The 113,538-nt window shown below is 73.6% G+C and carries 107 protein-coding genes, 3 tRNA genes, 3 pseudogenes and 1 riboswitch (1 of these 114 only partly in view); of the genes and pseudogenes, 68 read left to right on the top strand and 45 right to left on the bottom strand.

Annotation, left to right across the window (positions count from 1 at the left end; translation table 11 throughout):
• Positions 1-1,133: the 5' end (the start) of an aminopeptidase N gene (gene pepN / locus ACI79T_RS11965; protein ID WP_456610285.1), read on the bottom strand. It extends 1,420 nt beyond the left edge of the window; only the first 1,133 of its 2,553 coding nucleotides appear in the window; the start codon lies at positions 1,131-1,133; its stop codon lies off the left edge, out of view.
• A gap of 145 nt (positions 1,134-1,278) precedes the next feature.
• Between pepN and ACI79T_RS11960 the strand changes: the two genes are divergently transcribed.
• Positions 1,279-1,941, top strand: a complete 663-nt coding sequence (locus tag ACI79T_RS11960) for a mycothiol-dependent nitroreductase Rv2466c family protein (protein ID WP_456610284.1) — start codon at positions 1,279-1,281, stop codon at positions 1,939-1,941.
• Between the two features lie 83 nt (positions 1,942-2,024).
• Positions 2,025-2,786 carry an SDR family oxidoreductase gene (locus tag ACI79T_RS11955; RefSeq protein WP_456610283.1) on the top strand — a complete coding sequence of 254 codons (762 nt, stop codon included), beginning with the start codon at positions 2,025-2,027 and terminating at the stop codon, positions 2,784-2,786.
• 41 nt (positions 2,787-2,827) lie between these two features.
• Here the strand turns inward: ACI79T_RS11955 and ACI79T_RS11950 are convergent, their stop codons facing one another.
• Both ACI79T_RS11950 and ACI79T_RS11945 read right to left on the bottom strand, forming a co-directional pair.
• Positions 2,828-3,607, bottom strand: coding sequence for an MBL fold metallo-hydrolase (locus ACI79T_RS11950; RefSeq protein ID WP_456610282.1), 780 nt, complete (start codon positions 3,605-3,607; stop codon positions 2,828-2,830).
• A complete protein-coding gene (locus tag ACI79T_RS11945; protein WP_456610281.1) occupies positions 3,604-4,287 on the bottom strand; it encodes a DUF429 domain-containing protein in 684 nt (227 codons plus the stop codon). Before ACI79T_RS11945 ends, ACI79T_RS11950 begins: the two co-directional genes overlap by 4 nt.
• A gap of 26 nt (positions 4,288-4,313) precedes the next feature.
• On the opposite strand from ACI79T_RS11945, the gene ACI79T_RS11940 reads away from it, so the two are divergent.
• Positions 4,314-4,805 (top strand): ribose-5-phosphate isomerase, encoded by a 492-nt coding sequence (locus ACI79T_RS11940; protein ID WP_456610280.1) that lies wholly within the window; start codon positions 4,314-4,316, stop codon positions 4,803-4,805.
• 94 nt (positions 4,806-4,899) lie between these two features.
• Positions 4,900-6,351: an argininosuccinate synthase gene (gene argG / locus ACI79T_RS11935; RefSeq protein ID WP_456610279.1), complete on the top strand. Its 1,452-nt coding sequence runs from the start codon at positions 4,900-4,902 to the stop codon at positions 6,349-6,351.
• A gap of 43 nt (positions 6,352-6,394) precedes the next feature.
• Here argG and ACI79T_RS11930 read toward each other — a convergent pair whose 3' ends face one another.
• From ACI79T_RS11930 to ACI79T_RS11920, 3 genes are all read right to left on the bottom strand, one after another.
• Positions 6,395-7,645, bottom strand: a complete 1,251-nt coding sequence (locus ACI79T_RS11930; RefSeq protein ID WP_456610278.1) for a GNAT family N-acetyltransferase — start codon at positions 7,643-7,645, stop codon at positions 6,395-6,397.
• A gap of 68 nt (positions 7,646-7,713) precedes the next feature.
• On the bottom strand, positions 7,714-8,358 hold the full coding sequence (locus tag ACI79T_RS11925; protein WP_456610277.1) for a response regulator transcription factor: 645 nt from the start codon (positions 8,356-8,358) through the stop codon (positions 7,714-7,716).
• Positions 8,349-9,665 (bottom strand): sensor histidine kinase, encoded by a 1,317-nt coding sequence (locus tag ACI79T_RS11920; protein WP_456610276.1) that lies wholly within the window; start codon positions 9,663-9,665, stop codon positions 8,349-8,351. Before ACI79T_RS11920 ends, ACI79T_RS11925 begins: the two co-directional genes overlap by 10 nt.
• Before the next feature lie 231 nt (positions 9,666-9,896).
• On the opposite strand from ACI79T_RS11920, the gene ACI79T_RS11915 reads away from it, so the two are divergent.
• From ACI79T_RS11915 to ACI79T_RS11905, 3 genes are all read left to right on the top strand, one after another.
• A complete protein-coding gene (locus tag ACI79T_RS11915) occupies positions 9,897-11,639 on the top strand; it encodes a hypothetical protein (RefSeq protein ID WP_456610275.1) in 1,743 nt (580 codons plus the stop codon).
• 96 nt (positions 11,640-11,735) lie between these two features.
• Positions 11,736-13,520 carry a bifunctional metallophosphatase/5'-nucleotidase gene (locus ACI79T_RS11910; protein WP_456610274.1) on the top strand — a complete coding sequence of 595 codons (1,785 nt, stop codon included), beginning with the start codon at positions 11,736-11,738 and terminating at the stop codon, positions 13,518-13,520.
• A gap of 133 nt (positions 13,521-13,653) precedes the next feature.
• Positions 13,654-14,634, top strand: a complete 981-nt coding sequence (locus ACI79T_RS11905; RefSeq protein ID WP_456610273.1) for a sigma-70 family RNA polymerase sigma factor — start codon at positions 13,654-13,656, stop codon at positions 14,632-14,634.
• A 58-nt stretch (positions 14,635-14,692) separates the two neighbouring features.
• Here ACI79T_RS11905 and ACI79T_RS11900 read toward each other — a convergent pair whose 3' ends face one another.
• Complete coding sequence (locus ACI79T_RS11900; protein WP_456610272.1) at positions 14,693-15,313, bottom strand: LysE family translocator; 621 nt, start codon at positions 15,311-15,313, stop codon at positions 14,693-14,695.
• Positions 15,314-15,541: 228 nt separating this feature from the next.
• On the opposite strand from ACI79T_RS11900, the gene ACI79T_RS11895 reads away from it, so the two are divergent.
• Entirely contained in the window at positions 15,542-15,820 is a 279-nt protein-coding gene (locus tag ACI79T_RS11895; RefSeq protein ID WP_456610271.1) for a hypothetical protein, read from the top strand.
• A 25-nt stretch (positions 15,821-15,845) separates the two neighbouring features.
• Here ACI79T_RS11895 and ACI79T_RS11890 read toward each other — a convergent pair whose 3' ends face one another.
• Positions 15,846-17,333, bottom strand: a complete 1,488-nt coding sequence (locus ACI79T_RS11890; RefSeq protein WP_456610270.1) for an MFS transporter — start codon at positions 17,331-17,333, stop codon at positions 15,846-15,848.
• A 137-nt stretch (positions 17,334-17,470) separates the two neighbouring features.
• Here ACI79T_RS11890 and ACI79T_RS11885 point away from each other — a divergent pair, with 137 nt between their 5' ends.
• Complete coding sequence (locus tag ACI79T_RS11885; protein ID WP_456610269.1) at positions 17,471-19,507, top strand: cation:proton antiporter domain-containing protein; 2,037 nt, start codon at positions 17,471-17,473, stop codon at positions 19,505-19,507.
• 7 nt (positions 19,508-19,514) lie between these two features.
• Here ACI79T_RS11885 and ACI79T_RS11880 read toward each other — a convergent pair whose 3' ends face one another.
• The 3 genes from ACI79T_RS11880 to ACI79T_RS11870 form a co-directional block, all read right to left on the bottom strand.
• A complete protein-coding gene (locus ACI79T_RS11880) occupies positions 19,515-20,498 on the bottom strand; it encodes a DUF4349 domain-containing protein (RefSeq protein WP_456610268.1) in 984 nt (327 codons plus the stop codon).
• 109 nt (positions 20,499-20,607) lie between these two features.
• The gene (locus tag ACI79T_RS11875) at positions 20,608-20,946 is read right to left on the bottom strand and encodes a GNAT family N-acetyltransferase (RefSeq protein WP_456610267.1); all 339 of its coding nucleotides are present in this window, start codon (positions 20,944-20,946) and stop codon (positions 20,608-20,610) included.
• Positions 20,947-21,032: 86 nt separating this feature from the next.
• On the bottom strand, positions 21,033-21,866 hold the full coding sequence (locus ACI79T_RS11870) for a hypothetical protein (RefSeq protein WP_456610266.1): 834 nt from the start codon (positions 21,864-21,866) through the stop codon (positions 21,033-21,035).
• A gap of 88 nt (positions 21,867-21,954) precedes the next feature.
• On the opposite strand from ACI79T_RS11870, the gene ACI79T_RS11865 reads away from it, so the two are divergent.
• From ACI79T_RS11865 to ACI79T_RS11855, 3 genes are all read left to right on the top strand, one after another.
• Positions 21,955-23,694, top strand: coding sequence for an FAD-dependent oxidoreductase (locus tag ACI79T_RS11865; protein WP_456610265.1), 1,740 nt, complete (start codon positions 21,955-21,957; stop codon positions 23,692-23,694).
• A 24-nt stretch (positions 23,695-23,718) separates the two neighbouring features.
• Complete coding sequence (locus ACI79T_RS11860) at positions 23,719-24,279, top strand: SRPBCC family protein (RefSeq protein ID WP_456610264.1); 561 nt, start codon at positions 23,719-23,721, stop codon at positions 24,277-24,279.
• 98 nt (positions 24,280-24,377) lie between these two features.
• Positions 24,378-24,896: a hemerythrin domain-containing protein gene (locus ACI79T_RS11855; RefSeq protein ID WP_456610263.1), complete on the top strand. Its 519-nt coding sequence runs from the start codon at positions 24,378-24,380 to the stop codon at positions 24,894-24,896.
• A gap of 256 nt (positions 24,897-25,152) precedes the next feature.
• Here ACI79T_RS11855 and ACI79T_RS11850 read toward each other — a convergent pair whose 3' ends face one another.
• The 5 genes and pseudogenes from ACI79T_RS11850 to ACI79T_RS11830 all read right to left on the bottom strand — a co-directional run bounded on the left by ACI79T_RS11850 (position 25,153) and on the right by ACI79T_RS11830 (position 28,204).
• Positions 25,153-25,479 carry a DUF7002 family protein gene (locus ACI79T_RS11850; RefSeq protein ID WP_456610262.1) on the bottom strand — a complete coding sequence of 109 codons (327 nt, stop codon included), beginning with the start codon at positions 25,477-25,479 and terminating at the stop codon, positions 25,153-25,155.
• 7 nt (positions 25,480-25,486) lie between these two features.
• Positions 25,487-25,837 (bottom strand): annotated as a pseudogene (locus tag ACI79T_RS11845) (DUF7002 family protein); the annotation flags it as partial.
• A gap of 362 nt (positions 25,838-26,199) precedes the next feature.
• The gene (locus ACI79T_RS11840; protein WP_456610261.1) at positions 26,200-27,321 is read right to left on the bottom strand and encodes a tyrosine-type recombinase/integrase; all 1,122 of its coding nucleotides are present in this window, start codon (positions 27,319-27,321) and stop codon (positions 26,200-26,202) included.
• Between the two features lie 39 nt (positions 27,322-27,360).
• Entirely contained in the window at positions 27,361-27,579 is a 219-nt protein-coding gene (locus tag ACI79T_RS11835; RefSeq protein ID WP_456610260.1) for an excisionase family DNA-binding protein, read from the bottom strand.
• Positions 27,580-27,970: 391 nt separating this feature from the next.
• The gene (locus tag ACI79T_RS11830) at positions 27,971-28,204 is read right to left on the bottom strand and encodes a hypothetical protein (protein ID WP_456610259.1); all 234 of its coding nucleotides are present in this window, start codon (positions 28,202-28,204) and stop codon (positions 27,971-27,973) included.
• 213 nt (positions 28,205-28,417) lie between these two features.
• Between ACI79T_RS11830 and ACI79T_RS11825 the strand changes: the two genes are divergently transcribed.
• Positions 28,418-28,696 carry a hypothetical protein gene (locus ACI79T_RS11825; RefSeq protein WP_456610258.1) on the top strand — a complete coding sequence of 93 codons (279 nt, stop codon included), beginning with the start codon at positions 28,418-28,420 and terminating at the stop codon, positions 28,694-28,696.
• A gap of 543 nt (positions 28,697-29,239) precedes the next feature.
• On the opposite strand, the gene ACI79T_RS11820 is transcribed toward ACI79T_RS11825, so the two are convergent.
• Genes ACI79T_RS11820 through ACI79T_RS11810 form a run of 3 tightly spaced genes read right to left on the bottom strand, consistent with a single transcriptional unit; the run spans position 29,240 to position 32,854 of the window.
• Entirely contained in the window at positions 29,240-31,198 is a 1,959-nt protein-coding gene (locus tag ACI79T_RS11820; RefSeq protein WP_456610257.1) for a DUF3732 domain-containing protein, read from the bottom strand.
• A gap of 4 nt (positions 31,199-31,202) precedes the next feature.
• A complete protein-coding gene (locus ACI79T_RS11815; protein ID WP_456610256.1) occupies positions 31,203-31,676 on the bottom strand; it encodes a three component ABC system middle component in 474 nt (157 codons plus the stop codon).
• A complete protein-coding gene (locus ACI79T_RS11810; protein ID WP_456610255.1) occupies positions 31,673-32,854 on the bottom strand; it encodes an ABC-three component system protein in 1,182 nt (393 codons plus the stop codon). Before ACI79T_RS11810 ends, ACI79T_RS11815 begins: the two co-directional genes overlap by 4 nt.
• A 366-nt stretch (positions 32,855-33,220) precedes the next feature.
• Here ACI79T_RS11810 and ACI79T_RS11805 point away from each other — a divergent pair, with 366 nt between their 5' ends.
• Both ACI79T_RS11805 and ACI79T_RS11800 read left to right on the top strand, forming a co-directional pair.
• A complete protein-coding gene (locus ACI79T_RS11805) occupies positions 33,221-33,943 on the top strand; it encodes a hypothetical protein (RefSeq protein WP_456610254.1) in 723 nt (240 codons plus the stop codon).
• 288 nt (positions 33,944-34,231) lie between these two features.
• A complete protein-coding gene (locus ACI79T_RS11800; RefSeq protein WP_456610253.1) occupies positions 34,232-34,357 on the top strand; it encodes a hypothetical protein in 126 nt (41 codons plus the stop codon).
• A 195-nt stretch (positions 34,358-34,552) separates the two neighbouring features.
• Here ACI79T_RS11800 and ACI79T_RS11795 read toward each other — a convergent pair.
• A tRNA-Gly gene (locus ACI79T_RS11795) sits at positions 34,553-34,626 on the bottom strand.
• 152 nt (positions 34,627-34,778) lie between these two features.
• On the opposite strand from ACI79T_RS11795, the gene ACI79T_RS11790 reads away from it, so the two are divergent.
• The 3 genes from ACI79T_RS11790 (at position 34,779) to ACI79T_RS11780 (ending at position 37,343) form a co-directional block, all read left to right on the top strand.
• Positions 34,779-35,900, top strand: coding sequence for a sensor histidine kinase (locus tag ACI79T_RS11790; RefSeq protein ID WP_456610252.1), 1,122 nt, complete (start codon positions 34,779-34,781; stop codon positions 35,898-35,900).
• Complete coding sequence (locus tag ACI79T_RS11785) at positions 35,897-36,556, top strand: response regulator (protein ID WP_456610251.1); 660 nt, start codon at positions 35,897-35,899, stop codon at positions 36,554-36,556. The genes ACI79T_RS11790 and ACI79T_RS11785 overlap by 4 nt, the downstream gene beginning before the upstream one ends.
• 88 nt (positions 36,557-36,644) lie before the next feature.
• Positions 36,645-37,343 carry a DUF2306 domain-containing protein gene (locus ACI79T_RS11780; protein WP_456610250.1) on the top strand — a complete coding sequence of 233 codons (699 nt, stop codon included), beginning with the start codon at positions 36,645-36,647 and terminating at the stop codon, positions 37,341-37,343.
• A 9-nt stretch (positions 37,344-37,352) separates the two neighbouring features.
• Here the strand turns inward: ACI79T_RS11780 and ACI79T_RS11775 are convergent, their stop codons facing one another.
• Positions 37,353-39,284 carry an alpha/beta hydrolase gene (locus ACI79T_RS11775; RefSeq protein ID WP_456610249.1) on the bottom strand — a complete coding sequence of 644 codons (1,932 nt, stop codon included), beginning with the start codon at positions 39,282-39,284 and terminating at the stop codon, positions 37,353-37,355.
• Between the two features lie 139 nt (positions 39,285-39,423).
• Here ACI79T_RS11775 and ACI79T_RS11770 point away from each other — a divergent pair, with 139 nt between their 5' ends.
• The 6 genes from ACI79T_RS11770 (at position 39,424) to clpX (ending at position 45,710) form a co-directional block, all read left to right on the top strand.
• Positions 39,424-40,878: an amidase gene (locus ACI79T_RS11770; protein WP_456610248.1), complete on the top strand. Its 1,455-nt coding sequence runs from the start codon at positions 39,424-39,426 to the stop codon at positions 40,876-40,878.
• A gap of 50 nt (positions 40,879-40,928) precedes the next feature.
• Positions 40,929-41,005: transfer RNA gene (locus ACI79T_RS11765), tRNA-Pro, on the top strand.
• 128 nt (positions 41,006-41,133) lie between these two features.
• A complete protein-coding gene (gene tig, locus ACI79T_RS11760) occupies positions 41,134-42,597 on the top strand; it encodes a trigger factor (protein ID WP_456610247.1) in 1,464 nt (487 codons plus the stop codon).
• 249 nt (positions 42,598-42,846) lie between these two features.
• Positions 42,847-43,485, top strand: coding sequence for an ATP-dependent Clp protease proteolytic subunit (locus ACI79T_RS11755; RefSeq protein ID WP_456610246.1), 639 nt, complete (start codon positions 42,847-42,849; stop codon positions 43,483-43,485).
• Positions 43,486-43,504: 19 nt separating this feature from the next.
• Entirely contained in the window at positions 43,505-44,137 is a 633-nt protein-coding gene (locus ACI79T_RS11750) for an ATP-dependent Clp protease proteolytic subunit (RefSeq protein WP_456610245.1), read from the top strand.
• Positions 44,138-44,435: 298 nt separating this feature from the next.
• The gene (clpX, locus tag ACI79T_RS11745; protein ID WP_456610244.1) at positions 44,436-45,710 is read left to right on the top strand and encodes an ATP-dependent Clp protease ATP-binding subunit ClpX; all 1,275 of its coding nucleotides are present in this window, start codon (positions 44,436-44,438) and stop codon (positions 45,708-45,710) included.
• Positions 45,711-45,859: 149 nt separating this feature from the next.
• Here clpX and ACI79T_RS11740 read toward each other — a convergent pair whose 3' ends face one another.
• Complete coding sequence (locus ACI79T_RS11740; protein WP_456610243.1) at positions 45,860-46,786, bottom strand: DUF559 domain-containing protein; 927 nt, start codon at positions 46,784-46,786, stop codon at positions 45,860-45,862.
• A 158-nt stretch (positions 46,787-46,944) separates the two neighbouring features.
• On the opposite strand from ACI79T_RS11740, the gene ACI79T_RS11735 reads away from it, so the two are divergent.
• A complete protein-coding gene (locus ACI79T_RS11735) occupies positions 46,945-47,472 on the top strand; it encodes a DUF1697 domain-containing protein (RefSeq protein WP_456610242.1) in 528 nt (175 codons plus the stop codon).
• Positions 47,473-47,496: 24 nt separating this feature from the next.
• Here ACI79T_RS11735 and valS read toward each other — a convergent pair whose 3' ends face one another.
• Complete coding sequence (valS, locus tag ACI79T_RS11730; RefSeq protein WP_456610241.1) at positions 47,497-50,082, bottom strand: valine--tRNA ligase; 2,586 nt, start codon at positions 50,080-50,082, stop codon at positions 47,497-47,499.
• Positions 50,083-50,164: 82 nt separating this feature from the next.
• Here valS and ACI79T_RS11725 point away from each other — a divergent pair, with 82 nt between their 5' ends.
• The 4 genes from ACI79T_RS11725 to ndk are packed head-to-tail and all read left to right on the top strand — an operon-like array spanning position 50,165 to position 52,820.
• The gene (locus tag ACI79T_RS11725) at positions 50,165-50,620 is read left to right on the top strand and encodes a YccF domain-containing protein (RefSeq protein ID WP_456610240.1); all 456 of its coding nucleotides are present in this window, start codon (positions 50,165-50,167) and stop codon (positions 50,618-50,620) included.
• Between the two features lie 21 nt (positions 50,621-50,641).
• Positions 50,642-51,997 carry a bifunctional folylpolyglutamate synthase/dihydrofolate synthase gene (locus ACI79T_RS11720; RefSeq protein ID WP_456610239.1) on the top strand — a complete coding sequence of 452 codons (1,356 nt, stop codon included), beginning with the start codon at positions 50,642-50,644 and terminating at the stop codon, positions 51,995-51,997.
• On the top strand, positions 51,994-52,398 hold the full coding sequence (locus tag ACI79T_RS11715) for a DUF4233 domain-containing protein (protein ID WP_456610238.1): 405 nt from the start codon (positions 51,994-51,996) through the stop codon (positions 52,396-52,398). The genes ACI79T_RS11720 and ACI79T_RS11715 overlap by 4 nt, the downstream gene beginning before the upstream one ends.
• An 11-nt stretch (positions 52,399-52,409) precedes the next feature.
• Entirely contained in the window at positions 52,410-52,820 is a 411-nt protein-coding gene (gene ndk, locus ACI79T_RS11710; RefSeq protein WP_456610237.1) for a nucleoside-diphosphate kinase, read from the top strand.
• A 78-nt stretch (positions 52,821-52,898) separates the two neighbouring features.
• On the opposite strand, the gene ACI79T_RS11705 is transcribed toward ndk, so the two are convergent.
• Both ACI79T_RS11705 and ACI79T_RS11700 read right to left on the bottom strand, forming a co-directional pair.
• Positions 52,899-53,405 (bottom strand): hypothetical protein, encoded by a 507-nt coding sequence (locus tag ACI79T_RS11705; protein ID WP_456610236.1) that lies wholly within the window; start codon positions 53,403-53,405, stop codon positions 52,899-52,901.
• The gene (locus ACI79T_RS11700; protein ID WP_269190804.1) at positions 53,402-53,668 is read right to left on the bottom strand and encodes a helix-turn-helix transcriptional regulator; all 267 of its coding nucleotides are present in this window, start codon (positions 53,666-53,668) and stop codon (positions 53,402-53,404) included. Before ACI79T_RS11700 ends, ACI79T_RS11705 begins: the two co-directional genes overlap by 4 nt.
• A gap of 158 nt (positions 53,669-53,826) precedes the next feature.
• On the opposite strand from ACI79T_RS11700, the gene ACI79T_RS11695 reads away from it, so the two are divergent.
• From ACI79T_RS11695 to ACI79T_RS11605, 19 genes and pseudogenes are all read left to right on the top strand, one after another.
• Entirely contained in the window at positions 53,827-55,749 is a 1,923-nt protein-coding gene (locus ACI79T_RS11695; protein WP_456610235.1) for a TIGR03960 family B12-binding radical SAM protein, read from the top strand.
• A complete protein-coding gene (locus tag ACI79T_RS11690; RefSeq protein WP_456610234.1) occupies positions 55,749-56,516 on the top strand; it encodes a TIGR03936 family radical SAM-associated protein in 768 nt (255 codons plus the stop codon). The genes ACI79T_RS11695 and ACI79T_RS11690 overlap by 1 nt, the downstream gene beginning before the upstream one ends.
• A gap of 317 nt (positions 56,517-56,833) precedes the next feature.
• Positions 56,834-60,025, top strand: a complete 3,192-nt coding sequence (locus ACI79T_RS11685; RefSeq protein WP_456610233.1) for an Rne/Rng family ribonuclease — start codon at positions 56,834-56,836, stop codon at positions 60,023-60,025.
• Positions 60,026-60,244: 219 nt separating this feature from the next.
• Positions 60,245-60,556, top strand: a complete 312-nt coding sequence (gene rplU / locus ACI79T_RS11680; RefSeq protein ID WP_346622596.1) for a 50S ribosomal protein L21 — start codon at positions 60,245-60,247, stop codon at positions 60,554-60,556.
• A 7-nt stretch (positions 60,557-60,563) separates the two neighbouring features.
• Complete coding sequence (rpmA, locus tag ACI79T_RS11675; RefSeq protein ID WP_456610232.1) at positions 60,564-60,821, top strand: 50S ribosomal protein L27; 258 nt, start codon at positions 60,564-60,566, stop codon at positions 60,819-60,821.
• Positions 60,822-60,929: 108 nt separating this feature from the next.
• Positions 60,930-62,513 (top strand): GTPase ObgE, encoded by a 1,584-nt coding sequence (obgE, locus tag ACI79T_RS11670; protein ID WP_456610231.1) that lies wholly within the window; start codon positions 60,930-60,932, stop codon positions 62,511-62,513.
• Positions 62,510-63,631 carry a glutamate 5-kinase gene (gene proB / locus ACI79T_RS11665; RefSeq protein ID WP_456610230.1) on the top strand — a complete coding sequence of 374 codons (1,122 nt, stop codon included), beginning with the start codon at positions 62,510-62,512 and terminating at the stop codon, positions 63,629-63,631. The genes obgE and proB overlap by 4 nt, the downstream gene beginning before the upstream one ends.
• A gap of 30 nt (positions 63,632-63,661) precedes the next feature.
• Positions 63,662-64,144, top strand: a complete 483-nt coding sequence (locus tag ACI79T_RS11660; RefSeq protein WP_456610229.1) for a peptide deformylase — start codon at positions 63,662-63,664, stop codon at positions 64,142-64,144.
• 47 nt (positions 64,145-64,191) lie between these two features.
• On the top strand, positions 64,192-65,445 hold the full coding sequence (locus tag ACI79T_RS11655; RefSeq protein WP_456610228.1) for a glutamate-5-semialdehyde dehydrogenase: 1,254 nt from the start codon (positions 64,192-64,194) through the stop codon (positions 65,443-65,445).
• 25 nt (positions 65,446-65,470) lie between these two features.
• Positions 65,471-66,358 (top strand): AAA family ATPase, encoded by an 888-nt coding sequence (locus ACI79T_RS11650; RefSeq protein WP_456610227.1) that lies wholly within the window; start codon positions 65,471-65,473, stop codon positions 66,356-66,358.
• An 11-nt stretch (positions 66,359-66,369) separates the two neighbouring features.
• On the top strand, positions 66,370-67,782 hold the full coding sequence (locus ACI79T_RS11645; protein WP_456610226.1) for a vWA domain-containing protein: 1,413 nt from the start codon (positions 66,370-66,372) through the stop codon (positions 67,780-67,782).
• A gap of 337 nt (positions 67,783-68,119) precedes the next feature.
• Positions 68,120-68,872 carry a nicotinate-nucleotide adenylyltransferase gene (gene nadD, locus ACI79T_RS11640; protein WP_456610225.1) on the top strand — a complete coding sequence of 251 codons (753 nt, stop codon included), beginning with the start codon at positions 68,120-68,122 and terminating at the stop codon, positions 68,870-68,872.
• Positions 68,869-69,294, top strand: a complete 426-nt coding sequence (rsfS, locus tag ACI79T_RS11635; RefSeq protein WP_456610224.1) for a ribosome silencing factor — start codon at positions 68,869-68,871, stop codon at positions 69,292-69,294. Before nadD ends, rsfS begins: the two co-directional genes overlap by 4 nt.
• Positions 69,291-70,052, top strand: coding sequence for a histidine phosphatase family protein (locus ACI79T_RS11630; RefSeq protein WP_456610223.1), 762 nt, complete (start codon positions 69,291-69,293; stop codon positions 70,050-70,052). The genes rsfS and ACI79T_RS11630 overlap by 4 nt, the downstream gene beginning before the upstream one ends.
• Before the next feature lie 67 nt (positions 70,053-70,119).
• The gene (locus tag ACI79T_RS11625) at positions 70,120-71,013 is read left to right on the top strand and encodes a DegV family protein (RefSeq protein WP_456610222.1); all 894 of its coding nucleotides are present in this window, start codon (positions 70,120-70,122) and stop codon (positions 71,011-71,013) included.
• 141 nt (positions 71,014-71,154) lie between these two features.
• Entirely contained in the window at positions 71,155-72,027 is an 873-nt protein-coding gene (locus tag ACI79T_RS11620) for a ComEA family DNA-binding protein (protein WP_456610221.1), read from the top strand.
• Positions 72,024-74,108, top strand: a pseudogene (locus tag ACI79T_RS11615) (ComEC/Rec2 family competence protein); the annotation flags it as partial. The gene ACI79T_RS11620 and the pseudogene ACI79T_RS11615, both read left to right, overlap by 4 nt.
• Before the next feature lie 376 nt (positions 74,109-74,484).
• Positions 74,485-75,489: a DNA polymerase III subunit delta gene (holA, locus tag ACI79T_RS11610; RefSeq protein WP_456610220.1), complete on the top strand. Its 1,005-nt coding sequence runs from the start codon at positions 74,485-74,487 to the stop codon at positions 75,487-75,489.
• A 62-nt stretch (positions 75,490-75,551) separates the two neighbouring features.
• Complete coding sequence (locus tag ACI79T_RS11605) at positions 75,552-76,127, top strand: RDD family protein (protein ID WP_456610219.1); 576 nt, start codon at positions 75,552-75,554, stop codon at positions 76,125-76,127.
• Between the two features lie 71 nt (positions 76,128-76,198).
• On the opposite strand, the gene ACI79T_RS11600 is transcribed toward ACI79T_RS11605, so the two are convergent.
• From ACI79T_RS11600 to rpsT, 3 genes and pseudogenes are all read right to left on the bottom strand, one after another.
• Positions 76,199-76,390, bottom strand: coding sequence for an alpha/beta hydrolase (locus ACI79T_RS11600; RefSeq protein ID WP_456610218.1), 192 nt, complete (start codon positions 76,388-76,390; stop codon positions 76,199-76,201).
• A 41-nt stretch (positions 76,391-76,431) separates the two neighbouring features.
• Positions 76,432-76,782, bottom strand: a pseudogene (locus ACI79T_RS11595) (RBBP9/YdeN family alpha/beta hydrolase); the annotation flags it as partial.
• Positions 76,783-76,884: 102 nt separating this feature from the next.
• A complete protein-coding gene (gene rpsT / locus ACI79T_RS11590; RefSeq protein ID WP_456610217.1) occupies positions 76,885-77,145 on the bottom strand; it encodes a 30S ribosomal protein S20 in 261 nt (86 codons plus the stop codon).
• Between the two features lie 211 nt (positions 77,146-77,356).
• On the opposite strand from rpsT, the gene lepA reads away from it, so the two are divergent.
• The 4 genes from lepA (at position 77,357) to ACI79T_RS11570 (ending at position 82,427) form a co-directional block, all read left to right on the top strand.
• A complete protein-coding gene (lepA, locus tag ACI79T_RS11585; RefSeq protein ID WP_456610216.1) occupies positions 77,357-79,207 on the top strand; it encodes a translation elongation factor 4 in 1,851 nt (616 codons plus the stop codon).
• 23 nt (positions 79,208-79,230) lie between these two features.
• Positions 79,231-79,860, top strand: a complete 630-nt coding sequence (locus ACI79T_RS11580; RefSeq protein ID WP_456610215.1) for an MOSC domain-containing protein — start codon at positions 79,231-79,233, stop codon at positions 79,858-79,860.
• A 142-nt stretch (positions 79,861-80,002) separates the two neighbouring features.
• Positions 80,003-80,707, top strand: coding sequence for an LppX_LprAFG lipoprotein (locus ACI79T_RS11575; RefSeq protein ID WP_456610214.1), 705 nt, complete (start codon positions 80,003-80,005; stop codon positions 80,705-80,707).
• Positions 80,676-82,427: an MFS transporter gene (locus tag ACI79T_RS11570; protein ID WP_456610213.1), complete on the top strand. Its 1,752-nt coding sequence runs from the start codon at positions 80,676-80,678 to the stop codon at positions 82,425-82,427. The genes ACI79T_RS11575 and ACI79T_RS11570 overlap by 32 nt, the downstream gene beginning before the upstream one ends.
• On the opposite strand, the gene ACI79T_RS11565 is transcribed toward ACI79T_RS11570, so the two are convergent.
• A complete protein-coding gene (locus ACI79T_RS11565) occupies positions 82,405-82,944 on the bottom strand; it encodes a Clp protease N-terminal domain-containing protein (RefSeq protein ID WP_456610212.1) in 540 nt (179 codons plus the stop codon). The two genes, ACI79T_RS11570 and ACI79T_RS11565, sit on opposite strands and share 23 nt — an antisense overlap.
• 2 nt (positions 82,945-82,946) lie before the next feature.
• Entirely contained in the window at positions 82,947-83,180 is a 234-nt protein-coding gene (locus ACI79T_RS11560; protein ID WP_456610211.1) for a helix-turn-helix domain-containing protein, read from the bottom strand.
• A gap of 71 nt (positions 83,181-83,251) precedes the next feature.
• Positions 83,252-83,316: riboswitch (guanidine-III (ykkC-III) riboswitch) on the top strand.
• 11 nt (positions 83,317-83,327) lie between these two features.
• On the opposite strand from ACI79T_RS11560, the gene ACI79T_RS11555 reads away from it, so the two are divergent.
• Positions 83,328-83,642 carry a DMT family transporter gene (locus ACI79T_RS11555; protein WP_456610210.1) on the top strand — a complete coding sequence of 105 codons (315 nt, stop codon included), beginning with the start codon at positions 83,328-83,330 and terminating at the stop codon, positions 83,640-83,642.
• A gap of 6 nt (positions 83,643-83,648) precedes the next feature.
• Here the strand turns inward: ACI79T_RS11555 and ACI79T_RS11550 are convergent, their stop codons facing one another.
• From ACI79T_RS11550 to ACI79T_RS11540, 3 genes are read right to left on the bottom strand one after another with little or no spacing between them, the layout of a single operon-like run.
• The gene (locus tag ACI79T_RS11550) at positions 83,649-83,789 is read right to left on the bottom strand and encodes a hypothetical protein (protein WP_456610209.1); all 141 of its coding nucleotides are present in this window, start codon (positions 83,787-83,789) and stop codon (positions 83,649-83,651) included.
• 11 nt (positions 83,790-83,800) lie between these two features.
• On the bottom strand, positions 83,801-84,766 hold the full coding sequence (locus tag ACI79T_RS11545; RefSeq protein WP_456610208.1) for a zinc-binding dehydrogenase: 966 nt from the start codon (positions 84,764-84,766) through the stop codon (positions 83,801-83,803).
• A 9-nt stretch (positions 84,767-84,775) separates the two neighbouring features.
• A complete protein-coding gene (locus ACI79T_RS11540) occupies positions 84,776-85,342 on the bottom strand; it encodes a TetR/AcrR family transcriptional regulator (protein ID WP_456610207.1) in 567 nt (188 codons plus the stop codon).
• Between the two features lie 60 nt (positions 85,343-85,402).
• Here ACI79T_RS11540 and ACI79T_RS11535 point away from each other — a divergent pair, with 60 nt between their 5' ends.
• Entirely contained in the window at positions 85,403-86,398 is a 996-nt protein-coding gene (locus tag ACI79T_RS11535) for a DMT family transporter (RefSeq protein ID WP_456610206.1), read from the top strand.
• 145 nt (positions 86,399-86,543) lie between these two features.
• On the opposite strand, the gene selD is transcribed toward ACI79T_RS11535, so the two are convergent.
• Both selD and ACI79T_RS11525 read right to left on the bottom strand, forming a co-directional pair.
• The gene (selD, locus tag ACI79T_RS11530; RefSeq protein ID WP_456610205.1) at positions 86,544-87,551 is read right to left on the bottom strand and encodes a selenide, water dikinase SelD; all 1,008 of its coding nucleotides are present in this window, start codon (positions 87,549-87,551) and stop codon (positions 86,544-86,546) included.
• A 10-nt stretch (positions 87,552-87,561) separates the two neighbouring features.
• Positions 87,562-88,155, bottom strand: coding sequence for a helix-turn-helix transcriptional regulator (locus ACI79T_RS11525; RefSeq protein WP_456610204.1), 594 nt, complete (start codon positions 88,153-88,155; stop codon positions 87,562-87,564).
• Positions 88,156-88,221: 66 nt separating this feature from the next.
• On the opposite strand from ACI79T_RS11525, the gene ACI79T_RS11520 reads away from it, so the two are divergent.
• From ACI79T_RS11520 to selB, 3 genes are all read left to right on the top strand, one after another.
• A tRNA-OTHER gene (locus tag ACI79T_RS11520) sits at positions 88,222-88,317 on the top strand.
• A 26-nt stretch (positions 88,318-88,343) separates the two neighbouring features.
• Positions 88,344-89,675, top strand: coding sequence for an L-seryl-tRNA(Sec) selenium transferase (selA, locus tag ACI79T_RS11515; protein WP_456610203.1), 1,332 nt, complete (start codon positions 88,344-88,346; stop codon positions 89,673-89,675).
• Complete coding sequence (gene selB / locus ACI79T_RS11510) at positions 89,666-91,411, top strand: selenocysteine-specific translation elongation factor (RefSeq protein WP_456610202.1); 1,746 nt, start codon at positions 89,666-89,668, stop codon at positions 91,409-91,411. Before selA ends, selB begins: the two co-directional genes overlap by 10 nt.
• A 94-nt stretch (positions 91,412-91,505) precedes the next feature.
• On the opposite strand, the gene ACI79T_RS11505 is transcribed toward selB, so the two are convergent.
• The 3 genes from ACI79T_RS11505 to ACI79T_RS11495 all read right to left on the bottom strand — a co-directional run bounded on the left by ACI79T_RS11505 (position 91,506) and on the right by ACI79T_RS11495 (position 94,141).
• Entirely contained in the window at positions 91,506-92,174 is a 669-nt protein-coding gene (locus ACI79T_RS11505) for a CoA transferase subunit B (protein WP_456610201.1), read from the bottom strand.
• Positions 92,174-92,992, bottom strand: coding sequence for a CoA transferase subunit A (locus tag ACI79T_RS11500; protein ID WP_456610200.1), 819 nt, complete (start codon positions 92,990-92,992; stop codon positions 92,174-92,176). Before ACI79T_RS11500 ends, ACI79T_RS11505 begins: the two co-directional genes overlap by 1 nt.
• Positions 92,993-93,151: 159 nt before the next feature.
• Entirely contained in the window at positions 93,152-94,141 is a 990-nt protein-coding gene (locus tag ACI79T_RS11495) for an anti-sigma factor RsbA family regulatory protein (RefSeq protein WP_456610199.1), read from the bottom strand.
• Positions 94,142-94,309: 168 nt separating this feature from the next.
• Between ACI79T_RS11495 and ACI79T_RS11490 the strand changes: the two genes are divergently transcribed.
• Positions 94,310-95,734 carry an NADP-dependent succinic semialdehyde dehydrogenase gene (locus ACI79T_RS11490; protein ID WP_456610198.1) on the top strand — a complete coding sequence of 475 codons (1,425 nt, stop codon included), beginning with the start codon at positions 94,310-94,312 and terminating at the stop codon, positions 95,732-95,734.
• Between the two features lie 31 nt (positions 95,735-95,765).
• Here the strand turns inward: ACI79T_RS11490 and ACI79T_RS11485 are convergent, their stop codons facing one another.
• Positions 95,766-96,110, bottom strand: a complete 345-nt coding sequence (locus ACI79T_RS11485) for a UBP-type zinc finger domain-containing protein (protein ID WP_456610197.1) — start codon at positions 96,108-96,110, stop codon at positions 95,766-95,768.
• A gap of 218 nt (positions 96,111-96,328) precedes the next feature.
• Between ACI79T_RS11485 and ACI79T_RS11480 the strand changes: the two genes are divergently transcribed.
• The 3 genes from ACI79T_RS11480 to ACI79T_RS11470 are packed head-to-tail and all read left to right on the top strand — an operon-like array spanning position 96,329 to position 100,266.
• Entirely contained in the window at positions 96,329-97,987 is a 1,659-nt protein-coding gene (locus ACI79T_RS11480; RefSeq protein ID WP_456610196.1) for an FAD-dependent oxidoreductase, read from the top strand.
• Positions 97,984-99,414: an ATP-binding protein gene (locus ACI79T_RS11475; RefSeq protein ID WP_456610195.1), complete on the top strand. Its 1,431-nt coding sequence runs from the start codon at positions 97,984-97,986 to the stop codon at positions 99,412-99,414. Before ACI79T_RS11480 ends, ACI79T_RS11475 begins: the two co-directional genes overlap by 4 nt.
• A 33-nt stretch (positions 99,415-99,447) precedes the next feature.
• A complete protein-coding gene (locus ACI79T_RS11470; protein ID WP_456610194.1) occupies positions 99,448-100,266 on the top strand; it encodes a hypothetical protein in 819 nt (272 codons plus the stop codon).
• Positions 100,267-100,272: 6 nt separating this feature from the next.
• Here the strand turns inward: ACI79T_RS11470 and pdxY are convergent, their stop codons facing one another.
• Positions 100,273-101,124, bottom strand: a complete 852-nt coding sequence (gene pdxY, locus ACI79T_RS11465; RefSeq protein ID WP_456610193.1) for a pyridoxal kinase PdxY — start codon at positions 101,122-101,124, stop codon at positions 100,273-100,275.
• A gap of 206 nt (positions 101,125-101,330) precedes the next feature.
• Here pdxY and ACI79T_RS11460 point away from each other — a divergent pair, with 206 nt between their 5' ends.
• The 5 genes from ACI79T_RS11460 (at position 101,331) to ACI79T_RS11440 (ending at position 106,093) form a co-directional block, all read left to right on the top strand.
• A complete protein-coding gene (locus ACI79T_RS11460) occupies positions 101,331-102,557 on the top strand; it encodes a CaiB/BaiF CoA transferase family protein (RefSeq protein ID WP_456610192.1) in 1,227 nt (408 codons plus the stop codon).
• Positions 102,558-102,817: 260 nt separating this feature from the next.
• Positions 102,818-103,681, top strand: a complete 864-nt coding sequence (locus ACI79T_RS11455; protein WP_456610191.1) for a formate/nitrite transporter family protein — start codon at positions 102,818-102,820, stop codon at positions 103,679-103,681.
• Positions 103,682-103,830: 149 nt separating this feature from the next.
• The gene (locus ACI79T_RS11450) at positions 103,831-104,238 is read left to right on the top strand and encodes a four-helix bundle copper-binding protein (RefSeq protein ID WP_456610190.1); all 408 of its coding nucleotides are present in this window, start codon (positions 103,831-103,833) and stop codon (positions 104,236-104,238) included.
• Positions 104,239-104,269: 31 nt separating this feature from the next.
• Entirely contained in the window at positions 104,270-105,553 is a 1,284-nt protein-coding gene (locus tag ACI79T_RS11445; protein WP_456610189.1) for a cation:proton antiporter, read from the top strand.
• A 9-nt stretch (positions 105,554-105,562) separates the two neighbouring features.
• Positions 105,563-106,093, top strand: a complete 531-nt coding sequence (locus tag ACI79T_RS11440; protein ID WP_456610188.1) for a DUF421 domain-containing protein — start codon at positions 105,563-105,565, stop codon at positions 106,091-106,093.
• A gap of 55 nt (positions 106,094-106,148) precedes the next feature.
• On the opposite strand, the gene ACI79T_RS11435 is transcribed toward ACI79T_RS11440, so the two are convergent.
• From ACI79T_RS11435 to ACI79T_RS11420, 4 genes are all read right to left on the bottom strand, one after another.
• Positions 106,149-107,525, bottom strand: coding sequence for a DUF2254 domain-containing protein (locus ACI79T_RS11435; RefSeq protein ID WP_456610187.1), 1,377 nt, complete (start codon positions 107,523-107,525; stop codon positions 106,149-106,151).
• A gap of 139 nt (positions 107,526-107,664) precedes the next feature.
• On the bottom strand, positions 107,665-108,240 hold the full coding sequence (locus ACI79T_RS11430; protein ID WP_456610186.1) for a GerMN domain-containing protein: 576 nt from the start codon (positions 108,238-108,240) through the stop codon (positions 107,665-107,667).
• Positions 108,237-109,667 (bottom strand): sensor histidine kinase, encoded by a 1,431-nt coding sequence (locus ACI79T_RS11425; RefSeq protein ID WP_456610185.1) that lies wholly within the window; start codon positions 109,665-109,667, stop codon positions 108,237-108,239. Before ACI79T_RS11425 ends, ACI79T_RS11430 begins: the two co-directional genes overlap by 4 nt.
• Positions 109,664-110,341: a response regulator gene (locus ACI79T_RS11420; protein ID WP_456610184.1), complete on the bottom strand. Its 678-nt coding sequence runs from the start codon at positions 110,339-110,341 to the stop codon at positions 109,664-109,666. Before ACI79T_RS11420 ends, ACI79T_RS11425 begins: the two co-directional genes overlap by 4 nt.
• A 264-nt stretch (positions 110,342-110,605) precedes the next feature.
• Between ACI79T_RS11420 and ACI79T_RS11415 the strand changes: the two genes are divergently transcribed.
• Positions 110,606-111,610: a potassium channel family protein gene (locus tag ACI79T_RS11415; protein ID WP_456610183.1), complete on the top strand. Its 1,005-nt coding sequence runs from the start codon at positions 110,606-110,608 to the stop codon at positions 111,608-111,610.
• Positions 111,611-111,619: 9 nt separating this feature from the next.
• On the opposite strand, the gene ACI79T_RS11410 is transcribed toward ACI79T_RS11415, so the two are convergent.
• Complete coding sequence (locus ACI79T_RS11410; protein WP_456610182.1) at positions 111,620-112,498, bottom strand: metallophosphoesterase; 879 nt, start codon at positions 112,496-112,498, stop codon at positions 111,620-111,622.
• Positions 112,499-112,839: 341 nt separating this feature from the next.
• Between ACI79T_RS11410 and ACI79T_RS11405 the strand changes: the two genes are divergently transcribed.
• Positions 112,840-113,373 carry a hypothetical protein gene (locus ACI79T_RS11405; RefSeq protein WP_456610181.1) on the top strand — a complete coding sequence of 178 codons (534 nt, stop codon included), beginning with the start codon at positions 112,840-112,842 and terminating at the stop codon, positions 113,371-113,373.
• The last annotated feature ends 165 nt before the right edge of the window (positions 113,374-113,538 follow it).

Here is a 113,538-nt window from a genome sequence, read left to right as displayed (position 1 = left end):
ACCGCGGCGACGTCGGGGATGTCGGCGGCGATCGGGTGGGTCGAGGGCAGCTGGTCCTGGGCGTAGGCCCAGGCCTTCTCGGTGTTGGCGAAGGTCGTCCAGGCTGTCGTGTACTCGGTGGCCTCGGCCTGGGCCAGCGTGCTGATGTACGTGGCGAAGGACTCGTTGAGCCACAGGTCGTCCCACCAGCGCATGGTGACCAGGTCGCCGAACCACATGTGGGCCAGCTCGTGCAGCACCGTCTCCGCGCGGCGCTCGTAGCGCGCCCGGCTGACCTTCGACCGGAAGACGTAGTCCTCCAGGAAGGTGACCGCGCCGGCGTTCTCCATCGCCCCGGCGTTGAACTCGGGCACGAACAGCTGGTCGTACTTGTCGAAGGGGTACGGGTAGTCGAACACCCGGTGGAAGAAGTCGAACCCCTGCTTGGTGACGCGGAACATCTCGTCGGCGTCCAGGTACTGGGCCAGCGAGGCGCGGCAGTACAGCCCGAGCGGGATGCCCTCGTGCAGGTCGGTGACCTTGGCGTAGGGCCCGGCGATGAGCGCGACCAGGTAGGTGGAGATGCGCTTCGTGGGGGCGAAGTGGGCGAGCTGCGAGCCGCCCTCGCCCGCCTCGATGGTGCGGTCGCCGGTGTTGGAGATGACCTGCCAGTCGAACGGCGCCGTCACGTGCAGGGTGAACGAGGCCTTGAGGTCGGGCTGGTCGAAGCAGGTGAACATGCGCTTGGCGTCGGCCGGCTCGAACTGGGTGTAGAGGTAGACCTGCCCGTCCTCGGGGTCGAGGAAGCGGTGCAGGCCCTCGCCGCTGTTGGAGTACCGGCAGTCCGCCGTCACCACGAGGGTGTTCTGCTCGGCCAGGCCGGGCAGCGGCAGGCCGCCGTCCTCGGTGTAGCCGCGCACGTCCAGCTCGGTGCCGTTGAGCGTGGCCGAGTGGACCGTCTCGGCGACCAGGTCGATGAAGGTGTCCGCGCCCGGCTGGCGGCAGGTGAACTCGACGGTCGTCGTCGACCGGAAGGTGCGCTCACCGGGATGGCCGGCCCCGTCGGTGACGTCGAGGGAGATGTCGTAGCTCTGGACGGCGAGCAGCTCGGCGCGGACGGCGGCATCGGTGCGGGTCAGGTTGGGTACGGCCACCCGGGCAGCTTGTCATGCGGGGACGACGGTCCGCCCGCCGTCCACCTGTGACCTCCGAGGGGAACAACCCGGAGGGCGCCCGACTTGCCAGCCATCAGTAGCGGCCCCGGGCGCCCCCGCCCGGGCCACGGAGCGAGGAGCACGAATGACCGACGCAGTGCAGAGCGCCCCCACCAGGGCGCGCGTGGACTTCTGGTTCGACCCGCTGTGCCCCTGGGCCTGGCTCACCAGCCGGTGGGTGCTCGAGGCGGCGAAGGTCCGCGACATCGACCTGCACTGGCACGTCATGTCGCTGGCGGTGCTCAACCGCGGGCGTGACCTGCCCGAGGAGTACGCCGAGATGATGAAGACGGCCATCGGCCCGGTGCGCGTGGCGATCGCCGCCGCCCAGCAGCACGGCGACGAGGTGCTCGGCGACCTCTACACCGCGATGGGCACCCTCCGGCACCACGAGGAGCGCGAGCTCGACGAGCTCATCGCCCCCGCCCTGGAGCGGGTCGGGCTGCCGGCGGAGCTGGCCGAGGCCGCCGGGTCTACCGAGTACGACGAGGCGCTCGAGAAGAGCCACCACGCCGGTATGGACCCGGTGGGCGACGACGTGGGCACCCCGGTCATGCACATCGACGGCGTGGCCTTCTTCGGCCCCGTGATCAGCAAGGTCCCCACCGGCGAGGACGCCGGCAAGGCCTTCGACGGCGCGGTCCTGCTGGCCAACCTCCCCGACTTCTGGGAGCTCAAGCGCACCCGCACGTCGGGGCCGGACATGGCCTCCGTCCCGGCCGACGCCCTGGAGCTCACCCGCCGCTGACATCATCCGAGCCTTTCCGCGGAAGAGCTCGGAAGCCTTTCCGCGGAAAAGCGCAGGGCGACGGGGTGCGGCACCATGACCGGGTGCCGCACCCCACACGTCAGCGCATCCTGATCTCCGGCGCCAGCTCCGGCCTCGGCGAGGGCATGGCCCGCCGGTTCGCCGCGATGGGCCGCGACCTCGCGCTCTGCGCGCGCCGCGTCGAGCGGCTGGAGTCGCTGCAGGCCGAGCTGCGCGCAGCGCACCCCGGCATCCGCGTCGAGGTCGCCGCGATGGACGTCGACGACGCCGCGTCGGTGGCGACCGTGCTGCCCGAGCTCGCCGACCGGCTCGGCGGGCTGGACCGGGTGATCGTCAACGCCGGCATCGGCAAGGGCGCCTCGGTGGGCACCGGCGCGGCCGCGGCCAACCGGGCGGTCCTGCTCACCAATGTGCTCGGCTCGCACGCCCAGTGCGAGGCGGCGATGGAACTCTTCCGCCGCCAGGGCGCCGGGCACCTGGTGCTCATCTCCTCGGTCGCGTCGGTCCGCGGCATGCCGGGGACGCGTACCGCCTACGGCGCCAGCAAGGCGGCGCTGAACTCACTCGCCGAGGGCATCCGTTCCGACGTCTACGGTTCGCAGATCGTCGTCTCCACCGTGCTGCCCGGCTACATCGCCACCGACATCAACGTCGGCCGTCGCGGCCCGCTCACCGTGGGGCTGGACAAGGGCGTCACGTCGCTCGTCGACGTCATCGAGCGCGAGCCGGTGCGCGGCTACGTGCCACAGTGGCCGTGGCGCCCGGTCGCCGGGCTGCTGCGCGTGCTCCCGCTGTCGGTCGTCCGCCGGCTGACCGGCTCCTGATCTCCCGCTAGCGGAGCGGTGCGGATCCCGGAACCTGGAGCTCAGCGTGGCCGGGACGCGGCGATGCGCATGGTCGCCTCGGGGTAGGGGCCGGTCTCGGGCCGGCCCTGCCGCAGCGCCGCGAGGACGGCGAGCAGCTCCGCTCGCTGCGCCCCCACGTACGCCGCGTCCACCACCGCGCCGTGGCCGGGCACCACCGGGCCGCGGGCCAGCGCGTGCAACCGGCCGAGCGTCGCCGGCCACTCCGCGGGCCAGGCGTCCTCGAACGCCGGCGGTGCGCCCTGCTCGACCAGGTCTCCGGCGAAGAGCACGGTGCCGTCCCCGTCGGTCTCCACCTCCACCACGAGGTCGTGGTCGGTGTGCCCGCGGCCGAGGAAGCGCAGCACCACCTCCCGGCCGCCGACGTCGAGGACGGCGATCTCGTCCACCAGGTGGTCCGGCGGGGCCAGCGGGACGGCGGCCACGCGCGCCGCTCCCTCGGCATCGCCGGTCGCCCGCAGTTCGGCGACCCGATCGGAGCGCTGTCGCTCCCCGGTCTCGCGCAGGACCGCCGCGCAGCGCCTCGAACCCCACACCGGTGCCGGGCGGAAAGCCGCGTTGCCGAAGCAGTGGTCGTAGTGGGCGTGCGTGTTGACCACCGTCCAGGGATGAGGGGTGACGGCGCGGACGGCGGCGGCGAGCTCGGCCGCCTCGCCGAGGTGCGACCGGGTGTCGACCACCAGGCAGGCGCCATCGCCGACGATCAGCCCGCAGTTGAGGTCCAGGCCGGGGTGCCGCCGCACCAGCACCCCGTCGGCCACGTCCTGCCAGACGGTGCTCACCAGCTGATCCGCATCGGGCGGTCCCGGCTGTCGCGGGCGTCGTCGCCCACGCTCTGCGCCGTGCCGGCCGCGATCCGCAGGGCCGACCACGCCGCGGCGCAGGCGTCCAGCGCGTCGACGGCGGGCAGCCGCGGCGGCGCCTCCGCCAGTGCCCGGTCGACGTCCATCACCGGCCGCAGGGCGGCGAGCCGCTGGGCCAGTCCGCGGGCGGTGATCTTCGGGTCGTGCACCCGCTCGTCCAGTGCCCGGAAGGACAGCTCCGGGTGTACCTCGTGGACGCGCTGATCGGGCGGGTCGCCCAGCGCGTCGTCCAGCGAGCGGATCGACGGCACCAGGAACCATGCCTGCTTGGACAGCGCCTTGCCCGGCTTCGAATCCGTCTCCGATGCCGCCACGGAGATCCGGCAGGCCTCGGCGTAGTCGGCGGCGCTCAGAACCGGCCGCAGCGGAGCGGGGAAGACCGAGCTGCCCGCCGGGCCGAGACACCGCCGCGCGATGACGTCGCAGGTGCGCGGGCCGCTCTCCGACAGTCCGATCGGCATGTCGATCGCCACCGTCGTCACGCCCGGTAGCGCGAGTGCCGCGGTGGCGTCGGCCAGGGCCAGCAGCGTCACCTCGCCGTCGTCCAGGTGGGCGCCGGCCCAGGCGCCCCGCCAGCCGTCCAGCCCCAGCACCGCCATGCCGGGGAGCCTGACAGACTCCGGTCATGCGCGTCTTCGTCGGAACCGACCACGCCGGCCTGGAGTTCAAGGAGCACCTCAAGCAGGCGCTGACCGAGGCCGGCCACGAGCCGGTCGACTGCGGTGCGTTCGAGTACGACGCCCAGGACGACTACCCGCCGTTCTGCTTCGAGGTGGGGGAGCGGACGGTGGCCGAGCCCGGGTCGCTGGGCGTGGTCATCGGTGGCTCCGGCAACGGCGAGCAGATGGCGGCCAACAAGGTGCCCGGCGTGCGCGCGGCGCTGGTGTGGAACACCGCGACCGCCCAGCTCGCCCGCGAGCACAACGACGCGAACGTGGTCTCCATCGGCGCCCGGCAGCACAGCGCCGAGGAGGCCACCGCGCTGGTGCTCGAGTTCCTGCGGACGCCGTTCAGCGGCGACGAGCGGCACGTCCGCCGGATCGGGCTGGTCACCGACTACGAGCGGGACCGGCACCGACCCGCGGGCGGTCTGCCCACCCGCACGCAGCACCCCTGACGCAGCACCCCTGAGGCGCCGGCGGCCCTTCCCGCCGAGGTTCCCGGGGGAGGGGGCGCTGCATGACTATGCAACATCGTGCATACTCGTCATCGTGTCCAAGGTGCTCACCTCCCTGCCCACCGGCGAACGCGTCGGCATCGCCTTCTCCGGCGGTCTCGACACCTCCGTAGCGGTCGCGTGGATGCGCGACAAGGGCGCGGTGCCCTGCACCTACACCGCGGACATCGGCCAGTACGACGAGCCGGACATCGCCTCGGTCCCCGGCCGGGCGACTGCGTACGGCGCGGAGCTCGCCCGGCTGGTCGACTGCCGGGCGGCGCTGGTGGAGGAGGGGCTCGCCGCGCTCACCTGCGGCGCCTTCCACATCCGCTCCGGTGGCCGCAGCTACTTCAACACCACGCCGCTGGGCCGCGCCGTCACCGGCACGCTGCTGGTGCGCGCGATGCTCGAGGACGACGTCCAGATCTGGGGCGACGGCTCGACGTTCAAGGGCAACGACATCGAGCGGTTCTACCGGTACGGCCTGCTGGCCAACCCGTCGCTGCGCATCTACAAGCCGTGGCTGGACGCCGACTTCGTGACCGAGCTCGGGGGCCGCACGGAGATGTCGGAGTGGCTGGTCGCGCACGGCCTGCCCTACCGCGACAGTGCGGAGAAGGCCTACTCCACCGACGCCAACATCTGGGGTGCCACGCACGAGGCCAAGACCCTCGAGCACCTGGACACCGGCATCGAGACGGTCCAGCCGATCATGGGTGTGCGGTTCTGGGACCAGTCGGTCGAGATCGCCCAGGAGGACGTCACCATCGGCTTCGCGCAGGGCCGGCCGGTGACGATCAACGGCAAGGAGTTCGGCTCGGCGGTCGAGCTGGTGCTGGAGGCCAACGCCATCGGCGGCCGGCACGGCATGGGCATGTCCGACCAGATCGAGAACCGGATCATCGAGGCCAAGAGCCGGGGCATCTACGAGGCGCCGGGCATGGCGCTGCTGCACGTCGCCTACGAGCGGCTGGTCAACGCGATCCACAACGAGGACACGCTGGCCAACTACCACAGCGAGGGCCGCCGGCTGGGCCGGCTCATGTACGAGGGGCGCTGGCTGGACCCGCAGGCGCTGATGCTGCGGGAGTCGCTGCAGCGGTGGGTCGGCATGGCCGTCACCGGTGAGGTGACCCTGCGGCTGCGGCGCGGTGAGGACTACTCGATCCTCGACACCGCCGGCCCGGCGTTCAGCTACCACCCGGACAAGCTCTCGATGGAGCGCACCGAGGACTCCGCCTTCGGGCCGGTGGACCGGATCGGTCAGCTGACCATGCGCAACCTGGACATCGCCGACTCCCGGGCCAAGCTGGAGCAGTACGCCGGCCTGGGCATGGTGGGCGGCGGGACGACGGCCGCGGCGATCGGCGCCGCGCAGGCCGCGTCGACCGGGCTCATCGGTGCGATGGACGTCGGCGGCGCCGAGGCGATCGCCTCCCGCGGGGAGGTCTCCGACGAGGAGGCGCTGCTGGACCGCGCCGCCATGGAGCTGGGCAACGACTGAGCACGAGGCCTGACCGGCCGCCCGCCCCGATCGGGGCGGGCGGTCAGAACTCGTCCGGGCACCAGGGGGCGACCGGCCAGCCGAACGCCGTCGAGGCCAGGGTGACCGCCCCGGGGCTCACCTCGGTGACCCGGCCGGCGCCCTGCAGCGTGGCCAGCGAGGTGCCCCCGAGGTAGACCGCGGAGAGTTCCTCGATGCCCAGGACGAGGTCGGGGTCGCGGTCGGTGCGGCCGCAGTAGCCGCCCGCCGGGTGCCCCGACAGCCGCCAGCGCCCGTCGTTCCACGGGCAGAACGGGTCGCGGACCTCGAACACCAGGTCGATGGGAGCGGGGTAGCGGCGGGCGGCCAGCGCCCGGCCGACGTCGACCACCCGGACCCACAGCGCGTCGACCGGGGCGGCGTGCAGCGCGCGCGGATCGGTCAGCAGGTGGCGGACCGGGTCGTCGGCGGAGGCGTGCGGCGCCGCGACGGTGCGCACCAGGTCGTGCGACAGCAGGAACTGCCACAGCGCCGCGTAGGCGGCGGGCCCGGTGGCCCGCACCTCCTCGACGGTCAGCGTGCTCTCCGGCTCGGCGGCCGCGCTGTACTTGCCCCTGATCCGGTAGGTGGCGTAGCCGTCGACCTCGCCGTCGGCCCCGGCGTGCAACGCGTACTGCCGCTCGTTCGCACCGTGCCGCTCCTCCGGGACGTCGAGCATCCGGCGGCCCCACCAGCGGTCGTCGCGGACGAGGTTGCCGGGCACCCAGCGCCGCAGGGCCTCGTAGACCCGCGCCGCGGCGGGCCGGAACGCCTCGGCGTCGACCAGCCGGACCCGCCCGTCCCCGGTGTCGACGTCGGCGCGCAGCCGCAGCCGGGCGGCCTCCCCGGTCCAGCCGCCGCGCCACGACGCCGGGGCGTAGCCGAACCGGCCGTAGATGGAGCCCTCCGCGGCCCACAGCGCTGCCACCGGCTCGCGCTCCTGCTCGTGCAGCTCGGTGAGCTGCCGCCGCATGATCGCCGTCAGCACGCCCCGGCGCCGGTGGGTGGGAGAGACGGTGACCCAGGTGACGCCGGCGGTCGGGACGACGGCGCCGCCCGGCACGCTCATCCGCAGGCTGTAGAGCCCGGAGGTGGCGGCGATGCGCCCGTCGTCGTCGACCAGGGCGAGGGAGCGGTCCAGCTCGGCCACCGGCGGCACGGTGTCGGTGTAGGGCCCGGTCAGCGGATCGCCGAACACGGTGTGCATCGCGCGGGTGAAGGCCGGCCACTCGTCGGCGGTGATCGGGCGGAGCTGGTCGGAGAGGTCGTCGGCCACGGGTCGTGTCTACCGGCCACCTCCGACGGGACGCCACCGGGTTCCCGGCCGCCCGCAGGCGGCCGGGCTCAGCCGCGCAGGTAGGCGAGCGTGGCGAGCACGCGGCGGTGCTGGTCCTCGTCCTGGCCCAGGCCGAGCTTGGCGAAGATGTGCTGGGTGTGCTTCTCCACCGCGCCGGGCGTGACCACCAGCGCCCGGGCGATCGCGGTGTTCGACCGGCCCTCGGCGATCAGCCCGAGCACCTCCCGTTCGCGCGGGGTGAGCCGGCGCACCGGGTCGTCGGCCCGGCGGCGGGCGAACAGCTGCGCGACGACCTGCGGATCCAGCACCGTGCCGCCGCCCCGGACGTCCTCCAGGGCGGTCAGGAACGTGTCGACGTCGGCCACCCGGTCCTTGAGCAGGTAGCCGACCCCGCCGGCGCCGTCGGCCAGCAGCTCGTCGGCGTAGGCGACCTCCACGTACTGGGACAGCACCAGGACGGCGGTGCCCGGGACGGCCGCGCGGGCCTCGACCGCGGCCCGCAGCCCCTCGTCGGTGTGCGTCGGGGGCATCCGTACGTCGACGACGGCGACGTCGGGGCGCTGCTCGGTGACCGCGCGGACCAGGGACGGGCCGTCGCCCACCGCGGCGACGACCTCGACGTCCGCCTCGGCGAGCAGCCGCACCAGGCCCTCCCGCAGCAGCACCGAGTCCTCGGCGAGCACTACGCGCACGGCAGGTTCCCGATGAGCCGGGTCGGACCGCCGCGCGGGCTGTCGACGGTGAGCACGCCGTCCACCGCCTGGAGCCGGTCGGCCAGCCCGGCCAGGCCGTGCCCGGGCGCGGGAACCGCGCCGCCGGTCCCGTCGTCCTCGACGACGACGACCAGCCGGCTCCCGTCGCAGGTGACGTCGACGCGGCAGACCGTGGCGCCGCTGTGCTTGGCCACGTTGGCCAGCGCCTCGCTGACGACGAAGTAGGCGGTGTTCTCGGTGACCGGGGCCAGTCGCTCGGTCGGCAGGTCGACGGCGAGGTCGACCGGCACGGGGGAGCGGGCGGCGAGGGCGGCGAGCGCGGCGGCCAGCCCGCGGTCGGCGAGCACCGGCGGGGCGATCCCGCGGGACAGCGCCCGCAGCTCCTCCAGCGTCTCCCGGGCCAGCCCGGCAGCCTCGCCGAGCGTCTCGCGGGCGGCGGCCGGGTCGCGGTCGAGCTGCCGCTGGGCGCGGGCGAGGTCCATGCCGAGGCGGACCAGCCGCTGCTGCGGGCCGTCGTGGATGTCCCGCTCCAGCCGGCGCAGCGCCACCGCCTCGGCGGCGACCGCCGCGTCCCGGCCCTCGGCCAGCCGGCCGATCTCGGCCTGCGCCGCGGCGCGGGAGGTCAGCATCACGCGCCCGAGGAGGGCCTGCAGCAGCGCGGCGCCGCGGACGGCGAAGGGCAGCAGCAGTGCGAACAGGAGGCCGATCGCGGTGTAGAGGGCGATGCGGCGCAGCGGGCTGGTCTCGAAGCCGAGGATCTCGACCAGGTCGTGGTTGTCCTCGTACAGCGACGCGTCGGGCAGCGCCCAGTCCCACAGCCCGTAGGTCAGGCCGCCCAGGGTGATCGCCCAGACCGTCACCGTGACGACGAACGACAGCACGGCCACGGGGAAGCGGACCAGGGCGTGCAGCGCGTCCAGCCAGGTCTGGGGGTCGCGCAGCGGGGTGATCATCCGCCGGACCGGGCGGCCCTCGGCCGGGCGATAGGCGGGCCGGGGCACCGGTCCGCCGAGCACCGCCGGGAGCCAGCTCCGCTCGAGGGCCGCGAACCCGCGCGCGGTCACGAGCGTGCCGGCCAGCACGGCGACGCCGACCCAGACGACGAGCAGCCCGGCGCCGAGCGCGAGCCCGGTGAGCACGACGACGAAGGCGGCGATGGCGACCGGGAAGTTGGTCAGCGTGTACCCGGTGTCGACCGCGAGCTGACGGACCCGGCCCGGCCCGCGGTACGCGGGCGGCGGTGCCGGGGCGGGGGTCGTCGGCAGCACGGCGGTGTCGGTGGTCATGCCGTCGAGCCTGGCCGGGACGGGGCTCGGGACCCATCCCGCTGGCCGGCGGATCGGGGGTCGGGCCGGCCCGACCGTGCGTCGCTGATCATCTCGCGCCGGATCGTTCCGCCCGGCGGTCGCCGGTGTCCAGTTCCCCGCCCGGTTGCCGTCCCCCGCTAGGGTCGGTAGCCGCTGGCCACGCCGACGTCGTCGTGCCCCCGCAGGACGGGCGTGCTCGGTGGACGGAGAATGCCCGTGCGCGCTCGTGCGCTGCCGATCGCCCTGACCGCCGTGCTGTTCACCGGGGCCTGCACCAGCTCCCCGGACGAGGGCTCGGACCCCGGGGAGCAGACGGCGCAGGTCGCCACCGCCGCCCCGGGCGAGCGGCTGACCCTCGTCGCGGACGAGGACCCGGTCGCCATGGCCGCGAGCGCCAGCCGCACCTTCTTCGACGAGGCCGGCGTGGTCGTGCTCGTCGCGGAGGACGACCCGGAGGGCACGCTCCTCGGCGCCTCCGCCGCCGTCGCGCTCGGCGTACCGCTGCTGGTGGGGGCCGACGGATCCGGGGTGGACGAGCCGGTCCTGACCGAGCTCGAGCGGCTGGGCACCACGACGGTGCTGGCCGTCGGCGACGCGGCCCCCGCACCCGCCGGCGGTTCGTCGACGTCGTCGTCCGCGGCGTCGTCGTCCCCGGCGGAGACCGACGCCGAGGTCATCGGGGTGCCCGCCGACCCGGCCGCCGTGGCGGCCGTGCTGGACCAGGAGCTCGCCGAGGCGGACCCGGTCGCCGAGGGCGGCGAGGTCGCCGCCGTGGCGGCGCTGGACTCGTCGGAGCCGGCCGCGCTGCGCCCGGAGGGCGGCGGCTCGACGGAGGAGTCCTCGACGGAGGAGTCCTCGACCGAGGAGGACGCCGGGGCCGACGCCGAGGGCTCGCTGCCCGAGATCGAGGGCGCCGAGCCGCTCGAGGACACGCTGGTGCTGACCACCGGGACCGCCGACGCGCTGGCCGCCGCGGCCACCGCGCGGGCGGCCGGCGCCCGGCTGCTGGTCACCGGCGGTGCCACCGACCCGCGGGCCTCGGAGGAGCTGATCAGCACCCTGGCCGAGGACGACGCCGCGCACGTGGTCGCGCTGGGTGCCGGCTTCGCCGCGGAGGACGGTCTGGACTGGAAGCTGGAGACGGCGGCCACCGGGACCCAGCTGCCCGGCGGCGGCCAGGTCCTCTTCCCGGGCCGGATGATGGTGGCGCTCTACGGCCACCCGGAGACCGGCGCGCTCGGCGTCCTGGGTGAGCAGCCGGTCGAGGCGGCCATCGAGCGGGCCCGGGCCCACGCCGCCCCGTACGAGCCGCTGGTCGACGCGACCGTCGTCCCGACCTTCGAGATCATCGCGACCGTCGCGTCCGCGTCCGCGGGGGCGGACGGCAACTACTCCGCCGAGGGCGACCTGGAGATGCTGCGGCCCTGGGTCGAGGCGGCCGGGGACGCCGGTCTCTACGTCATCCTCGACCTGCAGCCGGGCCGCACCGACTTCGTCACCCAGGCGGAGCTCTACCGGCCGCTGCTCGAGCTGCCCTACGTAGGGCTGGCGCTGGACCCGGAGTGGCGGCTGGGCCCCAACGAGGTGCACCTCGTCCAGATCGGCTCGGTCGACATCGAGGAGGTCAACCGGGTGGTCACCTGGCTGGCCGACCTGACGCGGGAGAACGAGCTGCCGCAGAAGCTGCTGGTGCTGCACCAGTTCCGGGTCGACATGATCCCGGGCCTCGAGCGGCTGGACACCTCCCGGGACGAGCTGGCGATCATGGTGCACGCCGACGGCCAGGGCGGTCAGGGCGCCAAGCAGTCCACCTGGACGGTGCTGCACCGGAACGCCCCGGAGGGGCTGTTCTGGGGCTGGAAGAACTTCTACGACGAGGACATCCCGATGCTGACCCCGGCGCAGACCATCGAGCAGGTCGACCCCCTGCCGGAGCTGGTCACCTACCAGTAAGGCTCCCGACACCCGAGCCCGCGCACCGGTCGTTAGGTTCGATCCGGATCCCCCTGCGCACCGTCACGGGGACCACGCGATCGAGAGGAACACCGCATGAGACGGCGTACCACGCTGTCCGTGGCGGCCGCGACGGCGACGCTGATCCTGGCGCCCCTGAGCCCGGCCGCGGCGGCGCCGCACCCGGCGGACGACCTGACGCTGACCATGCTCGCCACGACCGACCTGCACGGGCGCGCGCTGAACTGGGACTACTTCGCCGACCGCCCGTACTCGGAGCGGGCCGGGTTCGAGACCGGGCTGGCGAAGGTGGCCACGGTCGTCGACTCCGTCCGCGAGGCACGCGGCGAGGAGAGCGTCCTCGTCGTGGACAACGGCGACTTCCTGCAGGGCACGCCGCTGAGCTACTACTACGCCAAGCAGGAGCCGGTCACCGAGACCCGCATGGAGCACCCGATGGCGGCGGCGTTCGACGCCATCGGCTACGACGCCCAGGTCGTCGGCAACCACGAGTTCAACTACGGCCTGGACCTGCTGCGGGCCTACGAGAAGGACGTCGACCACCCGCTGCTCGGCGCCAACGTGCTGCGCGAGGGCGGCGAGCGGCCCTACCTGCGGCCGTACACGATCGAGAAGATGCAGGTGCCCGGCCACAAGCCGGTCCGGGTCGGCATCATCGGCCTGACCACCCCCGGTTCCGCGATCTGGGACAAGGTCAACGTCGAGGGCCGGGTGACGTTCCGGGACATGGTCGAGGCGGCCGAGAAGTGGGTGCCGATCGTCGACCGGAAGGCCGACGTCGTCGTCGTCCTCTCGCACGCCGGCGTCGGTGGGACGTCGTCCTACGGCCCCGAGGTGCCGACCGAGAACCCCTCCGACGTCATCGCCCGCACCGTGCCGGGCATCGACGCGATGGTGGTCGGCCACACGCACCAGAACGCCCCCTCCCAGGTCGTCGTCAACGAGGTCACCGGTGAGGACGTGCTGCTCACCCAGCCCTACCGCTGGGGCGCGACGGTCTCGCAGGTCGACATCGAGCTGGAGCAGGTCCGCGGTCGGTGGGACGTCGTCGGCACCTCGGCGCAGGCCCTGAGCACCGCGGGGGTCGAGGAGTCGCCCGAGGTCGTGGCCGCCACGGCCGAGGCGCACGCGACCACGGTGGAGTACGTCAACCAGGTCGTGGCCACGTCGGCGGAGGAGCTCTCCGCGCGCACCAGCCGGTACGAGGACACCGCGATCCTGGACTTCATCCAGGACGTGCAGACCGACACGGTGGCCGCCGCGCTGGAGGGCACCGACCGGGCCGACCTGCCGGTGCTGTCGATCGCGGCGCCGTTCAGCCGGGACGCCGTCTTCCCGGCCGGTGACGTGACCATCCGCGACATCGCCGGGCTCTACATCTACGACAACACCCTCGAGGCCGTGGAGCTGACCGGGGCCGAGGTGAAGGAGTACCTGGAGTTCTCCGCCCGGTACTTCACCCAGGTGCCGGCGACCGGGGACGTCGACCCCGAGACGATCACCAACGCGGTGGTGGACGGCGCCCCGGGCGGGATCCCGGACTACAACTTCGACATCCTCTCCGGCGTCGAGTACGACATCGACGTGGCCCAGCCGGTCGGCTCGCGCATCGTCGGGCTCTCCTACGAGGGCGCGCCGGTGGCCGACGACGACCGGTTCGTCGTCGCGGTGAACAACTACCGCCGCAGCGGGGGTGGCAACTTCCCGGCGATCAGCACCGCTCCGGTCGTCTACAACGAGCAGCTGGAGATCCGGCAGCTGCTCATCGAGCGGGCCCAGGAGGTCGGCGTGATCGACCCGGCGGAGTTCTTCGTCGAGAACTGGCAGCTGGTGCGCAACGGGGAGCCGCTGCTCCCGTGACGCACTGACACCGACCCGCCTCGACACGGCGGGAACGGGCGGGAGCCCCCGGAGCCCATCGCTCCGGGGGCTCCCGTTCTGTCGGTGCCGTGTGGTCTGCTCACCGCACGTCGACCCCGGAAGGTGTTCTCCCGTGACCAGCGTCGCCATCGGTCCCACCGCCGAACTGGACCCCCGGCTGCTCGAACACCGTCGCGAGCTGACCGGCTACTGCTACCGGATGCTCGGCTCCGTCTTCGATGCCGAGGACGCGGTGCAGGAGACGATGGTCCGCGCCTGGCGGGGGCTCGCCGACTTCGAGGGCCGGTCCGCGGTCCGGTCCTGGCTGTACCGCATCGCCACCAACGTCTGCCTCGACCAGCTCTCCGGCCGGCAGCGCCGGGCCCTGCCGATGGACCTCGCCGGCAACCCGTCGCCGCCGGTGGCGGCGTCACTGGCCGGACGCCGCCCCACCACGGCGTGGGTGGAGCCGATCCTGGACCGCCAGGTGCTGCCCGAGGACGGCGACCCGGCCGAGCAGGCGGTGGCTCGCGAGTCGGTACGCCTGGCGTTCGTCGCCGCGCTGCAGCACCTGCCGCCGAAGCAGCGGGCGGTGCTGATCCTGCGGGAGGTGCTCCGCTGGAAGGCCGACGAGGTGGCCGAGCTGCTCGACTCCACCGTCGCCTCGGTGAACAGCGCGCTGCAGCGGGCCCGGGCCACGCTCGCCGACGCGGGAGGCCGTCCGGCGCCGCGCACGCTGGACGACGAGGACCGCGCGCTGCTGGCCCGCTATCTCGACGCGTTCGAGCGCTACGACATCGACGCCTTCGTGCAGCTGCTGCACGAGGACGCCACCCAGCACATGCCGCCGTTCGAGATGTGGCTGCGCGGCCGCGAGGACATCGGCATCTGGATGACCGGCCCGGGCGCCGGCTGCAAGGGCTCCCGGCTGATCGAGACGTCGGCAAACGGCACCCCCGCGATCGCCCAGTACCGCCCGGCGGAGGGCGGTGGTCACGTGCCCTGGGGCCTGCACGTGCTGGAGATCGAGGGCGGCCGGGTCGCCCACATCTCCAGCTTCCTCAACCTCGACTGCGAGCTGTTCGCCGCCCTCGGACTGCCGACGGAGATGTAGCCACCGGGTCCGTGCGACGCGTGGACCGGGCCGGCCATGGCCGGTCGGGAAGTCGAGGTCAGCGGGTGACCACCAGGCCTGCGCCGACACCGCCGAGGACTGCGCCGGTCGTCCGATCCCACCAGCGCCGCACGCGGTCGCGGCGCAGCAACGACGACAGTCGGAGGCCCAGCGCGATCACCGCCCCCCAAGCGAGGAAGCCCAGCGCGATATCCAGGGCGCCGAGGGCCACCACCTGCAGCCACGTGGGGCCTGCGGCGGGGACCAGGAACTGGGGGAGGACGGCGGCGAAGAAGAGCACCGCCTTGGGGTTGAGCAGGTTCGTGAACAACGCCTGACCGAATGCCGAGCGGGTGGAGACGTCGGCCTGGCGTGCGTGGTCCCCGGCGGGCGTTCGGCGAAGCGTCGGCAGGATCAGCCGGCCGCCCAGGTAGAGCAGGTAGATCCCGCCGGCGACGCGAATCGTGGTCAGCAGGTCCGGATGCCGAGCCAGGACGACCGACAGCCCTGCGACGGCCAGGGTCAGGTGCACGCACAGGCCGAGCTGGGCGCCGAGGGCGGCGGCTGCGCCGGGCCGGGGCCCTCGGGTGGCCGCTCGCAGCACGACGGCCATGTCCGGGCCGGGGATGACGTAGGCCAGGACGGCCACGCCCACGAACGCCCACCAGTCGAGGTCCACGTGCCGACCGTCGCACGGGCTGGTCGTGATGGCCACGCGTCAGCGGCCACGGCATGAGCGGGTGACCGGCGAGTCTGCCGCCTTCCGCTCCCGCTTGACCCTGGATCGCGGCCGGGCCAGCCTGGGGTGATGACGGCGGTGGTGCTGCCCGTTCACGGGCGATGGACGTGGGATGCCCGTGGTGAGGGACGCGCGGTCCGGGTCTCGACGCATGTCGAGCGCGGGCTGGTGAACCTCAGCCTCTGGCGCGGCGAGACCTGCGTCGGCACGGCGCGGCTCGCTCCGGACGACGCGGCGGGGCTGGTCGCCGGGCTGACCGAGGGCCTGGCCACGCTGGCCGCCCGGCCGCGGGTCGTGGGCCCGGAGGACACCCGGGTCGCCGACCTGGAAGCGCGCTTGGCGCACCTGGAGCGCGAACGTCAGCCGGTGTGGCGCCGGGCGACCGATGCCGTGACCGGCTGGGCCGTGCGTCGGTCCGTCCGCGCCGACATCCGACCGCGCGGCTGACCGCACCGATCCACGCGCGCTCGGATCAGGACGGATCCGGTCGGGCCGCGGTAGGAGCAGCCGGGGCGGGTGCTGGAGCGGGTGCCGGTTCCGGCGTGGGCGCGTCGTCGTCCAGGGGTCGCCGCACGAACGCCACGGAGACCAGCGCGCCGGCCACCAGCAGGCCGGCCAGGATCAGCACGGCGGTGCGGAAGCCGTCGGCGAACGCCGCCGGGTCGGTGTAGTCGGCTCCGCCGATGCCGGCGGCGACCGGGACGACGGCCACCGCGAGCAGCCCGGCCGCCCGCGCCACAGCGTTGTTCACGCCGGAGGCCACCCCGGCGTGCCGGTCCTCGGCGGAGGCCAGCACGGTCGCCGTCAGCGGGGCGACCAGCAGCGTGAGCCCGGCGCCGAAGAGGACGACGGCGGGCAGCACGTCGCGCAGGTAGGAGGCGTCCGGGCCGATCCGGAGCATCAGCAGCACGCCGCCGGCGGCCACCAGCGGGCCGGCGGTGAGCAGCGAGCGTGGTCCGATCCGCTGCGCCAGCGCCCCGACGCGGGCGGAGAACAGCAGCATCAGTGCGGTCACCGGCAGCAGCGTGGTGCCGGCCAGCAGCGGGCTGAACCCGGAGACCACCTGCAGCTGCAGCACCAGCAGCACGAAGAGCGCACCGAGGGCGGCGTAGACGAACAGAGTCGCGGCGTTGGCGGCGCTGAACTGCCGGTCGGCGAAGAGCGCCGGGGGGACGAGGGGGTGCCGTGAGCGCCGCTCGACCGCGACGAAGGCGACCAGGGCGAGCACTCCCGCCGCACCACCCAGCCACACCGCCGGGCCGGCTCCACCGTCGCCGGCGGCGGTCAGGGCGTAGGTGAGCGCGCCGAGCCCGGCGGCGACCAGCGCCGTCCCCGTCCAGTCCAGCCGGGGGGCGGCCGCCGGGTCCCGGGACTCGGGGACGTGCTTGGCGGCAACGACGACGACCAGGGCGGCCAGCGGGAGGTTGATCAGGAAGACCGCCCGCCAGCTCCACTCCACCAGCCAGCCGCCGACGAAGGGCCCGATGGCGGCGGCGACGCCGGACAGTCCGGACCACGCCCCGACCGCGGCCGCCCGGTCGGGGCCGGAGAAGGACGCCGAGATGATGGCCAGGCTGCCCGGGGTGAGCAGGGCTCCGCCGACGCCCTGGAGGGCGCGGGCGGCCACGAGCGTGCCGATGTCGGGGGCAAGGCCGCACAGAGCCGAGGCGGCCGCGAACCAGACCACCCCGACGACGAAGACCCGACGCCGGCCGAACCGGTCGCTGAGCGAGCCGCCGAGCAGGATCAGCGCGGCGAGCGTGAGCGTGTAGGCGTTGACCGTCCACTGCAGCCCGGCGAAGTCGGCATCGAGGTCGGACCCGATCCGCTCCAGGGCCACGTTGACGACGGTCGCGTCCAGCATGGCGACGCCGGAGCCGAGGACGGTGGCGAGCAGGACCCAGCGTCCCTGCGCCGTGCCCATGCGCAGGCCCGTGCCGGCCGCGGGCGGCTGGGCCATGAGCGTCCCTCCTCGGCCGGCAGCACCGGTGCGCTGTCCGCCGCTGTGCAACGCCTGGGGGACCAGGGGATTCCCCGACGCCGCGGCGGCGGGTGCGGCCCTGGGAACCGCCGCGGGCGGCGCGCAGAATGTCGGGCATGGCGCCCGAGGCAGAGCTCGTTATCGCGGCCGGCTCGGTGCCGGGTTACCTGGGGCCCACCGCCGCCCTCGTCGTGGCGGCCGCGGTGATCGGCTACCTGTCGGCGCGGATCCGGGTGGTCCCGATCGTGGGGTTCCTGGTGGCCGGCGTCCTCATCGGCCCGGCGCAGCTCGGCATCGTGGAGAACGGGGAGGCGGTCGAGGCCGCCGCGGACATCGGGGTCATCCTGCTGCTGTTCACCATCGGGATCGAGTTCTCCCTGGAGCGGCTGGCCCGGGTCTGGACCTGGATCGCCGTCGCCGGTGGCCTGCAGCTGGTGCTGGCGACCGGCACCGGCCTGGGGCTGACCCTCGCCGCGGGTGGTGAGTGGCGCGACGGGCTGTTCACCGGGTTCCTGCTCGCGCTGTCGTCCACGGCGATCGTGCTCAAGCTGCTGGGGGAGCGGCGGGAGAACTCCGCCGTCCGGGGCCGGCTGGCGCTGGCCGTGCTGATCGCGCAGGACCTGGCAGTGGTCGCCATGGTGCTCGTCGTCCCGCTGCTCGGTCCGGGTGCGGACGGCGAGGGGTCCGGCGGTGGGTCGCTGCTGTGGGCGCTGCTCACGGCGGTGGCGGTGATCGCCGTCGTGCTGGTGGTCGCCCGCCGGGTGATGCCCGCGCTGCTCGACGTCGTGGCGCGGGCCTGCTCCCCGGAGGTCTTCCTCCTCGCGATCGTCGCCATCTGCTTCGGCACCGCCTACCTGACCGCGCTCGCCGGGGTGAGCGTCTCGCTCGGTGCCTTCCTGGCCGGCCTGGTGGTGAGTGAGAGCCGGGCCAGCAGCCAGGCGTTCGCCGAGGTGCTGCCGCTGCAGATCGTGTTCAGCGCGGTCTTCTTCGTCTCGGTCGGCATGCTGCTCGACGTGGGCTTCATGCTCGCCAACCTGCCGCTGGTGCTGGGCGCCGCGGCGGTGGTGCTGCTGGTGAAGACGCTGACCACCGCGGCTGCCGCCACGGTTGCCCGCATCCCGGTCCGGACCGCGGTCGCCACCGGTCTGCTGCTGGCGCAGATCGGCGAGTTCTCGTTCGTGCTGCTCACCGTGGGCACCGCCGCGGGCCTGGCGCCGCTGGGTCTGGACGACGGCTCGCAGGTCGTCGTCGCGACGACGGTGCTGCTCATGCTGCTGACCCCGCAGCTGGCCGCCGCCGGTGCCCGGATCGACCGGTCGCGACGGGCGTCCTCCGCCGACGACGCCGCGCAGGAGGACGGCCCGCCCCGCGACCACGTCGCGATCATCGGCTGGGGCCCGACCGCCCTCGACCTCGCCGCGTTGCTGCGCGGCCGGGGGGTGGACGTCGTGATGACCACGCTCAACCCGGACGGGGCGGCCCAGGCCCAGGCCGCCGGGCACTCGGTGGTTCGCGGGGATCCGACGAAGCGGGAGATCCTGCGAACGGCGGGGGTGCCCGACGCCCGGCTCGCCGTGGTCGCGGAGGACGATCCCGAGCAGGCGGTGCGCGTCGTCGCCGCCGCCCGGGCGGTCACGGACGCGCCCATCCTGGCCCGGCCGCTGGGTGCGGTCGACGTCGCCGAGCTGGCGGATGCGGGCGCCGACCACATCCTCGACCGGGACCGGCTCTCCGGGCAGGCGCTGATGCGCTCGGTGCTCGCCGAGCTGGGGCACCAGGTCGTGCACCCGAGCCGCGGGCGGACCGTCGTCGACACCGGCCGGGTGGTGCGGTACGCCTGGCCGGAGGGGAGCGAGTGCGGGCACGGCGCGGCGTCCCGGCCGGTGCTGCCCCAGGCGTCCGGCTGCGTCGGCTGCCTGCAGGAGGGGACCGAGTGGGTGCACCTGCGCACCTGCCTGAGCTGCGGCTACGTCGGCTGCTGCGATTCCTCGCCGCGCCGGCATGCCCGCGCGCACGCCGCCGCCGACGAGCACCCGCTGATCGCCTCGGCCGAGCCGGGGGAGAGCTGGGGCTACTGCTTCGTCGACGAGGTGACCGTGCCCGCGCCGGCCGGTGCGGCCCCGGAAGCGGAGTCCTCGCCCGCACCGCAGTGACGGCCGCTCACTCCTGCGGCGAGGGCGCCGGGGCCTCCTGCGCCGGGGGTGCCGACGCCGTGGCGATGGCCCGCCGCCGCGCTCGCCGGACCGGCACCAGGATCGCGCCGGCCACCAGGGCGGCGACGGCCAGCCAGGGCAGCAGGACGCCGAGCACGACGACGGTCCCGCTCAGGACCGCGACCAGGGACCGCCACCCGGTGCCCAGCCCGTCGAGGAAGCCGTCCGGCCCGCCGGCCGGTGCCACGCCGAAGGGCTCCAGGTGCACCCGGAGCGTCGACAGCTCCACCTGGTCGGCCAGCGTCGCCCGCCGGGACTGCAGCGCCTCCAGCTCCTGCTGCCGTTCGGAGAGGGCCTGTTCCGCCGCCAGGAGGGCCTCGGTGGTGGCCGCGTCGTCCATCAGGGCCAGCAGCCGTGCTGCCGAGGTCTGCAGCGCCGCGATCCGAGCGTCGAGGTCGACCACGGTGGCGGTCACGTCGGAGCGGGACACCGACACGCTCGCCACGTCGCCGAAGTCCTCCAGGTCGGCCAGCACGCCGGTCAGCGCCGCGGCCGGCACCCGGACGACGAGGTCGGCGACGACCCCGTCCACGCCGTCCTCGCCGGAGGTGGCCTGCACGCTGCGCTCCTCGACGCGGCCGCCGACGGATTCGGCCAGCTCGCTGATCTGCTGAGCCCCCTCGGCCGGGTCGTCGACGGCCAGTGCCGCGGTGGCGGTCGTGACCACCTGCCGGTCGTCCTGCGCACTCTCGCCGGTGCCCGGGGCGGCCGGTACGGCAGTGACCGCGCCGCCGGCGCCGTCCGCGGCGCTCTGCGACTCGCCGCCGGTCTGGTCGGTGCAGCCGACGAGCAGCACCAGGATCAGCGCGGCGGGAGCGAGGAGGCGCCGCAGGAGGGGGACCGCCGGCCGCCTCAGCGCCCGCCGACCGGCGTCGATGCGCGGTCGGGCCGGTCGGTGCTGCGGCTGGGTCCGGGCGGGAGCGGTGTCCATGACCGGAGGACGGCATGGGGGGCGGGGCCGGTTCCGTCCCCGCCGCTGAGGACGCCGACGTCGCGCGCCGATCGGGGCCCTCACCGGGCGCCGCGCCGATCTGCCAGGGTCAGCGGCGGTCGGGCTGGGCGGCGGTGGCAGCCAGCCGGAACTGGGCCCGGCGTCCTTCGGGCACGAGGTCGCGGTACTCGGGGTGCCGCTCGATGTAGCTGCGGATGAACGGGCAGAACGGCAGCACGGAGAGCCCCGCCTCCCGGGTGGCGTCCAACGCACCCCGGGCCAGTGCCGAGCCGAGCCCCCGGCCTTCGAAGGCGGGGTCGACGACCGTGTGGGTGAACGCCACGGAGGAGCGCGTCCGCCGGTACTCGGCGAACCCGGCGACCTCCCCGTCCACCAGCACCTCGAAGCGGCCGGCCTCCGGGTTGTCCACGACGGTCGGTCCGTCCATGACCGCTACTCCCTCTCCTTGTACGGCTGCAGGGGCTGCCTGCAAGCCCTGGTCGGTCTCCCCGTGCATGCCGGTCCCGGTCTCGGCTAGACACGCGCCCGGGTGCGGCGCAGCGCGTAGCCGGCGCTGAGCAGGGTCGAGGCCATCAGTGCGACGTACGCCCAGGTCGCGGGGGAGTCCCACCGCACCGCGTCGGTGTACCGGAGCAGGACGACGAGTTCCAGCGCGCCGAACACCGCGTACGCCACCGCCGCCAGCCGGAGCCGGTCGAGGTCGCGGTCGCGCAGCGCGAGGACGATGCCGACTCCGAAGGCCAGCAGCCACGACGCGACCGCCCGGGCCGTGAGGGGGGTCAGCGGCCACGGCCACAGCGACGCCTCCGTGCCCGGTGCGGCGAACAGCGTCGCGCCGGCGGCGAGGAACACCACGCCCTGCACCGCCAGCACCGCGCTCAGCCCGGCGGGCAGCGGCACGTGCCCCGGCGGATCCCTCCGGGTCGGCCGCTCCTGCCTTACCAGCATGACGAGCATGCTGACCGGCACGAGCACGTAGACGCCGAGCCAGAACCAGGCGGCGGAACGCGGCACCACTCCCGGCGCCCCGAAGTGGAACCGATCCAGGTGCAGCAGGGTGGCGATCAGCGTGAGAGCGGTGAAGACCAGCACCGTGACGAACGGGATGCGGATGCGCGCCCACGAGTCCACCCGCAGCGACAGGACCACGAGCACACAGCCGGCGGCGTAGGCGGCGCCGAGGAAGGCCGCGGTCGCCGGCGGGGCGATCGTCCACGCGAAGTAGTCGTCGGTGCGGGAGGACCCGAGGAACAGCGAGACGAACGCCAGCAGCGTGAGTGCGCTGAAGACGTACAGCAGCAGGCGCGTGCCGGGGAGCACGACGCGGGGATCCCCTGGATCCATCATGATCCACTCTCGGAGCGGTGGAAGCCGGAACGAGCACTGAGCGCGCACACCCTTGACCCCGTGTGTGGTGACGCCCTAAGCAGGCTATATGGGTGCCCTCGACGCCGACAGCAGTTCGGCCGCGCGCGCGGCGCTGATCCTGGTCAGCCGGGATGCGCCGCTGCGAGACCGGGTCGGACAGGAGCTGGAGAAGCGTTACGGAGCCGACTACGTGGTGGTCGTCTGCGGCTCCGACGACGACGACGTCGCCGCCCGGGCGGGGCAGCTGACCGACCAGGGCGTCCCGGTCGCCGTGTTCATGGCCGGTCTCGGCCCGGCGGACCCCGACGGCCTCGACGTGCTCGCCAGAGCGGGGGGCCTGGCGCCGGGTGCGGTGCGGGCCTGCATCGTGCGATGGGGCGACCTCGAGACGGCGGCGCCCGTCTTCGAGGCGATCACGCTCGGCCGGCTGGATGCGTGGCTCTACCGTCCCGAACGGGCCGGCGACGAGGACTTCCACCTCTCGGTCACCGAACTGCTCGCCGAGTGGGACAGCCGGCAGGGCCCGGCCTACGAGGCCGTCCAGGTGATCGGCGAACGGTGGTCGGCCCGCTCCCAGGAGCTCCGGGACATGTTCACCCGCAACCGGGTCCCCGTCGGCTTCCACGAGTCCTCCTCGCCGGCCGGGCAGGAGCTGCTGGCCGAGCTGGGTCTGGATCGGCCCGCGCTCCCGGTCGTCGTCCTCCAGTTCCGGCCGGAGCGGCCGGTGCTGACCGACCCGAGCGCCCTCGACATCGCGGAGGCATTCGGGCTCCTGGAGCCCGTGGACGGGAGCACGCTGTTCGACGTCGTCGTCGTGGGCGCCGGGCCGGCCGGTCTCAGTGCCGCCGTGTACGCCGCGTCCGAGGGGCTCAGCACGGTCGTGATCGAGCCCCTCGCCATGGGCGGGCAGGCCGGGACCAGCTCGCTGATCCGCAACTACCTCGGCTTCCCGCGGGGCGTCAGCGGCAACCGGCTGGCGGCCAGCGCCTACCAGCAGGCGTGGTCGTTCGGCGCCACCTTCGTCTGGTCCCGCAGCGTGATCCGGTTGTCCAGCAGTGACGGCGAGCACCACGTGCACCTGTCCGACGGCGCCACGGTGCGGGCCCGCACCGTCGTCGTCGCGACCGGAGCCGAGTGGCGGCGCCTGGACGTGCCCGCTCTCGAGGCGCTGCAGGGACGGGGCCTCTTCTACGGCGCTGCCGTCAGCGAGGCGCGGGCCATGGCGGGCCGGCGCGTCCTCGTGGTCGGCGGGGGCAACTCCGCCGGGCAGGCCGCGGTGCACCTCGCGCGCTACGCCGACCAAGTGACGATCCTCGTCCGGCGCGGACTGGCGGAGACCATGTCTGACTACCTCGTCCACGAGATCGACGAGGCGCCGAACATCGACGTCCGCTCGCGCGTGCAGCTCGTGGACGGGGCGGGTGAGCCGGTCCTGGAGTCGGTCGTCGTCGAGGACCTCGACACGCGCCGCCGCGAGACCCTGCCGGCGGACGCCGTCTTCGTGCTCATCGGGTCGCGGCCGGCATCCGGGTGCCTGGGGGACGAGGTGGCCAAGGACCGCTCGGGCTTCGTCCTCACCGGGCCGGACCTGGACAGCGCCTCGCCGGGCTGGCCGCTGGACCGCCCACCGCTCTTCCTGGAGACCAGCGTCCCCGGCGTCTTTGCGGCCGGGGATGTCCGATCCGGCTCGGTCAAGCGGGTCGCCTCCGGGGTCGGTGCGGGCGCCATCGCCGTACAGCTGGTGCACCAGTACCTGTCCGGGGCGGCCCCGGCATCACCGCCGGCCACGGCCCCTGCCGGCGGCTGACGCACCCGTCGAAGGGGGAGACGCATGCCGGAGTTCGTGTTCCGCGACGAGTGGCACGTCGCTGCGCCCCCGGCCGCGGTCAGGGACGTCGTGCGCGAGGTCGAGCTCTGGCCCGCCTGGTGGCCCTCGGTGGAGAGCGTCACCGAGGTCGCACCGGGCACCGGCGAGGAGACCTGGCGGTTCGCCTTCCGCACCCGGCTGCCGTACCGGATGGTCTTCGACGCCCGCGTGCTGCGCGACGACCCGCTGCACGGGGTCCGGACGACGGTGACCGGGCGGGTGGAGGGCGAGGGCCGGTGGGGGGTCACCGGCGTCGACGGCGGCTCGGTGGTCCGTTTCGACTGGGTCGTGCGCCCCCGCCTCGCCTGGATGCGGGCACTCTCCCCGCTGGCGCGCCCGCTGTTCGTGTGGAACCACGCGGCGCTGATGCGGGAGGGCGGCGAGGCGCTCGCCGACCGGCTGGGCACCCGGCTGCTCGCGCCCGTCGTCAGCACTCCCGGCGTCGGTGCCGCCACCGCCACGTCAGCCGCGTGGTCCGCGGCGCTGATCGGCTCGTGGATGCTCGTGCGCAGGCTCCGTCGGTAGGTCACGCCGGCACCCACCCCGCTGACCGGACGCCGGCCCCGGCGGGCCCACTGCTCGCGCGCAGCGTGCCTGACGTGGATGCGGGTAGGAGTTCTGCCATGTCCGACTTCGAGATCACCGCACTCGTCCTGGCCGAGCACGAGGTCTTCCGGCGGGAGTTCACCGCGCTCGACGACCTGCCCGCCGAAGAGCTCGCCGCCGCCTGGGAGGCGCTGCACGCCAAGCTCGAGGTGCACGCCGTGGCCGAGGAGCAGCTGTTCTACCCGCTGCTCGCCCAGGAAGCGGACGGCGAGCAGGAGACCGCGGAGGGCGTGCACGACCACAACGAGATCCGGCACGCCGCGGCCGCCGTCGGGGAGCACGAGGTCGGCAGCGAGGCGTGGTGGGAGGCAGTGCGGAACGCGCGGCAGGTCAACGCCGACCACATGGCCGAGGAGGAGACCGACTTCTTCCCGCCCTTCAAGGAGGCCGTCGACGAGGAGCAGCGCGAGGCCCTCGGGATGCAGTGGCTGGCCTTCCACGACAAGCACGAGGAGGCCGAGGGGCTGTCCGGCGAGGACGCGGAGGTGGAAGAGGTCATCGCGACCGAGGTGCCGGAGGGAGACCCGTCCGTCTAGGGACGCCATCCCTCGTGGCTGCGCCGGTCGCAACAGTGTTGTCGGCTGCCGGCGCGAGCGAGGCGTCCATCGCCCATACGTAGGACTCTGGCTGCTGCGCCGTGCGGCCAGAGAGGGGGATCGACGGGTCCGTCGAGAAGTGCAGCGCCCGGGCGCGGGATGCCCGGCCCTTGTCTAGCAGCAACGCTGGACCTGTCAGGGTTTTGCTCAGCAGCGTGGTTGCGCTTCTTCGCCGGCCGGGTGCTCGGGCTCCTGTTCACTGCTTGCATCGCGACCCGTTCCGGCTTTTGGCGACGCCGGTTTTCGGCTGCAGTCTCTTGCGTTCGATCAGCAGGCTGCTCACGTCCTGCACCCCTCCTGGAACGGTCAGTTCGGCGATGGGGGGCCGTTTGTCTCGACGCTCCTCCCAGGGGTACTCGCTGATCGGCAGAAACGGCCTCGGTCCACGCTGGACCTTCGCGCCCGGATGGACGGCGCCGCTGTTGTAGGGCGAGAGTTCGACGATGTGGCCATACCGCGACAGGAGCGCTGCGGTGTCCAAGACGAGCATCTCGTGCGCCCTGTCCCGGTAGGGGGGGCGCATTCCTCAGCTTGAGCAGGGTCCGTTCCTCGAGGAAGAAGAACACTCGCTGGTTGAGTGCCCGGTAGTACTCGGATACGTCCATGCCCACCAGCGTCCGGCGCAGCACTGTCTCGTTCATCGGCTTGTTGTCACGTACCCACGCAGTTCCAACGCCCGAGCGCTCGAGGCGTCTCATTTCTGGCCGGCGCTGGCACAGGAGGCGCTCGCAATCAGGGCCGAGTACCCCATACACGTCGAGCAGGGCGGCCGTCGACAAGAGCCCGTGGCGCTCGATCGACGGCCAGGACCCGACCTCAGTCAGGTGGTATAGCCGCGGCCAACGCTGCCTGATGACGCTGGTCGATAGCGACGAAGCCATGGCTGGACGGTATCGGCAGCGACTTATCTCCCTCGGAACGACGTCGTCAGCACCGGCGGAGGTTGTCTCCCCGCCGGTGGCACGACCACTGCGGGCGGTGACGGTCGTGAGTGGCAGGCTGTTAGCCGGTTCAGGGCCCCAGGGCAGTACGCCCAACAGGCGACCGGACCTGCGGTTCTTCGTGGAGCGGGTGACCGGGATCGAACCGGCATGGCCAGCTTGGAAGGCGGGATCCTGCCGCTTCATATGCGCTGCTCAGAGGCTGTATTTGCCGTTCGGCGGGTGGGCCATGACCCAGGTATGACCCAGGGCTCCGGCGTGACCCACGCGTGACCCACCGCCGCATGTCATTGCTGTTCGTCCTACCCCGCGTCGTCGTCCGGTGGGTTTCGCACTGCCCCAAGCATGGCGTCCAGGGCACGGGCGATCTCGGCATCGCGGTCGTCCGCGGCGTGCTGGTAGAGCAGGGCCGCGGCGGGGGAGGAGTGGCCCAGCCGGCGCATCAGTTCCTTGGTGGTGGCGCCCGTGGCCGCGGCAAGGGTGGCGCCGGTGTGGCGAAGCTCGTGCGGCCGCACCGCCGGGAGGCCGATGGCGTCGGCGGCGCGGCGGAAGGTCTGATTCCAGTTACTGCGGGCGAGGTAGCCGCCGGAACTCGTGGAGAACAGCAGAGGGTCTGGAGCATCGGCGACGTGCTTCTCCAGGTGCTCCTCCAGTACCGCGGCAACAGCGACGGGAAGGGTGACGGTCCGGTACCCGGCGTCGGTCTTGGGCTCGCCGACCACCCACCGCCCCTCGACGCGCCGCACGGAGCGTTCGATCCGGAGTCGACCGCCGGGCAGGACGTCGGACCGGCGGAGTGCGGTGGCCTCGCCGAACCGGAGGCCGCCGAAGGCGAGGACCAGTAGGAGTGCCCGGTAGCGCTCTGTTCTCCGGTCCCGCCCCAGTTGTTCTGCCAGTTGGAGAGCTTCGGCCGCGGTGAGCGCGCGGGAGGGGCGGGAGGCCTTGGGAGTGCCAGCTCCGCGTAGCCGGCAGGGGTTTGACGCGATGGCCTCGTCGGCGACCGCCACGTTGAGGATGGCCCGTAGGAGCCGGTAGGACTGAGCTACAGCCGTAGGGCCGGTCGTCCGGCCGGCTTTGGCGTGCCAGGAGCGGACGGCCGCGGGTGTCACCTCGTCGACGGGGACGTTCGCCCAGGGCTGCGCCAGGTGGTGGCGCCAGAGGCCGGCGTAGAGGACGCGGGTGCTCGCGCGGAAGTCGTTACGGGCGAGGTAGTCCTCTGCGTAGTCGCCGACTGTCCGCTGAGTAGCGGACGGAGCCCGCCAAACCTTGCGGAGGAGGTCTGTCTGCTGGGTTGCCAGCCAGGCCCACGCATCTGCCTTGGTCCCGAAGACCTTGGCGTGCCGTCGACCGTCAGGGGTGCGGTACCGAGCGCGGAAGCGGCCGCTGGGGAGCTCGTCGACAGTCCCGAACGTCCGCTTCGCCACGCCGCGACCTTGGGCGACGTCAGCGAGCGCGTGTCGAAATCACCGCAAGCTGTGGACGCGTCCGGCATCCACAAACGCGTCTAGCGTCGTCCGCTCAAGACGCACATACTTGCCGACTTTGACGTAACTGATCCGACGTTCCGTGATCAGCCGGCGAATGAACCGCTCGCCGGTTCCGAGGTACTCGCCCGCTTGCGCCACAGTGAGCAGCGGATCGCCGGGGGAGTGCCGCTCTTTCGTCGTCCGGTGCGCCGTCATGTTGGGGAGCCTTGGCGGATTCCTCCAGTTCTCCTTCGGAAGCCCTCTTCCAGCTATCGACTTCCGTCCAGTGACCCGTCGTCGCTCGCGCTCCCTGTCCCTAAGCGGGCGTGGAAGCACTGGCCGCGGATCGGGACGACTGACGCCGGCGCGGGCTCACCCCCGCGGGCGCAGCAGCTTCGAGATGCCGCCGGCCGCCTGTGCGTGAATGTTCTCCGTGGTCCCTGGCCTCTTCACGGTGGGTCTCGTCCCGAAGGCCAGGACCGGCCCCTTCCAGCGTCGCGGCTCGCAGGCACGGGCGGGCGCCCCGGATGGGGCCAGGATGCCGCAGGGCCCCGCACCGGTACGGTGCGAGGCCCTGCGGACGGTGCTGCCGGTATAGCAGCCGCTGTTAGGCGCGTCGGCGCCGCGGCACGCGCCGCTCGGGGTGGGCGCGGTTGTCCTCGATTTGCGCCAGCAGCGCGGGGTTGGCCATGAACCGGGCCTCAGCTTCGCTCAGGACGACAGCGGGCTCGAGAGTGATGGTGCCGTCGGGGTCCTCGTGGACCAGGTAGCGGTCGTGGTGGCCGATCTTGCCGAAGCTGACTCGGCGCCTCTCGTCGAGCTCGATCACAGTGGTGGGCATCGGTGGGTGTCCTCGCTGGTGGTCACCCGGTGCGGGTTGCTATCCCGCCGGGGTGTGGTGGGGGTGGGTTGTGCTCGATGAGGGTCAACGACCGTGCGCCGACCCACTCGGTTCCCGCTCGTTTCCTACTCGCTGACAAACGCACAGTACCCCACTTTCCCCCAACGGGCACCAGGGCACTGCCCAATCGCCCCATTGGGGTAAGCTGGCGGTATGAACCCGTTGGAGCTCGACCCCGAGCCCGCAGAAGTGTTCGACCGGCTACACCACACCGACCCGGCTACCGCCCGTCGCGTCGATGCGTGGTTCGACAGGATCGAGGCCGACCCCGGCGCATCGGCCGTCCGCCGCCGCCTGATTCGCCCTGGCCGGGCGTGGATGATCGTTGTGCAGCGTGCCGACCCCACCAACACGGACGACCTGGCGATCCTCTGGGACCTCGACGGGGCCACCCCTGTGGTGCGCTACCTCGGTCCGGCCACCTTCACCTGACCACGTGCCGTAGCGCCGCGCCAACAGCTTGAGGGCGGACAACTTGAGGACCCATTTCACAGCGTCCTCTAAAGGACCCGGCGCTGCTCCGTGCCCCCTAAGCGGTGTCCGGCAGAGACCGGCGGTCCCGCGCCACCGTCCCTTCACCGAGCGGTGGCCGCGCTGAACCTCACTGTGAAGCCCGCGCCGAGGCCGCCACACTCTCGACGGGCGCCTTTCCAAGATCACGAGGCATCACACCTCTTGCATCTCCGGTCCCGGCCACTCGTTGTGACGAGTCGCCAAGGGGCGCCACCCCGTCAGGGCACCGCGTCATCGACTCACCGCCGATGATGAAGAGACGCGCTGCCGGACCTAGGTCCGCAGATGTCCAGGGAGCTGTTGGCGTCCGCTATACGGGTCCGATGCGATTGACACAGGCTGGATGGCGTTGAGCAGCATCTCGGAGACAGCACGAATCCTTTTTAGTTGATCGTGGGCGCCGACACATCCGCGACCTCGGAGGATGTGAGCGACATCTGTGCAACGGAGGCGCTCGGAGATTTACGGTCCGACTCGCGCCGCCCAACTTTGGGGGATCAGTGCTCGGCCATTACGCCATTCCTCCACGATCGACGCGGTGAACCAAGGCTCATCTCGCAGGTTCACGTGGTCGCTAACGATGATCTGGAACGGTCCTTCGCCCTCGCCGGCGGACTCGTGCAGGAGCCGGTACATGTCGCGGACCGCCTGCCGGTCGCTGTCGTCGGCCGGCAGTTCTCCGTCTGACTTACTCGGGTCGTCCTGTGGATAGAAGGGCTGGCTCGGTTGGTCAAGCATGAGGAAGCGAGGTACCGGCCTGCCCTCCTCCGCGAAGAATCGATGTAGCGCAAGATGGACGGCAAGATGAAGTCCAAGGTAGTTGGATGCGCTTCCAACCTGATTGAGGCGCAGCCGCCCCGAGCCTGTGCTGACGACTGCAGTCAAGTTTCGGATGTCGAGCGCGACGGGGCGATCGGAGTGCTCAACGTCCAGTCGAGCGGCAATCTCGGTGACGTGTTGACTGACGGTCACGAGTCGCGCCTCGAGGTCCGTCTGAGATTCACCTGCGCGCTCTTCGATCCACTCCAGATTCCGCTGGGCTGCTTCGTATGCTTCACGCGCTCGCTGAACGGTCCCTTGGGCGCCAGTGGATATGCCTGCGAGTGCTGCGTCTATGCGGCCCTGATGGAATGCCACCTCCTCCGCGCGGCTCTGCCCGAAGAGCACGGGGCTCGTGGTCGCTTGGAGCGCAGCCAGCGCCGCGTCGGTCGCTGCAAGTTGCTCCTGCACTGACTCGACCCGGCTTTCGACGCGACTGACCGCTTCGGCCCTACGTGGCCGATTGCGAGCGAGTCCAGCTAGGTCGTCCCGTAGGGCGGCGGCGTAGCTACGCATCTGCTCGATGCTGGGGTCCGGCTCATCAAGGTCTTGGCCACAGAGAGGGCAGGCGTTCGAGGCCGCCTCTCCCTGTGTGCCGATAAGGTCAAGTGACTGGAGGGCGATGTGTTGCCGGGCTACGGCAGCGCCGTACCCGTCCTCATCTTCGCCGAGCGATCGAAGCGCGGCTCGTTCCTCAAGAAGACCTCGAAGCTCGCGGCGAAGACGTGTCTGGACGGTTTGCAAGGCGAGTTGCCGTTCGAACGTCTCGTCGTCAGACCGGGTTGGTGATGTCGCACCGATCCTGCGAATAGTCACCGCCTGCAGAGTGCGAATTGCCTGCTCTCGGGACTCGATAACGGTGCTGTCCACCAGGCCTACGGCGAACGCCTCTTGGATCAGCGCTTGAAGCTCGGCCTCGACGTTGGCATCGCGCGATTCCGCAATGTTGAGCCGGTTGAGGAGCGCCTGGGTTGCGCGACGGGCTTGCCGAGCCTGGGCCTGCCACACCGCTTGGTCCCACCGTTCGGCGCCTAGGAAGTAGGGAAATGTATCCCTCAACGCGTCCGCGACTCGGCGTTCGCCCTGCCGGTGGAACAGCAAGTCTTGATTGCTTACTTCGCCTTGCTTTTGAAGGCAGAACAACACGGCTTGTCCAACGCTTGCCGCATTCGAGGTGTTGAGCGCTCCTTCGGGGGACGAACTGCGGAACTCGCCAATCCCAAGAACCTGTCCGAGCCGCCGTCGCAGGCCCGCGGTATCCGTGTTCGCCTTTAGGTCTTCATACGACGGCAGTTGGGCGTGTGTGGACTCCACGAACATCGCCTGTTGATTTGATGCAGCACCGCGTGCCGGCCGGGGGCGGCCGAGGAAGATGTGGGTGTTGCTGGCCTGCAGCAACACGCCGTACCAGGAAACCGCTTCCCGGATGCGCTCTCCAGCGACTGACTCCTCTGTACGCCCGAAGCAGTAGTCGACTATGTCGAGCAGTGCGCTCTTTCCGGTCTTGGAGTCACCTGTGATCACATTCAGGCCAGGCTTGAGGGACACCACCCGAGGCTCAGGACTACTCCAGCCCCACACGACGATCGATACGAGCTGCACGGCCCTAGGGTGTCATCCCCAGTGTGGCCAGCACTGTCGCGGTAGGCAGCGGCGCGAACCATCGGCCGATGAGGGCGGAGGCGCGTTGAAGCTCGCGGAGATCGCCAGGAGTTCGGGAGGATGGCAGGAGCCCACGCAGACCGGCGCCATCAATCGCGAGTAGGCCGTGCCGCAGGCCCGCACGAAGGCCGGCCCGGTTGTATGTGCGTAGCGCTGTGCATCGGGATGGAAGCGCTGATACAAGCAGGTCGTTCTCGTCCCGCCACGTCAGGAGTCGTTTCGCGGTGGACCCTGGAAGCGCGGTTCGTGAAGGGACATGCAGCACTAACGCCGGAGTCACGAAGGCCAAAGGCCAAGGCATCGGATCGCCGTCGGACGCCTCCTGATAGGCCCGACTCGACCAAGCAAGCACGCCTGCGACCAAGAGTGGGTTCAACGTCGCCCTAAGAGCAGCGGGCTGGTCCTGCCAGCGGGTCATGGCAAGCGCCCGCTGAGTAGGGCGTTCAGGCGCTGCGCGAACTCGGGGTGCCAGCCGACCGCCCCCCTGTCTGCCAGCGAATGATGGGTGCCACGCGCAAAGAACGGCTCCGTGAATCCAGGCCGCAGCATCGAGGCCGGTTGATTCATGGCAACGGCGTAAAGCCGCATCCCAGCCGCCTTCAACTCCTGCTCCGAGGGAGTCGGTCCGAGGCTGTGGCGCACCAGAGCGAACTGCATCTTCCACTCATCGACGACGCGATGTTCGTATGCAGTCAATTCGGCCAATTCAACCATGCTGTTCTCGACCCAATCTTGAGCCTGGGAGTATGCGCGGTAATAGTCGCGCACTGCTAGCAGTAGGAGCTCCTCTCCGGCTTCGACCCAGGAAAGCTGCTGCGCGAAGACTCGGCCTCGATGACCCTCAGTCGTGTCCGGCAGTCCATCTGAACCGACAGTCACCGGCAGGCTGCGGGATGAATATTGCTCACGTAGACCGTCTAGTTGTAATCGCAGGTGGAGCCGAGTTACCCCTGTTCGTACGCCGGCAAGCAAGTCAACGCTCACCCGCCACCACCAGCCAAGCAATGACTCAACGAACGGGTCTTCTCGTCCAACGGGTAGGCCAACACCTAAGGCTTCCCGCACCTGGCCAGCAAGCTCCGCCGCGGTTGCTTGGCGCCAAACCACGGTCATCCGAGCGACAATGCCGGACCGAATCATGGACGACTGCTCCAGCCATGCGGCCCGCGCCGTGGCCGTGGACTTGTTCGCCGAGTGTGAGGCGGCCGCGTTCAAGGCCTCAACTGCAGCTGTCGGGTCGCGATCCTGGGGGCCGAGTCGTGCTAGCGCCCCGGACTCAGGCACAGTCTGTGTTGTCACTATGACGAGCGCAGGTCCGTCGGGAGCGCGCAGTACCGGATTGTCGAGCCAGACCTGGATCGTGCGCCAAAGGTCCGAACTTCTGTCGCCGAGAGAGCCGCCGTCGCCAAGGTGATGCTTGATCTGGAGGGCCTGAAGCGGGTTCCCAGCCGCGTCGCTCCAAGAGACGTCGTCGATGTTCTCAAGCCGCAGCTCAGCATCCTCGGGGCCAGGACGAGCGAGCTCTAGCAAGGCCCAACCGACCTGGTAAACGTACCCGAGCGCCTGGCCGGCTGCAGTGTGCTTGTCGGCAGCCACGGCTCATTGTCTCCTGACGGGTGGCCGCCTGCCCCCTCGCCCCTCCCGCCTCTGCGATGACTGCACGCCTGCGCTCTCGGCCTGCTCTGCTCGAGCGGGGAAGGCTCTCGGAGGCCGCTCACCGATCAGTCGACCCGTTGCGTGAACAACCTGTCGGGTCAGGGCATTAGGCCAACCCAGCTTCCAAGTCCGTCTGGGGGCATGGCCTCCCACCCCGGCGACCCCTGACACGGCGGGGCGGTGTCATGTGATGAGGCTTGCGGCGGCACATCTTGCCGATAGGCTAAGACTTCGGCTCACTGACCGGCGAGCCGTCACCCTTGAACGCGTTTGGAGGTAGTGATCAGCAGGGCGGCCGCGATACGCGTGGGAGCCATCTTCCTGAGCGCGATTGCCTTCAATCTGCTGTCCGACCAGTTCGAGGTGTCCGCACCTCTGGTGATGCTTCTCGCCTTCATCGCGCTGCTCTTGCTACTTGTAGTTGAGTCACAGTCGAGATCGTCGAGTGCTGGATCGCCACCAAGTCGCCACTTCCTGTCGGAAACCAGCAAGAATCTTCTGATCTTCAGCCTGTCATCGATGATCCTCGGAGCGATCGTTGGGGCAATCTGGGTCCTGCCCATTTGGGAGTCTCAAGAGATTGATCCGCCGCTGGTCGGCGGCTTCTTTCACAACTACGAACTCGGAGCCGCTCTTGTGATAGCGGTTCTCGGCTGTGTAGCAGCAGTGCGGGGGCGCCCGCCCGCTGACTGGCTGATCTTCTTGACGGCTGCTGTCACCGGAATGACACTTGCGATCGTTTCCTTGAAGCCAGTCAACGATTTCCTGCCGACCTTTCTCGGCTGGTGGGCCGTCGTCGCTCTGGCAACAATTACCGTGGCCTTCTTCCCAGAGGTATTCCGACTCTTTGGCGCTTTTTGGGGCTCTCGAAGCGAGCCAGGCCGTTCGCTCTTTCTGTCTTCGGACGATCCCCAGCGGGCAAGTCCTATAGCAGTCACGATGGCCGAGCGCGAGACGGACGGCTCGCCGAAGCGAATTGATGGGAGTGGGGGTAACCACCAAGACCTATCGGACCCTGGGCGTCCGTGAGGTGTGAGGGTGGCGGCGATACTGCTGCGGCTGCTAGCCACGTGCCCAGCCGCATCAGCTGGAAGCCGCTCTATTCAAAATTCGCCGCCACGGCGCTCGACCTCGCCTGTCCTCCCAACGCCGTGCCGGTCGAGCACGAGGGGAGGCTGCGCGAACGCTTCCTGCCCGCGGTGACGTTCCATGGCCGGGTCGAGCATCGCAACAGCCAGTACGCCCTCTACGCCGCCGCCGGCATGCGCGGCGGCCCGGCTCGACCTGCTGAGCGACGCCGGCTGGTGGCAGACCCCGTTGTGGCAGTACGCGCTCTTCGCCGTCGTCATCTACAGCCGCGCGGCGGCCGAGCGGCTGGCGGTGCCGGTGGAGGAAGTTGCCCGGCAGATCGCCGCCCGGCACGACCTCCAGGCCTCCGTGTGACCCGTTGTGGTCACGGGGAGGCCTCCCGGAGGGATGAACGGGGTTTCTGCCTGGCCGTATTGAGCCGCTGGCGTGACCCATTCATGACCCACGCAGCGGAAAACAGGGGTCAGAAGGGGGCGTATCGGGCCGTCCGGAAAGTCCTCCGGGACTCCTCCAGAACGCCTAACAGGCGTTCTGACCTGCGGTTTTACGTGGAGCGGGTGACCGGGATCGAACCGGCATGGCCAGCTTGGAAGGCTGGGGCTCTACCATTGAGCTACACCCGCGAGATAGCCGCCCGCCGATCGTGACCGGTGAGCGGGAGTCCGCATCGAGGGTAGCGCCTCCCGGGAACGCCGCTCCCGCCGGTCGCCGGACACACCCGGATCTCCTCCTTCCGGCTGATCAACTCCGCCCTCCCGGCTCGTACGGTGACCGGGTGAACGCGCTGCTGCGCTCGCTCTGGCGCGAGCCGAGGCCGCCGGACGCCCCCGCCCGCGGCTGGCGGGACTGGCTGCTGGCCGCCCTGGTTCCGGTCGCCGCCACGCTCGAGGGCGTCCTCCGGCCCGACCTGCCGTCCCGCTGGCTGCAGGTGGCCGTCCTCTGCGCGCTCGCCCCGCTGCTGCTGTGGCGCCGCACCCAGCCCGTGCTCGTGCTCATCGCCTGGTTCGGCGTCCTCGCCGTGCTCGCCGTCGTCACCGGTGACCGCGACGGCATGTACTCCGCCGCCTTCGGGCTCCTGCTGCCCTACGCCGTCGTGCGGTGGGGCTCGGGCGCCCAGGCGCTGGCCGGGCTCGCCGTCCTGCTGGTCGGGGCCGTCGTCTCGATGGTCCTGGGCCCGGCCACACCCGGGGACGCGGTCGGCGGCGGCGCGGTCCTGCTTGCCTCGCTCGCCCTCGGTGCGGCCGCCCGCTACCGGGCGCGCGCACGAGCCCGCGAGCTCGACCAGGTCGCCTCGCGCGAGCGGGAGCACCTCGCCCGCGACCTGCACGACACCGTCGCCCACCACGTATCGGCGATCGCCGTCCGCGCGCAGGCGGGCCTGGCCACCGCGGCCGCCCGCCCCGAGGCCGCGGTCGAGGCGCTGCGGCTGATCGAGCAGGAAGCGGCCAGCACCCTCGCCGAGATGCGCGGCATGGTCCGCGCGCTCCGCCGCGACGGGCCCGCCGAGCTCGCCCCCACCCCGGGGCTGGCCGACCTCCCCGGCCTCGCGGGCGGCGACGGCCTGCCCGTCGACCTCCAGGTGGACGGCGACGCCGCCGCCGTCTCCCCGTCCGTGGCGGCCGCCGTCTACCGCTTGGCGCAGGAGTCGGTCACCAACGCCCGCCGGCACGCCCGGCGCGCCACCCACGTCGACGTCCGGGTGGTCGTCGACGATGTCCGGGTGAACCTGCTGGTCAGCGACGACGGCGACGGCGCCGCCACGCCGGGTACCCCGGGGTTCGGCCTGCGCGGCATGGCCGAGCGCGTCTCCCTGCTCGGCGGCACCTTCGACGCCGGGCCTGCGCCCGACCGTGGCTGGACCGTCCGCGCCGACCTGCCCCGCCGGGGGCCCGCGTGACCGTGCGGGTGCTCGTCGCCGACGACCAGGAGATCGTGCGCACCGGGCTGCGGATGATCCTCGACGCCCAGCCCGGCATCGAGGTGGTCGGCGAGGCCGCGGACGGCGAGGAAGCCGTGCAGCTCGCCCGCCGGCTGCGCCCCGACGTCTGCCTGCTCGACATCCGCATGCCCGGCACCGACGGCCTCGAGGCCACCCGCCGGCTCGCCGGGCCGGACGTTCCCGATCCGGTCCCCGTCGTCGTCATCACGACCTTCGACCTCGACGAGTACGTCTACGCCGCCCTGCGCGCCGGCGCCCGGGGGTTCCTGCTCAAGGACTCCGGGCCCGAGCTGCTGTCCCAGGCCGTGCACGCCGCCGCCCGCGGGGACGCGCTGATCGCCCCGAGCGTCACCGCCCGGCTGCTCGACGCCTTCGCCGGCACCGGCCCCGGCGCCTCGCCCGCCCAGCCGGTCGACCCGCTCACCGACCGGGAGGAGGAGGTTCTCGCCGCCGTCGCCCGCGGCCGGTCGAACGACCAGATCGCCCGCGAGCTGCACATCGCGCTCAGCACGGTGAAGACGCACGTCGGCAGCCTCATGGCCAAGCTGGGTGCCCGGAACCGCGTGGAGATCGCGATCTGGGCGTACGAGACGCGGCGCGTCCCGCGCAGCTAGACCGGGCGCCGGCTCCGACCAAAGGAGGACCCGGGAACCGGTCTTTCCGGCGATGACCTTCGGCGACGCGGTCCCCAGGATCGGGTGCATGACCGCAGCTGTACGGACGACGCCCCGCCGACGGCGGCAGTGGCTGGTGCCCGCCGCCCTCATCGCCCTGGCCCTCGTGCCGCTCCTCGCCGGCGCCGTCCGGCTCGTCGAGCTCTCCGGTGGCGCCGCCGTGCTGCCCGAGGCCCCGCGGTCCGCGGGCGCGCCGGTGCCGCTGGTGGTGCACATCCTCAGCGTGCTGGTGTTCACCGTGATCGGCGCCTTCCAGTTCGTGCCGGGCACGCGGGGACGCCGACCCCGCTGGCACCGCGTCACCGGGCGGATCGCCGCCCCGGCCGGCCTCGTCGCCGCGCTGAGCGGGCTCTGGCTGACCGTCGTCATCATCGGCGCCGACAGCGGGCTGCTCACGATCTTCCGCGCGGCGGCCGGGGCCGGGATGGCCGTGGCCCTCGCGCTCGGCGTCGCCGCCGTCCTCCGCCGCGACCTCGCCGGGCACCGCGCCTGGATGCTGCGCGGCTACGCCCTGGGCCTCGGGGCGGGCACGCAGGTGCTCACCGCCGGCGTGTGGATGGCGATCGCAGGGGAGACCAGTGCGGCCACCGAGGCCTGGCCCATGGGCGCCGGCTGGCTGATCAACCTGGCGGTCGCCGAGTGGCTGATCCGCCGCCGCCCGTCCGGACGGCGGCCGCTTCCCCAGACACCGCACCCGCGGACGGCGCCCGCCGGGCAGGTCGGGTGAGCGGCCGGTTCAGGACAGCGGGGCGAGCGCCTCGACGGCCGGCAGGAAGACCTGCTCCCGGTGCACGTCGTTCCGGGCCGGGCTGGTCGTCAGCTGCACCAGCAGCAGGCCGTCCGGGCCGTCGGCCAGCGCCAGCTCGACGCTCTGCCCCAGGTCGTCCAGCCGGTACAGCTGCCAGGTGAACGAGTCGGTCGCCAGCTCGCCGACCGGCTGCGGCGGCTCCGCGAGCCCCAGCTGCGTGCCGACCGTCTGGAGCAGCTGCTCGGCGGTGGCGCCGGGCACCACCTGCTGGACCAGCGACGCCAGGACCGACTCCTGCCACGCGCCGGGGAGCACCTCGGCCCAGCCCTCCGGCCGCAGCCCGGTGAGACCGAGCTCCTCGCTCTCGAACGACGTCATCTCCACCTCGATGTCGTCCGCGGTGAAGGCCGGCGTCTCGATGTCGTCGACGCAGTCGGTCGCCGGCTCGCTGCCGGGGTCGTCCAGGAAGTCCACGGCGATACCGACCGCGCACTCGTGGCTGGGCAGGGCGCCGTGCCCGGTGAAGGGGAACCGGACGAAGAAGCTGTTGGGCAGCTCCTCGGCGATCTCCTCACCCCAGCGCGGCGGCGTGATCGGGTCCAGGTCACCGGCCAGCACCAGCGCCGGGATCTCGCTCGTCACCGGGTCGTTCGCCCCGTCGACCGGCTCGCCGGCGTCCCAGGAGGCGCAGACGTCGAAGACGCCGGGGCCCAGCGTCGGCGCGCCTTCGAAGAAGCCCTCCACCAGCGGGTGCTCGGCGGCGGCCGCCGCCACGTCCTCCTGAGAGCCGAAGGCGACCTCCTCCTGGCACTGCACGGCCAGCTGTTGGCCGAAGCTGACGAGCTCCAGCTGCTGGGACAGCGCCCCTAGGAGGAGGCCGATCGTGCCGAACTCGCCGTCGTCCGCTGCGGTGATGATCTCCGGCAGGTGCGCCAGCAGCTCGGTCGAGTAGAGGGTCTGGAACAGGAAGCCGACGAGCGAGTCCCCGTCGAGCTCGTCCTCGATGCGCTGCCCGTTCGTCGGATCGATCACGGTGATCGGCGCCGGCGAGGCGTTCAGCTCGTCGACCAGGCTCGCGAACGTCTGCTCGAGGTCGGGGTACTGCGCGGCGCATCCCGGGTCGTCGGCGCACGTGGCGAAGAGCTCCTCCATGGCCCGGACGGCGTTGCGCGGCGTCTCCTCGTAGAGATCGGCATCGACGGGGTAGGCGGCGTCCAGCACCACCGATCGGATGCCGTCGGGGTGGTCGCGCATCGCCGCCTGCGCCAGCCGGGTCCCGTAGGAGATCCCGTAGAGGTTCCACTCGTCGTAGCCGAGGGCGACCCGCAGGTCCTCGAGGTCGGCGGCCGAGGCGGCGCTATTGTAGTCGGCGAAGTCGACGCCCTCGTCGACCAGGCGCTGCCGGCAGTCGTCCAGCGACTGCACCGCCTGGGCCTCCAGCTCCTCCGGGGGCAGGTCCGAGCCCACTGACTCCCGCACCCACGAGCTGTACTCGTCGCAGGCCAGCGACGGCTCGGTCAACCCGGTGCCCCGCTGGTCGACGAGCACCAGGTCCCGGTTCTGGGTGAGCGGCTCGTAGAGCAGGCCGTACGCCTGCGGCACGAGCTCCAGCGTGCTCTGGCCCGGTCCGCCCGACAGGTAGACGACGGGGTCCTCCGCCACGTCGTCGGCGTCGCTCCGGACGATGCCGAAGGCGAGCTGGATCTCCCCGGCGTCGGGGTCGTCGCGGTCGGCCGGGACGGGCAGCGTGCCGCACTCGATCTCCACGCCCGCCGGCACGTCGAAGTTGCAGGCGCCCAGGTCCACGCCGGCGGCCGTGGGGGAGGCGTCGCCGCCCGTGGCGTCGTCCTCGTCGCTGCTCGTGCACGCGCCCACGAACAGCAGCGGAACCAGGGCGAACGCTGCTCGACGACCGGCCATGACCCTCTCCCTGTACGTCGGGCACCCGAGTCCCGACGTCGTCCGACTCTCTCCACCGAGATCCAACTACACATCGCCGGGTCGGGCCCGGGTTCGTCCGCACCAGTTCGTGCTCGTCGCTGCCGCTAACGTGCGCCGCGTGACCGAGACCACGTGGCTCGACGCCACCGCGCAGGCCGAACTGGTGCGCACCGGGCAGGCGAGCCCCGCCGAGCTCGTGGACGCGGCGATCGAGCGCATCGAGCGGGTCGACCCGCAGCTCGACGCGGTGGTCCGGGACCGCTTCGACGCCGCCCGCGAGGAGGCCCGCGGCGAGCTGCCGCCCGGCCCGTTCCGCGGCGTCCCGCTGCTGCTCAAGGACCTCGGCTGCCACGTCGCCGGCGAGCGGACCGACTACGGCACCTCTTTTCTCCGGGACGCCGGCTACCGCTGGCCCACCGACAGCTACCTGGCGCAGCGCTTCCGGGCGGCGGGCTTCGTCGTCGTCGGCCGCACCACCGTGCCGGAGTTCGGGACGACGATCACCTCGGAGCCGGCGGCGAACCCCCCGGCGCGGAACCCGTACGACACCGACCGCTCCACGGGCGGCTCCAGCGGCGGGTCCGCGGCCGCGGTCGCCGCCGGCCTGGTCCCCGTCGCGCACGCCAACGACGGCGGCGGATCGATCCGCATCCCGGCCGCCGAGTGCGGTCTGGTCGGCCTGAAGCCCACCCGGGCCCGGGTCAGCCAGGGACCGGACGTGGGGGAGGGGTGGGCCGGCGCCACGATCGACGGCGTCGTCACCCGCTCGGTGCGGGACACCGCCGCCGTCCTCGACGTCCTCGCCGGGCCGATGCCCGGCGACCCCTACGCCGCCCCGCCGCTGCCCCGTCCGCTCGCCGAGGAGGTCGGCGCACCCGTGGGCCGGCTGCGGGTCGGCCTGCTCGACGCGGACCCGGGGGAGCAGTACCTCGACGACCCCGCCTGCCGGGCCGCCGTGGAGCAGGCCGGGCGGCTGCTGGCGAGGCTGGGCTGCGACGTCGAGCCGGGGACGCCGGGGGCGATGTTCGACCCGCAGTTCCCGCGCTTCTTCACCACCACGATCGCCGCCGACATCGCCCTCACCCTCTCCGGGCTCGAGCGCGGAGCCGTCGGCCGCCCGATCGAGGACGGCGAGCTCGAGCCGCGCAACGCCATGTACCGCGCCGTGGGTCGCAAGCTGTCGGCCGAGGACTACGTCGGGGCGCGGCAGTGGCTGGGGTCGTGGACCCGCCGGATGGCCGCCTTCTGGACGCCGCGGGAGGAGGGCGGGCAGGGGTTCGACCTGCTGGTGACGCCCACGATCGCCGCCCGGCCACCGGAGCTCGGCTGGTTCACCGCGGCCGGTCCGAAGCAGGAGGGCCGGCGGATCAACAGCCTGATGCCCTGCACGTCCCAGTTCAACGTCACCGGTCAGCCGGCGATCAGCCTGCCGCTGCACTGGACCGAGGAGGGGCTCCCGATCGGCGTCCAGCTGGTCGCCGCCTTCGGCCGGGAGGACGTCCTGGTCCGGGTGGCTGCCGCGCTGGAGGAAGCGGCGCCGTGGGCGGATCGCCGTCCTGGGGTGTCCGCCTGACGGGTTCCGGGGAGGGAACCCCGGCGGAGCCGCCTAGACTCGGCCCGCCACGGGGTGTGGCGCAGCTTGGTAGCGCACCTGCTTTGGGAGCAGGGGGCCGCAGGTTCAAATCCTGTCACCCCGACCAGACGAGCGGGATGCGCGCATCCCGCCACCGCGCGCATGCCCCCGACGTCTCTAGACTCGGGGGTCGACCCGGTGTCACGGACCCCGCGGGCGCCCACAACCGCTGTCTTATCGAGGAGCACTGCCGCTGTGAAGAGCACCATCGAGGAACTGGGCCCCACGCGGGTCCGGATGGCGATCGAGGTGCCCTGGGGGGACCTGGACCACGCTTTCGGTGAGGTCTACAAGGAGCTGGGCAAGCAGGTGCGCGTCCCCGGGTTCCGCCCCGGCAAGGTGCCCAACCGGGTGCTCGACCAGCGCATCGGCCGCCCCGTCGTCCTGGAGCAGGTCGTCCAGCACGCCGTCCCGGAGGTCTACTCCGAGGTCATCCGCGAGAACCAGGTGCGCGTGCTCGGCCAGCCCGAGATCGAGGTCACCCGCCTCGACGACGGCGACACCCTCGCCTTCACCGCCGAGGTCGACGTCGCCCCGCAGCTGGAGCTCCCGGCCCTGGACGACCTCGCCGTGACCGTCGACGACGTCGAGGTCACCGACGAGGAGATCGACCAGCAGGTCACGGTCATGCGCGAGCGCTTCTCCATGCTGACCGGCGTCGAGCGCGCCGCGCAGGACGGCGACTTCGTCTCCATCGACCTGGAGGCCAAGCTCAACGGCGAGGTCCTCGAGGACGGCTCCACGACCGGCATGTCCTACGAGGTCGGCTCCGGCAACCTCATGGAGGGCCTGGACGACGCCGTCCGCGGGCTCTCGGCCGACGAGTCGAAGACCTTCCAGACCGCGCTGCTCTCGGGCCCCGACGCCGGCGAGCAGGCCGACGTCACCGTCACCGTCCGCTCGGTGAAGGAGAAGGAGCTGCCGGAGCTGGACGACGAGTTCGCCCAGACCGCCAGCGAGTTCGACACCCTGGACGAGCTGCGCGAGGACGTCCGCACCCGCCTGGCCCGCTCCAAGGTGATCCAGCAGGGCGCGCAGGCGCGCGACAAGCTGGTCGAGCACCTGCTCGAGACCGTCGAGGTGCCGATCCCGGAGAACCTGGTCCAGCGCGAGGTCGAGTGGCGCAACCAGGCCTTCGAGCGCGAGCTCCAGCAGGCCGGCATGGACTGGGACGCGTTCCTCAAGATGTCGGGCGTCGAGAGCCGCGAGGAGTACGACGCCGAGCAGCAGAAGAACGTCGAGGAAGCGGTCAAGACGCAGTTCATCCTCGACGCGATCGCCGACGCCCGTGAGGTCACCGTCGCCAACGACGACCTCTCGGCGCAGATCATGGCCCAGGCCCAGCGCAGCCGGATGAGCCCGGAGCAGTTCGCCCAGCAGCTGCAGCAGGGCGGCAACATCGCCGAGTTCGTCGCCGACGTCCGCCGCACCAAGACGCTGGCCCAGCTGCTCGAGCAGACGACGATCACCGACGCGTCGGGCAACCCGGTCGACCTCGAGGCGCTGCGCCCGAAGACGGTGCAGGCCCCGGCCGACGACGAGGCCGCCGAGGACACCACCGAGGCAGCCCTGGCCGACGGCGACATCGGCGTCCAGGCCGTCGCGACCGAGGCCGCCGAGGGCGCTACCGAGAACACCGAGGACGTCGACAAGGCCTGATCCGCGGGTCCCACCACCGACGACGCCGTCCTCCCTACCGGGGAGGGCGGCGTCGCCGCGTTCCCCGGGGTCCAGCGCTGCGCCGACGGCGAACACCGCCCGTACGGGGACTGTCGCGTCGGAGGTCCGCGTTAGGGTCGACAGGACTCAGGCGATCGCCGGGAGGTAGCCCCTCCCGGAGGGCCGTTCCGGGCCCCGCACCACACGAGAACGACTGCCACGACGCGTCCTACGGAGGTCACCGCACCCGTGAGCACCACCGACCCGATCCTGGCGAGCGCACCCTTGATGCGCGGCGCCGGCGGCATGATGAACCTCGGCGACTCGGTCTACGAGCGCCTGCTGCGCGAGCGGATCATCTTCCTGGGCACCCAGGTGGACGACGTCATCGCCAACCAGCTGGTCGCCCAGATGCTGCTGCTGTCGGCCGAGGACCCCAAGCAGGACATCCACCTCTACATCAACTCGCCCGGTGGCTCGGTCACCGCGGGCATGGCCATCTACGACACGATGCAGTTCATCGACTGCGACGTCGCCACCTACGGGATGGGCCTGGCCGCCTCGATGGGCCAGTTCCTGCTGACCGCCGGCACAAAGGGCAAGCGCTACGCCCTGCCGCACGCGCGGATCCTGATGCACCAGCCCTCGGCCGGCGTCGGCGGCACGGCCTCCGACATCGCCATCCAGGCCGACCTGTTCCGGCGGACCAAGCAGGAGCTGTCGGAGCTGCAGGCGCAGCTCACCGGGCAGACCGTCGAGCGGATCCTCGAGGACTCCGACCGCGACCGCTGGTTCACCGCGCAGGAGGCCCTGGAGTACGGCTTCGTCGACCACGTCGTCAGCAGCGCCACCATGACCGACAGCGCCAACCCGGTCTCCGACAACTGAGCAGCGAGGACTGACGAACATGAGCGGTTTCCAGCTGCCTTCGAGCCGGTACATCCTGCCCTCCTTCGTGGAGCGCACGAGCTACGGCATGAAGGAGTCCAACCCCTACAACAAGCTCTTCGAGGAGCGGATCATCTTCCTCGGGGTGCAGGTCGACGACGCGTCGGCCAACGACGTGATGGCGCAGCTCATCACGCTCGAGTCCGCCGACCCGGACCGCGACATCACCATCTACATCAACTCGCCCGGTGGCTCGTTCACCTCGCTGATGGCCATCTACGACACGATGATGTTCGTCCGGCCCGACATCCAGACCGTCTGCATGGGCCAGGCCGCCTCGGCCGCCGCCGTCCTGCTGGCGGCCGGCACGCCGGGCAAGCGCCTGGCGCTGCCCTACTCCCGCGTGCTGATCCACCAGCCCTCCGGCGAGTCCGGTGGCCAGGTCTCCGACCTGGAGATCCACGCCGCCGAGATCGAGCGGGTGCGGGTGCAGATGGAGGAGATCCTGGCCCGGCACACCGGCCGCAGCCAGGAGCAGGTCCGCAAGGACATCGACCGCGACAAGATCCTCACGGCCGCCGAGGCCAAGGAGTACGGGATCGTCGACCAGGTGATCCAGAGCCGGAAGCTCAACGCCCTCCCCACTCCGTGATCCGGTACGGGCCGGGGGCGCGCGCGTCGCGTCTCCGGCCCGTACCGTCGGAGGTCTGAGGGCACGGCGGGACAGAAGTGGAAGAGCCTCGGGCGTTCCGGGTGAGTCATTGCCCGGCCCCGCCGGAGGCGGCGGGTACGTTCGGCGAACGCCCGATCCCCGGCCGGAAGTGCTGGGAGGAGAGCCTCGCGGGGCAGCCTGTCAGCGAGGTCGAGCAAGGGCGCAAGACAACCAAGCAGGGTCCAACCCGCGGGTACCTGACACCAGGACCGGCGACTGTCGAGGTGGAGGTCAGCAGGTGGCACGAATCGGTGAGAGCGGTGATCTGCTCAAGTGCTCGTTCTGCGGCAAGAGCCAGAAGCAGGTCAAGAAGCTCATCGCTGGCCCCGGGGTCTACATCTGCGACGAGTGCATCGACCTCTGCAACGAGATCATCGAGGAAGAGCTCTCCGAGTCGTCGGACCTGAAGTTCGACGAGCTGCCCAAGCCCAAGGAGATCCACGACTTCCTCGACCAGTACGTCATCGGTCAGGACAAGGCCAAGCGGACGCTCTCGGTCGCGGTCTACAACCACTACAAGCGGATCCAGGCCGGCGGCGACCGCGCCAACCGTGAGGACGCCGTCGAGCTGGCGAAGTCCAACATCCTGCTGATCGGCCCCACCGGCTGCGGCAAGACCCACCTGGCGCAGACGCTGGCCCGGATGCTGAACGTCCCGTTCGCCATCGCCGACGCCACCGCGCTCACCGAGGCGGGCTACGTGGGTGAGGACGTCGAGAACATCCTCCTCAAGCTGATCCAGGCCGCCGACTACGACGTCAAGCGGGCCGAGACCGGCATCATCTACATCGACGAGGTCGACAAGATCGCCCGCAAGAGCGAGAACCCGTCGATCACCCGCGACGTCTCCGGCGAGGGCGTGCAGCAGGCGCTGCTGAAGATCCTCGAGGGGACGACGGCGTCGGTGCCGCCGCAGGGCGGGCGCAAGCACCCGCACCAGGAGTTCATCCAGATCGACACGACGAACGTGCTGTTCATCGTGGGTGGTGCATTCGCCGGCCTGGAGCAGGTCATCGAGGCACGCGCCGGCAAGCAGGGCATCGGCTTCGCCGGGGAGATCCGCGGCAAGCAGGAGATCGAGGACGCCAACGCGTTCGCCGAGGTCATGCCCGAGGACCTGCTGAAGTTCGGCATGATCCCCGAGTTCATCGGCCGCCTCCCGGTCATCACCAGCGTCCGCAAGCTGGACCGTCAGGCGCTGATCAACATCCTGACCCAGCCGAAGAACGCCCTGGTGCGCCAGTACCGGAAGCTGTTCGAGCTCGACGGCGTGGAGCTGGAGTTCACCGACGACGCGCTCGAGTCGGTCGCCGACCAGGCGATCCTCCGGGGCACCGGCGCCCGCGGGCTCCGGGCGATCATGGAGGAGGTGCTCCAGTCGGTCATGTACGACATCCCCAGCCGTGAGGACGTCGCCTCCGTGGTGATCACCAAGGAGGTCGTGCTGGAGCACGTCAACCCGACCATCGTGCCGCGCAAGCCCTCCCGCGCCCCCCGCGAGAAGTCGGCCTGACCTCCCGCTGACCAGCCAGCGAGCCCGTCCCCGGAACCGGGGGCGGGCTCGCTGCGTCTCAGGGCACGTTGCCGGGCCGCCGACACCAGCAGTGCCGCCCGTTACGCGGACTGCTGGTGGAGCGATGACCCTGACGAGGACATTCGCGCTCATCGAATGCCCTCCTGAGGGACATTGCCGAGGCGACGGCTGTAGGTCCGCGCGATCTGGGCGCGGCAGCCTGCCGGGTCCGAGGTCGCCCGTCGGTAGCTGAAGCGCAGGGTCTGCCAGCCGAGGACAGCGAGTGCGGCGTCCCGGCGCAGGTCCCGTTCCCGCGCCTCCTCGGAGCTGTGGAAGGCGGCGCCGTCCAGCTCGACCGCCAGCAGCACCTCGGGCCAGGCGGCATCGAGGAGAACGGGCCCGTCGGGCAGGTGCACCTGGTGCTGGCGCCGGCACTCCGGCAGCCCGGGAACGGTGAGGATCTCCCTGAGGCCGAAGATCTCCAGCTCGCTGTGGCTCCCGCCGGCGACCAGCCCGAGCAACTCGTGCAGCGCCGCCCGCCCGGGCAGGTTGGGGCGGCGGTCCAGCTCGGCGGCCACCTGGGCCGGTTGCACGTTCCGTCGCTGCACCGCGCGCAGCACCGCTCCGCGGGCCAGGCCGGGAGAGGCCCGCATTGCCGTCGCGCGGTGCGCGTCGCCCCAGGTGTCCACGAGCGCCCGGCTCACCGGCGTCGCGACCAGGCCTCGCGCGGTGGCCAGCCCGAAGGGCATCCGGCTCCGGTGGACGCGCAGCCACCGTGACGACCGCACTCTCGATCCCGGTGGCACCGTGACGTCCAGCCGGGTGTACTCGTCCCCGAGGCCGTGGACGGCCAGCGCGCTCCAGTGGCTGAGCGGCCCCCCGCAGTAGGACGCGGCTGCGTGGGCACGCACCGTCCAGTCGTCGACGAGTTCGGGGACCGTGACCCAACCGGGGTGCAGAAGGACGAGGCGGCCGGCGGCGAGCCAGCGCCCGATCGTGCGCGGCGCGACGAACCGCGACAGGGCAGCCGTCGACGACACGCGGGTGGGGCCGAGCAGCTCGAGGACGTCGTGCACGGCCACAGCGTGGGGGCAGAAAGGCTTACGTCGGGGCGGGGCGGCTGATGCTGTGGACAAGCTTGCAGACGTTGTCCCGGGGGCGGGCATTCCGGCGGGCAGGATGTCGCGGTGAGGGACACCGTTGCCGGCCTGGAACGGGGGCTAGCGTCCACGGGGTGACGCGGTACGTGGCCCTGCTGCGGGCGATCAACCTGGGGGCGACCCGCCGGGTGTCCATGCCGCGGTTGCGCGAGGTACTCGCCGAACGCGGCCACGGCGCCGTCCGCACGCACCTGGCCAGCGGCAACGTGCTGCTCGACAGCGGGCTGACCGAGCCCGAGTTGGCGGCCGAGCTCACCCGGGTCATCGGCGAGGAGTTCTCCCTCGACGTCCCCGTCGTCATCCGGACGGCGGACGAGCTGGCCGACGTCGTCGCCGCGGACCCGCTCGGCCACGTCGCCAGCGACCCGGCCCGCTACTCCGTCACCTTTTTCCCGGAGGCCCCGCACCCCGACCGGGTGGCGGCGCTCCCGCCCGCCGACGGCGGCGCGTACGAGCTCCGCGGCCGCGAGCTCTACCTGTGGCTCCCCGACGGCATGCAGCGCAGCGCCATGGGCGGGTGGAAGTGGGACCGGCTGCTCGCGAGCGCGGGCACCAACCGCAACTGGAACACGGTCACGAAGCTAGCCGAGCTGGCCCGCTGAGGCCGTCGCAGCACTGTGCGCGGATCAGGCCTCCGGCGCCGCAGCCAGGACGACGTCGACGCGCAGCGGGCCCTCGCCGGACACCACGGTCAGCGTCTGGATCCGGCCGGCGTCGGTGAGGTCACCCCGGGCGGCCTCGACCGCGGCGAGCCGCGCCTCGGGCACGGTCACCGTCGCCGACTCGACGTCGGTGCGCATCGAGGTCTTCGCGTCCGACTTCGCCTTGCGGACCAGCGACAGCACCTCGGCCGCGGCCGTCACCACGGCCGGGTCGCCGCCGGTGGGCAGCTCCGTCGCGGTCGGCCACAGCGCCCGGTGCACCGAGCCGGTCTGCCACCACGACCAGACCTCCTCGGTCACGAACGGCAGCACCGGGGCGAACAGCCGCAGCTGCACCGACAGCGCGAGGGCCAGGGTGGCCTGGGCCGAGGCGGCGCCGTCACCGGTGCCGTAGGCGCGGGTCTTCACCAGCTCCACGTAGTCGTCGCAGAACGACCAGAAGAAGGTCTCGGCGACCTCGAGGGCGCGGGTGTAGTTGTAGGCCTCCATCGCCGCGGTCGCCTCGTCGACGACCTGGGCCAGCGACGCGAGCAGGCCGCGGTCGATGGGCTCGGTCACGGCCGCGGGGGACAGGTCGGTCGAGGCGCCCAGCCCGAGCACGAACTTGCCGATGTTGAGCACCTTCATGGCCAGCCGGCGGCCGACCTTCATCTGCGCCTCGTCGAACGGCGAGTCCGCTCCCGGGCGGGCGCCGGCCGCGCGCCAGCGGACGGCGTCGGTGCCGTACCGCTCCAGGACGTCGATCGGCGTCGTCGCGTTGCCCTTGGACTTCGACATCTTCTTGCGGTCGGGGTCGACCACGAAGCCGGAGATGGTGGCGTGCGTCCAGGGCACCGCGCCGTGCTCGAAGTGCGCGCGGACGACCGTGGAGAACAGCCAGGTGCGGATGATGTCGTGCGCCTGCGGCCGCTGGTCCATCGGGAAGACCTTGGCGAACAGCTCCGGGTCGGTGTCCCAGCCCGAGGCCACCTGCGGGGACAACGACGACGTCGCCCAGGTGTCCATGACGTCGGGGTCGGCCATGAAGCCGCCCGGCTTCCCGCGCTGCGACTCGTCGAAGCCCGGGGGCACGTCGGAGGACGGATCGATGGGCAGGGACGCCTCGTCGGCGAGGATCGGCTCGTCGTGGACCGGCTCACCGGCCTCGTCGAGCCGGTACCAGACCGGGAAGGGGACGCCGAAGAAGCGCTGGCGGCTGATCAGCCAGTCGCCGTTGAGGCCCTCGACCCAGTTGTCGTAGCGGTGCCGCATGTGCTCGGGCACCCACTGGATCTCCCGGCCGCGGGCCAGCAGGGCTTCGCGCAGGTCGGCGTCCCGGCCGCCGTTGCGGATGTACCACTGCCGCGTGGTGACGATCTCCAGCGGGCGCTCGCCCTTCTCGAAGAACTTCACCGGGTGGGTGATCTGCTTCGGGTCTCCCTGCAGGTCGCCGGACTCCCGCAGCAGCTCCACGATCCGCTGCTGCGCGGAGAACACCGTCTTGCCGGCCAGCTCGTCGTAGGGGTGCGTGGGGACGTCGGCGGGCGGGTCGGCCAGCAGCCGGCCGTCCCAGCCGATGATCGCCCGGGTGGGCAGCTGCAGCTCGCGCCACCAGGTGACGTCGTTGAGGTCGCCGAAGGTGCAGATCATCGCGATGCCCGAGCCCTTGTCCGGCTCGGCGAGGCGGTGGGCGACCACGGGCACCTCGACGCCGAACAGCGGCGTCGTGACCGTCTTCCCGAACAGCGGCTGGTAGCGCGCGTCGTCGGGGTGGGCGACCAGCGCGACGCAGGCCGGGAGCAGCTCGGGGCGGGTGGTCTCGATGAAGACCGGGCCCTCGGGGCCGGCGAAGGCGATCCGGTGGTAGGCGCCGGGACGCTCCCGGTCCTCCAGCTCGGCCTGGGCGACGGCGGTGCGGAAGGTGACGTCCCAGAGGGTCGGCGCCTCCTGCGCGTACGCCTCGCCGCGGGCCAGGTTGTGCAGGAACATCTTCTGCGCGGTGGCCCGGGAGGACTCCGAGATCGTCCGGTAGACGTTCGACCAGTCCACCGACAGGCCGACGCGGCGCCAGAGCTTCTCGTACTCCGCCTCGTCCTCGGCGGTCAGGCGCTCGCACAGCTCGACGAAGTTGCGGCGGGAGAGCGGCAGCTGGTTCTTCTCCGGCTTGGCCGGCGGCTCGAACGAGGGGTCGTAGGAGAGCGCGGGGTCGCAGCGCACGCCGTAGTAGTTCTGCACCCGGCGCTCGGTCGGCAGGCCGTTGTCGTCCCAGCCCATCGGGTAGAAGACGTGCTTGCCGCGCATCCGCTGGTAGCGGGCGACGATGTCGGTGTGGGTGTAGCTGAAGACGTGGCCCACGTGCAGCGAGCCGCTGGCGGTCGGCGGGGGAGTGTCGATCGACCAGATCTGCTCGCGCGGCGCCTGCAGCGCGGCCTCGCGGTCGAAGCCGTAGGTGTCCTCGGACGCCCAGCGGGCGACCCACTTCTCCTCGAGGCCGTCGATCGACGGCTTCTCCGGTACGCCGACGGTCGCAGCCGGGGCAGTGGTGTCCGGGGCGGCGGTGTCGGGAACCATGTCGCACATCCTAGGAAGGCGCGGCAACGCGGTTCCGCGCACGCCGGGGGAACCGTGCGCCGGCGTCGTCCGTCAGCCTGACGTGGACACGCTGCGCCTGCTGCTCAACCTCGTCTGGCTGCTGCTGCAGGGCTGGATCCTCGCGCTCGCCTACCTGCTGGCCGGGGTGCTGGCCTGCCTGCTGGTCGTGACCATCCCGTTCGGCATCGCCTCGTTCCGGCTGGCGGCCTTCGTCGTCTGGCCCTTCGGCCGGACGACGGTGCGCGCACCCGGTGCGGGCGTGGCGTCGGCGATCGGCAACCTGCTCTGGTTCCTCGTCGCCGGCTGGTGGCTGGCGGTCATCCACATCATCGCGGGCATCGGCTTCTGCCTCACGATCATCGGCATCCCCTTCGGTGTGGCCTCGTTCAAGCTGGCCGCCGTCGGGCTCTTCCCGTTGGGCAAGCGGGTGGTGGAGACCGCCCCGCCGCGGGACTGGCTGCACGCGGGCGGCGGCGTGGTGGACGGCGCGCCCCGGCGGCGCGTGGGGGCGTACTGAACAACTGGCATCCTGGGCAGGATGAGCAACGGCAGCACCGGTGACATGGCCCGGGTCGAGAACGAGCTGCTGGCCCGCTGGCCGGAGAGCCGCCTGGAGCCCTCGCTCACCCGCATCAGCGCCCTCGTGGACCTGCTCGGGTCGCCGCACCGGGCCGCTCCGGTGATCCAGGTGGCGGGCACGAACGGCAAGACGACGACGGCGCGGATGATCGACGAGCTGCTGCGCGGCTTCGGCCTGCGGGTCGGCCGCTTCACCAGCCCGCACCTGCAGTCGATCCGGGAGCGGATCGTGCTCGACGGCGAGCCGGTGAGCGCGGAGCGCTTCGTCGAGACCTACGACGACATCGCGCCCTACGTGCAGATGGTCGACGCCGCCGGCGAGATCCCGATGAGCTTCTTCGAGGTCATGGTCGGCATGGCCTACGCGCTCTTCGCCGACGCCCCGGTCGACGTCGCGGTGATCGAGGTCGGCATGGGCGGGACGTGGGACGCCACGAACGTCGCCGACGCCCGGGTCGCCGTCGTCACGCCGGTGGCCCTGGACCACGCCGAGTACCTCGGCCCCGACGTCGGCACCATCGCCGGCGAGAAGGCCGGGATCATCACCGGCGACGCGATCGCCGTCCTCGCCCACCAGGAGCCGGCCGCGCTCGACGCGCTGGTCCGCCGCGCCGTCGAGGCCGACGCCGTCGTCGCCCGCGAGGGCACCGAGTTCGGCGTCCTGGAGCGGAAGGTCGCCGTCGGCGGGCAGCAGGTCCGGCTGCAGGGTCTGGGCGGCGAGTACGAGGAGATCTTCCTGCCGCTGTTCGGTGCCCACCAGGCGCAGAACGCGGTGACGGCGCTCGCCGCGGTCGAGGCCTTCCTCGGTGCGGGCGCCGCCACCGGGCCGATCGAGCAGGAGACCGTCCGGGCCGCGTTCGCCGCGGTCCGCTCGCCCGGCCGGCTCGAGCGGCTCCGCACCAGCCCGACGGTGCTCGTCGACGCCGCGCACAACCCGGCCGGCATGACCGCGACCGTGGCGGCGCTCCGGGAGTCCTTCGACTTCACCCGCCTGGTCGGGGTGGTCGGCGTCGTGCAGGGCAAGGACGTTCCCGGGATGCTGGCCGCGCTGGAGGAGGTCTGCGCCGAGCTCGTCGTCACCCAGAACGGCTCGCCGCGGGCCATGCCCGCCGACGAGCTGGGTGCCCTGGCCGTCGACGTCTTCGGCGCCGACCGGGTCAGCGTCTCCCCGCGCCTGGGGGAGGCGATCAGCGAGGCGATCGAGCTGGCCGAGGCCGGCCCGGACGACGCCCTCGGCGGCTCGGGCGTGCTCGTCACCGGCAGCGTCGTCACCGCGGGCGAGGCGCGCTCCCTCCTCGCGCGGGGGTCGCGGTGACCGCGCCGGAGCCGCTGCGTGCGGCGAAGGCGCTGCGCGGCGCCGCGGCCGCGGTGCTGGTCCTGGAGGGCATCGCGGTCCTGTTCGTGCCCCGGGCCATCGCGCAGACCGAGGGCGGGCTCGGCGGCCGGCTGTGGGTGCTCCTCGGGCTCGCCGTCGTCCTGATCCTGGCCAGCGGCATCCAGCGCAGGGAGCGCGGCCTGGTCATCGGCACCGCCCTGCAGCTGCCGCTGCTGCTCACCGGGCTCTACACGAACGCCATGTGGTTCGTGGCGGGGGCGTTCCTGCTCATCTGGATCTACCTCCTGCAGGTCCGCAAGCAGCTGCTCGGCACCGCCTTCGGCCCCGTGCGGGCCCCGGACCCGGCCGACGGCGCAGGCGGCCCCACGGCCACCCCGTAGGCTGCCGCCCCGTGACCGAACGCACTCTCGTCCTCGTCAAGCCCGACGGCGTCTCCCGCGGCCTGGTCGGCGAGGTGATCACGCGGCTCGAGCGCAAGGGCCTGCGCCTGGTCGCCGCCGAACTGCGCACCCTCGACCGCGAGACCGCCGAGACCCACTACGCCGAGCACCGCGAGCGGCCGTTCTTCGCCGACCTCGTCGAGTTCATCACCGGCGGGCCGCTCATGGCGCTGGTCGTCGAGGGGCCGCGGGCCATCGAGGCGTTCCGCGCCCTGGCCGGCGCCACCGACCCGGTGAAGGCCGCCCCCGGCACCATCCGCGGCGACTTCGCCCTCGAGGTGCAGAACAACATCGTGCACGGCTCCGACTCGCCCGAGTCCGCCGCGCGCGAGGTGACGCTCTTCTTCCCCGACCTGGGCTGAGTCCCCCTGGCAAAGGAGGCTATGCCTACGGGATCGACGCCGAAGCCGTAGGCATAGCCTCCTTCGCCTGCGAACTGGTCAGAGGTCGGCGTCGGCCGGCTCCTCGGGGGCGGTCCAGGCCAGGTGCCAGTAGGGCAGCAGGCCGGCGGTGAACCAGAGCAGGAACCCGAGGTACAGCGCCAGCGGCACGTGCCCGGTGAGCGCGACGACGGCGACGGCGCCGCTCCACGACGCGAAGTGCAGGGCGGTGGCCGGCCAGGCCATCCCGGTGAAGGACCGGTCGCGCAGCCGGCGCTGGTGCTCGTCCAGCGAACGGACGCTGCGGTCGAACACGCCCCGGATGCCGGCGTTGAGAAGCGAGTGCAGCGGGATGAAGCCCAGCAGTCCGACGGTCATGACGACGAAGTAGGTCGTCGTCCAGCCGACGTCCGTCGCGGCGGCGGTGACGGTTGCCGAGATCAACGCCGACAGGAGCGCCGCCTGCGCGATGACCGCGCGCCGACGGACCCGCACCGTGCGCGCCCAGGCCCAGCGTCCGTCCTCGAAGTTCCGGGCGAGGTAGGTCTGGTCGGGGGAGATGCTCATGACGTCCTCCTGAGGAGTTCCTCGCTGAGCGAGGGCAGCGGATCGAGCGAGAACACCGCCTCGACCGGCAGGTCGAAGAAGCGGGCGATGCGCAGGGCCAGGGCCAGCGACGGGCTGTAGTCGCCGCGCTCCACGTAGCCGATCGTCTGCGGGTGGACGCCGACGGCGTCCGCGAGCTCCTTGCGGCTCACGCCGCGGTCGGCCCGGAGCACCGCGATGCGGTCGTGGACCTTGTCCGCCTCGGACTTCGGCTGTCGTCCCATGCGATGAACCATAGCATTATTGCTACGAAAGCTGTCAAGCAACGACGGCGGAGCGCTGCTGCGCGAGGCCGCCCGGCGGCGTGGGCGAGGGCCGGCGGGGGAACTCCCCACTCGGCGAGGGGTGGGGCCGCGCGCGGGCCGTCTACCCTGGACCGGTCATGACTGGTGAGACTCTGTACCCCCGCCTCGAGCCGCTGCTGGCCCAGATCCAGAAGCCGATCCAGTACGTCGGGGGTGAGCTCAACGCCCAGCTGAAGCCGTGGGAGTCCGTGGACGTCCACTGGGCGCTCATGTACCCCGACGCCTACGAGGTGGGGCTGCCCAACCAGGGGCTGATGATCCTGTACGAGGTGCTCAACGAGCGCCCCGACGCCCTGGCCGAGCGCACCTACGCCGTCTGGCCCGACCTCGCCGCGCTGATGCGCGAGCACGGCGTCGGCCAGTTCACCGTCGACGGCCACCGCGCCGTCCGGGACTTCGACGTGCTCGGCGTCAGCTTCGCCACCGAGCTCGGTTACACCAACCTGCTCGAGGCGCTCGACCTCGCCGGCGTGCCGATCCACGCCGTCGACCGCGACGAGACCCACCCGGTCGTGGTGGCCGGCGGGCACGCCGCCTTCAACCCCGAGCCGGTCAGCGACTTCGTCGACTGCGCCGTGCTGGGCGACGGCGAGCAGGTCGTCGGCGACATCACCGACGTCGTCAAGGCGTGGAAGGCGCAGGGCCGCCCGGGCGGCCGCGAGGAGCTGCTGGCCCGCCTCGCCCGCGTCGACGGCGTCTACGTGCCCCGCTTCTACGCCGTCAGCTACGGCCCGGACGGCGCCATCGCCGCGGTCGCCCCGACCCGGGACGACGTCCCGGCGAAGGTCGGCAAGCGCACCGTGATGGACCTCGACGAGTGGCCCTACCCCAAGCAGCCGCTGGTCCCGCTCGCGGAGAGCGTGCACGAGCGGATGAGCGTGGAGATCTTCCGCGGCTGCACCCGCGGCTGCCGCTTCTGCCAGGCCGGCATGATCACGCGCCCCGTGCGCGAGCGGACCATCACCGGCATCGGGTCGATGGTCGACGCCGGCCTCAAGGCGACCGGCTACGAGGAGGTCGGCCTGCTCAGCCTCTCCAGCGCCGACCACTCCGAGATCGGCCAGCTGGCCAAGGAGCTCGCCGACCGCTACGAGGGCACCAACACCGGCCTGAGCCTGCCGTCGACCCGCGTGGACGCCTTCAACGTCACGCTGGCCAACGAGCTGTCCCGCAACGGGCGACGCAGCGGCCTCACCTTCGCCCCCGAGGGCGGCAGCGAGCGGATCCGCCGGGTCATCAACAAGACGGTGTCCAAGGAGGACCTCGTCCGCACGGTGACCACGGCCTACGCCAACGGCTGGACGCAGGTGAAGCTCTACTTCATGTGCGGGCTGCCGACCGAGACCGACGAGGACGTCCTGGAGATCGCCGAGCTGGCGGTCGAGGTGATCCGGGCCGGCCGCGAGGCCAGCGGCCGCAAGGACATCCGCTGCACCGTCTCCATCGGTGGCTTCGTGCCCAAGCCGCACACCCCGTTCCAGTGGGCCGCCCAGGCCAGCGCCGAGACGATCGACCACCGGCTGCGGGTGCTGCGGCAGGCGATCAACGCCGACCGCCGCATCGGCCGCTCCATCGGCCTGCGCTACCACGACGGCAAGCCGGGCGTCATCGAGGGACTGCTGTCCCGGGGTGACCGCCGCGTCGGCCGGGTCATCGAGCGCGTGTGGCGCGAGGGCGGGAAGTTCGACGGCTGGAGCGAGCACTTCTCCTACGACCGCTGGACGCAGGCCGCCGCCGAGGAGCTCCCCGCGTTCGGCGTCGACCTCGACTGGTTCACCACCCGGGAGCGCACCGAGCACGAGATCCTGCCCTGGGACCACCTGGACTCCGGACTGGACAAGGAGTGGCTCTGGGAGGACTGGCAGGAGGCCCTCTCCGAGGAGGAGGTCGCCGACTGCCGGTGGACTCCCTGCTACGACTGCGGCGTCTGCCCGACCATGGGCACCGAGATCCAGATCGGGCCGACCGGGCGCAGCCTGATCCCGCTCACCGTCGTCTGATGGCCCGCCAGCCCGAGGGCCCGCCGCCGCCGCCCACCGTGCAGAAGCTGCGCATCCGCTACGCCAAGCGGGGTCGGCTCCGGTTCGCCTCGCACCGCGACCTGGCGCGCGCCCTGGAGCGGGCGCTGCGCCGGGCCCAGGTGCCCATGGCGTTCTCCGCCGGGTTCAGCCCGCACCCGAAGATCTCCTACATCGGGGCCGCGCCCACCGGGTCGGCCAGCGAGGCGGAGTACCTGGAGATCGGCGTCGCGATCCGCTGCGACCCCGAGGCCGTGCGGGTCGCGCTGGACACCGCGCTGCCGCCCGACGTCGCCGTCCTGGAGGTCGTGGAGGCGCAGGAGGGGACCGGCTCCCTGGCCGAGCGGATCGACACCTCGGTGTGGCGGGTCGAGCTGCCCGGCGTGGCGCTCGCGGAGCTGCAGCCTGCCGTGGAGAAGTTCCTCGCCAGCGAGGTCGTCACGGTCGCCAAGCGGACCAAGAACGGCCTCAAGGACATCGACGCCCGCCCCGCCGTGGCCGCCGCATCGGCTGCCGAGGAGGCAGGTTGTGCCATACTGCACATGGTCGTCCGGCAGGTGACGCCCGCCGTACGACCCGACGACGTGTTGGCCGCCCTGGCTGCTGTTGCCGACCTGCGCCCGCCGTTGCCCCCCCGGGCCGTGCGTGAGGCGCAGGGCCGGCTCGACGACACCGGGACCGTGGCCGATCCGCTCGGACCCGACCGCGCGGCGCGCGCTCCCGTACCGGGAGAACACGCAGCGGTCTGACCGATGGATCCCTCCGGGGCCCGCGCCGTCGCAGCGACACGGCTGCCAGACGTGACGCACCCGCTCCGGGTCACCCCGATCCGGACGACGCAGACCACCGCACCACCCGCACCACCGCACCCGGCGTCACCGGGCGCGGGCACCACCGCAGTCCGGCTCCTCGCCGCGGCAACCGTCGCGCGGGAGCCGCCCACAGACTTCGCAGGGCGAGCCAGTCCGCCGTACCCAGCGCGGCAGCCCGCCCCGCCCCAACCCCGTGCTCCTGCGCGGCCGCCAGCACATGGCGCCCGGGAGCACATGAGGAGGCGAGAGCCCTCGTGGCTGACACCGACCACCCGACCACCGAGACCGACGAGACCCAGGGAGCCGGCGTCCCGGCGGGCACACCGCAGCCCGCCGGGGCCGAGGTGACCGGCATCCCGGCGACCTCCGACGAGGGGGCGCCCGCCGAGGACGCCGAGCAGCCGGCCGAGGACGCCGAGCAGCACGCCGAGCCCCCGGCCGACGAGGCGGAGGGCGCCGAGGCCGAGGAGCCCGCGCCCTCCCGGTTCGGCGCCCAGTTCAGCTCCCCGGAGCCCACGGCCGTCGTCGCCCGCCCCCGCCGGCGGGCGACCCGGCCGGTCGCCGCCGCCGACCCCGACCCGGTCGAGGCCGTCGCCCCCGCACCCGCGGCGCCGGTCCCGGCCTTCATCAGCTTCATGGCCCCGCCCGTGGACGTCCCGCCGGCGCCGCGCCGGCGCAGCCGCCGACCGGCGGAGTCGCCCGACCCCGAGGCGCTCGAGGACCGCACCGCCGACAGCGGCGAGGAGACCGAGGACGAGGCGCCCCGCTCCCGCCGCAACCGCTCGCGCCGCCGGGCCGCCGAGGAGCAGCCGGCGCGCGACGAGAGCGACGTCGTCGAGGACGAGCAGGCCGAGGACACCGACGAGAACGACGAGTCGGGCGAGGACAACGGCTCGTCGGCCAGCCGCCGTCGCCGCCGGGGCCGTCGTGGCCGGGGCCGTGGCCGCAGCGGCGAGGACTCCGCCGACACCGACGACGAGGACACCTCCGAGCGTCCGGGCGCCGACAGCGACGACGACGACACCACCGACGCCGCCGAGGAGTCGGCCGAGAGCGACGAGGACACCGACGACGAGGGCTCGACCGGATCGGGCACCCGGCGTCGCCGCCGTCGCCGTCGCCGCAGCGGCAGCTCGGGGGGCGAGGACTCCTCCGACGACACCGACGACGACGACCGCCCCGAGCGGGCCGGCCGCAACGGCCGCAGCACCAGCGACGACGACGTCCGCGGCATCGCCGGCTCCACCCGGCTGGAGGCCAAGCGCCAGCGCCGCCGGGACGGCCGGGACACCGGGCGCCGTCGCCAGCCGATCCTCACCGAGTCGGAGTTCCTCGCCCGCCGCGAGGCCGTGGACCGCAAGATGGTCATCCGGCAGCGCGGCGAGCGGACCCAGATCGCCGTCCTCGAGGACGACATCCTGGTCGAGCACTACGTGACCCAGGCGTCGGCCACCTCCTTCGCCGGCAACGTCTACCTCGGCCGGGTGCAGAACGTGCTGCCCAGCATGGAGGCGGCGTTCGTCGACATCGGCAAGGGCCGCAACGCCGTCGTCTACGCCGGTGAGGTCAACTGGGACGCCGCCGGGCTCTCCGGCAAGCAGCGCTCCATCGAGCAGGCGTTCAAGTCCGGCGACAAGATCCTGGTGCAGGTCACCAAGGACCCGATCGGCCACAAGGGCGCCCGCCTCACCCAGCAGATCAACCTGCCCGGCCGCTTCCTGGTCTACGTGCCCGGTGGCTCGATGACCGGCATCAGCCGCAAGCTGCCCGACACCGAGCGCCAGCGGCTCAAGGACATCCTCAAGCGGATCGTCCCGGACGACGCCGGCGTGATCATCCGGACCGCCGCGGAGGGCGCCTCGGAGGAGGAGCTCACCCGCGACGTCAACCGGCTGAAGGCGCAGTGGGAGGTCATCAAGCAGAAGTCCGAGTCGACGTCGAACGCGCCGACGCTGCTCTACGGCGAGCCGGACCTGGCCATCCGGGTGATCCGCGATGTCTTCAACGAGGACTTCAAGGAGCTCGTGATCCAGGGCGACGACGCCTGGGACACCGTCGAGGCCTACGTCGCGCACGTCTCCCCGGAGCTGACCGGGCGGCTGACCCGCCACACCGGTGAGGGCGACGTCTTCCGCGACCTGCGGATCGACGAGCAGCTGACCAAGGCGCTGGACCGCAAGGTGTGGCTGCCCTCGGGTGGCTCGCTGGTGATCGACCGGACCGAGGCCATGACCGTGGTCGACGTCAACACCGGGAAGTTCACCGGCTCGGGCGGCAACCTCGAGCAGACCGTGACGCGCAACAACATGGAGGCGGCCGAGGAGATCGTCCGCCAGCTCCGGCTGCGCGACATCGGCGGCATCATCGTCATCGACTTCATCGACATGGTGCTCGAGAGCAACCGCGACCTCGTGCTGCGGCGGCTGACCGAGTGCCTGGGCCGCGACCGCACCAAGCACCAGGTCGCCGAGGTCACCTCGCTCGGCCTCGTGCAGATGACCCGCAAGCGCGTGGGGCAGGGCCTGCTGGAGGTCTTCTCCGAGGCGTGCGAGCACTGCCGCGGGCGCGGGATCCTGGTGCACCTCGACCCGGTGGACGAGAAGCGCCGGAGCGGCGGCTCGGGCGGCAACGCCTCCGCCGGGAAGGACTCCGCCGGGAAGGACTCCGGTGGCCGGGATTCGGGCGGCCGGGACTCCGGCGGCGGCAAGGACACCGGGAACGGGCGCAACCGCGGCAACGGCGGCGGCAAGGACGCCGGGAAGGACGCCCCCGCCAAGGACGCGCCCGCCGCGGAGGCCGAGGAAGCCACCCAGCCGGCTGCGGCCGACGCGTCCGCCGGTGACGGCGAGGCGCCCGAGGGCGGCCGCAGCGGAGGGCGCCGCGGCCGCGGCCGCCGCAACCGCGGGCAGTCCGGCGAGGAGCGCGCGGCCGAGGACGCCGCCGTCCTCGCCGGGACCCGCGCCGACGAGGACGCCCCGGCGGGGGAGCCCGCCGCCGACGGCTCGGCGGAGACGGTGGAGGACGTCGCCCCGGAGGCGGCTCCCGCGCCGGCCGAGGCCGAGCGGTCCGGCGCGCCGGAGGCCCCGGCCGGGTCGGACCAGGCAGCCGTCCCGGAGGCGCAGCCGGTCGACCCGCCGGTGACGACGGTCGAGCCGCTGCCCGAGACCGCACCGGTCCCGGTGCCGACGGCGGAGACCGACTTCGACGACGTGCTGCCGGCCGGCGAGGTCGGCGCGGTCGAGGCGCCGGAGCAGAACGCGATGCCGATCACCCCGGCCACGACGACGGCCGACGTCGTCCCCGGTGGGGTGGCGCACGCCGCCGGCGCCGGGCCCGACGGCCGGCCGTCCGCCGACCCGTCGGCGGGCGACGGGGAGCCGCCCGCGGCTCCCTCCCGACCGCGTCGCCGGCGGGCCGCCAGCCGCCCGGCGGGCCCGCCCGCCTGAGGATCGACCCCCTCCTCACCGGGTGGGGAGGGGGTGCCCGGGGGCACGTCGACCCGTCGACCGCTCTCGGGTACGCTGGACGGGTTGCTGCGCCACCGCGCAGGCGCCTCCGGGTGCCGCCGGAAAGGTGTGGGCAGCCCGTCCAAGCACCCGGCGCCCGTTCCGGTCGTGCGCGCCGGACACAGAGCTTGACGTGAAGAAGCGAACGAGGAGTCAGTGGTGTACGCAGTTGTGAAGGCCGGTGGCAGCCAGCACAAGGTGGCCGTGGGCGACACGTTCACGATCAACCGCCTGCAGGGTGCGGCGGGCGACAGCGTCGCCCTCCCGGCCATCCTGCTGGTCGACGGGGACACCGTCACCAGCGATGCGGCGGCTCTGGCCAAGGTGACCGTGACCGGTGAGATCGTCGAGCACGCCAAGGGCCCGAAGATCCACATCCACAAGTTCAAGAACAAGACCGGCTACCACAAGCGGCAGGGGCACCGTCAGCCCCTGACCAGCGTCGTGGTCCGCGACATCTCGAAGGGCTGACGCTGACATGGCACACAAGAAGGGCGCCTCGTCCTCCCGCAACGGCCGCGACTCGAACGCGCAGCGCCTCGGCGTCAAGCGCTTCGGTGGTCAGGTCGTGAAGGCCGGCGAGATCATCGTCCGCCAGCGCGGGACCCACTTCCACCCGGGTCTCGGCGTCGGCCGCGGCGGCGACGACACGCTGTTCGCCCTCGCGCCCGGCTCGGTCACCTTCGGCACGCGGCGGGGACGCAAGACCGTCTCCATCTCCGCGGTCGAGGCCTGATCCCCAGTAGCAGTTCCGCTCACGAGCGCACGGGCCGACCGGCCCGTGCGCTCGTGGCGCTTGACAGGTAGGTAGGAGGCGGCGCGGACCCAGGTCCGCTCGGTACACATGGCCGCTTTCATCGACCGCGTCACCATCCACGTCGCCGCCGGCAACGGCGGGCACGGCGTGTCCTCGGTGCATCGCGAGAAGTACAAGCCGCTCGGTGGGCCCGACGGGGGCAACGGCGGGGACGGCGGCGACGTCGTCCTCGAGGTCGACCCCAGCGTGCACACCCTGCTCGACTTCCACCACCGCCCGCACCAGAAGGCGGCCAACGGCCGTCCCGGCGCGGGCAGCAACCGGCACGGCGCCCGGGGCGAGGACCGCGTGCTGCGGGTTCCCGAGGGCACCGTGGTCAGCACCGCCGACGGCCGGGTCATCGCCGACCTCATGGGCAACGGCACCCGCGTCGTCCTGGCGCACGGCGGCAAGGGCGGCCTGGGCAACGCGGCGCTGGCGAACTCCCGCCGCAAGGCCCCGGGCTTCGCGCTGCTCGGCGAGCCGGGGGAGACCCTCGACGCCGTCTTCGAGCTCAAGAGCGTCGCCGACGTCGGTCTGGTCGGCTTCCCGTCGGCCGGCAAGTCGTCGCTGATCGCCGCGATGTCGGCGGCCCGGCCGAAGATCGCCGACTACCCGTTCACCACGCTGGTGCCCAACCTGGGCGTGATCCGCTCGGGCGACACGGTCTACACGATGGCCGACGTCCCCGGGCTCATCCCCGGTGCGTCCACCGGCAAGGGGCTGGGCCTGCAGTTCCTCCGCCACGTCGAGCGGTGCGCCGTCCTGGTGCACGTCGTCGACATGGCGACGATCGAGCCCGGCCGTGACCCCGAGAGCGACATCGAGGCGCTGGAGCACGAGCTCGCCGAGTACGGCGGCGACGAGCTCGACCTGGTCGGGCGGCTGCGGATCGCCGTGCTGAACAAGATCGACGTCCCCGACGGCCGGGAGCTGGTCGACCTGGTGCGCGCCTCGCTGGAGGAGCGCGGGCTGCAGGTGTTCGCGGTCAGCGCCGCGACGGGGGAGGGGCTGGCCGCCTTCGGGTACGCGCTGGCCGCCGCCGTCGAGGAGCACCGGGCCTCGCTGCCCGAACCGGAGCCGGTGCGCGTCACCCTCACCCCGCGCGCGGTGGACGACTCCGGCTTCACCGTGGAGCGCGACGCCGACGACCCGGACGCGTTCGTCGTGCGGGGCGTCAAGCCCGAGCGCTGGGTGCGCCAGACCGACTTCACCAACGACGAGGCCGTGGGCTTCCTCGCCGACCGGCTCAACCGCCTCGGCGTCGAGGAGGAGCTGGCCAAGGCCGGGGCCCGCGAGGGCGACGCCGTCACCATCGGCGACGTCACCTTCGACTGGGCGCCGACGCTGCCCGCCGGCAGCCTCACCGTCGAGGAGTCCGCCGGCCTGGGCGGCCGCGGCACCGACAACCGGCTGGAGAGCAACGAGCGGATCGGTGCCGCCGAGCGGCTGGCGGCCAAGCGCGCCCGCCGGACGCCGTTCGAGCTGTCCGAGGGCGGCTGGACCGACGAGGACCTGCCGGTCCTCGACGGCGGCGACCCGGACGACGACCTGGACGACGAGGACGTCGACGGCGCGCGCGGGGCCGACCAGGACCCGGAGGACGACGAGCAGGCGGACGGCCCGCGGTGACCGACGCTGCGCGTCCCGGGATCGCCGGGGCCGGCCGGGTCGTGGTCAAGGTCGGCTCCTCGTCGCTGACCACCCTGCCCGGGGGCCTGGACGTCGACCGGCTCACCGCGCTGGTCGACGTGCTGGCGGCCGTCCGAGCCTCCGGCCGCGAGGTCGTGCTCGTCTCCTCGGGGGCGATCGCGGCCGGCCTCGCGCCGCTGGGGCTGGACGGGCGCCCGCGTGATCTCGCGACCGCCCAGGCGGCGGCCAGCGTCGGTCAGCTCCGCCTGGTGCAGACCTACGCCGACGCCTTCGCCCGGCACGGGATCACCGTCGGCCAGGTGCTGCTCACCGCCGACGACCTGACCCGGCGCAGCCACTACCGCAACGCCCACCGGACGGTGGAGCGGCTGCTGTCGCTCGGCGTGCTGCCGATCGTGAACGAGAACGACACGGTCGCCACCGAGGAGATCCGGTTCGGCGACAACGACCGGCTGGCGGCCCTGGTCGCGCACGTCGCGCAGGCCGGGGCGCTGGTGCTGCTCTCCGACGTCGACGGCGTCTACGACGGCGACCCGCGCACCGGGCCCGCGCAGCTGGTGGACACCGTGCGCGACCCCGCCGACCTCGCGGCGGTCACCCTCGGCTCGGCCACCCGCAACGGCGTCGGCACCGGCGGGATGGCCACCAAGGTGGAGGCCGCCTTCATCGCCGCGCACGCCGGCGTGCCCGTCGTCGTCACCTCCACCCCGCGGGCCGGTGACGCGCTGGCCGGCGGCCGGGTGGGCACGCTCTTCGCACCGATGGGGAAGCGGCCCAGCGCCCGGCAGTTCTGGCTGCGCTACGCCAGCCGGCCGCGGGGCCGGCTGATCCTGGACGAGGGCGCGGTCGTCGCCCTCCGGGACCGGCACGCCTCGCTGCTGGCCGCCGGCATCACCGGGACCGCCGGGGAGTTCCTCGCCGACGACCCGGTCGAGCTGGTCGGCCCCGACGGCGTCGTCGTCGCCCGCGGGCTGGTCGCCTACGACGCCCGCGAGATGCCGGCCCTCCTGGGGCGCAAGACCGGTGACCTCCCGCCGGAGCACCGCCGGGAGGTCGTGCACCGCGACGAGATGGTGCTGGTCGGACGCCTGCGCTGAGCGCCGCGGCCCGGCTGAGAGACTGACCGGGTGACGATCCGCCCCATCCGCGAGCTCGGTGATCCCGTGCTGCGCACCCCCTCCGACCCGGTCCGGGCCTTCGACGGCTGGCTGGCCACGCTGGTCCGCGACCTCGAGGACACCGTGGACCACCCCGGGCGAGCCGGGGTGGCGGCGCCGCAGATCGGTGTCAACGTGCGGGCCTTCTCCTACAACATCGACGGCGTCATCGGGCACATGGTCAACCCGGTGATCGTCGAGCGGTCCGAGGAGATCCAGGACGGCGACGAGGGCTGCCTGTCCGTGCCGGGCATCTGGGCCCCCACGGTCCGCGCGATGCGCTGCGTCGCCGAGGGCTTCGACGTCGACGGCAAGCCGCTGCGGCTGGAGGGGGAGGGGCTGATGGCCCGCTGCCTGCAGCACGAGGTCGACCACCTCGACGGCAAGGTCTTCCTCGACCGGCTCACCGGCGACGCCCGGAAGTCGGCCCTGCGGGCGCTGCGCGACCGCTGAGCCCGCGACGGGCGCGCTCCGTCGGAGGCCCCGCGTAGCCTGGCGTCGTGTCCGACGTCTCCGGCCTGCCGCTGATCGGTGCCGCCGCGCTGCGTGCGCGGTCGGCCGCCCGGGTGCTGCGCACCCTGCCCACCGACACCAAGGACGCCGCGCTGACGGCGATGGCCGAGGCGCTGGTCGAGCGGACCGAGGAGATCCTGGCCGCGAACGCCGCCGACGTCGACGCCGCGCGGGCCGACGGCACACCGGAGGCGATCCTCGACCGGCTCCGCCTGGACCCCGCCCGGGTGGCCGGGGTCGCCGACGCGTTGCGCCAGCTGGTCGCGCTGCCGGACCCGGTGGGCGACGTCGTCCGCGGCTCCCGGCTGGCCAACGGCCTGGAGCTCAAGCAGGTCCGCGTGCCGCTCGGCGTCGTCGGCATCGTGTACGAGGCCCGGCCCAACGTCACCGTCGACGCCGCGGGCCTCTGCCTCAAGAGCGGCAACGCGGCGCTGCTCCGCGGCTCCGCCTCGGCCTTCCGGACCAACACCGCGCTGATCGCCGTCCTCACCGATGCCGGCGAGAAGGCCGGCCTGCCGGCCGGGTTCGTCGAGCTGCTGCCCGCCGACCGCGCCTCGGTGGGCGAGCTGCTGAGCGCCCGGGGGCACGTCGACGTGGTGATCCCGCGCGGCGGTGCCTCGCTGATCCAGCGGGTCGTGCGCGAGTCCCGGGTGCCGGTCATCGAGACCGGCGAGGGCAACTGCCACGTCTACGTGGACGCGTCCGCTGACCCCGCGATCGCCGAGGCGGTCGTGCTCAACTCCAAGACCCACCGGGTGAGCGTCTGCAACTCCGCCGAGACGCTGCTGGTGCACAAGGACGTGCCGTTCCTGCCGCGGCTGCTGGCCGCGCTGGCCGGCAGCGGCGTGACGCTGCACGGTGACGAGGCCGCCCGGTCCGCCCACGACGGCGTCGTGCCGGCCACCGACGAGGACTGGGCGACCGAGTACCTGTCGATGGACATGGCCGTGCGGATCGTCGACGACCTTCCGCAGGCGCTGGACCACATCGCGCGGTGGAGCACCGGCCACACCGAGGCGATCGTCGCCGACTCGGCCCGCGCCATCGCCGACTTCACCGCAGGCGTGGACGCCGCCGCGATCCTGGTCAACGCCTCCACCCGGTTCACCGACGGGGGCGAGTTCGGCTTCGGTGCCGAGATCGGCATCTCGACCCAGAAGCTGCACGCCCGGGGCCCGCTCGGCCTGCCCGAGCTGACCTCCACCACCTACGTCGTCACGGGGTCCGGCCACACGCGCTGATCCCGTTCCCTTCTCGAGGAGCCGCATGCCCCGCCCGCCGTCGCAGTCCGCCCACTTCTCGTCGGTCGCGGACGTCAGCAAGCGGCTGTCGACCGCCGGCTACCTGCCCGACGCGCAGATCGCGACGACGGTCTTCCTCGCCGACCGCCTGGGCAAGCCGCTGCTGGTGGAGGGGCCCGCGGGGACGGGGAAGACCGAGCTGGCCAAGGCGCTGGCGGCGGCCACCGGGTCCGAGCTGATCCGGCTGCAGTGCTACGAGGGCCTGGACGAGGCCCGGGCGCTGTACGAGTGGAACTACAAGAAGCAGCTGCTGCGCATCCAGGCGTCGCAGGCCGGGGGCGGCGCGGACTGGGACACCGTCCACGACGACATCTTCGGCGAGGAGTTCCTGCTCTCCCGGCCGCTGCTCACCGCGATCCGCCGCACCGAGCCGACCGTCCTGCTCATCGACGAGACCGACAAGGCCGACGTCGAGGTGGAAGGCCTGCTGCTGGAGGTGCTCAGCGACTTCCAGGTCACCATCCCCGAGCTCGGCACGATCACCGCGACCCGCCGGCCGATCGTCGTCCTGACGTCCAACGCCACCCGCGAACTGTCCGAGGCGCTCAAGCGGCGCTGCCTGTACCTGGCGCTGGACTACCCGACCGCCGAGCGGGAGCGGGAAATCGTGCTCTCGCGCGTGCCCGACCTCGCCCCGGGGCTGGCCGACCAGCTGGTCCGCACGGTGCGGGCGCTGCGCGGGCTGGAGCTGAAGAAGTCGCCGTCGATCTCGGAGACGCTCGACTGGGCGCAGACGCTGCTCGAGCTCGGCCTGGACACCCTGGACGAGTCGGCGATGGCCTCGACCCTCGGGGTGGTGCTCAAGCACGCCAGCGACCAGACCCGGGCCGCGGCCGAGCTGCGGCTGAACTGATGGAGGCGCGGGTGGCCCCCGGCGGGCGGTCCGGCGGGCTCGCCGGCCACCTGGACGGGTTCGTCCGGGCGGTCCGGGAGGCCGGCATCCCGGTGGGCATCAGCCAGGCGGTCGACGCCGCGGAGATCCTCACCGTCGTCGACCTGCTCGACCGCGAGCAGCTGCGCCACGGGCTCGCCGCGGTGCTGCTGCAGCGGGCCGCCCAGCGCCCCACCTACGACGTCCTGTTCGACCTGTGGTGGCCGCTCGGTGACCGGCCGGCCGCCGATCCGGACGAGGGCGATGGCGCAGGGGAGGAAGGCGGATCCACCCTGGACGTCCCCGACGACGCCGCGCTGGCCGCGCAGATGCGGGCCGAGCTGCTGGAGCTGCTGCAGGACGGCGACCCCGAGGCGCTGCGCCGGTTCGCCCGGGAGGCCGTCGATCTGCTGGGGCAGGGGCAGCCGACCCCGTCGGGGCAGTCGTACTTCAGCTACCGGGTCATGCGGGCGCTCTCACCGGACACGCTCGTCGCGCAGCTGCTGGCCGGGCTGCTCGGGGACACCGGCCGCGGCGGGCTGGCCGAGCAGGTGGCGCGGCAGACCGTCCGCGACCGGCTGGCCGCGTTCCGCGCCGCGGTCGAGACCGAGGTGCGGCGGCGGACGGCGGCGGAGAAGGGCCGCGACCGGATCGCCAAGAACGCCGTCCGCCCGCTGGCCGACCAGGTGGACTTCCTCCGCGCCCAGGCCGCCGACCTGGCCGAGCTGCGCCGGGCCGTCGCGCCGCTCGCCCGCCGGCTCGCCGTGCGGCTCTCCGCGCGCCGCCGGCTGGGCCGCCAGGGCCGACTCGACTTCCGCAAGACCGTGCGGGCCTCCCTGGGCACCGGCGGCGTCCCGGTGGTCACCCACCACCGGCCGCGCAAGGTGCACAAGCCCGAGCTCGTGGTGCTCTGCGACGTCAGCGGGTCGGTGGCCGGGTTCAGCCACTTCACGCTGATGCTGACCCAGGCGCTGCGCGAGCACTTCACCGGTGTGCGGGCCTTCGCGTTCGTCGACTCGACCGACGAGGTGACCCGGTTCTTCCGGCCCGGCGTGGACGTCGCCGACGCGATCGCCCGGATCGGCCGGGAGGCCCAGGTGGTCGGCTTCGACGGGCACAGCGACTACGGCACCGCGTTCGAGGTGTTCGCCGACCGCTGGGCCTCGGCCATCGGCCCGAAGACGTCGCTGCTCGTGCTGGGCGACGGGCGGACCAACTACCGGCAGCCCGGGATCCCGGTGCTGGCCGGCCTGGTCTCCAAGGCCCGGTCGGCGCACTGGCTGAACCCCGAGCCGCGGCGGCTGTGGGGGAGCGGTGACTCCGCGGCCGACCGCTACGGCGAGGTCATCGGCATGGTCGAGTGCCGCAACGCCGCCCAGCTGGCCGACTTCGTCACCACCCTCTGAGCCCGTCGACCTGTCGAGGTGTCGACCTGCCGCCGGGTCGACACCTCGATGCATCGACTCCTCGACCGGCTCCCTGCGCGCCTTCCCACCGGCCGCCGGCACGCCACCGGACCCCGGCCGACCCGTAACCGCGCGCGGCCGGAGCCGTTGGACAACGCGGTGTCGACGACGTCGCCACCGGCTGACCGCACCGGCGTGGCCGGCCGCGACCGGCTGCACGGGGGAGCCGGTCGCAGCAACCCCGCCGGCACGGCAGGCAGCCCGGGCGGGTAGCGCCGCGGGCGCGGGGCCGGTCCTCCCGGGGCCGGCCCCCGTGCCCTCCGGATACGCTCGACCGGTGGCAGGACGACGAGTGGGCGTGATGGGCGGGACGTTCGACCCGATCCACCACGGTCACCTGGTCGCCGCCAGCGAGGTCGCCGGCCTGTTCGGGCTCGACGAGGTCGTGTTCGTGCCGACGGGTGAGCCGTGGCAGAAGAGCGACCAGGCGGTCAGCCCGGCCGAGGACCGGTACCTGATGACGGTCATCGCCACGGCGTCCAACCCACGGTTCTCCGTCAGCCGGGTCGACATCGACCGGGGCGGCCCGACCTACACGTTCGACACCCTCACCGACCTGCAGGCCCAGCGGCCCGGCGCGGAGCTGTTCTTCATCACCGGGGCCGACGCGCTGGCCCAGATCATGACCTGGCGCGACGGCGCCCGGTGCTTCGAGCTGGCGCACTTCATCGGGGTGACCCGCCCGGGCTACGAGTTGGGCGACTCGCACCTCCCCGAGGGTGGCGTGAGCCTGGTCGAGATCCCGGCGCTGGCCATCAGCTCGAGCGACTGCCGGGCGCGGGTGGGCCGGGGGATGCCCGTCTGGTACCTCGTGCCCGACGGCGTCGTGCAGTACATCGAGAAGCGCGGTCTCTACCGGGAGCCCGCGCAGCGTTCCGCCACCGCCCTGGGGGAGGCCGGCGACGGCCGGCCCGCCGGGGACCGGCCCACCTACGACCGCCCACCGCCCGCCGGGACGGGGAACACCTCACCCGGCGACGGCGCTCCTGCTGCATCCACGACTTCCCACCTCCAGGAGGTGCCCCGATGACCGCCTCGCCCGAGGCCCGGGAGACCGCGCTGCTCGCCGCCCAGGCGGCTGCGGACAAGCTGGCCGTCGACGTCTCCATCGTCGACGTCAGCGAGCGGCTCGCCATCACCGACGCGTTCGTCCTCGCGTCCGCACCCAACGAACGGCAGGTCCAGGCCATCGTCGACGAGGTCGAGGAACGGCTCCGGGGGCACGGCGTGAAGCCGGTGCGGCGCGAGGGCGTCGCCGAGGCCCGCTGGGTGCTGCTGGACTTCGTCGACGTCGTGGTGCACGTCCAGCACGCCGAGGAGCGGGCCTACTACGCCCTCGAGCGGCTCTGGAAGGACTGCCCCACCATCCCCTTCACCGACGCGGCCGCTCCCGTGGCCGGCGGCTCGACCGACGCCGGTTCCCCGCCCGTCGCGGAGACGGCCGGCCAGTGACCTCGCCGGCCCTGCCCGAGCTGCCGGTGACCCGAGTGGTCGTCTGGCGGCACGGACGGACCGGGTGGAACGCCGCGGGCCGCTTCCAGGGGCAACTCGACCCGCCCCTGGACGACGTCGGGCGCGCGCAGGCCAGGCATGCCGCACCGCACCTGGTGGCGTCCGCCGGGCTGGCGGGGCGGTCCACCGCGGTGGTGTCCAGCGACCTGGAGCGCGCCGCCGACACCGCGCGGGAGCTGACCGCCCTGCTCGACGTGCCGCTGCAGCTGGAGCCCCGGCTGCGCGAGCACGGCATGGGCAGCTGGGAGGGGCTGACCCGCGACGAGGTGGCCGACCGCTTCCCCGAGCAGTACGCCGACTGGCTGGCCGGCGGCCCGGTGCTGGGGCGCGGCGGTGAGGAGACGGCGGCCGTGGCCGAGCGGGTGCTCGCCGCGTTGCTCGACCTGCCCCCGGTCGAGGTGGCGGTCGTGGTGACCCACGGCGGCACGAGCGGCCGGATGATCGAGCGGCTGCTGGAGCTGGGCCCGGACCATCGGCGGGTGTTCGGGCCGCTGGGCAACTGCGCCTGGAGCGAGCTGGCCCGCCAGAGCGGCCGGTGGCGGCTGCTGCGGCACAACTCCTCGGCCGGGCCGCTGCCCGAGGGCCTCGCCGTCCCGCCGGCGGAGCGGCTGCGGGCCGACCGTCCGGCGGGTGACGAGGCCGAGGCCCAGGCCGGCGCCGCGCAGGCGCAGGCGCAGGACGCCGACGCCGTCGGCTGAGCCGGGTCGGCGGGGCGAGGAGGGCTCCCGTCCGGCCGCGCCCTCCGGCGGCGGCTAGCCTCGCCGGGTGCCCGTCGCCGTTCTCACCGATTCGACGGCCTATCTGCCCCCGGACCTGGCCGCCGAGTACGGCGTCCACGTGGTGCCGCTGTACGTCGTGCTGGCCGGCCGCTCGGGGCGCGAGGGCGACGACATCAGCTCCGCGGACGTGGCGAAGGCGCTGTCGTCGCGGGGGCAGCGGGTCTCCACCTCCCGCCCCACACCGGGGGACTTCCTCGCCGCCTACCGGGCCGCGCTCGACGCCGGCGCCGACCGGTTGGTCTCGGTGCACCTGTCCGCGGAGCTCTCCGGCACCTGGGACGCCGCCCGGGTCGCCGCGTCGCAGGTGGGGGAGCACATCGTCTCGGTCGTCGACTCCCGCTCCGCCGCGATGGGCACCGGTTTCGCCGTCCTGGAGGCCGCCCGTGCGGCCGCCGCGGGGGCGGACCGGGACGAGGTGGACCGGATCGCGCGCCAGGCCGCGGCACGCACCCGCACGCTCTTCGTCGTCGACACCCTCGAGCACCTGCGCCGTGGCGGCCGGATCGGCTCGGCGGCGGCGGTGTTCGGGTCGGCGCTCGCGGTGAAGCCGGTGCTGCACGTCGTGGACGGTCGCGTCGTGCCGCTGGAGAAGGTGCGCACCTCGGCGCGTGCGCTGGGGCGCCTGGTGCAGCACGTCGTCGAGCAGGCCGGGGACCGGGAGGTCTCGCTCGCCGTCCACCACCTAGCCGCGGCCGAGCGGGCGGACCGGCTCGTGTCCGAGCTCCGCGAGCGGGTGCCCCGCCTCCGGGAGCTGTACGTGAGCGAGCTGGGCGCGGCGATCGGGGCCCACGTCGGCCCAGGTGCGGTCGGCGTCGTCATCTCCGCCGGCGCCGACGAGCCGGTGGCCGACCCCGGCAGGGACGACGACCGGAGGCACTGAGCACGGAGCGGACGGGACGCATCGGCACAGCGGGCGCCGGGAGGGGCGCGGGCGGCCGTCCGGCGTCCACAGGCCCGGTCGGGATCCACAGATCCGGCGGACCGGCTCCGCCGGGGAGGGTGCCTTCCTAGCGTCCCCGGGGTGCGCCTCCCTCTCCGCCGCGACGACGACGCCGACGTCATCCGCGCCCGTCTGCGGGCCGTCCTGGCCGAGCCACGCACCTCCCCGGCCGGGTGGCTGCCCGGCGACGACGAGGACCGAGCAGGATGGTCCTGGCCGGGTGACGACCGGGTCACCGTGCCGGTCGACGCCGGGGAAGACCAGGAACGGCCGGTGGGTGTCGGCCGGCACCGCGCACCCGGCACGACGGTGCGCTGGCATCCCGGCCGGCCGGGCACCCAGGCGGTCTGGGTCGCCGCGTTGGCGGCAGTTCTCCTCGTGCTCGGCTGGACGTGGTGGGAGCGGCCCCGGGTGGAGCCGGCAGCGGCCGCCACTGCGGTGCCGACCACGTCCCCCGCCGGCCCGGCGTCCTCCTCGGCCGCGGCCGAGGACCCGCCCACGGGGACCACCATCCCCGAGGCGGCCTCCGTGGTGGTCTCCGTGGTCGGCCAGGTGGCGCGGCCGGGCCTGGTCACGCTGGCCGCCGGGGCCCGGGTCGCCGACGCAGTCGCCGCGGCCGGCGGGCTGCTGCCCGATGCGGATCCCGCCTCGGTGAACCTGGCTGCTCCGCTCTCCGACGGGCAGCAGATCGCCGTCGGGGTGCCCGGGGCGGTACCGGACGGCGCGCCGGCCGGAGGCGCTCCCGGCAGTGCGGCCGCCGGCGGGCCGGTCGACCTCAACACGGCCGGGGTCGCCGAGCTCGACGCGCTGCCGGGCATCGGGCCGGTCCTCGCGCAGCGGATCGTCGACCACCGCACCCGCACCGGCGGCTTCCGCAGCGTCGAGGAGCTGGACGACGTCCCGGGCATCGGCCCGGCCATCGCGGCGGAGCTGGCCGAGCTGGTGGGGGTGTGAGCCGCGCACCGCGCCGGTCGGCCCACCCGGAGCCCGGCCGGCCGGCCGACCGGTGGCGCTGGCTGGACCTGCGGCTGTGGCCGCTGGCCGGAGCGGTCTGGGCGGTGGGCCTGGCCGCTCCGTTCCTCGCTCCGCCGGTCCTCCTCGCCCTGGCGGGCGCCGCCCTCGCAGCTGCGGTGGTCCTCGCCCGCGCCCGTGGCATCCGGGTCGCCGTGGTGCTGGTGGTCCTGGCCGGGATCGCGGCCTCCTCCGTCGTCGCCGCGGGGCGGGGCGCAGCTCGCGACGCCTCACCGCTGCGGGCCGCGGCCACGGCCGGTGGAACGGTGGAGGTGTCGGTGACGGTGCGCAGCGATCCACGGCTCCTGGCCGGCCCGGGCGCCCCGAGGGTGGTCCTCGACGCCCGCGCCACCGAGTACGTCGACGGCGCCGCGGTCCACCGGCTGCGCGACGCCGTCCTGGTCTTCGCCCCGGCCGAGGGGTGGACGGGGCTGCTCCCCGGCCAGGAGCTCCGGGTGCGGGCGGGGGTCGCCCTGCCCGAGCCCGGCCGGGACGTCGTCGCGGTGCTGTCCGCGCGCGGGCCACCGGAGCGGCTGGTGCCCCCGGGAGCGGCGCAGCGGGCGGCCGGCGCGCTCCGCGAGTCGCTGGCCAGCGCCTCGACCCGGCTGCTCGGGGACCGCGTCGGTGGCTTGCTGCCCGGTCTGGTCGTCGGCGACACCCGTGCCATGGACCCGCTCCTCGAGGAGGAGTTCCGTGCGGCCGGGCTGGCCCACCTGACCGCCGTCTCGGGGGCCAACGTCGCGATCCTGATCGCCGGCGTCCTCCGGCCGTTGCGGCGCCGCGCCGTCGACCGGCGGGTGCAGGCGCTGATCGCCCTGCTGGCGCTGGTGGGATTCGTCGTCCTGGCCCGGCCGAGCGCCAGCGTGCTCCGGGCGGCCGCCATGGGGGCGGTCACGCTCGTCGCCCTCGCCTCGGGACGGCCACGGGCGGCCCTGCCGGCCCTCGGGGCGGCGGTGACCGTACTGCTGGTGGTGGAGCCTCGGCTGGCGCGCGATCCGGGCTTCGCGCTGTCGGTCGTCGCGACCGCGGCGATCGTGCTGCTCGCCCCGACGTGGGCGCGGCGGCTGCGCCGCCACGGCTGGCCGGCGCTGCTGGCCGACGCCGTCGCCGTCAGCGTCGCCGCCGGCCTGGCCACCGCTCCGGTGATCGCCGGGCTCACCGGCACCGTCAGCCTGGTGTCCGTCCCGGCCAACCTGCTGGCGGCCCCCGCGGTGGCCCCGGCGACCGTCCTCGGGCTGCTCGCGGCACCGGCCGGCCTGGCCGCCCCCTGGCTGGGGGACGTCCTGGTCCACCTCGCCGGCTGGCCGGTCCGCTGGATCGTCGTCGTGGCCGAGCGCGCCGCGGGGGCGCCGGACGCGGTCGCCGGATGGCCGGCCGGAACGGTCGGCGCACTGGCTCTCACCGGGCTCCTGCTGGCCGTGGTCTGGGCGCTGTGGCGGTTCCCCCGGCTGCGTCCCCTCGGGGTGGCGGCGCTGGTCGCGCTCGTCGTCGTGGGCTGGCCGCTGCGCCAGCAGCTGGACGGCTGGCCCCCGGCCGACGCGGTGCTCGTCGCCTGCGACGTCGGTCAGGGGGATGCGCTCGTGCTGCCGCTGGGCGGCGGGCGCGGTGTGCTGGTCGACGCCGGGCCGGACGGCGCCCCGGTCGACCGCTGCCTGGACCGGCTGGGCATCGACGCGCTGCCCCTCGTCCTGCTCTCGCACCTGGACGCCGACCACGTGGGCGGCCTGGCGGGCGCGCTGCACGGCCGCACCGTCGGGGTGGTGTCCACCGGCACGCTGTCGCCGGCCGACGAACGGGCCCCGGCCGTCGACGCGCTGCTCCGCCGCGCCGGGAGCACCCGCACGGTCCTCGTCCCGGGCGACCGCCGTTCCCTGGCCGGGGTGGAGCTGGAGGTGCTCGCACCCGACCCCCGGCGGGCCACCGCGGCGGCCGAGGCCAACGACCTGTCACTGGTCGTCCGCGTCACCGCGCCCGGGGGGCTGCGCCTGCTGCTCACCGGGGACCTCGGCGCCGAGGCCGAAGCCCGGCTGCTGCGCGAGGGGACCGACCTGCGCGCCGACGTGCTGAAGGTCCCGCACCACGGCAGCGGGGACGCCGATCCGGACTTCCTCGCCGCGACCGGGGCGAGGACCGCGCTCATCTCGGTGGCCCCGGACAACACCTACGGGCATCCGGCCCCCCGGCTGCTCCGCTGGCTGACCGAGGCCGGCATGCGGGTGCACCGCACCGACCGGGACGGCGACCTGGCGGTGGCGGGCCGGGTGGGGGAGTGGGGCGTCGCGGCGCGGGGGAAGGAGGCCGGTGCCACTACGGGAGCGGCCGGACCGACCGTCCCGGCGGCGCCCGTCGGGTCCCGGGCGGTCGCCGGGAACCGTCGGCGGCGCGTGACACCATGCAGGTGTGCCTGCCGCCGCCGTCGAGCCCACGTCGCGCCTGCGGGTGGTGATCGGCGAGGAGGAGCTGCTCCGCTCCCGGGCCGTCGGCGCCGTGCGCACCGCCGTCCTCGCTCGCCACCCCGACGCGGAGGTGCACGAGCTGGCCGCCCTCGGGCTGCCGGTGGGGCAGCTGGCCGACGTGCTGGCGCCCTCGCTCTTCGGTGGGCACCGGCTGGTGGTGGTCACCGGGGTGCACGAGTCGGCCGGCGCGCTGGCCGACTCGCTCACCGGCTACGCCAAGGACCCGGACCCCGACCTGACGCTGGTCATCGTCCACTCCGGGGGCAAGCGCAACGAGGCGCTGGTCAAGGCCTTCAAGGCCGCCGGTGCGGCGGTCGACGAGTGCCCGAAGGTCACCTCCGTCGGCGACCGCATCGCCTTCGTGCGCAACGAGGTGCGCCGGCTGGGCGGCCGCATCGCTCCCGAGGCGGTCACCGCGCTGGTCGACGCCGTCGGCGCCGACCTGCGGTCGCTGTCCGCCGCCGCGAGCCAGCTCGTCTCCGACTTCGGCGGCAGCATCGACGCCGACGACGTCGCCCGGTTCCACCGCGGCCAGGCGGAGGTCACCGGGTTCACCGTGGCCGAGCGGGTGCTGACCGGTGACCGGGCGGGCTCGATCGAGATGCTGCGCTGGGCGCTGGAGCGTGGGGTCGCCCACGTGCTGATCGCCGACGCGATCGCCGACGGCGTGCGCACCGCCGCCCGGGTCGCCTCGCTGAGCTCGACCAACCCGGGCGACCTCGCCCGCACGCTGAAGATGCCGCCCTGGAAGGTCAAGAAGGCGCAGGCCCAGGCCCGGGGGTGGAGCATCGAGGGCCTGCAGTTGGCACTCGGTGTGGCCGCCGACCTCAACGCCGACGTCAAGGGCGTCGCGGCCAGCGCCGACTACGCGCTCGAGCGGGCCATCCGGCGGATCGTCACGATCCGCCAGGAGACAGGACGGGGCCGACCCGCCCGCACCGGTCGCTGAGCGCGCCGTCGAGCGGCGCGCGTCGGGGGTGATCGGCGGGGGTGGCCGATAGCGTGTCGCCTGTGGAACTCACTCGTCCCGCAACTCCGTCGGCGGCCGCGCGCTGGAAGGCCGCCGGCTGGGACTACGTCGTCATCGTGGGGTGGCTGGCATTGCTTGCGGCCGTGGCCGCCGTGGCACGCCTGTCCGGGCTCGTCCCGGACGCAGCCTCCGACGGGGAGGCGCCGCTGGTGATCGCCGACCTGGGGGTCTTCGTGGCCACCGTGCTCCCGGTCTGGCTGTACTTCACGCTCCGGGAGGCCGGTCCCCGGCATGCCGGGCCGGGCAAGCAGCGCGCCGGCCTCCGGGTGGCGGTCGACGGCGGGGCGCCGGCCGGGTCCGGGGGGCCGGTGGGTCCCGGGCTCGGGCGAGCGGCCGTGCGCAACGCGGTGAAGTGGTTGCCCTGGCAGCTGGCGCACCTCGCCGTCACGCGGGCCATCCTCGGCAGCGACGAGTGGGTGGTCATGGCGACCAGCTACGGCCTGTCGCTGCTGCTGCCGGTCCTCAGCCTGGGCATGGCCTGGCGGGACCCGGCGGGCAGGGCGCTGCACGACCGCCTCGCCGGCACGGTCGTCGTCCCGGCGGCCGTCGTGCCGTGACCCTGCTGCGGGGCGGCGACGAGCTCCCGGGCGCGCCGAGCCGGGCCGTTGCCGGCCGCGCCGCCCGAGAGTCAGCGGGGCGTGAGCCGGGTCTCCGGGTCTCGGCACCAGGCCTCGACGGCGGGCCACCGGCCGTACCCGGCCTCCGGGTCGAGATGGCCCTGGCCGGGCAGCAGATCGGTGTCGACCCCCAGCGCGCGGTAGACCGGCACGGCGCCGCCGTCGGGCCAGTACTGGTCGTCGTCGCTCGCGGCCAGCCGCACGGTCCCGGCGGACCGGCCAGGACGGCGGCATCGGGGGAGACGGCGGCGAACTCGGCCACCTCCGGGTACCCCGCCAGCGCCTCCGGCGCGGGCGGGGCGACCAGCAGCACCCGGTCCACGCGCTCCTCCGGCGTCAGCAGGCCGGCTGCGTGCTGCCACAGCGGCACGGCGAGGGAGTGCGCGACGACGACGCGCTCCCCGGTGCCGAGCTGGGCCAGCTCGGCGCGCAGCAGCTCGGTCCAGGCGGCGAGCGCCGGCCGGTCGGGGTCGGGGAACTGCGGGTAGAGCACCTGCTCGCCCGCGGCGCGCAGCGACTCGACCAGCTGCCACTGCCAGTGGTCCGCCGGCCGGCGGTTCTGCCAGCCGTGCAGGACCAGGAGGCGACGCGACATCACAGGGCTCCTCCGGCGGACGTCCTCATGACATGCGACGAGCCCCCGTCCCGGAGGGGGCAGGGGCTCGTTCGCGGCCGCGCGAGGCGCGGCGTCACCGGCTCAGAGGCCGGCGACCTGCTTGGCCAGACCCGACTTGCGGTTGGCGGCCTGGTTCTTGTGGATGACGCCCTTGCTGGCGGCCTTGTCCAGCTGCTTGGCAGCGGCCTCGTAGGCGGCGGTCGCAGCAGCGGCGTCCCCGGTCGCGGCGGCGCTGCGGACGCGCCGGACGGCCGTCTTCAGGGCGGACTTGACCGCGACGTTGCGCTGACGCGCCTTCTCGTTGGTCTTGATCCGCTTGAGCTGGGACTTGATGTTCGCCACGCGTGAGCCTCGGTGTCTCGACAGGAGGGAGTTCTTCTGACAGTGCGTCCGGGCATGCGCCACAGGACCGGCCTGCAAAGATACCAGCGTCCCGCCGCCGGCCCCACCCCGCCGTCCGGGGACGTCGCACACACGCCGCACACACGCCGGACGCACCCGGCGACGCGCCCGTCTTCGGCCCCGGGCGGGGACGTGGGACGATGGCGGCACTGTGACGACTCCCGCTGCCACCGATCCGGCCCGCATCCGGAACTTCTGCATCATCGCCCACATCGACCACGGCAAGTCGACGCTGGCCGACCGGATGCTCGAAGTCACCGGAATCGTCGAGGGCCGGAACATGCGCGCCCAGTACCTCGACCGCATGGACATCGAGCGCGAGCGCGGCATCACCATCAAGGCGCAGAACGTCCGCCTGCCCTGGACGCCGCGCAGCGGTGCGGACACCAGAACCGAGTTCGTGCTCGACATGATCGACACCCCGGGCCACGTCGACTTCACCTACGAGGTGTCCCGGTCGCTGGCCGCCTGCGAGGGGGCCGTGCTGCTGGTCGACGCCGCGCAGGGCATCGAGGCCCAGACGCTGGCGAACCTGTACCTGGCGCTGGAGAACGACCTCACGATCATCCCGGTCCTCAACAAGATCGACCTGCCGGCCGCCCAGCCGGAGAAGTACGCCGCGGAGATCGCGCACATCATCGGCTGCGACCCCGACGACGTCCTCCGCGTCAGCGGCAAGACCGGTGAGGGCGTGCCCGAGCTGCTCGACCGGATCGTCACCGACATCCCCGCGCCGACCGGCCTGGCCGAGGGGCCGGCCCGGGCGATGATCTTCGACTCGGTCTACGACATCTACCGAGGGGTCATCACCTACGTCCGGGTCGTCGACGGGCGGATCTCCGGCCGCGAGAAGATCAAGATGATGTCCACCGGTGCCACGCACGAGCTGCTGGAGATCGGCGTCATCTCGCCCGAGCCCAAGCCCGTGCCCTCGCTCGGCGTCGGCGAGGTCGGCTACTTCATCACCGGCGTGAAGGACGTCCGCCAGTCCCGCGTCGGCGACACGGTCACGCTGGCGAGCAAGCCGGCCACCGAGTCGATCGGCGGGTACCGCGACCCGCGCCCGATGGTCTACTCCGGCCTCTACCCGATCGACGGCAGCGAGTACCCGCTGCTGCGCGAGGCCCTGGACAAGCTGCTGCTCAACGACGCCGCGCTGGTCTACGAGCCGGAGACGTCGGCCGCGCTGGGCTTCGGCTTCCGCGTCGGCTTCCTCGGGCTGCTGCACCTGGAGATCGTCCGCGAGCGGCTGGAGCGCGAGGCGGGCATCAGCCTGATCTCGACGGCGCCGAACGTCGTCTACCGGGTGATCATGGAGGACGGCACCGAGCACACGGTGACCAATCCCAGCGACTGGCCCGAGGGCAAGATCGACCGCGTCTTCGAGCCGATCGTCAACGCCACGGTCATCGCGCCCAGCGACTACACCGGCGCGATCATGGAGCTCTGCCAGGGCCGCCGCGGTCAGCTCGGCGGGATGGACTACCTGAGCGAGTCCCGCGTCGAGCTCCGCTACACGCTGCCCCTCGGCGAGATCATCTTCGACTTCTTCGACGCGCTGAAGTCCCGCACCCGCGGCTACGCCTCGCTCGACTACCAGGAGGCCGGGGAGCAGGAGTCCGCGCTGGTCAAGGTGGACATCCTGCTGCAGGGCGAGGCGGTCGACGCGTTCAGCGCGATCGTGCACAAGGACAAGGCCTACAGCTACGGCGTGATGATGGCCGGCAAGCTGCGCGAGCTCATCCCGCGGCAGCAGTTCGAGGTGCCGATCCAGGCCGCCGTCGGCTCCCGGGTGATCGCCCGCGAGACGGTCCGCGCCATCCGCAAGGACGTCCTCGCCAAGTGCTACGGCGGTGACATCACCCGCAAGCGGAAGCTGCTGGAGAAGCAGAAGGAGGGCAAGAAGCGGATGAAGATGGTCGGCCGCGTCGAGGTCCCCCAGGAGGCGTTCGTCGCCGCGCTCTCCACCAACGAGTCCACCGCTTCGGCCAAGCCCAAGTGATCGGGCGGGTCGAGGCCGTCTGCGTGTCCGGCCCGGACCTGCTGCCGCTGCCCGGCCGCCGCCCCAGCCGCAGCGGGATCGACAAGAGGCCCGTGGCCGGCCGGGTCGCCGTCGGCGAGCTCGGTCTGGACGGCGACGTCCAGGTCAACAAGAAGCACCACGGCGGCGAGGGGCAGGCGGTCTACGCCTACGCCCGCGAGGACGCCGAGTGGTGGTCCGCCGAGCTGGACCGGGAGCTGCCCCCCGGCCGGTTCGGGGAGAACCTGCGCACCGTCGGGCTCGACCTGCGCAACGCCGTCATCGGCGACCGGTGGCGGGTCGGGACGGCGCTGTTCGAGGTCACCGCCTGGCGCACGCCGTGCGCCAACTTCGCCCGGTTCTGGGACGTCCCCGACCTGGTGAAGCGGTTCGCCGCCCACGGTGCCACCGGGGCCTACCTGCGGGTGCTGGAGACCGGCGGAATCGCTGCGGGGGACGTCGTGGAGATCGTGTCCCGCCCCGACCACGGGATCACCGTGGAGACCGCCTTCCGGATCGTCATGTCCGACCGGTCGCGGCTGCCCGAGCTGACCCCGGTGCTGCCCCACCTGCCCCGGAAGGACCAGCCCGTGCTCGCCGCCAAGATCGAGAAGCGGCTCGCCGACGCGCACTGAGCGGGTACCACCGGTGCGAGCGGTGGGTGAGCCACCTACCCGGCCCGGGGCGACCGGCGATGTCACTGGACGATCCGGGCGGCCTCGCGCGCTAGGGTCCGCCGCGACGGCCGGGGAGTCCGACCGTGACGGGGAGGTCGCCATGCTGCTGCGCCGATCGGGCGTGCCGCTGCTCGCGCTGGCGCTGTTCGCCGCCCCGGTGCTGGCCGGCTGCGGGTCGGACGAGCCGGAGGAGTCGGCGGCCGCCCTGCTCGACCGGGCCAAGCAGACCCTCGACGAGGCCGAGAGCGCGCACTTCGTCCTGGACAGCGAGGGGGCGCCGGCGACCGGGACCGTGCTGGTCGGCGGGGAGGGCGACATCGCCCGCCCGGCCTCCTTCGACGGCACGCTGCAGGTGCTCGCGCTCGGGTCGACGCTCGACCTGGCGGTCGTGTCGGTCGACGGCACCGTCTACGCGCAGCTGCCGTTCACCACCGGCTTCGCCGAGATCGAGCCCGCGCAGTTCGGGTTCGGCGACCCCGGCGAGCTGCTGGACCCCGCGACGGGCATCTCCCAGTTGCTGGCCGAGGCGAGCTCGGCGGAGCTGGGGGAGGAGCGGCGGGTCGACGGCGAGGTGGTGCGCGAGGTGACCGCCGAGCTGCCCGGCGACCTGGTGGAGCAGGTGCTCGCCAGCGAGGACCCGTCGCAGCCGGTGCAGGCCCGGTTCTCCGTCGCCGCCGACAGCGGTGAGCTGCGCCGGGCGGAGCTGACCGGCCCGTTCTTCGCCGCCGGCGAGGACGCCACCTACATCCTCGAGCTCAGCGACTTCGGGGCCGATGTCGACATCACCGCACCGGCCACCGACTGAGGTCGCGGCCGCTTCCTCCCGGCAGGCCCCGGGTCTGGCGGCGATCGCCCTCGCCACCCTCGCCGTCCTGGTCACGGCGGCGGACACCTACGTCGTCGTGCTCGCCCTGCCCGACATCCTCACCGGTGTCGGCGTCGGCCTGGACGAGCTGCAGAGGGCGACCCCCATCGTCGGCGGCTTCCTCCTGGGGTACACCGCCACGCTGCCGCTGCTCGGCCGGCTGGCCGACCTCCGCGGGCGGACGCCGGTCCTCGTCGGCTGTCTCCTGCTCTTCGCGCTCGGCTCCCTGCTGACCGCGACGGCGGAGTCGCTCGGGCTCGCCGTCGCCGGCCGGGGTCTGCAGGGCATCGGCGCGGGTGGGCTGGTGCCGGCCACGCTGGCGCTGGTCGCCGACCGCTGGCCACCGGAGCGGCGGTCGCTGCCCCTGGGGGTGGTGGGCGCGGTGCAGGAGGCCGGTGCCGTCCTGGGGCCGCTGGCGGGCGCCGCGGTGCTGGCCGTGGCCGACTGGCGGGCGATCTTCTGGCTCAACCTGCTGCTCGGGCTCGGTCTCGCCGCCGGGGTGCTGGTCACCGGCCGGATGCGCCGGCCGGACCCGGCCGGCCTGGCGCTCGCCGTCGTGGCCGCCGGTGCCCTGGCCCTGCTGCTGGCCGAGCCACCGGCGCTGGCCGAGGACGTCGACCTGGGGCTGCTCTACGTGCCCCTGGTCGACGGCTGGCCGTGGAGCAGCCCGCTGCTGCTGGTCACCGTCCTCGCCGCCGCGGCGCTGGTCGCCCGCGGGCTGGTGCACCCGGCGGGCGCCGTCCTGCCGTTGCGAGGGCTGGGCCGGCTCGCCCGCGAGGTCGACGTCCTCGGGTCGGTGCTCGCCGTGGTGGCGCTCGGTGCGCTGGTCTGGGCGTTCGCCGCCGCCGACACCTCGCGGGAGGTGGTCGCGCACGGGGAGCTGCTGCTGCCGCTGGCCGCCGTCGCCGGGGTGCTGTTCGTCCTGCACGAGCGGCGCACACCCGACCCGGTGCTGCCGCTGGTGGCGCTGCGCCCGGTCGGCGCGTGGGGCGCCCTGGTGGTCAACCTGTTCGTGGGCGCGGCGCTGGTGGCCGCACTGGTCGACGTCCCGCTGTTCGCCCGCGCCACGACGGAGGCCGGGGACCAGCTGGGTGCGGCGCTGGTGCTGCTGCGGCTGCTGATCGCCGTGCCGGTCGGTGCCGTGGCCGGGGGCTGGCTCTGCCGGCTGGTGGCCCCGCGCCTGGTCGCCGGTGCCGGGATGGCCCTCACCGCGGCGGCGTTCGTCGCCATGACCATGTGGGACGAGCGTTCGCTGGAGGGCGCCTGGTCGACCGTCGTCCTGCTCGCCGCCGGGCTCGGGTTCGGGCTGGCGATCGCGCCGGTGAACGCCGTCCTGCTGTCGGTCACCCCGGGCGAGGTGCACGGCAGCGCGGGCGCGCTCGCCGTCGTCGCCCGGACCGTCGGGATGCTGGCCGGGCTGTCGCTGCTGACTGCGGTGGCGCTGCGCCGGTTCACCGCCGAGGTGTCGGCGATCGGCACGCCCATGGAGCTGTGCCCGACCAGCCCCGCCGACTGCGCCGCCTACGACGCGGCGACCGAGGCCGCGGTGCTGACCCAGCTGCACACGGTCTTCGCCGGGGCGGCGGTCGCGGCCGGGCTGGCTGCGGTGGCCTCGGTGGTGCTGCTGCGCGGGCGGGTCAGGAGTTCAGCGTCAGCCTGAGCTCGTCGCGCAGGGCCGGGAGGTCGACGCCGCGGTCGTGCAGCACCTTGGCCGCGAGGCCCTCACCCTCGCGGAGCACGCCCAGCAGGATGTGCGCGTCCGAGATGGACCTCGACTTCAGCGCCAGAGCTTCCCGCAGCGCCAGCTCGAGCACCTTCTTCGCCCGCGGGGTGAACGGGATGTGCCCGCCGCGCGCCCGGCCGGCACCGGGCCCGTCGAGTGCCCCGGGGCCGAACGCCGCCTCCACGGAGCTGCGCACCGCGTCCAGGTCGATCCCGACCGAGGTGAGCGCCTCGGCGTCCAGGTCCTGCCCGCCGCTGAAGCGGACGACGTCGGTGGCCACCTCGGCGCGGGTGATCCCGTGCCGGGCGAGCACCGTCGCCGACGTCGTGCCCTGCTGGGCCAGCAGCCCGAGCAGCAGGTGCTCGGTGCCGATGCGGTCGTGCCGCAGCTCTCGTGCCTGGTGCTGTGCGCCCACGACGACCTCGCGGGCCTCGGTGGTGAACCGCTCGAACATGGTCAGTCCTTCCGCCGGAGCGGCCCGCGGCCGCTCGCGTACTTCTTGTGCACGGCCTGCCGGCTGACGCCGAGCAGCTGGGCGATCTGCTCCCAGGTCCAGCCCTGGTCGCGGGCGTTCTGCACCTGGAGGGCCTCCAGGCGCTCCACGAGCACGCGGAGCGACCGGACGGCTGCCAGTCCGACCGTGGGGTCCTTGCTGCTGGCGGCGCCGGCGACCTGCGCTGCGTCTGCCATGGCCGTCAACCTAGGTTGCTTCCAGAGGTGATGTCAACCGCAGTTGACGTGCGCCGGGGTGGCAGGATGGCCGCGGGCCGCGACACGGCTCCCGGACGAGCGGTGCCGTACCCGGTGTGCGACAAGACGGCGCCAGAGGAGTTCGTCATGTCGTGGCTGGTGCTGGTCGTGTCCGGGGTGCTCGAGGCGGTGTGGGCCACGGCCCTGGACCGGTCGGAGGGGTTCACCCGTCTCGTGCCGACGGCGGTATTCTTCGTCGCCCTGGCGGCGAGCATGGGTGGGCTCGCCTTCGCCATGCGGGAACTCCCGCTCGGGACGTCGTACGCCGTGTGGGTGGGCATCGGCGCCACGCTCACCGTGGTCTACGCGATGATCACCGGTGCCGAGCCGGTCTCGCTGGTCCGGCTCCTGCTGCTGGCCGGGATCGTCGGCTGCGTCGTCGGCCTCAAGGTCGTGGAGTGAGCCGGGTCAGCCCCCGGAGGCGACCTCGAAGTGCGTGACCGTCTCCTCGCGGCCGACCAGGTAGCGGTCGTCCTCGGGGTAGAAGACGGTGCGCTCGATGTCCTCGCCGGCGAACCCGACCCAGCCGCGCCACATGCGAGCGGTCACCGGCCACCTCCTCAGAGGGTGAAGACGATCTTCCCGTTGGTGCGGCCCTCGAGCATCCGCTGGAAACCCTCGCGCGCCTCCGCCAGCGGCAGCTCGACGTCGATCTGCGGACGGATACCGGTGACCCGGCACATCTGGACGAGCGCCTCGAGCTCGGCCTTCGTGCCCATGGTCGAGCCGATGACCGACAGCTGGGTGAAGAAGACGCGGTTGAGCTCGGCGCCCGGGTTGAAGCCGGTGGTCGCCCCCGAGGTGACCAGCACGCCGCCGGGCTTGAGCGACTTGATGCTGTGGCCCCAGGTGGCCTCCCCGACGGTCTCCATCACGCCGTCGACCCGCTCGGGCAGCCGCGCGCCGCTCTCGAAGGCCTGCTCGGCGCCGAGGGCCAGGGCGGCGGACCGCTTCTCCTCGCTGCGCCCGGTGACCCACATCCGGTAGCCGGCCGCGCGGCCGAGGACGATGAGCGCGGTCGCGACGCCGCCGCTGGCGCCCTGCACGAGGACGGTCTGCCCCGGGCGCAGGCCCGACTTCACGAAGAGCATCCGGTAGGCGGTCAGCCAGGCGGTGGGCAGGCAGGCGGCCTCGGCGAAGGACAGCTCCTCCGGCTTCGGCAGCAGGTTGCGCCGGGGGACGGCGACCTTCTCCGCCATCGACCCCTGGTGGACCTCCGACAGCAGCGACCGCTTCGGGTCCAGCGTCTCGTCGCCCATCCAGTCCGGCGTGGAGATGACCCCGTGGACGACGACCTCGTTGCCGTCCTCGTCGATGCCGGCGGCGTCGGTGCCCAGGATCATCGGCATCCGCTCGGCGGGCAGCCCGATGCCCTGCAGGCTGAACAGGTCGTGGTGGTTGAGCGAGACCGCCTTCACCTGGATGGTCGTCCAGCCCTCGGGCGCCTCGGGCTCGGGGCGGTCGCCGACCTCCAGCACGGAGAGCGGGTCCTTCGGGGCAGGGGTGGAGACGAAGGCAGCCAGCATGATCGGAACTTAGCCGAGTAGCCGCGCTGCTGCCGCACGTGCGGTGTCCAGCGCGCGGGGGTCGTTCCCCGCGGTGGTCGCGACGAGGGCTCCCTCGTACAGCAGGTGGATGGCGGCCCCGGTCTGCTCCGGGTCGGCGGCGCCGGCCTCGGCGGCGAGCGCGACGAGCCGGCGCCGCATCCACTCCTTCTCCGCGCGGATCACCGGCAGCGCCGGATGGTCGGTGCCCCCGACCTCGGCGTAGGCGTTCACGAACGCACACCCGCGGGCCTGGCCGTCCAGCCATCGACCGGCCGCGTCGAAGACGCTGCACACCCGGTCCACCGCGGACCGACCGGTCGCGAGCTCCTCGTCGAGCAACTGCTGCCACCGCTGCGCGCGGTGCGCCAGGTAGAGGGCGACCAGGGCGTCCTTGGAGCCGAACCGGTCGTAGAGGGTCTTCTTGGTCGTCCCGGCGGCCTCCGCGATGGTGTCGACGCCGACCGCTCGGATGCCCTGGGCGTAGAAGAGCTCGGAGGCCGCGGCGAGCAGCCGTTGTGCGGCCGGCGTGAGCGACGTCGATGGGGTGCGGGGCATGCGTGATCCTCTTCCGTGGTCCACTGCGAGTATACCCACCGGTATGGTTACCTCGCCCGGGTGAGCCGACAACGCACCGACACCGTGGCCGCCGTGGTCCTCATCATCTGCTGGTCCTCCGGCTTCGTGGGCGCCGAGTTCGCCACCCAGGGGGCCCCGGTCACCACGGTGCTGGCGTGGCGCACGCTCCTGGCCGCCGCGCTGCTCGGCGGATGGGCGCTCGTCCGGCGCGATCGCGTGCCGCCCGCCTCCCTGCTCCGCCAGGCGTGCCTGGGGCTGCTCGTCCAGGCCGTGTACCTGGGCGGGGTCTTCGCCGCCGCCGGCGCAGGGGTGTCCGCCGGGACGTCTGCTCTGGTGGCTGCCCTCCAGCCGTTGCTGGTGGCCGCGCTCGCCGGACGGTTCCTCGGCGAGCGGACGTCGGGACGACAGCGGGTCGGACTGCTGATCGGCGCCGGGGGCGTGGCCCTCGTCGTGGTCGGCGACCTCGGTGCCGGTGGCGCACCGCCCCTGGCCTTCCTGCTGCCGGTCGCCGCCCTCGCCGGGCTCTCGGCGGGCACGCTCCTGGAGCGCCGGTGGGGATCGGCGGAGTCGCTGGTCGTCTCCCTCGCCGTGCAGTCCGCCGCGGCCGCCGTCGTCTTCGGGACCGTGGCGGGCGCCCGGGGGGAGCTCGTCCCGCCGGGTGACGGCACGTTCTGGGGCGCGATGGCGTGGCTGGTCCTGCTGTCCACGCTCGGCGGCTACGGCAGCTACCTCTTCGTCGTGCGCCGGTCGGGGGCGACCCGGGCCAGCACCCTGCTCTACCTGACGCCGCCGGCGACGGCCGCGTGGGCCTGGGCCATGTTCGGCCAGGCGCCGGGCCCGACGGCCCTGCCGGGCGTCGCCGTCTGCGCGGTGGGTGTGGCGCTCGTGCTGCTCAGCGCACGAGCCGCTGCCCCCGTGCGATCTCCGGACGCCGAGGAACCGCGCGTGCGGCAGGGACGCGTCGATCCCGGACACCCGGGACGCCTCCCCGACCAGCAGGAGGAACCCGGGGCGCTGGGTGCCGGTCAGCGTTAGGGCCTCGTCCTCCTCGACCGTCGACAGGTCGGTGCGGGGGTGCGACCCGTCGCGGCGGAGGGCTGTCAGCGGACGATGTCCCCGGTCCGCTTCCGTGCCCCGGTCCGCTCCTCGCTCGTTCCTCGCTGCGATGCTCCCGGGGCTGTCAGCGGACGATGACGACGAACTCCCCGCGCGGGATGAACTCGCCGATCACCGGCGCCCCGGAGATCTCCCCGCCCAGCAGCAGGCCGCCGGAGGTCTGGGCATCGGCGAGCAGCAGCGCCTCGTCCTCGGGGACCGCCGACAGGTCGGTGTGCGGGCGCACCCAGTCCAGGTTGCGCCGGGTGCCGCCGGACACGAACCCGGCGGTCAGCGCCTCGCGCGCGCCGGCCAGGTAGGGGACGGCGGCGGCGTCGACCACGGCGGTGACCCCACTGGCCCGCGCCATCTTGTAGAGGTGGCCGAGCAGCCCGAAGCCGGTGACGTCGGTGCCGGCGCGGATCCCGGCGGCGACGGCGGCCTGCCCGGCGTCCCGGTTCAGGGCGGTCATCGAGGCGACCGCCTCCTCCGACACCTCGCCGGTGGCCTTCATCCGGCTGTTGAGCACCCCGACGCCCAGCGGCTTGGTGAGGGTCAGCGGCGTCCCGGCGACGGCACCGGAGTTGGTGATGATCCGGTCGACGTCGACCACCCCGGTGACGGCCATCCCGTACTTGGGCTCCGGGTCGTCGATGGAGTGCCCCCCGCCGACGTGGCAGCCGGCCTCCTGCGCCACCTCGAGCCCACCGCGCAGCACCTCCGCGGCCAGTTCGGCGGGCAGCACGTCGCGCGGCCAGCCGAGCAGGTTGACCGCGACGACCGGCGTGCCGCCCATGGCGTAGACGTCGGAGAGCGCGTTGGCCGCGGCGATCCGGCCGAAGGTGTAGGCGTCGTCGACGACGGGGGTGAAGAAGTCGGTCGTCAGCACCAGGCCCTGGCCGCCGGCGATCCGGACGACCGCGGCGTCGTCGCCGTCGTCCAGGCCGATCACCAGCTCGGCGTTCGGCGACGACGGACCGGTGGCGGTCAGGCCGGCCACGACGGCCTCCAGCTCACCGGGCGGGATCTTGCAGGCGCACCCGCCGCCGTGCGCGTACTGGGTGAGACGGACGCGGGCGGGTGCGGTGGTCACGCGGTCGAATCTAGGCCCGGCCGCCGGGGAGGACGACCAGCCGGGGCGAGCACGGGGCCGCGGGACGCCGCCGCAGGGCCCGCCCGGCCGGGTGGGTACCGGACCGCCCGGCGTGCGCAGGGACGTCGAGGTCGCCCAGGTCGCGCGGCGGGGCGGTCTCGTCGGTGAGCCGGGCGCCGTCGATCCGGTCCACGCGGAACCAGCGCAGCGCCTGCCGGTCGCGGCACCAGGCGACGAGGAACTCGTGCGCGCCGGTGTGGACGAGCAGCTGGGGCTCTACCGTGCGCTCCGACCAGCGTCCTTCCCGGTCGCGGTAGTCGAGGACGAGCACGCGCCGCTCGGCCAGGCCGCGCTCGACGAGCCCCCGCACCTCCGCGATGCGCGCCGCGTCGGCCGCCACCCACCGGCTGCTGGCGAGCATCTGCGCCCGCCGGTGCGGATCGGGTTCGAGTGCGGTCAGCACCTTCTCCAGGGCGGCCTGCCCCGCCTCGGCGTACGGGCCGCCGGGGTGGGCCGCGAGGGCCGCCGCGACCGCTGCGGCCTCCTCGGGCGCGAGGGCGACCGGCGGCAGCGTGGCGGGGGAGCGGGACCCGGTGCGCTTCACGGGAGGGATGGTCGCACCGCCCACCGACATTTCCGGGGAACCGGCGGGGGACGTACGCTTCCCGGCGGAGGCGTCAGGGTGTCTGGTGGCCCCCGCGGCCTCTAAAGCCGACGTGGCCGAGCATCTCGGTCAGGCGGGTTCGATTCCCGTCCGCCTCCGCCAACTTCCCGCACATACGCTGCGGGGCGATGAGCCAGGACCCGCAGCGCGCCGACCCCCGCCGGCAGGTGCCGCGCACCGACACCCTGCTCGCCGATCCACGGCTGGCCGCGGCCGGCGAGCGGCTGGGCCGGGGCTTGGTGAAGGGCGCCGTGCAGCAGGTCCAGCAGCGGGTCCGCGCCGGGGAGGTCGCGCCCGGCGACGCCGTCGACGCCGTCCTGGCCGGGCTGCCCGCGACGGCGTCCAGCCTGCGCCCGGTGCTCAACGCGACCGGCGTCGTCGTGCACACCAACCTCGGCCGGGCCCCGCTGTCGCCGGCCGCCGTCGCCGCGGTCGTCGCGGCAAGCGGCACCACCGACGTCGAGTTGGACCTGGCGACCGGCCGGCGCGGCCCGCGGGGGGAGGCGGCGATCGCCGCCTTGCTCGACGCCGTGCCCGCCGCCGAGGCCGCGATCGTGGTCAACAACTGCGCGGCCGCCCTCGCCCTCGTCGCCACCGCCCTCGGCCAGGGGCGTGAGCTGGTGCTGGCCCGCGGCGAGCTGGTGGAGATCGGCGACGGCTTCCGGATCCCCGAGCTGCTGCAGACCACCGGCGCCCGGCTGCACGAGGTCGGGACCACCAACCGCGTGACGCTCGCCGACTACCTCGGTGCGCTCGGCCCCGGCACCGGCGCCGTGCTCAAGGTGCACCCGTCGAACTTCGTCGTCCGCGGCTTCACCCGCGCCGTGGAGGTGGGGGAGCTGGCTGCCGCGCTGGCGGGCACCGGTGTCCCGCTGGTCGCCGACGTCGGGTCGGGCCTGTTGCGGCCCCACCCGCTGCTGCCCGACGAGCCCGCCCTGCAGACGACGCTCGCCGCCGGCGCGGACCTGGCGCTCGCCAGCGGCGACAAGCTGCTGGGCGGGCCGCAGGCCGGGCTGGTCCTCGGCCGGGCGGAGGTCGTGCAGACGCTGCGGCGGCACCCGCTCTACCGCGCGCTCCGCGTGGACAAGACGACGCTGGCGGCCCTGGAGGCGACGCTGCGCGGCCCGCTGCCGCCGGTGCAGGAGATGCTCGCCGCCGGGGCCGACGGGCTCCGGGAGCGCGCGCGGGCCCTCGCCGCCCGGCTGTCGGCCGCGGGGGTCCCTGCGGCCGCGGTCGACGCCGGCTCGCGCGTCGGCGGGGGCGGTGCGCCGGAGCACCCGCTGCCCGGTGCGGCCGTCTCCCTGCCGGAGGCGTTCGCCGAGCCGCTGCGCCTGGGCGCCACCCCGGTGGTCGGCTACGTCGAGGACGGCCGGGCCCTGCTCAACCTGCGCAGCGTGCCGCCGGCCGCCGACGACGACCTCGCCGCCGCGGTGCTGGAGGTGGCCCGCCGGTGGACGTGATCGCCACCGCCGGCCACGTGGACCACGGCAAGTCGGCCCTGGTCCGGGCGCTCACCGGCATGGAGCCCGACCGCTGGGCGGAGGAGCGCCGCCGCGGGCTGACCATCGACCTCGGCTTCGCCTGGACGGCGCTGCCCTCGGGCCGCCGGCTGGCGGTGGTCGACGTTCCGGGGCACGAGCGGTTCGTGGGGAACATGCTCGCCGGTGTCGGCTCGGTGCCCGCCGCCCTCGTGGTCGTGGCGGCCGACGACGGCTGGTCGGCGCAGACCGCCGAGCACGTCGCCGTCCTGGACGCCCTCGGCGTGCGGCACGCGCTGCTCGCCGTCACCAAGGCCGACCTCGCCGATCCGGCGCCGGTGCTCGCCGACGTCACCGACCGGCTGGCCGGGACGTCGATGGGCGCGGTGCCCGCGGTCGCGGTCAGCGCGCTGACCGGCGCCGGGATGGCCGAGCTGACCGGCGCGCTGGAGCAACTGCTCGCGGGGCTGCCGCAGCCGGACCGCACCGCGCCGGTCCGGCTCTGGATCGACCGCGCCTTCACCATCAAGGGCGCCGGGACCGTGGTGACCGGCACCCTCGCCGGTGGTTCGGCGGCACCCGGCGACCGGTTCCTGCTCGGCGGCCGGGAGGTGACCGTGCGCGGCGTCCAGTCCCTCGGTGAGCCCGTCGAGCGCGCCGACGCCACCGCCCGCGTGGCGCTGAACCTGCGCGGGGTCGCGGTGGAGGAGCTCTCCCGTGGCGACGCGCTGCTGACCCCGGGGGCGTTCCGCTCCACCGACGTCGTCGACGTCAGCCTGACGGCCGAGCCCGGCGAGCGGCTGCCCGCCGAGCCGGTCGTGCACGTCGGCTCGGCCACGGTCGGTGCCCGGCTCCGACCCCTGGACGGCGCGGCGGTGCGGCTGCGGCTGGACCGCCCTCTGCCGCTGCGCATCGGGGACCGGCTGCTGCTGCGTGATCCGGGCGCCCGCCGGGTGCTCGGCGCCGACGTGCGGGACGTCGACCCTCCGGAGCTGCGCCGCCGCGGCGCCGCCCGGCAGCGGGCCGCCGAGCTGTCCGCCCAGCCGGACGGCACGGCCGGAGCCGCCGCGGACCTGACGCGTCGCCGCATCGTGCGTGCGGAGGACTTCGCCGCCATGGGCTGGCCGGTGCCCGCCGGCGCCACCCGGCACGGACCGTGGCTGCTCGCCGCCGGCCTGGCCGACGAGCTCGCGGCCCGGGTGCCCGACGTCGTCGGCCGCTACCGCCGGCTGCGCCCGCTGGAGCCCGGCCCGCCGGCGGAGGTGGTGCGCCGGGCCCTCGACCTGCCCGATGCCGAGCTGGTGCCCGCGCTCGTCCGGGCGCCGCTGGTGCTGCGGGCCGGCCGGGTGGTCGACGGCGCCGCTGAACTCCCGCCGGAGGTGCAGCGGGCGGTCGACGGGATCCGCGCCCGGCTGGCGGGCGACCCGTTCGCCGCGCCGGAGGCACCGGAGCTGGTGACCGCCGGGCTCGGCGTGCGGGAGCTGGCCGCCGCCGTCCGCAGCGGGCAGCTGGTGCGCGTCGGTGAGGGGGTCTACCTGGCGCCCGGGATCGCCGGGACCGCCCGGGCGCGGCTGGCGGACCTCCCGCAGCCGTTCACCCTCAGCCAGGCGCGCCAGGCGTGGGGCACCAGCCGCCGGGTCGCCGTCCCGCTGATGGAGTGGCTGGACGGCCAGGGCGTCACCCAGCGGCTGCCGGACAACACCCGCCGCCTGCGCTGAGCCGACCGGACAGGTAGGTCTGCGGTCAGTCGGTCTCTGCCCAGCCCGGCTGGGCAGAGACGGACTGCCGCGGAACAGGCGGGCGGGGGCCCCGTCAGACCTCCGCGGGCAGGGGCATCTCGCGGAGGTCGTCGGCCACGGTCAGCGGTGCACCGGTCTTCTCGACCACCTCGTCGGCGCTCACCCCGGGCGCGGTCTCCCGGAGGACGAGACCGGCGTCGGTGACGTCGATGACGGCGAGATCGGTGACGATGCGGTCGACGCAGGCCTTGCCGGTCAGCGGCAGGGTGCACTCGGCGACGATCTTGGCCGATCCGTCGCGGGCCGTGTGCTCCATCATGATGATCACCCGCTTGGCGCCGTGGACGAGGTCCATGGCGCCGCCCATGCCGTTGACCATCTTGCCCGGGATCAGCCAGTTGGCCAGGTCGCCGCGGGGGTTGACCTGCATGGCGCCGAGGACGGCGACGTCGAGGTGCTGGCCGCGGATCATGCCGAAGGACAGGGCGGAGTCGAAGAAGCTGGCCCCGGGCAGGACGGTGACGGTCTCCTTGCCGGCGTTGATCAGGTCCGGGTCCTCCTCGCCCTGGTAGGGGTAGGGCCCGACGCCGAGGACGCCGTTCTCCGAGTGCAGGACGACGTGCACGCCGTCGGGGACGTAGTTGGGGACCAGCGTGGGCATCCCGATGCCGAGGTTGACGTAGGCGCCGTCCTCCAGCTCCAGGGCGACGCGGGCGGCGAGCTGCTCGCGGGACAGGGCCATCAGGCTGCTCCTCCGGTCGCTTCCTCACCGGCGGCGGCCGGCGCGGCGGTGTCGGCGGTGCCCGCCGCGGGGCGGGGGCGGGTGGTGCGCTTCTCGATCGGCTTGCGGTCGCTGCCCACGACGACGACGCGGTCGACGAACACCCCGGGCAGGTGCACGTCCTCGGGCCTGATCTCGCCCGGCTCGACCAGCTCCTCCACCTCCGCGACGGTGACGCGGGCGGCCATCCCCGCCAGCGGGTTGAAGTTCCGCGCCGACTCGTGGAACACCAGGTTGCCGTGCCGGTCACCGACCGCGGCGCGGACCAGGCCGAAGTCGGCGGTCAGCGCCGTCTCCAGCACGTACTGGCGGCCGTCGAACTCCCGCACCTCCTTGGGCCGGGACACCTCGACCACCTCGCCGCGGGCGTCGTAGCGGATGGGGATGCCGCCGTCGGCGACCATCGTGCCCACGCCGGTCGGGGTGTAGAAGGCGGGGATGCCGGTGCCCCCGGCGCGCAGCCGCTCGGCGAGCGTGCCCTGCGGGGTCAGCTCGACCTCCAACTCCCCGGAGAGGTACAGCCGGGCCAATTCCTTGTTGCCGCCGACGAAGGAGGAGATCGTGCGCCGGATCCGCCCGGCGTAGAGCAGCACGCCCAGCGCCTGGTCGTCGACCCCGCAGTTGTTGGAGATCGTGGTCAGCCCGTCGGCGCCCTGCGCCAGCAGCGCGTCGATCAGCTCGAGGGGGACCCCGCACAGGCCGAACCCGCCCACGGCGAGTACCGACCCGGCCTCGATGTCGGCCACGGCCTCCGCGGGGGAGGCGACGACCTTGTTCACCGGGAGCCCGGTTCGACGGGGACGGTGCTCCGCCCGTGGTCCGTGCGTGTCCGCTCCACCGCAGTGCTCCCATCGCTCGCCGGTTGCCGGGCCCAGTATCGCGGTCCGGGGACGCACCGCTAGGCCTGGTCGACCACTGGCCGGAAGTTGCGGTGCGACTCAGCGCAGGACGGTGGTGAGGCGAACGCGGACGCCGCCGTCGCCCGGGTGGTGCTCGCCACCGGCGATGTCGACGTGGTCGCAGAGCTGGCGGGCCAGCCACAGCCCCATGCCCCCGCGGGACAGGTCCTCGCCGTGTGCGGGCCCGTAACCGGCGAACGGGTCGTCCCAGCCGGGGCCGCCGTCGCTGATCGTGCACACCATGCGGTCGGGCGCGGTCCACAGCCGGAGGGTCACCGGCGGCCGCCCGTGCCGGACGGCGTTGGAGGTCATCTCGTCGACGGCGAGGAGGAAGTCCTCGACCACGTCGGCGGAGGCCGGGACCACGGCCAGCTCCGCGGCGACCGCGTGCCGCAGGCCGATGAAGTCGGCGACGTCGGCCGCCGCGAACGCCGGGGGAGTGCGCTCGAGCGGCTCGTCGGGCACCGGGAGCGCCCGGAGGTACTCGGCGGGGTCGGTGTACCCGGGGTTCGGCGTCCGCCCGGCCGGCGTCGCGAAGTGGCGGTGCGTGCGGACGGCGGTGTCCAGCACCGGTTCGGGGAGCCGGCGGGTGTCGAAGACGCAGAGCCCCCAGAGGTCCCAGCCGCAGAGGGCCTCGTTGATGACCGACTCGTAGCGCCCCCACTCGAGCCAATCCCGCGGGGTGCGCCCGAAGTCGATCTCGCCGAGGACACGGACCCGGCGCGCGCCTGCTGCGGTCTGCCGCTCGGCCAGCCGACGGAAGGAGGTGATCGCCGCGGGGGTGCGCATCCGGTGGAGCTCGTCGCGGTCCAGCAGGTGCAGCCGGGGATCGTCGTCCAGCGCCTCGCGCAGGGCCGCCGTGCTCGCCGGACCGGCCATCACCACGGCGGCCTCGCCGGCGTCCAGCGCCGCCCGCAGGAACGGCGCCCCCGTGGCGACCAGCTGGTCGGGCCCGCCGAACAGGAGGGCGTCGTGCGGAAAGCTCTCGGCGGCGGGATGTCCCGCCCCGCCTGCTGCCGTCCAGTCCACCGATTAACCCCTGCCCTGTTGCCTCCGCACCCGGACTGGAGCTCCACGGTAGGCCAGTCCCGCGGATCGGTCGCACCGGAGGTGCGCTGCGCCCACCGTTCCGGCCGCCCGCCCCGTTTCGGCGGCCCCCGTCCGGGCAGGTGACGGCGCACCAGGAGGGAGCACACCATGGCGATCGCCACGATCAACCCGGCCACCGGGGAGACGCTGAAGACCTACGAGCCGCTGACCGAGGAGGCGCTGGAGGACAAGCTGTCCCGGGCGGCTGCCGCTTTCGGCCGGTACCGGCTGACCTCGCCGGCGGAGCGGGCGGGCTGGCTGCGCGCGGCCGCGGACGTGCTGGACGCCGATGCCGACTCGGTGGCGGAGCTCATGACCACCGAGATGGGCAAGACGCTGGCGTCGGCGAAGGCGGAGGTGGGCAAGTGCGCGAAGGCGCTGCGCTGGTACGCCGAGCACGGCCCGGCGTTGCTGGAGCCGGAGGCCAAGGACGCCGCGGCGGTGGGGGCGCAGCAGGCCTTCGTGGTGCACCAGCCGCTGGGTGTGGTGCTGGCGATCATGCCGTGGAACTTCCCGCTGTGGCAGGCGATGCGGTTCGCCGCCCCGGCGTTGATGGCCGGCAACGTGGGTCTGCTCAAGCACGCCAGCAACGTGCCGCAGACGGCGCTGTACATGGAGGAGCTGTTCCGCCGGGCCGGTTTCCCCGCCGACGTCTTCCAGACGCTGCTGATCGGTTCGGGCACGGTCGAGCAGGTGCTGCGCGATGACCGGGTGATGGCCGCGACGCTGACCGGTAGCGGGCCGGCGGGGCAGTCGGTGGCCGCGATCGCCGGGGACGCGCTGAAGAAGACGGTGCTGGAGCTGGGCGGGTCCGATCCGTTCATCGTGATGCCCTCGGCGCACCTGGACACCGCCGCGGAGGTGGCGACCACGGCGCGGAACCAGAACAACGGGCAGAGCTGCATCGCGGCCAAGCGGTTCTTCGTGCACCGCGACGTGGCCGAGGAGTTCACCCGGCTGTTCGCCGAGAAGATCGGCGCGCTCACCGTCGGGGACCCGATGGACGCCGACACCCAGATCGGCCCGCTGGCCACCGAGTCCGGGGTCCAGGACGTGGAGGACTACGTCGCCGACGCCCGCGCCAAGGGGGCCACGGTGGTGGTCGGGGGGCAGCGGCTGGACCGGCCGGGCTGGTTCTACGCCCCGACGCTGCTCTCCGGCATCACGCCGGAGATGAAGGTGCACTCCGAGGAGGTGTTCGGCCCGGTCGCGGCGCTGTACGTCGTCGACTCCCTGGACGAGGCGATCGAGATCGCCAACTCCCACGTGTACGGGCTGGGCTCGAACCTGTGGACCGAGGACGAGGGTGAGCGGGCGCAGTTCGTCCGCGACATCGCCTCGGGCATGGCGTTCATCAACGGGATGACCGCCAGCTACCCGGAGCTGCCCTTCGGCGGGATCAAGCAGAGCGGCTACGGCCGGGAGCTGACCGAGGTGGGCATGCGCGAGTTCATGAACGCCAAGACCGTGTGGGTCGGCGGCCCCAGCAGCGCCCAGGCCAAGGGCAGCACCGCAGGCGCCGCCGCGGAGTGAGCCCGTGCGGCGCCACCCCCGGCCCGCGCGCTCAGTGCAGGCGGGCGGTCCAGTCGGCCGGTACCCGACCGCGCGGTCCGGGAGCGGGCTGGTCGAGGGGGTGGTGCTGCGGCGGGGTCAGCGGGGTACCGGCCACCGGCCGGTCCTGCTCGAAGTCCCAGAACCACTCCTCACCCGGTTCGAAGCTGCGGATGACCGGGTGGCCGGCCGACGCCGCGTGCGCGCGGGCGTGCCGGCTCGGCGAGGAGTCGCAGCACCCGATGTGGCCGCACTGCGCGCAGCGGCGGAGGTGGAACCACCAGCCCCCGTCGTCCTCGCACTGGACGCAGCCGGTCCCGCTCGGCGGCACCGCGGGGTCGATGGGAGCTGCTGTCATGGCCGGCCTCCTGGGCGGACGGACGTGAGGGGACGTGGGCAACGCTACGGAAGCCGTCCAGTTTCGCCACGAGTTCCGGGACGGGTCTGGGCCGCCGGGCCGCGGCCGACTAGCGTCCTGACCGGCAGCACGGGAGCACGAGGACAACGGGCCGCGGCGCCGTGCGCGCGTGGCCCGTCCCCGGCGCGGGCGGGGCGCGGCCGCCGATGGGAGTCGCGATGGGCAAGCCGGTCCTCCTCAGCGTCGACGACGACCCCGGGGTCTCCCGGGCCGTCGCGCGCGATCTCCGGCGGCAGTACGGCGAGGAGTTCCGCGTGCTGCGGGCGTCGTCGGGGCAGGAGGCGCTGGAGGCGTTGCGGGAGCTGAAGCTCCGGGGGGACAGCGTGGCGGTGCTCCTGGCCGACTACCGGATGCCGGAGATGAACGGCATCCACTTCCTCGAGCAGGCCATGGACCTGTTCCCCCGGGCCCGGCGGGCGCTGCTGACCGCCTACGCCGACACCGACGCCGCCATCCAGGCGATCAACCTCGTCGACGTCGACTCCTACCTGCTCAAGCCCTGGGACCCGCCCGAGGAGAAGCTCTACCCGGTCGTCGACCAGATGATCCAGGCCTGGCGGGACAGCCCCGACGCGGCCGTGGACGACGTCAGGCTCGTCGGCCACCGGTGGTCGGCGCCGTCGTTCCGCGCGCGGGACCTGCTCGCCCGCAACGCCGTGCCCTACCGCTGGTACAGCGCGGACGAGCCGGAGGGGCAGCGCCTGCTCGAGGCCGCCGGGGCCGGCGCGGACGACGTCCCGGTGATCGTCACTCCGGACGGCGTCGTGCTGAAGGCGCCGACCGAGACCGAGCTCGCCGCTGTCGTGGGGCTGGGCGTGGAGCCCGAGGCCGACTTCTACGACCTGATCGTGGTGGGCGGCGGGCCGGCCGGTCTCGGCGCCGCCGTCTACGGCGCGTCCGAGGGGCTGCGGACGGTGCTCGTGGAGCGTGAGGCGACCGGCGGGCAGGCCGGGCAGAGCAGCCGGATCGAGAACTACCTCGGGTTCCCCAACGGCGTCTCGGGCGGCCAGCTCGCCGACCGGGCCCGGCGCCAGGCGCGCAAGTTCGGCGCCGAGCTGCTGCTGACCCGCGACTGCGTCGCGCTGGAGGCCCACGGGTGCAAGCGGGTCGTGCGGTTCGACGACGGAAGCGCCATCGCAGCCCACGCCGTCGTCCTGGCCACCGGCGTCTCCTACCGGAGTCTCGGCGTGCCGGGCGCCGACGGCCTCACCGGCCGGGGTGTCTACTACGGCTCTGCCATGACCGAGGCGGCGGCGTGCGCAGGCACGAAGGTGTTCATCGTCGGCGGCGCGAACTCGGCCGGCCAGGCGGCCGTGTTCTTCGCGCGGTACGCGAGCTCGGTGCACCTGCTCGTCCGCGGGCCGGCGCTGGAGGCGTCGATGTCGCACTACCTGATCGAGCAGCTCGCCGCGATCGAGAACGTCCACGTGCACACCTGCACGACCGTCGCCGAGGCGCACGGCGACGACCACCTCGAGCAGGTGACCCTGCAGGACGCGCGGACCGGCGAGCTGCGGACCTACGACGCCGGCCACCTCTTCGTCTTCATCGGCGGTGAGCCCCGCACGAACTGGCTTGACGGTGTGGTCGTCCGGGACCGGCGGGGGTTCATCCCCACCGGACCCGGGTTGCTCGCCGACGGCCGACGTCCGCACGGGTGGGGGCTCGACCGCGACCCCTGGTTCCTGGAGTCCAGCGTGCCGGGGGTCTTCGTGGCGGGGGACGTGCGGGCGGAGTCGGTGAAGCGGGTCGCCTCGGCGGTCGGGGAGGGCGCGATGGCGGTCACCCTCGTGCACCGCTACCTGGGGGAGCGGTGACCGCGCGGGAGCGCCGGCTGTCGGCCGGCGAGCTGCGAGGGCTCTTCCTCTTCGAGGAGCTCGACGACGAGCAGCTGGCCTGGGTGGCCGGCAACGGCGACGTCGTCGACTGCCCGGCCGGCACCGAGGTGTCGGTCGAGGGCGAGCCCGCCGAGTGCTTCTTCGTCCTGCTCGACGGGACGATGACGATGGTGCGCCTGGTGGGCGGCAGCGAGGTGGAGATGGTCCGGACGTCGCACCCCGGCGTGTACTCGGGCGCGGTGCAGTTCTACGTCGGTGACCGGCTCGAGCAGCGGTACCCGGCGACGGTCCGGGCGGTGACCGACTGCCGGTTCCTGGCGCTGCCGGCCGGACCGTTCGCCGAGGTGTTCCGCCAGTGGTACCCGATGGCGGTGCACCTCCTCGAGGGGATGTTCGTGGGGCAGCGGAACTCCGCCGAGCTGGTGGGGCAGCGGGAGCGGCTGCTGGCCCTGGGCAAGCTGACCGCGGGGCTCACCCACGAGCTCAACAACCCCGCGGCCGCGGCGGCCCGCGCGACCGACGCCCTGCGCGACCGGTTCGCCGGGATGCGCCACAAGCTCGCGCTGCTGTCCGAGGGCACGCTCGACGGCGAGGTGCTCCGGGCGCTGACCGGCCTCCAGGAGGAGTTCGTCGCCCGCATCGGCAGTGCCCGCGAGCGGTCCACGCTGGAGCGCTCGGATCTCGAGGACGGCCTGGGCGAGTGGCTCGACGAGCACGAGGTGACCCAGCCGTGGGAACTGGCCGGGGTCTTCGTGGCGGCCGGGCTCGGGCCGGCGGACCTCGACCGCGTCACCGACGCCGTCGCGCCGTCCTTTTTGGAGCCGGCGCTGCGGTGGCTGGCCTACACGGTCGAGACCGAGACGCTGCTCCTGGAGATCGCCGACAGCACCAGCCGCATCTCGAGGCTGGTGAACGCCGCCAAGCAGTACTCGCAGATGGACCGCACCCCCCACCAGCCCACCGACCTGCACGCCGGCCTGGACGCCACCCTGGTGATGCTGGGCGGCAAGATCGGGCCCGGCGTCACCGTGGTCAAGGACTACGACCGCGGGCTGCCGGAGGTGCCCGCCTACGCCGGCGAGCTCAACCAGGTGTGGACCAACCTGATCGTCAACGCCCTTGACGCCATGGCGGGGGCGGGCACGCTCACGATCCGGACGGCGCGCGACGGCGACACGGCGCTCGTCGAGATCGCCGACACCGGGCCCGGCATCCCGGCCGAGCTGCGGTCGCGGGTGTTCGAGCCGTTCTTCACGACCAAGCCCGTGGGGCAGGGAACCGGTCTGGGTCTCGACGTGTCGTGGCGGGTGGTGGTCAAACGGCACGGCGGGGACCTGCGGGTGGCGTCGTCGCCCGGGGACACCCGCTTCCAGGTGCTGCTACCGCTCTCCGAGCCGGCCGCCTGACCCTCCGGGCGCCGCGCTGGGACAGTGGGGGGCGTGTTCGACGTCGACTGGATGGGCCTGCTGACCCGCGAGGTGCTGCGCGAGCGCGGCGCCGTGCTGATCGCCGAGAGCTGCGCGTGGGCCGTCGGGCTCTCGGACCGCCCGCACTACCGGCGGCGGTCCGGCCGGGTCGCGCCCAGCGGGCTGACCGTGGGGGAGCGGGCCGCGAACGGCCAGCCGCTGGGCGGCGAGGAGGACGGCCGGGTCGACCTCGAGGACGCCCGCCCCGGCAGCTTCCAGGACGCGCTGAACATGATCGGCCCGGACGGCCGGCTCGAGGCCGAGCGGTTCGACGACGAGGTGCTGGTGCCGTTCGTGGCCGAGACCTGCCGGATGGCCGGCGAGCGGGCCCGCACCACCCGCAGGGCGGACTGGGCCGAGCTCGCCCACGACCTGGGCGAGGATCCCGCTGACGTGGCCGACGTGGTGCGCGCCGGCGGCTGGGAGGCGCCGCTGCGCATCGACGCCGAGCACCTCGTCCTCGCCGCGCTGCGTGACGCCCCGCTGATCGAGGTGGAGGCCGAGGGACTGCCGCTGTCGCTGGTCCGCGCCGCGGAGGCGGCGACGCGGGCTGCCGCGCCCGCTCCCGCCCCGGCTCCGGACGACAGCCTCGCCGGAGCGCTCTTCCTCGCCCGCGCGGCCCTCGAGGAGTCCGGCTGCACGGTGCCGGTCCCGCCGTCGGACGCCGACCTGCTCCTCGCCGCGCTCGGGGACGCCGGCCTGGAACCGGACGAGGTGACGACCGTGCTGCACCACCTGCCGGTGGAGGAGCCGACGATCACCCGGATCGCGGCCACCCTCGCCGACCGCTGAGCGAGGTCAGACCTCGGCGACCTCGAAGGTGCGGCTCGGCGTCACGAACTCCTCCTGCGCGGCGACCATCAGGATCTCCCGGGAGCGGGCGTCCTCGGTGCGCTGGAGGAGCCCGAACACCGACGAGGCGGCCCGGCCCAGCGCCTCGGCCGCCGAGCGGGTGTCCAGCCAGTGGGCGAGGAACAGCGCGGCGATCGCGTCGCCGGCGCCGTTGACCGACACGCCCAGCCGCGGGGTGCGCACCCGGAAGTGCCGCCCGCCCTCCGACGCCAGCAGGTCGACCGCGTCGTCGGGGGTGTCCTCGGCCACCAGCGAGGTGGTGAGCACGACCCGCGGTCCCAGGGCCTGCACCGCGGCGGCGGCGTCCTTCACCGAGGGCAGCGACCGGGTGGCCACGCCGGAGAGCAGGTCGAGCTCGTAGTGGTTGGGCGTCACGACGTCGGCGGCCGGCACCGCGACGTCGCGCATGAACTCCTCGATGCCCGGCCGCACGAACACCCCGCGGCCCACGTCCCCGATCACCGGGTCGCAGCAGTAGACCGCCGCCGGGTTGGCCGCGCGCACGCGGGCGACCGCGCCCACGACGGCGTGCCCGATGTCGGCGGACCCGAGGTAACCCGAGAGCACGGCGTCGCACGAGCCCAGGACGCCGCGGTCGGCGACGCCCTGCACCAGCTCGTCGATCGACTGGCCGTCGTACACCCGGCCGGTCCACTCGCCGTAGCCGGTGTGGTTGGAGAACTGCACGGTGTGCACCGGCCACACCTCGATCCCGAGGCGCTGCAGCGGGAACACCGCCGACGAGTTGCCGACGTGCCCGTAGGTGACGTGCGACTGGATGCTGAGGACGGCGGTCACGACAGGCACCCTGGCACACGGCCCGGGCCACCCGGCGCCTGGCCCGGGGATGCGATGTGCGCCTGCGGCGCGCGTCCACCACCCGGACAAGCCCCGTACGCACACCGCCCGGACCACCCGGCCGGCCGGCCTGTGACATCGTCGGCCCGGCGACGACGGCGGACAGTGCCGAGCGGACGCCCCTCGTGAAGGAGCCGTGGACCCCGATGAGCGCTGACGCGACGCACCCGGCGAGCGCCGGTGCCCCCGGGGCGGCCGCCCCGGGCCCCCTGGCCGGGCTGCTGGTGGCCGATTTCTCCCGGATCCTGGCCGGTCCGTACGCCACCATGCTGCTCGCCGACCTCGGCGCCGAGGTGGTCAAGGTGGAGGGGCCCTCCGGTGACGACACCCGCACCTGGCAGCCGCCCGTGCGCGACGGCGTGTCGACGTACTACCTGGGGGTCAACCGCAACAAGCGCTCGGTGGCCCTGGACCTGAAGGACGACGCCGACGCCGGCGCCGCGCGCGAGCTGGCCCGCCGCGCCGACGTGGTGGTGGAGAACTTCAAGCCCGGCGGCCTGGCGCGGTTCGGTCTGGACTACGACACGGTGGCCGCGACGAACCCCGGCGTCGTCTACGCCTCGATCACCGGTTTCGGCACCGGGCCGAAGGGCGCGCCGCTGCCCGGGTACGACCTGATCGTGCAGGCCGTCTCGGGCTTCATGAGCCTGACCGGCGACACCGACGGCGCGCCCTACCGGGGCGGGGTGGCGCTCTTCGACGTCATGGCCGGGCTGCACGCCACCATCGGGGTGCTGGCGGCGATCAACCACCGGCACGCCACGGGGCGGGGGCAGCACGTCGAGGTGAACCTGCTGTCCTCGGCGCTGTCCGGGCTGGTGAACCAGGCCAGCGCGTACGTCGCCGGCGACGTCGTGCCGTTCCGGATGGGGAACAGCCACCCGAGCCTGTTCCCCTACGAGCCGCTGCCCTGCGCCGACGGGGACCTGGTCATCGCGGCCGGGAACAACGGCCAGTTCCGCCGGCTGGTCGAGGTCCTCGGCGTCCCCGAGCTGGCCGACGACCCGCGGTTCAGCCGCAACGAGGACCGCACCGCCAACCGAGACGAGCTGCGCCCGCTGCTCGTCGGGCGGCTGAGCACCCGCGGCACGCAGGAGTGGTTCCGCGACATCATCGCCGCCGGCGTCCCGTGCGGGCCGATCAACACCATCGACCAGGGCGTGGCGTTCGCCCAGGAGATCGGCCTGGACCCGGTCGTCCGGGTGGGCGAGGGTGACCACGCCGTCCCCTCGGTGCGCAACCCGATCACCTTCTCCGCGTCCCCGCCGGCCTACCGGCTGCCCCCGCCGGACCTCGACGAGCACGGCGCGGAGGTCCGCCGCTGGCTGGCCGCGCCCGAGGAGGACCGGGTGGGCGAGGAGCGCTCCCGCTGACCAGGCTGCTCCCGGCGCGTTCGGTGCAGTGACTGCACCGAGCTGTCCGGAGCCTGGTCGGCACAGCGGTTCCGCGCGGCGGCGAGGTCCGGTGCAGTGGCTGTAACGACCGCGCCACCCCGACCGGGTGGTGGCGGCACGCGCCGGCCCACCGGCCGGTGCCCGGGCCCGCCCGTGTCGGCGGTACCGCTCGGTTTGCCGTCGGGTCGGCCCGGCGGGAGGCTGCGGGGGCCGGCCGGCACCACCCCGAGGAGACGACCATGGCGGCTCGTGAACCGCAGGAGATGGCCCAGGTAGCGGCTGCTACCGGCGCCAAGAAGGTGCGCCGCACGTGGGACCGGGTCCTGGTGAGTGCGTTCCTCGCCGGCGCGTACATCGCCTTCGGTGGGCTGGTGGCGATCACCGTCTCCTCGGGCCTGGACCCGGCGACCTGGGGGACGTTGCCCACGCTGTTCATGGGCGCGGCGTTCACGCTCGGCCTGGTCCTCGTGCTGATCGCGGGCTCCGATCTCGCCACCGGCAACATGATGCTGGTCCCGCTCGGCGCCATGAACGGGAAGCTCGGCGTCAGTGACGTCGTCCGGAACCTGACGCTGGTGCTCCTGGGCAACCTGCTCGGCGCGCTGCTGGTGGCCTACTTCCTGGCGGTGCAGACCGGCGTGATCGGCGACGCGGACGCGTCCGGTGCCGCCGGGCTGACCCACGAGCGGCTGGCCGGCATCGCCGAGGGCAAGGCACTGGGGGAGACGCCGTGGCAGACGTTCCTGCGCGCGGTGGGCTGCAACTGGCTGGTCTGCCTGGCGGTGTGGATGTCGCTGGCGGCGACGACGGTGTCGGGCAAGATCCTGGCGATCTTCTTCCCGATCATGGCGTTCGTCGCGATGGGCTTCGACCACGTCGTGGCCAACATGTTCTTCCTGCCGGCCGCGATCTTCGCCGGCGTCGAGGACATCGGCTGGGGGGACGTGCTGCTGAACTGGCTGCTCGCCGGGGCCGGCAACCTGGTCGGTGCGGTGGTCTTCGTGGCGACCTCCTACTGGTACCTGTTCCTGCGCGAGACGCCGGACACCTCGTCGGGCACCTCGGCGGCGGCCGACGCCGCCGAGCCGGCCGAGCGGGGCTGACCCGTGCCGGCGCCGTCACCGTCACCGTCACCGTCACAAGATCGTCATGGTCGATCGTGTGCCGGGCCGGGTGGGTGGGGTAGGGCGGCCGGTGGCGAGAGCCCCCGGACGCGACCGCGCACCGGGCCGACACCGTGAAGGAGGCCGACGTGACCGTCGCCGCCCAGATGCTCGACACCTACCCCAAGGACCTCGGCGGGGTCGACAAGCAGAAGCTGCTCGAGTGCATCGAGGCCTGCTTCGAGTGCGCCCAGGCCTGCACCGCGTGCGCCGACGCCTGTCTCAGTGAGGACATGGTCGCCGAGCTGACGAAGTGCATCCGCACCAACACCGACTGCGCCGACATCTGCGACATGACCGGCCGGGTGCTCTCGCGGCACACCGGCTACGACGCCAACCTCACCCGCGCGGTCCTCGAGGCCTGCGCCGCCGCGTGCAAGTCCTGCGGCGACGAGTGCGCCAGCCACGCCGAGATGCACGAGCACTGCCGCGTCTGCGCCGAGGCCTGCCGCCGCTGCGAGGCGGCCTGCCGGGACCTCATCGCCAGCCTGGGCTGAGCGCCGTGCCGCACGTCCCCGGCGGGGCGCGATGACCGTCGATGTGCTGCTGACGGCGGCGGGCGCCCTCGCGCTCGCCGCCGCGGCGTGGTCGGACCGGTTCCGCCGGCTGCCGGTCAGCGAGCCGCTCATCGCCCTCGCCCTCGGCGTCGTGCTCGGCCCCGCGGTGCTCGGCGTGCTGCCGCTGCCCGACCTGCTCGAGGACCACACGTGGCTGCACACGGCCGCTCGGTTGCTGCTCGCCGTGTCGGTGATGTCCGTCGCGCTGCGCTACCCGTTCCGCACCGCTCGCGCGCGCTGGCGCCCGGTGCTGCTCCTCCTCGCCGTGGTCATGCCGGCCATGGCCGTCGTGACCGCGGGGCTGGCCGCACTGAGCCTCGGCGTCGGCCTGGGGGTGGCGGCACTGATCGGCGCCGCGCTGGCCCCGACCGACCCGGTGCTGGCCTCCACCGTCACCACCGGCAAGCCCGCCGAGCAGGACCTGCCCGGCCGCGACCGGCAGGTGCTCTCCCTCGAGTCGGGCGCCAACGACGGCCTGGCGCTGCCGCTGGTCATCGTGGCCCTGGCCCTGGCCGGCCCGCTGACGATGGGGGAGGCGTTGCTGGAGTCGCTCTGGCAGGTCACCGGGGCCGTCCTGATCGGCGCGCTGCTGGGCTGGCTCGGTGGCCGGGCGCTGCGCGCCGGCGCCGATCACGGCGCGACCGACCCGGGACCCGAGCTGGTGTTCACCATCGTGCTCGCCTTCGCCGTCCTGGGCGTCGGCGGGCTGGTCCACGTCGACGGGATCCTGGCGGTCTTCGTCTGCGGCGTGGCCTTCAACGCGGTCAGCACCGGGCGCGAGCGGACCGCGGACGTGCGCATCGACGAGGCGGTGAACCGGTTCGTCGTCCTCCCGCTGTTCCTGGCGCTGGGCGCGATCCTGCCGTGGTCGGAGTGGCGCGAGCTGGGCTGGGGCGGCCTGCTCTTCGCCGTCCTCGTGCTGCTGCTGCGCCGCCCGCCGGTCGTCTACCTGCTCCGCCGCCCCCTGCACCTGGCCCGGCCCGACGCCGTCTACCTGGGCTGGTTCGGTCCGATCGGGGTCTCGGCGTTGTTCTACCTGACGCTGGAGTCCGAGCGGCTGGCCATCGACCCGGTCGTCCTGGTGGCCGGCACGCTGGTGGTCGCGGTCAGCACCGTGGTGCACGGCCTGACGGCGACGCCGGGGCGCGTGGTCTACCGCACGGTCGCCGGCCCGAAGGGCCGTGACGAGGGTGCTGACGAGGCACACGACGGCAATCGGGACCGATCCGCTTCGTCCCCGGGGTCGGACGGGTAGGGGGGCGGCATGTGGTTCGACTCGTGGTCCGATGTCATCCGGGTGCTGCTGGTGGGGTCGGCGGCCTACGTCACCGTGGTGTTCGTGCTGCGGATGTCCGGCAAGCGGACGCTGACCAAGCTCAACGCATTCGACCTGGTGGTCACCGTGGCGCTCGGTTCGACGCTGGCCACCATCCTGCTGAGCACCGACGTCGCCTGGACCGAGGGCGCCATCGCACTCGGCCTGCTGGCCCTGCTGCAGGCGGTGGTCTCGTGGGCCACGGTCCACTGGCCGGGGTTGCGGGCGGTGATCACCTCCCGACCCACGCTGGTCCTGCGCAACGGCGAGCCGGTGCACGACCGCATGCGTGAGGTCCGGGTCGGCATCGACGAGATCCGCCAGGCGATCCGCTCCTCGGGCGCCGGCGACCTGGCCGACGTGGCTGCGGTCGTGCTGGAGAGCGACGGATCGCTGAGCGTCATCCCGGCGAAGAAGTACGGCAGCGGCTCGGCCCTCGAGGGCATCGCGGGGGCCGACGACGTCTCCACGAAGGCCTGACCGCCCGTCGGCGTCACGGGCCCATGTCGCCGGAGGGGATCCGGCGGCCCGGCGCTCAGTGCGCCCGCGCGTCCGGGGTCGCCGGGCGGCGGCCGGGCTCCGGCACGACCGACCACCGGCCGGCGAGCGCGTCCTCGACGCCCGTGCGCCACAGGGTGGCCTCCCGCTCGTCGATCGAGGTGCTCTCCACGGCCAGCCGCGCGGCGCGATCGACGAGGATGGTGACCTCCCGGTCCAGCCCGTGGCCGCGCACCCGCCAGGCCACCTCGCGCAGCAGGCCCGCCATCCGCCGCAGCACCGCCGGCTGCCCGGAGGAGTACTCGAGCGTCTCCTCCAGCCCCAGTCGCAGCAGCTCCTGGGCCGTCCAGCGGTGCACCACGAGGCGTGCCACGCCGTCGCCGTCCCGGCAGACCAGCGACGGTGAGTGGCGGGGCAGCAGGTCGCCCAGCAGCGCGGAGAGGTGCGACAGCGCGTGCACGGCCGTCGTCGGGTCGTTGATCCCGGGGGAGAGGGCCCGCCCGGCGATGTCGACGATCTTGCGCACGCTGTAGGCGGCGTCCTCCTCCGGGGTCCGCTCGTAGGACAGGGAGACCGCGTCGGTCACCTCGCCGGCGAGCTCGTCGGGATCCCGCACCGGTCCGCCGCCGCGGGGCCAGACGTGGGCCAGCGGGGTGCCCGCCACCACCGAGTCCCCCATCCGCGGTCGCAGCACCAGCACCAGGTCGCGGTCCCGCGCGGCGGCGACCAGCCGTCGCTCGTCGACCGCCACGACGAACCCGCTGGCGCGCGCCTCGACCGGCGTCCCCGGTCCGCCGGGGAGGTCCGGCGGGGTGTCGTCCGGGTCCTGGTCGGTGCGCGCGATGGTGGCCACGGCCTCGTCGTGGACGTTCCGGAGCATCGTCTCCACCCGCAGCATGCGGGCCAGGTGGCCGAGGAAGACCACCAGCGCCGCGACGCTGCCGAGCGCGAACACGAACGCCAGGGTGATCGACAGGCGCGGCACGAACGACGCACCGTCCAGCGTCGCCTCCGCGGTCCGCACCGTGCGGAGCACGGTGAGGGCGTAGACGAACGTCCCGGTCAGCTGCGCGAGGGTGCCCTGGACCACCGGGTCGGTGACGAACGTCTGCAGCAGCCGGGGGGAGTACTGGCTGCTGCCCAGCTGCAGGGCGACCACGGTCAGCGAGAACGTCACGCCGGTGACGGAGATCAGCGAGCCGGCGATGGCGGCCAGCAGGTCCCGCGCCGCGGCCGGTCCGCCGCCGAACACGAACGCCAGCGGAGAACCCTCGTCGGCGGTGCTCAGCGCCTCGTCGAGCACCGGCAGCAGGACGCCGACGACCACGGCAAGGGTCACCGCCATCAGCGGGATCGGCCACAGGGCACCGCGGGCCAGCCGCCACAGCCGGCCGACCGGGTTGATCCGCGTCACCCGGTCACCGCCGAAGCAGCCCGGGGGGCGGCGAGCGGGAGCGCCGTCTGCTGCACGACGAGCATGGTGCTCGACCCCTCCGCGCCGTCGGGAACCTGGGGGCTCCCGGGCGCTGCGGCGGAATCGGGCGCGCTGCGGATCACTCGGTCTCCTCGGTGGGGGGTGCGTCGTCCACAGCCGGTGCGACCGACCGGAAGTGGTCGCGGCTGACCGGCTGCTCGGTGAGCCCGCTGTCGGTCGGGACCTCCACGGGCACCCCGTCGGCGAGGAACCGCACCTGCGTGGTGCCGGGGAGGTCGGTCAGGGTCCAGACGACCTGGGCGACGGCGAGCAGCTGGTTGCCGCCGGTGATGCCGGTGAACTCGCGGGTGACCGACACCGAGGTGATGCCTCCGGGCACGCCCTCGTCCACCAGCAGCGACTGCGGCGCGAGTGCCGTGCGCAGCCCGCCGATGACCTCCACCCGCGTGGGTCCCTGGACCAGCCGGTCCAGCGCGGACGGTGCATCGGCGAGCGGTGTGGCCCGCTCGACCGCGGCCAGGGTGGTCCCCCGGACGAAGTAGACGGTGAGCGCCGGGCCGTTCGCCTCCGTCCGTTGCCCGGCTGCGCTGACCTCCGGCACGGGGATGGTGAGCACCTCGGGGCTCTCCTGCGGCTCCACGCCGCAGCCGGTGAGGAGGGCGAGCGTGCACAGCAGCGCGGTGAGCACCTTCACGACTGCACCTCCACCGGCAGCTCGACGACGAAGCGGGCGCCCCCGGCCGGGCTCCGCTCCACCCGGACCCGCCCGTCCATCGCCCGGACGTGCCGGGCGACCAGCGCCAGCCCCAGACCCGAGCCGTCCGTGCGCGTGCGGATGCTGCCCGACCCGCGCGCGAACCGCTCGAAGATCCGCTCCCGCTCGTCCTCGGGGACGCCCGGGCCGGCGTCGTCGACGGAGACGGCGGCGGTGTCGCCGTGCCGGGAGACGGTGACGGCGGTGACCCCGTCGCCGTGCTTGTCGGCGTTGTCCAGCAGGTTGCTCAGCACCCGCTCGAGGCGTCGCTTGTCCGCGCAGACGACCACGTCCACGGCGTCGTCCTCGACGGTGAGCAGCTCCGCGGCACTGCCGTCCAGCCGGTGCCGGGCGACCACGGCGCCGGTCAGCGACGCCAGGCGGAGCGGTTCGGCGACCAGGTCGGCGCTCCCCGCGTCGGCCCGCGAGATCTCCAGCAGGTCGGCGACCAGGCGTTCGAAGCGGACCACCTCCGAGCGGAGCAGGGCCAGTGCCTCGGTCTGGTCGTGGTCGGTGGGGTCGGCGGTGGCCTCGACCAGGTCCAGCGCGCCGAGCATGGTGGTGAGCGGGCTGCGCAGCTCGTGGCTGACGTCGGCGGCGAAGCGGGCGTCGCTGCGGACGCGGTCCTCGAGCGCGTCGGCGGTCTGGTTGAACGAGGTCGCGATGGGGACCAGCGAGGGGTCGCCCCGCGGGTCGATGCGCGTGCCGAGGGCCCCGCCGGCGACGGCGGCGGCCGCGCTCGAGATGCGGTCCAGCGGGCGCAGCGTCGGGCGGGTCGCGTACCAGCCCACCAGCAGCGACAGCGGCACCGCGCCCAGGACCGCCGCGGCGAGCACCGCCGCCAGCACGCGGTAGGTGCGGTCCAGCTCGTCGAGGGGGAAGACCTCCACGTAGGCCTGCCGCAGCTCGGCCAGGGGGATTCCGACGGCCATCATCGTCTGGCCCTGCACCTCGATCCGCTGGCGTGCGGGCGTGCCGGCGATCACCGTCTCCCGCAGCGACCCGGGGAGGGCGTCGCGGCCGACCAGCAGGGAGGTGGTCGTCCACGCGCCGTCGTCGACGAGCAGCGACGTCGACCCGATCTCCCGGGGGAGCTGCGCCAGCACCTGGGGGACGCCCAGGCCCTCGCTGGCCAGGGCGCGCTGCACCTGTGCGGCGTTGTCCGAGGCCTGGACGAGGGTGACCCGTTCCCGCTGGACGAGCAGGTACTGCGACACCCCGACCCAGACGGCCAGGGCCAGCACACCGGAGAGCAGGAAGGTGACCGCGGCGAACGCCGCGGTCGCGCGTCCCCGCAGGGTCCGCGGGCGGAGGGCCTGGGCCGGCCGGGGCGGCGGGCCGGCGCCGTGGTCGTGCGGGGTGCTCACCCCGGTACTCGGTAGCCCATGCCGCGCACGGTGGTCACCAGCGAGGGGTTGCCCGGGTCCGGTTCGATCTTCTTCCGCAGCCGGCGCACGTGGACGTCCACCAGCCGGGAGTCGCCGAAGTAGTCGTAGCCCCACACCCGCTCGAGCAGCTCCTCGCGGCTGAGCACCCGCCCGGGCTCGGCCGCCAGCTCGCAGAGCAGCCGGAACTCGGTCCGGGTGAGGCTGAGCAGCTGGCCGTCGCGCGTGACCGTGCCGTCCGCCGGCGCGATCTCCAGGTCGCCCACCTGCAGGCGGGTGCGCGGCTCCGGAGCGCGGGTCCGCCGGGCGAGCGCCCGGATGCGCGCCGACAGCTCCTTGACGACGAAGGGCTTCGAGACGTAGTCGTCGGCACCGGCCTCGAGCCCTGCGACGACGTCGTGGCTGTCCGAGCGGGCGGTCACCATGATGACCGGCGTGTTGGAGGAGCGCCGGATCTCCCGGCACACCTCGAAGCCGTCCTTCCCCGGGAGCATGAGGTCCAGGAGGATGACGTCGAACGTCCGCGCCGCGAGCCGCTCGAGCCCGTCCTCGCCGCTCGCCGCCTCGGTGACCTCGATGCCCTCCCGCTGCAGCGTCATCTGCAGCATGCGGCGGATCCGCGGATCGTCCTCGATGATCAGCACCGACCGCGACATGTCCCCAGTCTGCCGAGCCCGGCAGCGGGCTGCAGCCCAGGCCACCCGGACGGGCGCCGCCGCGGTGCCACCCGGCAGCCCGGGCCGGATCGGGACGATGTGACATCTGCGTGACCAGGGGTCGGGCCCGGTCGGGTGGGCTACCTGGTCCCGGACGGACCGGGCGGAGGTCGCTGGGGCCGAGGAGGAGGCGAAGGTGCACGTGAGCGACAGCGTTCGGCCCCGGCGACGGGCCCGCGGTGCCACCGCGGGGATCCCTCTGCCGTGAGCGACGTCCTGCTCGTCCTCGTCGGTTCGCTCGCCGTCGCCCTGGTGGTGTGGGACGTCAGCTCGACCACCCTCACCCTCGGCGAGGGCGCCGGTCCGCTCACCCGCCGGCTGCTCGCCGCGGCGTGGCGCCTGCTGCTCCGCATCCACCGGCGGGGCGGGGGTCGTCCGCGGCTGCTCGGTTCCGCGGGCCCTGCCCTCATGGGCGCGACCGTGGCGATCTGGGTGGTCCTGTTCTGGGCCGGGTGGTCGCTGGTCTTCCTCGGCAGCGGCTCGGTGGCCGAGGCGCGGACCGGCCGGCCGGGGTCGGTCGCCGACGTCGTCTACTTCGCGGGCTACGCGGTGTCCACGCTGGGAGTGGGCGACTTCGTCGCCACCGACCCCGCCTGGCGGGTGGTCACGGCGCTGGCCAGCTTCAGCGGCCTGGCGCTGGTGACCCTCTCCATCACGTACCTGTTCTCCGTGATGTCCGCGGTCGTCGCCCGCCGGGCGGCAGCGACCCAGCTGCACGGGCTGGGCGACAGTGCCCAGGACATCGTGGTCGGCGGCTGGGACGGGGACCGCTTCAGCCCCGTCCTCACCCAGCAGCTGATGCAGCTGCCCGCGCAGCTGTCCGCGCTGGCCGAGCAGCACCTGGCCTATCCCGTGCTGCACTACTTCCGCAGCGTGCAGGCCACCGCGTCGGCGCCGGTGGCGATCGCCCGGCTCGACGACGCGCTGCTCATCCTCGGGACGGCGGTCGCCGCGGACCGACGGCCGCCCGCCGCCGCCGTGCTGCCGGTCCGCCGGGTCATCGACCGCTACGTGGCGACGGCGTCCCACGGCCGGACGCCGCTCCACGACGCCGAGCCCCCGCCCGAGCCGGGACTGGACCGGCTGGCCGACGCGGGGATACCGCTCGGCGACCGGGACGAGTGGCGGCGCGCCGTCCACGCCGCGGCCCCGCGCCGCGCCCGGCTGCGCCAGCTCGTCGAGGACGCCGGGTGGGACTGGCGGGCGTGAGCGCACCGGTCACCCGCCGGGGCGCAGCTCGAAGAAGGCGACCTGCGGCGGGGCGTTGATGCGCATCGGCACCAGGCTGAACCCGACGCCGCAGGTCACGAACATCCGGTTGCCCTCGTGGCCGTAGCCCTCGGGTGCCCAGCCGTCGGCGACGATCTTCTCCTCCGCGGTCAGCGCCAGGTAGGACCACTGCGGCTTGCCCGGCAGCGCCAGCTGCCCGCAGTGGGTGTGCCCGGCCACGGCCAGCGGGGCGGTGCCCGCCGGGAAGTCGGGGAAGGCCGTCGGGTTGTGCGACAGCACGATCCGGGGGGCGTCGGCCGGCAGGCCGTCGAGGGCCGCCTCGACGTCGGCCTCCCCGGGGACGACCGGCCCGACGCCGACGACGTGCAGGGCCTGCGCGCCGGCCCCGGTGCCGGGCACGGGCGCGGCCTCGTTGCGCAGCACCGTGATGCCCGCCTCCTCGAAGGCGGTGGTCAGCTCATCGGCCGCGCCGACCTTGTAGTCGTGGTTGCCGAGGACGGCGAAGGTGGGGATCCCGGACTCGACGAGCGGGCCGAGCAGCTCCAGGACGCCGTCCACCTGCTCGGGGATGCTCGGGTCCCGGCTGTAGACGTAGTCACCGCCGAGCAGCGCCACGTCCGGGTCGGCCGCGACGATCCGCTCGACGGCCCGCTCCACCATGTCGGTGTTGGCCCACCAGATGCCGATCTGCAGGTCGGAGACGACCGCCACCTCGGTGCCGTCCGCAGTGGCGCCGAGGCCGGGCAGCGGCACCTGCATGCGCTCCTCGTCCAGGACGTGCCGCGGCTCGACCAGCACCCCGTAGACGACGAGGAGCACCAGCACCCCCACGAGGGCCGCGGCGATCCGCAGGGTCCAGCGCAACATGTCGGTGTGCCTCCGGGGCGTGGGGGAGCGGCGGCGGGTGCCGCCGTCCCGGATGCCCGCCGCCGACCCGGAGATGCCTCCGGCGGCGTGATCGCCATGCGCTCGTCATCTCCGGCGCACCGGTCGGCGTCCCCGCGAGGGAGGTCGCGGCCGAGGCGGCGCCGGGCCCGCTGTCGCCGTTCCGCAACCACCGATGGGCCCGGGCTGCCCGGTCATTGCAAACTCGTGACGAAGCGCCACCGGCAGGAGGGAGCCGGTGCCTCCGGGGCACCTGCAGCGGCAGGACTCCTTCGGCCGCGGGGCACCGTGGCCGCACCACGGGACGGAGAGGATCGACGGCCATGACGACCAGCCGGCCACGGACCGGGGCGCACGTCGCCCCCCGCGCCCCTCGCCTGACCGGGGCGCTCCTGACGACCGCGCTGGGTGGCGCGCTCCTCGCCGGCTGCACCGGTGTCGACGAGGAGGAAGGCGGCGGCGGGGAGCCCACCACCGCCGCGGATCCGGACGTCCGTCCCCCCGGCGATCTGGAGGACCCCTACGACGGGGCCTACACGGCGGAGTTCCGCGAGGACCTCGACGCCTACACCAACGTGGAGGTGACGCTGACCGGCGAGGTGGTCGGCATCGTCTCGCCCGTGGCGTTCACCATGAGCGGCCCCGACGGCACCGAGGTCGAGCCGATCCTGGTGCTCACCGAGACCGAGCCGGCGCTCACGCCGGGGGACCAGGTGGTGGTCGCGGCCCAGCCGGCAGACGAGTTCGACCTGGCGGAGGTCGAGGAGGCGCTGGGGGCAGATCTGCCGGACGAGACGTTCGAGGAGTGGGACGACGAGCCCTACCTCGCCGCCTCGATCGTGGAGCCGAGGGACTGACCCCTGCCCGTGTCGATCAGGTGACCTGATCGTCCCGGGTCCTGGGGGGGGGGGGGGGGGGGGGGGGGGGGGGGGGGGGGGGGGGGGGGGGGGGGGGGGGGGGGGGGGGGGGGGGGGGGGGGGGGGGGGGGGGGGGGGGGGGGGGGGGGGGGGGGGGGGGGGGGG

Source organism: Blastococcus sp. SYSU DS0619 (genome assembly GCF_054051035.1).
This window is presented reverse-complemented; position numbering and strand designations above follow the sequence as displayed.

Excerpts from the sequence above, each read along its gene's own strand:
- ACI79T_RS11960 (WP_456610284.1), top strand. The coding sequence starts at position 1,279 with ATGACCGACGCAGTGCAGAGCGCCCCCACCAGGGCGCGCGTGGACTTC.
- ACI79T_RS11945 (WP_456610281.1), bottom strand. The coding sequence starts at position 4,287 with ATGGCGGTGCTGGGGCTGGACGGCTGGCGGGGCGCCTGGGCCGGCGCC.
- ACI79T_RS11940 (WP_456610280.1), top strand. The coding sequence starts at position 4,314 with ATGCGCGTCTTCGTCGGAACCGACCACGCCGGCCTGGAGTTCAAGGAG.
- ACI79T_RS11920 (WP_456610276.1), bottom strand. The coding sequence starts at position 9,665 with ATGACCACCGACACCGCCGTGCTGCCGACGACCCCCGCCCCGGCACCG.
- ACI79T_RS11915 (WP_456610275.1), top strand. The coding sequence starts at position 9,897 with ATGCCCGTGCGCGCTCGTGCGCTGCCGATCGCCCTGACCGCCGTGCTG.
- ACI79T_RS11910 (WP_456610274.1), top strand. The coding sequence starts at position 11,736 with ATGAGACGGCGTACCACGCTGTCCGTGGCGGCCGCGACGGCGACGCTG.
- ACI79T_RS11890 (WP_456610270.1), bottom strand. The coding sequence starts at position 17,333 with ATGGCCCAGCCGCCCGCGGCCGGCACGGGCCTGCGCATGGGCACGGCG.
- ACI79T_RS11885 (WP_456610269.1), top strand. The coding sequence starts at position 17,471 with ATGGCGCCCGAGGCAGAGCTCGTTATCGCGGCCGGCTCGGTGCCGGGT.
- ACI79T_RS11880 (WP_456610268.1), bottom strand. The coding sequence starts at position 20,498 with ATGGACACCGCTCCCGCCCGGACCCAGCCGCAGCACCGACCGGCCCGA.
- ACI79T_RS11875 (WP_456610267.1), bottom strand. The coding sequence starts at position 20,946 with ATGGACGGACCGACCGTCGTGGACAACCCGGAGGCCGGCCGCTTCGAG.
- ACI79T_RS11870 (WP_456610266.1), bottom strand. The coding sequence starts at position 21,866 with ATGATGGATCCAGGGGATCCCCGCGTCGTGCTCCCCGGCACGCGCCTG.
- ACI79T_RS11865 (WP_456610265.1), top strand. The coding sequence starts at position 21,955 with ATGGGTGCCCTCGACGCCGACAGCAGTTCGGCCGCGCGCGCGGCGCTG.
- ACI79T_RS11860 (WP_456610264.1), top strand. The coding sequence starts at position 23,719 with ATGCCGGAGTTCGTGTTCCGCGACGAGTGGCACGTCGCTGCGCCCCCG.
- ACI79T_RS11855 (WP_456610263.1), top strand. The coding sequence starts at position 24,378 with ATGTCCGACTTCGAGATCACCGCACTCGTCCTGGCCGAGCACGAGGTC.
- ACI79T_RS11850 (WP_456610262.1), bottom strand. The coding sequence starts at position 25,479 with ATGCGCCCCCCCTACCGGGACAGGGCGCACGAGATGCTCGTCTTGGAC.
- ACI79T_RS11835 (WP_456610260.1), bottom strand. The coding sequence starts at position 27,579 with ATGACGGCGCACCGGACGACGAAAGAGCGGCACTCCCCCGGCGATCCG.
- ACI79T_RS11830 (WP_456610259.1), bottom strand. The coding sequence starts at position 28,204 with ATGCCCACCACTGTGATCGAGCTCGACGAGAGGCGCCGAGTCAGCTTC.
- ACI79T_RS11825 (WP_456610258.1), top strand. The coding sequence starts at position 28,418 with ATGAACCCGTTGGAGCTCGACCCCGAGCCCGCAGAAGTGTTCGACCGG.
- ACI79T_RS11815 (WP_456610256.1), bottom strand. The coding sequence starts at position 31,676 with ATGACCCGCTGGCAGGACCAGCCCGCTGCTCTTAGGGCGACGTTGAAC.
- ACI79T_RS11780 (WP_456610250.1), top strand. The coding sequence starts at position 36,645 with ATGACCGCAGCTGTACGGACGACGCCCCGCCGACGGCGGCAGTGGCTG.
- ACI79T_RS11775 (WP_456610249.1), bottom strand. The coding sequence starts at position 39,284 with ATGGCCGGTCGTCGAGCAGCGTTCGCCCTGGTTCCGCTGCTGTTCGTG.
- ACI79T_RS11750 (WP_456610245.1), top strand. The coding sequence starts at position 43,505 with ATGAGCGGTTTCCAGCTGCCTTCGAGCCGGTACATCCTGCCCTCCTTC.
- valS (WP_456610241.1), bottom strand. The coding sequence starts at position 50,082 with ATGGTTCCCGACACCGCCGCCCCGGACACCACTGCCCCGGCTGCGACC.
- ACI79T_RS11720 (WP_456610239.1), top strand. The coding sequence starts at position 50,642 with ATGAGCAACGGCAGCACCGGTGACATGGCCCGGGTCGAGAACGAGCTG.
- ACI79T_RS11705 (WP_456610236.1), bottom strand. The coding sequence starts at position 53,405 with ATGAGCATCTCCCCCGACCAGACCTACCTCGCCCGGAACTTCGAGGAC.
- ACI79T_RS11700 (WP_269190804.1), bottom strand. The coding sequence starts at position 53,668 with ATGGGACGACAGCCGAAGTCCGAGGCGGACAAGGTCCACGACCGCATC.
- ACI79T_RS11695 (WP_456610235.1), top strand. The coding sequence starts at position 53,827 with ATGACTGGTGAGACTCTGTACCCCCGCCTCGAGCCGCTGCTGGCCCAG.
- ACI79T_RS11690 (WP_456610234.1), top strand. The coding sequence starts at position 55,749 with ATGGCCCGCCAGCCCGAGGGCCCGCCGCCGCCGCCCACCGTGCAGAAG.
- rpmA (WP_456610232.1), top strand. The coding sequence starts at position 60,564 with ATGGCACACAAGAAGGGCGCCTCGTCCTCCCGCAACGGCCGCGACTCG.
- obgE (WP_456610231.1), top strand. The coding sequence starts at position 60,930 with ATGGCCGCTTTCATCGACCGCGTCACCATCCACGTCGCCGCCGGCAAC.
- ACI79T_RS11650 (WP_456610227.1), top strand. The coding sequence starts at position 65,471 with ATGCCCCGCCCGCCGTCGCAGTCCGCCCACTTCTCGTCGGTCGCGGAC.
- rsfS (WP_456610224.1), top strand. The coding sequence starts at position 68,869 with ATGACCGCCTCGCCCGAGGCCCGGGAGACCGCGCTGCTCGCCGCCCAG.
- ACI79T_RS11575 (WP_456610214.1), top strand. The coding sequence starts at position 80,003 with ATGCTGCTGCGCCGATCGGGCGTGCCGCTGCTCGCGCTGGCGCTGTTC.
- ACI79T_RS11570 (WP_456610213.1), top strand. The coding sequence starts at position 80,676 with ATGTCGACATCACCGCACCGGCCACCGACTGAGGTCGCGGCCGCTTCC.
- ACI79T_RS11565 (WP_456610212.1), bottom strand. The coding sequence starts at position 82,944 with ATGTTCGAGCGGTTCACCACCGAGGCCCGCGAGGTCGTCGTGGGCGCA.
- ACI79T_RS11560 (WP_456610211.1), bottom strand. The coding sequence starts at position 83,180 with ATGGCAGACGCAGCGCAGGTCGCCGGCGCCGCCAGCAGCAAGGACCCC.
- ACI79T_RS11555 (WP_456610210.1), top strand. The coding sequence starts at position 83,328 with ATGTCGTGGCTGGTGCTGGTCGTGTCCGGGGTGCTCGAGGCGGTGTGG.
- ACI79T_RS11545 (WP_456610208.1), bottom strand. The coding sequence starts at position 84,766 with ATGCTGGCTGCCTTCGTCTCCACCCCTGCCCCGAAGGACCCGCTCTCC.
- ACI79T_RS11540 (WP_456610207.1), bottom strand. The coding sequence starts at position 85,342 with ATGCCCCGCACCCCATCGACGTCGCTCACGCCGGCCGCACAACGGCTG.
- selA (WP_456610203.1), top strand. The coding sequence starts at position 88,344 with ATGAGCCAGGACCCGCAGCGCGCCGACCCCCGCCGGCAGGTGCCGCGC.
- ACI79T_RS11505 (WP_456610201.1), bottom strand. The coding sequence starts at position 92,174 with ATGGCCCTGTCCCGCGAGCAGCTCGCCGCCCGCGTCGCCCTGGAGCTG.
- ACI79T_RS11490 (WP_456610198.1), top strand. The coding sequence starts at position 94,310 with ATGGCGATCGCCACGATCAACCCGGCCACCGGGGAGACGCTGAAGACC.
- ACI79T_RS11485 (WP_456610197.1), bottom strand. The coding sequence starts at position 96,110 with ATGACAGCAGCTCCCATCGACCCCGCGGTGCCGCCGAGCGGGACCGGC.
- ACI79T_RS11480 (WP_456610196.1), top strand. The coding sequence starts at position 96,329 with ATGGGCAAGCCGGTCCTCCTCAGCGTCGACGACGACCCCGGGGTCTCC.
- ACI79T_RS11460 (WP_456610192.1), top strand. The coding sequence starts at position 101,331 with ATGAGCGCTGACGCGACGCACCCGGCGAGCGCCGGTGCCCCCGGGGCG.
- ACI79T_RS11455 (WP_456610191.1), top strand. The coding sequence starts at position 102,818 with ATGGCGGCTCGTGAACCGCAGGAGATGGCCCAGGTAGCGGCTGCTACC.
- ACI79T_RS11445 (WP_456610189.1), top strand. The coding sequence starts at position 104,270 with ATGACCGTCGATGTGCTGCTGACGGCGGCGGGCGCCCTCGCGCTCGCC.
- ACI79T_RS11440 (WP_456610188.1), top strand. The coding sequence starts at position 105,563 with ATGTGGTTCGACTCGTGGTCCGATGTCATCCGGGTGCTGCTGGTGGGG.
- ACI79T_RS11420 (WP_456610184.1), bottom strand. The coding sequence starts at position 110,341 with ATGTCGCGGTCGGTGCTGATCATCGAGGACGATCCGCGGATCCGCCGC.
- ACI79T_RS11410 (WP_456610182.1), bottom strand. The coding sequence starts at position 112,498 with ATGTTGCGCTGGACCCTGCGGATCGCCGCGGCCCTCGTGGGGGTGCTG.
- ACI79T_RS11405 (WP_456610181.1), top strand. The coding sequence starts at position 112,840 with ATGACGACCAGCCGGCCACGGACCGGGGCGCACGTCGCCCCCCGCGCC.